This is a genomic window from Mycolicibacter engbaekii (assembly GCF_002101585.1).
In the GTDB taxonomy this organism is placed as follows: domain Bacteria; phylum Actinomycetota; class Actinomycetes; order Mycobacteriales; family Mycobacteriaceae; genus Mycobacterium; species Mycobacterium engbaekii.
Map to the genome: position 1 here is coordinate 1 of NZ_LQOT01000040.1, position 115,343 is coordinate 115,343.

The 115,343-nt window shown below is 68.0% G+C and carries 86 protein-coding genes and 4 pseudogenes (1 of these 90 running past the window's edge); 42 read left to right on the forward strand and 48 right to left on the reverse strand.

The features are described 5' to 3' along the window. Positions 1–36 precede the first annotated feature (36 nt). From AWC02_RS11385 to AWC02_RS11395, 3 genes are all read left to right on the forward strand, one after another. Positions 37–918, forward strand: a complete 882-nt coding sequence (locus tag AWC02_RS11385; RefSeq protein ID WP_085128885.1) for a lysophospholipid acyltransferase family protein — start codon at positions 37–39, stop codon at positions 916–918. A gap of 63 nt (positions 919–981) precedes the next feature. Next, positions 982–1,545, forward strand: coding sequence for a TetR/AcrR family transcriptional regulator (locus AWC02_RS11390; RefSeq protein WP_085128886.1), 564 nt, complete (start codon positions 982–984; stop codon positions 1,543–1,545). A 127-nt stretch (positions 1,546–1,672) separates the two neighbouring features. Next, positions 1,673–3,175, forward strand: coding sequence for a bifunctional phosphatase PAP2/diacylglycerol kinase family protein (locus tag AWC02_RS11395; protein WP_085128887.1), 1,503 nt, complete (start codon positions 1,673–1,675; stop codon positions 3,173–3,175). 5 nt (positions 3,176–3,180) lie between these two features. Here the strand turns inward: AWC02_RS11395 and AWC02_RS11400 are convergent, their stop codons facing one another. The 8 genes from AWC02_RS11400 to AWC02_RS11435 all read right to left on the reverse strand — a co-directional run bounded on the left by AWC02_RS11400 (position 3,181) and on the right by AWC02_RS11435 (position 11,480). Then, a complete protein-coding gene (locus AWC02_RS11400) occupies positions 3,181–4,560 on the reverse strand; it encodes an acyl-CoA dehydrogenase family protein (protein ID WP_085128888.1) in 1,380 nt (459 codons plus the stop codon). Positions 4,561–4,660: 100 nt separating this feature from the next. Next, positions 4,661–5,152 (reverse strand): SRPBCC family protein, encoded by a 492-nt coding sequence (locus AWC02_RS11405; RefSeq protein ID WP_046320704.1) that lies wholly within the window; start codon positions 5,150–5,152, stop codon positions 4,661–4,663. A gap of 11 nt (positions 5,153–5,163) precedes the next feature. Further along, entirely contained in the window at positions 5,164–5,496 is a 333-nt protein-coding gene (locus AWC02_RS11410; protein WP_046320711.1) for an ArsR/SmtB family transcription factor, read from the reverse strand. Positions 5,497–5,559: 63 nt separating this feature from the next. Then, positions 5,560–6,540, reverse strand: coding sequence for a PE-PPE domain-containing protein (locus tag AWC02_RS11415; protein WP_237160433.1), 981 nt, complete (start codon positions 6,538–6,540; stop codon positions 5,560–5,562). A 108-nt stretch (positions 6,541–6,648) separates the two neighbouring features. Next, on the reverse strand, positions 6,649–7,839 hold the full coding sequence (locus AWC02_RS11420; RefSeq protein ID WP_085128889.1) for a cytochrome P450: 1,191 nt from the start codon (positions 7,837–7,839) through the stop codon (positions 6,649–6,651). A 17-nt stretch (positions 7,840–7,856) separates the two neighbouring features. Beyond that, positions 7,857–9,401 carry a bifunctional 3-(3-hydroxy-phenyl)propionate/3-hydroxycinnamic acid hydroxylase MhpA gene (mhpA, locus tag AWC02_RS11425; protein WP_085128890.1) on the reverse strand — a complete coding sequence of 515 codons (1,545 nt, stop codon included), beginning with the start codon at positions 9,399–9,401 and terminating at the stop codon, positions 7,857–7,859. A 13-nt stretch (positions 9,402–9,414) separates the two neighbouring features. Beyond that, positions 9,415–10,353, reverse strand: coding sequence for a fumarylacetoacetate hydrolase family protein (locus AWC02_RS11430; RefSeq protein ID WP_085128891.1), 939 nt, complete (start codon positions 10,351–10,353; stop codon positions 9,415–9,417). Next, entirely contained in the window at positions 10,350–11,480 is a 1,131-nt protein-coding gene (locus tag AWC02_RS11435; protein ID WP_085128963.1) for a VOC family protein, read from the reverse strand. The genes AWC02_RS11430 and AWC02_RS11435 overlap by 4 nt, the downstream gene beginning before the upstream one ends. Before the next feature lie 107 nt (positions 11,481–11,587). Here AWC02_RS11435 and AWC02_RS11440 point away from each other — a divergent pair, with 107 nt between their 5' ends. The 4 genes from AWC02_RS11440 to AWC02_RS11455 all read left to right on the forward strand — a co-directional run bounded on the left by AWC02_RS11440 (position 11,588) and on the right by AWC02_RS11455 (position 16,082). Next, positions 11,588–12,280: a TetR/AcrR family transcriptional regulator gene (locus tag AWC02_RS11440; RefSeq protein ID WP_085128892.1), complete on the forward strand. Its 693-nt coding sequence runs from the start codon at positions 11,588–11,590 to the stop codon at positions 12,278–12,280. A 163-nt stretch (positions 12,281–12,443) separates the two neighbouring features. Then, positions 12,444–13,424 (forward strand): PE-PPE domain-containing protein, encoded by a 981-nt coding sequence (locus AWC02_RS11445; protein WP_085128893.1) that lies wholly within the window; start codon positions 12,444–12,446, stop codon positions 13,422–13,424. Positions 13,425–13,484: 60 nt separating this feature from the next. Continuing rightward, positions 13,485–14,993, forward strand: a complete 1,509-nt coding sequence (locus AWC02_RS11450; RefSeq protein WP_207568044.1) for a serine hydrolase domain-containing protein — start codon at positions 13,485–13,487, stop codon at positions 14,991–14,993. A gap of 60 nt (positions 14,994–15,053) precedes the next feature. Further along, on the forward strand, positions 15,054–16,082 hold the full coding sequence (locus AWC02_RS11455) for a CobW family GTP-binding protein (protein WP_085128894.1): 1,029 nt from the start codon (positions 15,054–15,056) through the stop codon (positions 16,080–16,082). 11 nt (positions 16,083–16,093) lie between these two features. On the opposite strand, the gene AWC02_RS11460 is transcribed toward AWC02_RS11455, so the two are convergent. The 5 genes from AWC02_RS11460 to AWC02_RS11480 form a co-directional block, all read right to left on the reverse strand. Continuing rightward, on the reverse strand, positions 16,094–16,564 hold the full coding sequence (locus AWC02_RS11460; protein ID WP_085128895.1) for a nuclear transport factor 2 family protein: 471 nt from the start codon (positions 16,562–16,564) through the stop codon (positions 16,094–16,096). A gap of 11 nt (positions 16,565–16,575) precedes the next feature. Next, entirely contained in the window at positions 16,576–17,406 is an 831-nt protein-coding gene (locus AWC02_RS11465; RefSeq protein WP_085128896.1) for an alpha/beta fold hydrolase, read from the reverse strand. 516 nt (positions 17,407–17,922) lie between these two features. After that, the gene (locus AWC02_RS11470) at positions 17,923–18,858 is read right to left on the reverse strand and encodes an alpha/beta fold hydrolase (protein ID WP_085128965.1); all 936 of its coding nucleotides are present in this window, start codon (positions 18,856–18,858) and stop codon (positions 17,923–17,925) included. A 219-nt stretch (positions 18,859–19,077) separates the two neighbouring features. Then, a complete protein-coding gene (arsB, locus tag AWC02_RS11475) occupies positions 19,078–20,184 on the reverse strand; it encodes an ACR3 family arsenite efflux transporter (protein ID WP_085128897.1) in 1,107 nt (368 codons plus the stop codon). Positions 20,185–20,211: 27 nt separating this feature from the next. Continuing rightward, entirely contained in the window at positions 20,212–20,616 is a 405-nt protein-coding gene (locus tag AWC02_RS11480) for an ArsI/CadI family heavy metal resistance metalloenzyme (protein WP_085128898.1), read from the reverse strand. Between the two features lie 100 nt (positions 20,617–20,716). Here AWC02_RS11480 and AWC02_RS11485 point away from each other — a divergent pair, with 100 nt between their 5' ends. Next, positions 20,717–21,079 carry an Rv2640c family ArsR-like transcriptional regulator gene (locus AWC02_RS11485; protein ID WP_085128966.1) on the forward strand — a complete coding sequence of 121 codons (363 nt, stop codon included), beginning with the start codon at positions 20,717–20,719 and terminating at the stop codon, positions 21,077–21,079. A gap of 73 nt (positions 21,080–21,152) precedes the next feature. Here AWC02_RS11485 and AWC02_RS11490 read toward each other — a convergent pair whose 3' ends face one another. Continuing rightward, positions 21,153–22,541, reverse strand: a complete 1,389-nt coding sequence (locus AWC02_RS11490) for an oxygenase MpaB family protein (RefSeq protein ID WP_085128899.1) — start codon at positions 22,539–22,541, stop codon at positions 21,153–21,155. 203 nt (positions 22,542–22,744) lie between these two features. Here AWC02_RS11490 and AWC02_RS11495 point away from each other — a divergent pair, with 203 nt between their 5' ends. Next, the gene (locus AWC02_RS11495) at positions 22,745–23,722 is read left to right on the forward strand and encodes a PE-PPE domain-containing protein (RefSeq protein ID WP_237160434.1); all 978 of its coding nucleotides are present in this window, start codon (positions 22,745–22,747) and stop codon (positions 23,720–23,722) included. Positions 23,723–23,740: 18 nt separating this feature from the next. Here the strand turns inward: AWC02_RS11495 and AWC02_RS11500 are convergent, their stop codons facing one another. Together AWC02_RS11500 and AWC02_RS11505 are read right to left on the reverse strand one after the other, a co-directional pair. Continuing rightward, a complete protein-coding gene (locus AWC02_RS11500; RefSeq protein WP_085128900.1) occupies positions 23,741–25,234 on the reverse strand; it encodes an alpha/beta hydrolase in 1,494 nt (497 codons plus the stop codon). A 74-nt stretch (positions 25,235–25,308) separates the two neighbouring features. Then, positions 25,309–26,052: an SDR family NAD(P)-dependent oxidoreductase gene (locus tag AWC02_RS11505; protein ID WP_085128968.1), complete on the reverse strand. Its 744-nt coding sequence runs from the start codon at positions 26,050–26,052 to the stop codon at positions 25,309–25,311. Positions 26,053–26,323: 271 nt separating this feature from the next. Here AWC02_RS11505 and AWC02_RS11510 point away from each other — a divergent pair, with 271 nt between their 5' ends. The 4 genes from AWC02_RS11510 (at position 26,324) to AWC02_RS11525 (ending at position 31,821) form a co-directional block, all read left to right on the forward strand. Further along, on the forward strand, positions 26,324–26,902 hold the full coding sequence (locus tag AWC02_RS11510) for a TetR/AcrR family transcriptional regulator (protein WP_085128901.1): 579 nt from the start codon (positions 26,324–26,326) through the stop codon (positions 26,900–26,902). 92 nt (positions 26,903–26,994) lie between these two features. Further along, positions 26,995–27,990 (forward strand): zinc-dependent alcohol dehydrogenase family protein, encoded by a 996-nt coding sequence (locus tag AWC02_RS11515; RefSeq protein WP_237160435.1) that lies wholly within the window; start codon positions 26,995–26,997, stop codon positions 27,988–27,990. A gap of 232 nt (positions 27,991–28,222) precedes the next feature. Beyond that, positions 28,223–29,854, forward strand: coding sequence for a glutamate synthase-related protein (locus tag AWC02_RS11520; RefSeq protein ID WP_085128903.1), 1,632 nt, complete (start codon positions 28,223–28,225; stop codon positions 29,852–29,854). After that, positions 29,851–31,821 (forward strand): thiamine pyrophosphate-dependent enzyme, encoded by a 1,971-nt coding sequence (locus AWC02_RS11525; protein ID WP_085128904.1) that lies wholly within the window; start codon positions 29,851–29,853, stop codon positions 31,819–31,821. Before AWC02_RS11520 ends, AWC02_RS11525 begins: the two co-directional genes overlap by 4 nt. Before the next feature lie 154 nt (positions 31,822–31,975). Here the strand turns inward: AWC02_RS11525 and AWC02_RS11530 are convergent, their stop codons facing one another. After that, positions 31,976–32,233 carry a DUF3297 family protein gene (locus AWC02_RS11530; protein WP_085128905.1) on the reverse strand — a complete coding sequence of 86 codons (258 nt, stop codon included), beginning with the start codon at positions 32,231–32,233 and terminating at the stop codon, positions 31,976–31,978. A gap of 259 nt (positions 32,234–32,492) precedes the next feature. Continuing rightward, the gene (locus tag AWC02_RS11535) at positions 32,493–32,852 is read right to left on the reverse strand and encodes an Rv2640c family ArsR-like transcriptional regulator (protein WP_046315660.1); all 360 of its coding nucleotides are present in this window, start codon (positions 32,850–32,852) and stop codon (positions 32,493–32,495) included. A 102-nt stretch (positions 32,853–32,954) separates the two neighbouring features. Here AWC02_RS11535 and AWC02_RS11540 point away from each other — a divergent pair, with 102 nt between their 5' ends. Together AWC02_RS11540 and arsB (AWC02_RS11545) are read left to right on the forward strand one after the other, a co-directional pair. After that, the gene (locus AWC02_RS11540; RefSeq protein WP_085128969.1) at positions 32,955–33,437 is read left to right on the forward strand and encodes an ArsI/CadI family heavy metal resistance metalloenzyme; all 483 of its coding nucleotides are present in this window, start codon (positions 32,955–32,957) and stop codon (positions 33,435–33,437) included. A 30-nt stretch (positions 33,438–33,467) separates the two neighbouring features. Beyond that, positions 33,468–35,000 (forward strand): annotated as a pseudogene (arsB, locus tag AWC02_RS11545) (ACR3 family arsenite efflux transporter). A 136-nt stretch (positions 35,001–35,136) separates the two neighbouring features. On the opposite strand, the gene AWC02_RS11555 reads toward arsB (AWC02_RS11545), so the two are convergent. The 7 genes and pseudogenes from AWC02_RS11555 to AWC02_RS11585 all read right to left on the reverse strand — a co-directional run bounded on the left by AWC02_RS11555 (position 35,137) and on the right by AWC02_RS11585 (position 51,277). Continuing rightward, a complete protein-coding gene (locus tag AWC02_RS11555) occupies positions 35,137–36,309 on the reverse strand; it encodes a hypothetical protein (protein WP_085128908.1) in 1,173 nt (390 codons plus the stop codon). 2 nt (positions 36,310–36,311) lie between these two features. Next, entirely contained in the window at positions 36,312–41,936 is a 5,625-nt protein-coding gene (locus AWC02_RS11560) for a hypothetical protein (RefSeq protein ID WP_133055630.1), read from the reverse strand. A gap of 146 nt (positions 41,937–42,082) precedes the next feature. Next, positions 42,083–42,929: pseudogene (locus AWC02_RS11565) on the reverse strand (transposase); the annotation flags it as partial. Positions 42,930–43,130: 201 nt separating this feature from the next. Beyond that, positions 43,131–44,432 (reverse strand): DUF2399 domain-containing protein, encoded by a 1,302-nt coding sequence (locus tag AWC02_RS11570; RefSeq protein WP_237160436.1) that lies wholly within the window; start codon positions 44,430–44,432, stop codon positions 43,131–43,133. Beyond that, the gene (locus tag AWC02_RS11575; RefSeq protein WP_085128910.1) at positions 44,371–48,573 is read right to left on the reverse strand and encodes a TIGR02680 family protein; all 4,203 of its coding nucleotides are present in this window, start codon (positions 48,571–48,573) and stop codon (positions 44,371–44,373) included. The genes AWC02_RS11570 and AWC02_RS11575 overlap by 62 nt, the downstream gene beginning before the upstream one ends. Continuing rightward, the gene (locus tag AWC02_RS11580) at positions 48,570–49,733 is read right to left on the reverse strand and encodes a TIGR02678 family protein (protein ID WP_085128911.1); all 1,164 of its coding nucleotides are present in this window, start codon (positions 49,731–49,733) and stop codon (positions 48,570–48,572) included. Before AWC02_RS11580 ends, AWC02_RS11575 begins: the two co-directional genes overlap by 4 nt. Then, the gene (locus AWC02_RS11585) at positions 49,733–51,277 is read right to left on the reverse strand and encodes a DUF2397 domain-containing protein (RefSeq protein WP_237160437.1); all 1,545 of its coding nucleotides are present in this window, start codon (positions 51,275–51,277) and stop codon (positions 49,733–49,735) included. The genes AWC02_RS11580 and AWC02_RS11585 overlap by 1 nt, the downstream gene beginning before the upstream one ends. Before the next feature lie 211 nt (positions 51,278–51,488). Here AWC02_RS11585 and AWC02_RS22580 point away from each other — a divergent pair. After that, positions 51,489–51,681, forward strand: a pseudogene (locus AWC02_RS22580) (transposase); the annotation flags it as partial. A 1-nt stretch (position 51,682) separates the two neighbouring features. On the opposite strand, the pseudogene AWC02_RS11590 reads toward AWC02_RS22580, so the two are convergent. The 7 genes and pseudogenes from AWC02_RS11590 to rpsF all read right to left on the reverse strand — a co-directional run. Further along, positions 51,683–52,314: pseudogene (locus tag AWC02_RS11590) on the reverse strand (transposase); the annotation flags it as partial. Between the two features lie 223 nt (positions 52,315–52,537). Then, complete coding sequence (locus AWC02_RS21645) at positions 52,538–52,822, reverse strand: hypothetical protein (protein ID WP_133055631.1); 285 nt, start codon at positions 52,820–52,822, stop codon at positions 52,538–52,540. 118 nt (positions 52,823–52,940) lie between these two features. Beyond that, entirely contained in the window at positions 52,941–55,568 is a 2,628-nt protein-coding gene (gene dnaB, locus AWC02_RS11595) for a replicative DNA helicase (RefSeq protein WP_085128972.1), read from the reverse strand. Between the two features lie 487 nt (positions 55,569–56,055). Beyond that, a complete protein-coding gene (gene rplI / locus AWC02_RS11600) occupies positions 56,056–56,514 on the reverse strand; it encodes a 50S ribosomal protein L9 (protein ID WP_085128912.1) in 459 nt (152 codons plus the stop codon). Between the two features lie 28 nt (positions 56,515–56,542). Beyond that, positions 56,543–56,797, reverse strand: coding sequence for a 30S ribosomal protein S18 (gene rpsR / locus AWC02_RS11605; RefSeq protein ID WP_085128913.1), 255 nt, complete (start codon positions 56,795–56,797; stop codon positions 56,543–56,545). Positions 56,798–56,830: 33 nt separating this feature from the next. Further along, on the reverse strand, positions 56,831–57,340 hold the full coding sequence (locus tag AWC02_RS11610) for a single-stranded DNA-binding protein (protein WP_085128914.1): 510 nt from the start codon (positions 57,338–57,340) through the stop codon (positions 56,831–56,833). An 80-nt stretch (positions 57,341–57,420) separates the two neighbouring features. Further along, the gene (gene rpsF / locus AWC02_RS11615) at positions 57,421–57,711 is read right to left on the reverse strand and encodes a 30S ribosomal protein S6 (protein ID WP_047319220.1); all 291 of its coding nucleotides are present in this window, start codon (positions 57,709–57,711) and stop codon (positions 57,421–57,423) included. A 183-nt stretch (positions 57,712–57,894) separates the two neighbouring features. Between rpsF and AWC02_RS11620 the strand changes: the two genes are divergently transcribed. From AWC02_RS11620 to AWC02_RS11630, 3 genes are read left to right on the forward strand one after another with little or no spacing between them, the layout of a single operon-like run. After that, on the forward strand, positions 57,895–59,634 hold the full coding sequence (locus AWC02_RS11620) for an AMP-binding protein (protein WP_085128973.1): 1,740 nt from the start codon (positions 57,895–57,897) through the stop codon (positions 59,632–59,634). Positions 59,635–59,667: 33 nt separating this feature from the next. Then, positions 59,668–60,345, forward strand: a complete 678-nt coding sequence (locus AWC02_RS11625) for a GAP family protein (RefSeq protein ID WP_085128915.1) — start codon at positions 59,668–59,670, stop codon at positions 60,343–60,345. A gap of 52 nt (positions 60,346–60,397) precedes the next feature. Then, positions 60,398–61,495 (forward strand): PE-PPE domain-containing protein, encoded by a 1,098-nt coding sequence (locus tag AWC02_RS11630; protein ID WP_085128916.1) that lies wholly within the window; start codon positions 60,398–60,400, stop codon positions 61,493–61,495. 9 nt (positions 61,496–61,504) lie between these two features. On the opposite strand, the gene AWC02_RS11635 is transcribed toward AWC02_RS11630, so the two are convergent. The 8 genes from AWC02_RS11635 to AWC02_RS11670 form a co-directional block, all read right to left on the reverse strand. Beyond that, positions 61,505–64,522 (reverse strand): MMPL/RND family transporter, encoded by a 3,018-nt coding sequence (locus AWC02_RS11635; RefSeq protein ID WP_272818988.1) that lies wholly within the window; start codon positions 64,520–64,522, stop codon positions 61,505–61,507. Positions 64,523–64,600: 78 nt separating this feature from the next. After that, positions 64,601–66,013 (reverse strand): condensation domain-containing protein, encoded by a 1,413-nt coding sequence (locus AWC02_RS11640; RefSeq protein WP_085128975.1) that lies wholly within the window; start codon positions 66,011–66,013, stop codon positions 64,601–64,603. 69 nt (positions 66,014–66,082) lie between these two features. Beyond that, positions 66,083–72,397, reverse strand: a complete 6,315-nt coding sequence (pks2, locus tag AWC02_RS11645; protein ID WP_085128917.1) for a sulfolipid-1 biosynthesis phthioceranic/hydroxyphthioceranic acid synthase — start codon at positions 72,395–72,397, stop codon at positions 66,083–66,085. Between the two features lie 92 nt (positions 72,398–72,489). Next, positions 72,490–73,782: an MFS transporter gene (locus tag AWC02_RS11650; RefSeq protein WP_237160438.1), complete on the reverse strand. Its 1,293-nt coding sequence runs from the start codon at positions 73,780–73,782 to the stop codon at positions 72,490–72,492. Between the two features lie 31 nt (positions 73,783–73,813). Next, positions 73,814–75,436, reverse strand: coding sequence for a glycosyltransferase family 87 protein (locus AWC02_RS11655; protein ID WP_085128976.1), 1,623 nt, complete (start codon positions 75,434–75,436; stop codon positions 73,814–73,816). Then, positions 75,433–77,790, reverse strand: a complete 2,358-nt coding sequence (locus AWC02_RS11660; protein ID WP_207568045.1) for a transglycosylase domain-containing protein — start codon at positions 77,788–77,790, stop codon at positions 75,433–75,435. Before AWC02_RS11660 ends, AWC02_RS11655 begins: the two co-directional genes overlap by 4 nt. A 191-nt stretch (positions 77,791–77,981) precedes the next feature. Then, on the reverse strand, positions 77,982–80,456 hold the full coding sequence (locus tag AWC02_RS11665; RefSeq protein WP_085128919.1) for a transglycosylase domain-containing protein: 2,475 nt from the start codon (positions 80,454–80,456) through the stop codon (positions 77,982–77,984). After that, the gene (locus tag AWC02_RS11670; RefSeq protein WP_046318463.1) at positions 80,449–80,874 is read right to left on the reverse strand and encodes a DUF5318 family protein; all 426 of its coding nucleotides are present in this window, start codon (positions 80,872–80,874) and stop codon (positions 80,449–80,451) included. The genes AWC02_RS11665 and AWC02_RS11670 overlap by 8 nt, the downstream gene beginning before the upstream one ends. Before the next feature lie 112 nt (positions 80,875–80,986). Here AWC02_RS11670 and AWC02_RS11675 point away from each other — a divergent pair, with 112 nt between their 5' ends. The 9 genes from AWC02_RS11675 to AWC02_RS11715 all read left to right on the forward strand — a co-directional run bounded on the left by AWC02_RS11675 (position 80,987) and on the right by AWC02_RS11715 (position 89,191). Then, the gene (locus tag AWC02_RS11675) at positions 80,987–81,838 is read left to right on the forward strand and encodes a DUF1707 SHOCT-like domain-containing protein (RefSeq protein ID WP_085128920.1); all 852 of its coding nucleotides are present in this window, start codon (positions 80,987–80,989) and stop codon (positions 81,836–81,838) included. A 127-nt stretch (positions 81,839–81,965) separates the two neighbouring features. After that, complete coding sequence (locus AWC02_RS11680; protein WP_046318492.1) at positions 81,966–82,508, forward strand: PadR family transcriptional regulator; 543 nt, start codon at positions 81,966–81,968, stop codon at positions 82,506–82,508. 75 nt (positions 82,509–82,583) lie between these two features. Then, the gene (locus AWC02_RS11685; protein WP_046318464.1) at positions 82,584–83,675 is read left to right on the forward strand and encodes an inositol-3-phosphate synthase; all 1,092 of its coding nucleotides are present in this window, start codon (positions 82,584–82,586) and stop codon (positions 83,673–83,675) included. Between the two features lie 25 nt (positions 83,676–83,700). Further along, positions 83,701–84,585 carry an alpha/beta fold hydrolase gene (locus AWC02_RS11690; RefSeq protein ID WP_085128921.1) on the forward strand — a complete coding sequence of 295 codons (885 nt, stop codon included), beginning with the start codon at positions 83,701–83,703 and terminating at the stop codon, positions 84,583–84,585. A gap of 67 nt (positions 84,586–84,652) precedes the next feature. Next, positions 84,653–85,450, forward strand: a complete 798-nt coding sequence (locus AWC02_RS11695) for an LLM class F420-dependent oxidoreductase (RefSeq protein ID WP_085128922.1) — start codon at positions 84,653–84,655, stop codon at positions 85,448–85,450. Further along, positions 85,432–87,216, forward strand: coding sequence for an ABC transporter substrate-binding protein/permease (locus AWC02_RS11700; RefSeq protein ID WP_085128923.1), 1,785 nt, complete (start codon positions 85,432–85,434; stop codon positions 87,214–87,216). Before AWC02_RS11695 ends, AWC02_RS11700 begins: the two co-directional genes overlap by 19 nt. After that, positions 87,213–87,956 (forward strand): amino acid ABC transporter ATP-binding protein, encoded by a 744-nt coding sequence (locus AWC02_RS11705; protein ID WP_085128924.1) that lies wholly within the window; start codon positions 87,213–87,215, stop codon positions 87,954–87,956. Before AWC02_RS11700 ends, AWC02_RS11705 begins: the two co-directional genes overlap by 4 nt. Positions 87,957–88,013: 57 nt before the next feature. After that, positions 88,014–88,526, forward strand: a complete 513-nt coding sequence (locus AWC02_RS11710) for a MarR family winged helix-turn-helix transcriptional regulator (protein WP_085128925.1) — start codon at positions 88,014–88,016, stop codon at positions 88,524–88,526. Further along, positions 88,526–89,191, forward strand: a complete 666-nt coding sequence (locus AWC02_RS11715) for an SDR family oxidoreductase (protein ID WP_085128926.1) — start codon at positions 88,526–88,528, stop codon at positions 89,189–89,191. The genes AWC02_RS11710 and AWC02_RS11715 overlap by 1 nt, the downstream gene beginning before the upstream one ends. A gap of 21 nt (positions 89,192–89,212) precedes the next feature. Here AWC02_RS11715 and leuS read toward each other — a convergent pair whose 3' ends face one another. Next, the gene (gene leuS, locus AWC02_RS11720) at positions 89,213–92,098 is read right to left on the reverse strand and encodes a leucine--tRNA ligase (RefSeq protein ID WP_085128927.1); all 2,886 of its coding nucleotides are present in this window, start codon (positions 92,096–92,098) and stop codon (positions 89,213–89,215) included. 185 nt (positions 92,099–92,283) lie between these two features. On the opposite strand from leuS, the gene AWC02_RS11725 reads away from it, so the two are divergent. Both AWC02_RS11725 and AWC02_RS11730 read left to right on the forward strand, forming a co-directional pair. After that, positions 92,284–93,222 (forward strand): LpqN/LpqT family lipoprotein, encoded by a 939-nt coding sequence (locus tag AWC02_RS11725; protein ID WP_085128928.1) that lies wholly within the window; start codon positions 92,284–92,286, stop codon positions 93,220–93,222. A gap of 23 nt (positions 93,223–93,245) precedes the next feature. Then, positions 93,246–93,695: a hypothetical protein gene (locus AWC02_RS11730; RefSeq protein ID WP_085128929.1), complete on the forward strand. Its 450-nt coding sequence runs from the start codon at positions 93,246–93,248 to the stop codon at positions 93,693–93,695. Positions 93,696–93,714: 19 nt separating this feature from the next. Here AWC02_RS11730 and AWC02_RS11735 read toward each other — a convergent pair whose 3' ends face one another. Further along, positions 93,715–94,329 (reverse strand): YqgE/AlgH family protein, encoded by a 615-nt coding sequence (locus AWC02_RS11735; RefSeq protein ID WP_046318478.1) that lies wholly within the window; start codon positions 94,327–94,329, stop codon positions 93,715–93,717. Between the two features lie 125 nt (positions 94,330–94,454). On the opposite strand from AWC02_RS11735, the gene AWC02_RS11740 reads away from it, so the two are divergent. The 4 genes from AWC02_RS11740 to AWC02_RS11755 all read left to right on the forward strand — a co-directional run bounded on the left by AWC02_RS11740 (position 94,455) and on the right by AWC02_RS11755 (position 99,147). After that, on the forward strand, positions 94,455–95,762 hold the full coding sequence (locus tag AWC02_RS11740) for an MFS transporter (RefSeq protein ID WP_085128930.1): 1,308 nt from the start codon (positions 94,455–94,457) through the stop codon (positions 95,760–95,762). Beyond that, a complete protein-coding gene (locus AWC02_RS11745) occupies positions 95,749–96,522 on the forward strand; it encodes a TIGR03084 family metal-binding protein (RefSeq protein ID WP_085128931.1) in 774 nt (257 codons plus the stop codon). The genes AWC02_RS11740 and AWC02_RS11745 overlap by 14 nt, the downstream gene beginning before the upstream one ends. A 343-nt stretch (positions 96,523–96,865) precedes the next feature. Beyond that, a complete protein-coding gene (locus tag AWC02_RS11750) occupies positions 96,866–98,050 on the forward strand; it encodes a PPE family protein (RefSeq protein WP_085128932.1) in 1,185 nt (394 codons plus the stop codon). A 23-nt stretch (positions 98,051–98,073) separates the two neighbouring features. Further along, positions 98,074–99,147 carry a PPE family protein gene (locus tag AWC02_RS11755; protein ID WP_085128933.1) on the forward strand — a complete coding sequence of 358 codons (1,074 nt, stop codon included), beginning with the start codon at positions 98,074–98,076 and terminating at the stop codon, positions 99,145–99,147. A gap of 7 nt (positions 99,148–99,154) precedes the next feature. Here AWC02_RS11755 and AWC02_RS11760 read toward each other — a convergent pair whose 3' ends face one another. Continuing rightward, complete coding sequence (locus AWC02_RS11760; RefSeq protein WP_085128934.1) at positions 99,155–99,685, reverse strand: pullulanase; 531 nt, start codon at positions 99,683–99,685, stop codon at positions 99,155–99,157. Between the two features lie 24 nt (positions 99,686–99,709). Further along, positions 99,710–101,152, reverse strand: coding sequence for a CCA tRNA nucleotidyltransferase (locus AWC02_RS11765; protein ID WP_085128935.1), 1,443 nt, complete (start codon positions 101,150–101,152; stop codon positions 99,710–99,712). Positions 101,153–101,360: 208 nt separating this feature from the next. On the opposite strand from AWC02_RS11765, the gene AWC02_RS11775 reads away from it, so the two are divergent. From AWC02_RS11775 to AWC02_RS11810, 8 genes are all read left to right on the forward strand, one after another. After that, a complete protein-coding gene (locus AWC02_RS11775; protein ID WP_207568046.1) occupies positions 101,361–102,125 on the forward strand; it encodes an NUDIX hydrolase in 765 nt (254 codons plus the stop codon). A 59-nt stretch (positions 102,126–102,184) separates the two neighbouring features. Further along, positions 102,185–104,512 carry a hypothetical protein gene (locus tag AWC02_RS11780; protein WP_085128937.1) on the forward strand — a complete coding sequence of 776 codons (2,328 nt, stop codon included), beginning with the start codon at positions 102,185–102,187 and terminating at the stop codon, positions 104,510–104,512. After that, positions 104,509–107,913 (forward strand): murein biosynthesis integral membrane protein MurJ, encoded by a 3,405-nt coding sequence (murJ, locus tag AWC02_RS11785; RefSeq protein WP_237160439.1) that lies wholly within the window; start codon positions 104,509–104,511, stop codon positions 107,911–107,913. The genes AWC02_RS11780 and murJ overlap by 4 nt, the downstream gene beginning before the upstream one ends. Positions 107,914–108,003: 90 nt before the next feature. Further along, positions 108,004–108,576, forward strand: coding sequence for an RNA polymerase sigma factor SigM (gene sigM / locus AWC02_RS11790; RefSeq protein WP_085128938.1), 573 nt, complete (start codon positions 108,004–108,006; stop codon positions 108,574–108,576). A 75-nt stretch (positions 108,577–108,651) separates the two neighbouring features. Continuing rightward, entirely contained in the window at positions 108,652–109,161 is a 510-nt protein-coding gene (locus AWC02_RS11795) for a hypothetical protein (RefSeq protein ID WP_207568047.1), read from the forward strand. A gap of 85 nt (positions 109,162–109,246) precedes the next feature. Beyond that, the gene (gene trxB, locus AWC02_RS11800) at positions 109,247–110,248 is read left to right on the forward strand and encodes a thioredoxin-disulfide reductase (RefSeq protein WP_085128939.1); all 1,002 of its coding nucleotides are present in this window, start codon (positions 109,247–109,249) and stop codon (positions 110,246–110,248) included. Beyond that, complete coding sequence (trxA, locus tag AWC02_RS11805; protein ID WP_085128940.1) at positions 110,245–110,574, forward strand: thioredoxin; 330 nt, start codon at positions 110,245–110,247, stop codon at positions 110,572–110,574. Before trxB ends, trxA begins: the two co-directional genes overlap by 4 nt. 167 nt (positions 110,575–110,741) lie before the next feature. After that, a complete protein-coding gene (locus AWC02_RS11810; RefSeq protein WP_085128941.1) occupies positions 110,742–111,962 on the forward strand; it encodes an N-acetylmuramoyl-L-alanine amidase in 1,221 nt (406 codons plus the stop codon). Between the two features lies 1 nt (position 111,963). On the opposite strand, the gene AWC02_RS11815 is transcribed toward AWC02_RS11810, so the two are convergent. The 4 genes from AWC02_RS11815 to rsmG all read right to left on the reverse strand — a co-directional run. Beyond that, complete coding sequence (locus AWC02_RS11815; RefSeq protein ID WP_085128942.1) at positions 111,964–112,701, reverse strand: acetyltransferase; 738 nt, start codon at positions 112,699–112,701, stop codon at positions 111,964–111,966. Between the two features lie 224 nt (positions 112,702–112,925). Next, a complete protein-coding gene (locus AWC02_RS11820; RefSeq protein ID WP_085128943.1) occupies positions 112,926–113,924 on the reverse strand; it encodes a ParB/RepB/Spo0J family partition protein in 999 nt (332 codons plus the stop codon). A 69-nt stretch (positions 113,925–113,993) separates the two neighbouring features. Further along, positions 113,994–114,998, reverse strand: coding sequence for a ParA family protein (locus AWC02_RS11825; RefSeq protein ID WP_085128944.1), 1,005 nt, complete (start codon positions 114,996–114,998; stop codon positions 113,994–113,996). Beyond that, a protein-coding gene (rsmG, locus tag AWC02_RS11830; RefSeq protein WP_085128945.1) for a 16S rRNA (guanine(527)-N(7))-methyltransferase RsmG crosses the window boundary here: on the reverse strand, positions 114,995–115,343 show its final stretch. 368 nt of this gene lie beyond the right edge of the window; the window shows 349 of its 717 coding nt (coding positions 369–717); the start codon falls outside the window, past its right edge; it ends in the stop codon at positions 114,995–114,997. Before rsmG ends, AWC02_RS11825 begins: the two co-directional genes overlap by 4 nt.

The window sequence follows — 115,343 nt, forward strand, 5'->3', positions numbered from 1 at the left end:
CCGCAGCGCCCGCCCCCAGAAAGGAACGTCACGCAGATGAGCAGTGCCGCCGTGATCGATTCACCCGAAGTTCTCGCCCAACGCTCGCCGCGCACCCCCCGGGAGCGGCTCCTGCGGACCGTGCTCACTGCTGCGGCCGACAGCCTGGAACCGGTGATGAGCCTGTATCAGCCCTACGTCGAGGGTCTGGAGAACCTGCCGGCCGACGGCCGCTTTCTGCTGGTGGGCAACCACACGCAGGTCCCAGCCGCTGAAATGGTCATGATCCCCTATTTCGTGCGCCAGGCCCTCGGAAAACAGGTGCGCGCCCTGGCCGACCGCCAGTTCGGCAAGGGCGGCAAGCTGCAAGCCGACCTGGTGGCCGCCTACGGCGCCGTCATCGGGTCCCCCGAGGCCGCCGCCGCGCTCATGGAGGCCAACGAGCCGATTCTGGTGTTCCCGGGCGGCGGGCGGGAGATCTCGAAATTCAAGGGCGAGCAGTACCAGCTGCGGTGGGACAACCGCTACGGCTTCGCCCGCGTGGCCATCGAGCACCAGTACCCGATCGTGACCGCCGCCCTCATCGGCGGGGACGACCTCTACACCAGCATGACCACCCGCGACGGGCTCTACGGCCGGGCCAGCGAGTGGATCAGCCGACGCCTGGACGGCCGGCCCGACATGGCCATGCCGCTGCTGCGCGGTGTCGGCCCCACGCTGTTGCCCCGCGCGCAACGTATGTACCTGCGTTTCGGACCGGCCATCACCACCACCCGGCCCGCGGACACCAGCCCGGACGCCTGGATCGCGCAGGTCAAAGAAGACACTGCGACACAGTTGGAGGCAGATCTGCTCGACCTGCAGAACATCCGTGCCGCCGACCCCTACCGCGCGCTCAATCCGCTGGCGTGGCGCTCAGCTGCTCGGCCGGCATCATGACCGGGGCCCCGCGGTGTCGTTGCAACGGCCCTCGAACCCGCACCGCTGGCTAGGATTCCCTCGATGCGAAAACGAGCAGAACTACGCGACGAGATCCTCGCCGCGGCTCGCGCAGAGTTTGCCCGCCACGGCCTGGCCGGCGCCCGCATCGACCGGGTGGCCAAAGAAGCCCGGGCAAGCAAGGAGCGGCTCTACGCCCACTTCGGGGACAAGGAGAACCTGTTCCGCGAAGTGGTCGCCGCCGACACCGCGCAGTTCCTGGGCGCAGTCGTCCCGCGCCCCGAAGCGCTGCCCGAATTCGTCGGCGACATCTACGATCTCGCCCGCACACATCCCGAACACATCCGCATGATCACCTGGGCGCGGCTGGAGGAGCTAGAACTCATCCCGCCCGACCCGGACAAGTTGCCGGCAATCGGGTCCGCCGTCATCGCCGCCGCCCAGGCCAGCGGCCATGTCGATCCCCATTGGGATCCCGACGAGCTTTTGGTCATGCTTTTCGGCATCGGCATGGCCTGGGCCACCTGGCTGGACCCCAACGCCGCCACCGACAAAGCGGACACCGTCGCAGCACGCCGAGCGGCCGCCGTCGAAGCCGCTACCCGGCTGATCACCGCGCGCAACTGAGGCTCCCCCCACCCCGGTGCGGGAGCATCGGGGGAATTTCTCGATCGCCAAATGGGTATAGGGCTCCCGGTACGGCGCCTGCGACGGCGCCTCTGGACCCAGGAGCACTGCCGTGGCCGACCTAGCGATGACACCGTTTCCCCGCCGCCGTTCCGGCCTCGAGCAGATCACCGAAGGTCTCGCCGAACTCGACGCCGAGGTGTTCGAGGCGATCGCACATTCGCCGAGCCGGCTGCTCGACACCACCATGCCCGCGCTGACCCGCGCGGCCGACCACTCCAAACTGTGGCTGGCGCTGGCCGCAGCCATGTCGGTGACCGGTGGCCCGGCCACTCAGCGCGCCGCCGCCCGCGGGGTGGTCAGCCTGGCGCTCACCAGCCTGGTGACCAACCAGGTGATCAAGCGCATCCAGCCGCGGGAGCGGCCGAACATTCTACTGGTGCCCCTGCTGCGGCGCGCCCGCCGGCGTCCCCTGTCGAACTCGCTGCCCTCCGGGCACGCCGCGAGCGCAGCGGCGTTCGCCATCGGGGTCGGTCTGGAGAATTCGCTGTTGGGCCTGCCGGTGGCCGGGCTGGCCGCCCTGGTCGGACTCTCCCGGATCGCCACCGGGGCCCACTACCCCGGTGACGTGCTGGCGGGGTTCAGCATCGGCGCCTCGATCGCGGTCTTGGGAGCAAAGCTGGTGCCGCCGATAGCCGCCCCGCCGCCACAGCGCGCCACCGCGTTGCGTGTCCCCGCGACCGGGCGCCCCGACGGAGCCGGCGTGACGTTGGTGGTCAATCCCGAATCGGGCGGCGGGCGCGCCGCCAAGGTGGCAGCGCAGGTGCGCAAAGCCCTGCCGGCCCTGTCCGTCGTCGAGGTGAACTCGTGCGACGACTTGGCGGAGGCGTTGCGGCGCGCCGCCGATACCGCCGACGTGCTCGCCATCGCCGGGGGCGACGGGTCGGTCGCCACAGCCGCCCACGTGGCGGTGGAACACGATCTGCCGCTGGCGGTGTTTCCCGGCGGCACACTGAACCACTTCGCCCGCGACATCGGCTGCGACACCACCGCCAAAACCATCCAGGCGATCGCCGAGGGCAGCCTTTCCCGCGTGGACGTGGTGCGCTTCAACTCGGAGACCACCGTGATCAACACCGCCAGCATCGGCGCGTACCCGTCCTTCGTCCGGCGTCGAGACCGGTTGCAGGGCAAGCTCGGCAAGCCGATGGCCAGCGCCTACGCAATGCTGATGACGCTGCGCCGCGAACAGCCCGTACGTATCGCCTTCGACAACCAGACCGTGCAGACATCGCTGTTCTTTCTCGGCAACTCGGCCTACCAGCCCGACGGCTTCGCGCCGGCGGTGCGGCAGCGCATGGACGACGGGCTGTTGGACGTGCGCATCCTGGAGAGCGGGCGCCGGTGGTCCACCCTGCGCGTCCTGGGGTCGTTGCTGACCGGACGCCTGCAGCGCAGCCGGCTCTATCACGAGCTGCGCGTCCCGCAGTTCAGCTTCACCGCAGTCGAGGGACCGTTACCGATCGCTCACGACGGGGAGGCCGACACCGATTGCACCCAAGCAGATTTCGCGGTCTGCTATCGCGCCCTGCAGGTGTATCGGCCACTGCCCTTCGCCGGGCGCCGATAGCCCACTCATCTCGGCGGCTGCAGCACTTTCATGGCTGCCCGCAGCACTGGTGCGGGGATGCGATGCTGCATCGCCAACGCGCCGGCGGCCGCCCGGGTGCGCAGCGGTGTACCGCGGCCGAACATCCGGTTCAACGGTCCGCCCGACGGCTCGATCTCGACGTGCAGTGGCGGTGTGCCCACCGAAGCGCCCAGCGCTTGAGCTATCACCATCTGCTGAATCTCACTGGTCCCCTCGAAGATGGTGTACAGCTTGGCATCTCGGTACCACTTTCCCACCGGGTGGTCGTTGATGTAACCCCATCCGCCCAGGGTCTGCACGGCGCGCTCGGTGACGCGCACCGCGGTCTCGCTGGCTGCCAGCTTGGCCATCGATCCCTCACCGCGGGAGAACTCGATGCCGCTGGCCGCCATCCACGACGCCCGCCAGGTCAGCAGCCGCGCGGCATCGACCGCGGTGGCGAGCTCGGCCAGCGGGAAGGCGATGCCCTGGTTGTCGATGATCGGCCCGCCGAAGGCCTCGCGCCGGGTGGCGTAATCGGTCGCGTATTCCAGTGCGGCACGCGCGATCCCGATCGCCTGTGCAGCCACCATCGGCCGGGTCTGCTCGAAGGTGCTCAGTGTCGCCGAGTCTGGCCGCACAGCCCCGGCGGCGATCTCGCGGGCTCTGGCGAGTTTGTGGTCGAGCCTGTCCTGCCCGCCGAGCAGATTCTCGCCCGGAATGCGAACCCCGTCGAACCGCAGTTCTGCGGTGTGGGAGGCCCGGCAACCCAGCTTGTCGAGTTTGCGCACCATTTCCAGCCCGGGCACGCCGCCGGGGACGACGAACAGTGCCTGGCCGCGGTGGCCCAGCTCCGGGTCGACGACGGCGTTGACCACGTGCACGTTGGCGATTCCGCCGTTGCCGATCCACATCTTGTGCCCGTCGATGATCCAGTCGTCGCCGTCGCGGCGGGCGGTGGTGCGCAGATTGCGCACGTCGCTACCGCCTTCGGGCTCGGAGATCGCCAGCGCCGCGAGCTTGAGATCGCCTGGCGTACCGAAGCATTCGGGCGCCCACTGCAACATCTGTTCTGGGGTTGCGGCCTGTCCGATCGCCGAGAGCGCCAACGCCGGCATCACGATCGCCAGACCGATTCCGGCGCAGCCCCAGAACAGTTCTTCCATGAACATCGGCAGCGACAGTCCCGTGGCATCGCCGATCAGGTCCCGGTAGAACAGCGGGCTGTAGAAGCCGCGGGTGGCCGCCTCCTGCAGAACCGGCCACGGAAACTCCTGGCGCTGGTCGTAGTCCAAGGCGACCGGCCGAATGACCGACTCGGCGAACTGATGGGCGCGACGGGCCAGATCATGCTGCGCCGCTGTCGGTGTCAGGTCGAAGGCCATGGCGGGTTCCTTGCCGTCCTTGCGGCCAGCTGTAGCCGCCCGTATGGCTGGGATTGCCACCCCGACGCCCGCTCAAACGCGTCGGGGTGGCGCCGCCGCGTCAATTCACCGAGGCGACCACGGTGTCGATCTGATTCAGCGCCGAGGTCGCGCCCTCGACGACACCCATGTCCAACACCTTCTGGAGATCCTCGGCGGAGGCATATGTCCCCACGTATGTCGCGCGGGTTCCACCTTCGTGCTCGGTGAAGGTGTAGACGTTCCTGGAGGTCGGCATCTGCGGGTCCGGGTTGAAGTCCAGATCGGCGAAGCCGTCGTCGAAGGTGAAGCTCCGCGGCTCGTCGACGGAGATGATCTGCCAGTATCCGGCGTACTTCTCACCGTCCGGGCCGGTCATGAAGTAGTTCGTGCGGCCGCCGGGAGCGAGGTCGTGGTCGACCACGGTCGCGGGAAATGTCGGCGGCCCCCAGACCTTTTCCAGCTGGCGCGGGTCGGCGTAGATCTGCCAGATTCGTTGCACCGGCGCGGCGAAGTCGGCGGTGATGGTCAAGGTCAGGGTCTCGAGGTCGTGTTGGACGTCGATCACAGGCATGGTGCGCGCTCCTAGCTCTCTTCGGATGAGATGAGTTCGTCGATACGCGCGATGCGACCACGCCACACCTGTTCCAACTCGGTGAGCATGGACGCCACCGAGCGCACCGCGGCGACGTCACCGCGGGCCAACTGCTCACGGCCGCTGCGGCGCTTGGTGAGCAGGCCCGACTTCTCCAACACGGCGACGTGTTTCTGCACCGCGGCGAAGCTCATCTCGTAGCTCACCGCGAGTTCGGAAACCGAGTGCTCGCCGGCGAGAACCCGGCGCATGATGTCCCGCCGGGTGCGGTCGGCAAGCGCGTGGAACAGGGCGTCCACCTTGTCGTCGTCGAGCGTGATCACCCGCCAATCGTACAACCATTTGGTTGTACGTTGTCAAGGTCGGCCGATTGAGCCCTGCTCGGGTCAGACCAGCGGGAACCAGTAGTCCAGGGTGTCCTCCACCCCGCCCCAGTCCAGGCCCATCCAGTCGGTGAAGAAGTCTTCGATCTTTCCGAAGCCGGCGTACACCATCTCCACGAGCGAGTTGAACAGACTGATCCACCAGCCGCTGTCGGTCAACCCGTTGCCAAATGCGGTGATCCAGGCGCTGAACTGATCGATCTCGCCCGAGATACCGATGTTGGTGATCAAGCCGTCAACGGTGACGGTGTGATCGGCGACCTGCTCCGGGGTCAGCCCCAGATACATCACATGTCCCCAGAACGTCCCGAGGATGGAGGCCGATGTGTAGTCCGAGACGGGGTCGCCGGGGAAGGTGTATGTGGTGGTGGTGAAGGCGTCGTTGGGCGTCTGGTTGCCGAACAGCAGCGAGGGATCGTTGGACAGCGACAGCTCGCCTTCGCTGTTGGGCCAGATGCCGTTGGCATCCGACGGGCTGCCGATGAACACGAAGTGCAACGCCTCCGGGTCCACGCCGTCGTGCGCCAGCTGCGCCATCGCGATCGAGCCGGCCGTGGCGCCCTGCGAGTACCCGAAGATCCACAACGGGTTGTCGGCGTCGTAGGCGTCGGGATTGGCGTTCAGTTCGGCGTGCACCGCCCGGACGATCTCGGCGGCACCGGCGAAACTGCTGTAGCCCTGCAGGAACAGTTGCGGCGTGGTCAGCACCCGCAGCGGACCGTCGCAGTCGCCGCCGCTGATGAAACACACCGTCGGGTCGTCGCCGGCGTCGAACCCCAGCGGCTGCAGGAACAGATCGGCCGCGGTTTGGGCGAATGTCGCCGACGGGGTGGGCATCATGGTGCCGCCGACGAAGATCGCGGTGTCCGACAGCAGGGCTATGCGGGGTGCATGCGTTGCCTGGGCGACAGGGGTTCCCACGACACCGGCGGCCAACAGGCCGGCGGCGACGAACGGCGCCAGAGCTTTCCGTGGTTGCATCATCCGCACTCCCCGCGACACCTAGATAAATACTCAGGAAACCTTAAAAGGCGACTGTGGCGATCATGACAGGGTCGCCCTAGCTGCGTCAACGCGGCGGCGCCGAGTCGCTCAGGCGGGGACGAGCCGCACCGGCAGGTGCCGGTGACGGCGAATGATGTTGTTGACCGCCCAGGCCGGTTCGCCGGTCAGCTCGATGCGGTCGACAAGCTCGATCAGGGCTGTCAGGACGGCCGCGGTCTCCAGCCGGGCCAAGCCCTGCCCGGCGCACGCGTGCGCGCCGTTGCCGAACCCGATGTGGCGTCCCGCATCGTTACGAATGTCGAAGACATCCGGGGCATTCCATTCGCGTTCGTCGCGGTTGGCCGAGGCGTAGATCAGCAGGACCCGAGCGCCCGCGGGCAGGCCGATGCCGGCGACCTCGTGGCTGTGCGCCGCTTTGCGGGTGAAGGCCCGCAACGGTGACTCGAAGCGCACCACCTCGTTGACCGCGTTGGGGATCAGCGTCGGGTCGGCCTTGAGCAGCGCCCACTGATCCGGGTGGGTGGCAAACAGGTGGATCGCGCTGGCGATGGCGCTGATCGTGGTGTCCAGCGACGGCCCGAGGTAGTCGATCAGCAGCGGCGCCACCTCTTCGAGGCCCAGTGCGCCTTCGTCGACGAAGCCGAGCAGGTCGTGGGCCATGCTGTCGGGCAGCACGTCGCGGCGGGCAGCGATCCGGCGGGCGAAGCGCAGCATCTGCAGGCTGCGGGGTATGGCTTTGGCGGCCTGCCAGTTGAGGGGCCCCAGGACATCGAATGTCGCTGCCGCCCAGTCCAGTAGATGGTCGCGTTGATCGTGTGGCCAGCCCACCAGGTCGGGCACGAAGGCCAGCGGCAGCGCGGTGGCGAGATCGGCGACCGCATCGATGTCTCCGCGGTGCACGGCGCGCTCGACGATGTTGCGGGCCCGCTGACCGACGCTGTCGCTCAGGGCGCGCAGCGCTCGGGGCATCATCCGGTGGGCAAGGAGTTTGCGCCGCCGGTCGTGTTCGGCGCCGTCGCTGTTGAGGGTGGTGCCTCGGGAGAGGCGATTGGTGGGCGGGTTGATCGCGACCCCGTGCCCGGACCTGTAGAGCGCGTCGTTGCGCAGCGCGGCCTTGCATTCGGCATATCGCGGCAGGGCGTAGAGCCGCTGCCGCGGCAGCCAGACCACGGGGCCGAGATCGCGCAACGCCCGGTAGTGCGGATAGGGGTCGAGGATCGCCGACCGGCTGTAGAGGCTGCGCCGGTACACCGGTACGTCCCTGGAGCGAGCGGGCACAGTGTGGTTCCTATTCGTCAGGGTTCGCGTGGGCACAGAAACAGCGGCACAGCCCGGCACACCGCGGTGACGTCGCGTCCGGCCACCATCACGGTGCCGTCGGGCCGTATAACGGCGGCGCTCACCCGATGCTGGGTCAGCCAGCGGGCCAGTTCGGTTCCCGGGGCAGCGAACACCGTCCGGGCTCCCCGGCTGTCGATCAGACCTCGCTGATCCGGTGTGAGCCCCTGCGTGGTCACCACGCCGAAACCCCGGCCCAGCTCCTCATCGAGCCGGCGTCCCGTCTCGAGCAGCGGGTTGGGGCACAACCGCCCGGCGATACGGCGGGTGTTCGCGGTCCGGCGCACCATGGGCGAAGAACGCAACGGCGGGGTCTGGGAGTCGGTGATCCTGGTGCGTAGGCCCGGCACCAGGTGCACCCTCGGCAGCGTCAGGCGCCGCAGTGCGCTGCCGAGTTCGCCGCCGGCGGTCATGGCGTGTCCGACGGTGAGCGCCAGGGAGATCATCTGGCGGGCATGGCGGGCCCGCTCGGTCTGGTAGCTGTCCAACAGGTTCGACGGCCAACCGCGGTGCAGGTGACCGGCGATCTTCCAGGCCAGGTTCATCGCATCGCGCAGACCGGCGCCCATCCCCTGACCGATGAAGGGCGGGGTGAGGTGCGCTGCGTCGCCGAGCAGAAACACCCGCCCGGACCTCCACCGGTCGGCGATCTGGGCCCGGAAGGTGTACTCGGCGACCCGCAGCAGCTGCAGATCGGTGTCGGCCACCTCGCGCGTCCAGGGTGCGATCAACGGCCGCAGCGCGGACAGTTCGGCGAAGTCTGCCGCCGACTCGTGTTCTGCCAGGGCGAATTCCCAGCGATACCGGCTCTGGCCGATCCGCATGTAGGTGCCGGCGCGCCGGCTGTCGCAGACCTGATGCACGCCTTCCCACTGATCCAGGTCCGCCGAGCACCCGACGTCGATCACCAGCCAGCGCTGATCGAACCTCCAACTGCGCATCCGGGCGCCGATCGCCGCGCGCACCATGCTGTTGGCGCCGTCGCAGCCCAGCACATAGTCGGCGGTGATCCGCGACGTCTCGCCGCTGGTCCGGTCGCGGATCCGCAGGTGCACGCCGTCGGCGGCCTCGGCGATCGCCAGCACCTCGGTGTCACCACGGAAGCGGGCCGTGGGAAAGCGGGCCAGGTTGCGCCGCAGCAGCTTTTCCAGCTCGGGCTGGTCGAACATGTTCGCGGCCGGAAAACCGTTGCGGGTCAATGCGGTGTCGCGGCTGAACTCGGCCAGCACGCGCTGTTGCCGGTCGATGAGCCGCAGCCCTTTGGCCGGGCGAGAGATTGCGGCGAATGCATCGGCGACACCGAGCCGCGCCAGGATTCGGCAGACCTCGTCGTCGAGGTGCACGGCCCGGGGCTGGGGGTATACCTGCGGCCACCGGTCGAGCACCAGGGTGTCGACACCGTATTGGGCCAGCAACGTGGCAGCGGTGATCCCGGTGGGGCCCCCGCCCACGATCGCGACCGCTACACGGTCGCCACCGCGGTGCCGGTCGGCAACCGTCATGGCATGCCGCGGGTCACGCGTGACGCACCGTCAGCCGCTGGGACCCCAGATCGATGGCACCGTCATCGGTGGCGGTCGAGGCTTCGACGATGTCGCCGTGTTGCAGGTACTTGCGGTTCTTGGCCTGCCGGGCGAAGAACGCCTTCCATTTGACCGCGGGCGGCAGCAGGTTGCCGATCAGCTCGATCGGCTTGGCGGGGGCACGCAGCGCGGTTCCCGCCGGCGTGCCGGTCAGGATGAGGTCGCCGGGGGCCAGCTGCTGGAATCGGGTCAGGGATTGCAGCGCCTGCAGGGGGCGGTACAGCATGTCGCCTTCCACCAGGCCGTTCTGGCGTTCCTCGCCGTTGACGCTCAGCCGCAGTCGCAGGTCGCCGAACCGGGCCAGCTCGGCGGCGTCGACGAGTACCAGCGCCGGCCCCACGGGGGTGAAGGTCGGGTAGGACTTGGCCTCGTAGAACTGGGTCTGCGGCAGTTGGACGTCGCGGGCGGAGACGTCGTTGGTGATGGTCAGGGCGGCGACATAGTCGGCCAGGTTCGCCTCGGTGATCACGGTGCCCACTGGGATGTCGCGGCCGATGACCAGGCCGATCTCCACTTCGTAGTCCAGCAGGCGCACGTGGGGCGGCCGGATGATCTCTGCGTAGGGATCGTTGAGCGACGCCGACGATTTGCGAAAGAAGGTCAGCGGAACGGCCTTGGGGTCCATCCCGGCGTCGATCACGTGGGATTCGAAATTGGTCATCTGGGCCACCACCCGGCAGGGCGTGGTGACCGGCGCCAGCAATTCCAGGTCGTCGACGGCGACGGTGCCTTCGGCGGTGGCGGCGGCCTCGATCGCGGACCGGTCGGCGAGCAGCTCGGCGGTACTGGTGGCCGCAGTGTCGATCTTGGCGGCACCGGTGGGCGTGCGTACCCACCAGGCGTTGGAGGTGCGCAGGACGGAAACGGTCATGAGACAGCTACTTTCAGCAAGCCGATGAGGCGTTTGAGGTCGAACTCGTTGTCGTGCCGTAGGGCGGTGAGCATGGCGGCCGCCTGGCGTCCTGCCGAACGGGGGCCGGCGTCGAGGAAGTCCTTGGTAGCCGGAGGGCCCCATTGGGCCAGGCCCGAGGCGGTGAACGGCGCCCAGCCGGGCTCCAGGGAGCTGTCGAAGACGTCGCCGTCGGCGTAGTGCTCGACCAGGAAGCCGTCGGGGTCGCGCCAGTAGTCGAAGAGCTGGCTGCCCTGGATATGGCGCCCGATGCCCCAGGACCGGACGTAGCCGCGCTCGTGCAGGTATTCGCCTCCGGCGGCCAGCGCGTCCAGGTCGGCGACCTCATAGGCCGAGTGCACGTACCGGTTCGCCGGGCCCAGCGCCAGGGCCAGGGTGTGGTGGTCGGTGGGGATGCTGCCGCGGTCGCAGCGGATGAAACTCATGGCCGGCCCGCGGTCGCGTTGGCCGGGAAAGTAGAGGAAGTCGCTGACGATCATTCCCAGCGTTTCCAGGTACCAGTTCAGCGTCTGCAGGTAGCGGGTGGACTGCAGGACGACATGCCCCAGACGCTGCACCCGGGCCGGTGCCCGCCGCGGACGCACTCCGGCGTTGATCCGTGCCGTGGCGCCCCCGGTGTTGGCGAGCTGCGGGGCTTGGGTGGGCGCAGCCGGCAGCGTGTGCATCCCGGCGACGACGGTGACGGCGGTCCCGCTGGGATCGGCCAGCGCCACCCCCACCCCACCGACCGATTCGGGCAGTCGGCGCACGGGCGCCCCGAGCTTGTCGGCCAGCCGGCGGACGTCGCCCTCGTCGGCGGCGCGTAGTGCGTAGCCGGCAAAACTTGTCTGCGGTCCACGCCGCAGAAACACGCAGGGCGCTCCGGGATCAGTGCCGCGCAGGTGCACCTGCCCGGGATCGCTGTAGGCGACGCTGAAGCCGAAGGCGCGGGCGAATGCCTCGGCGCGCACCAGGTCGGGTTTGTCGAACTCCAGCCAGGCGATGTCGACCACGCGGATGAGCGGGTCGCGGGCGCGGCCGGGGTGCTCGCCGCGTAGCGCGCCGCGGTCGCTGTGCAGATGCTTGTGCCCGTCTTCCACGCTTTGCACCGTCACCCTTCACCCCTCAACTGACGAAATCGTCACATACGACCAAAGCATCAGTCAACTGTGTTGACGAAATCATCAGGACTGAATTGCGGTGCTAGCCTGCACCCATGGATGCGCCCCCGCGCGACGTCGCCGAGCCGGCGACCGGCCCTTCCAACAGACTCGAACGACGCAAGTTGCGTACCCGCGCCGCCCTGATCCGGGCCGCCCAGGGCTTCATCGCCCAGGGCCGGCTCGCGGTGCCCGTGCTCGAGATCACCCAGGCCGCCGACGTGGGGATGGGCTCCTTCTACAACCACTTCGACAGCAAAGAGGAACTCTTCGCCGCAGCGGTCACCGACGCCCTGGACAACATCGGGGCCCTGCTGGACAGCTACACCGCAGACATCGCCGACCCCGCCGAGGCCTTCGCGGCCAACTACCGCCTCACCGGGCGACTGTTTCGCCTGCGCCCCCAGGAGACCGCGCTGCTGCTGGCCAACAGCAGCACGCTGATCCTGTCCGACCGCGGCCTGTCCCCCCGCGCACTGCGCGACATCACCGCGGCAGTCCAACAGGGCCGCTTCACGCTCACCGATCCCGAACTGGGCCTGGCCATCGCCGGAGGGGTGCTCGTCGGACTGGGAACGCTGCTGAGTCAGCGGCCCGACCGCGACACCGAAGCGACCGTCGATGCGGCAACCGAGCACCTGTTGACGACTTTCGGCATGAGTCCCGAACAGGCCCGACAGATCTGCGGCAAGCCCTTGCCCGACATGTCGGGGCTGCGCGATACACCGGCGCTCGGGACCCTCTCCTAGCCGCGGCGATCTCGACGGCGCCGCCACGACGCGGTGGTGTCGGCGGGCGTCCATTGACTTCGGCCGAGCGCCCCTGCGATGATCGCGCTCAGCTTGACCTTTGGATTTACTCGTCTGATTTTTAGCTACAGGTGACTGTGCGCCCCCGTCGGAAGGCCGCCCCGTGAAGCTGACCAAGGCCCTCGCTCCGATCGCGCTCGCCGGCACGGTGGCCGGCGGGGTGCTCGCGACACCGGTCGCGCACGCCACCCATGCCGACGTGAGCCTGCTCTCCGGCACCGCGTTCTTCGTCGGACCCACGACCCTGTCCACACCGTCGCCGACTTTCGCCCAGACCGCGGCCGACCTGTTCCTGCAGCCGCTGGGCTTCGACGGCGGTGAGGATCTGGACACCTGCGTCGTCGGCGCCGTGGTGTGTGACGCGCCGCTGCGCATCCTGTCCACCCCGGCGCTGATCCAGCAGGACCACAGCAGTTTCGTCGGCGCCGCCGAGATCGTCCGGGCGGTGCACGCCGAACTGGCCGCCAATCCCGACGCCTACGACGCCGAGAACCCGTTGTGGATCTTCGGCTGGTCGCAGGGCGCCACGGCCGGCTCGATCGCGATGGCGCAGCTGGCGCACGACGGCGTGGATCCGGAGGCGCTGCACTTCGTGTTCATCGGAAACCCGGTGGGCGCCGACGGCATCTCGCCCGGTGCAGGCGACGGGCCGCTCCCCGATTTTCTCGGCACCTCGCTGCTCTCGGGCGTCCAGACCCCGAACGACCTGTTCGCGACCACGTCCTACACCATCCCCGGCGACCCGGTCGCCGACCACACCTCGACCTCGCCGCTGGGGCTGCTCTACGAGCACATGATGTATCTGGGGCTGACCCCCGAGCAGGTGGCCAACCACACGGCGACCGCCGACGGTTTGATCACCGACATCGACATCTCCGGCGACTTCGACCAGTTCGGCGCCTGGCTCAATGCCTGGAGCCACGGTCTGGTGGACAGCAGCTGGTGGGAGGGCATCTTCTATTCCGTGGTGGCCTCGTTCTACAGCGTCTTCGGCAACATCGAGGACTTCTTCGGCGACTGGCTGGGCATCGACTGGGGCGGGGTGGAGCAGACCCTCGACTTCTGGTTCCCGCCGGACGCCTGACGCCGCCGCGACGATCAGAATCGCCTTCGCCGAACGGCCGACTCCGTCGATACTGGGACGGTGTCTCGCGCGCACATCAGCCGGGTCTGCGCCCTGGGCAGCATCGCGCTCGCCGTGGGGGCGGTGGCGTCGTGCAGCCACCCGGATCAGCCGCCGCCGGCCGGCAGCCCGTCCGCCACGGTGTCGGTCGTCCCGCGTCCGGATGCGCCCTACCTCCCACGCCAGGAGCTGGCCGCGCCGGTCGCGCAACTGATGAACGCCGCGATCGCGCTGCCGCGGCTGCCGGGTGCGGTAGTCCGGATCGGGCACGCCGGCACGGTCGTGCTCAGCCAGGCCTTCGGCGCGCGCAAGCTCGACGGCGAACCCGCGCTCGACGGCTCGCCGGCGCCGGCCGAGCCGATGACCGAGGACACGATCTTCGACATCGCGTCGTTGACGAAGTGCCTCGCGACGGCCGTCGCGGTCCTGCAGCTGTACGAGCAGGGCCTGGTCCAGATCGACGAGCCCGTCCAGACCTACCTGCCGGAGTTCAACGCGACCAATGACCCTCGACGCGCCCAGGTGACATTGCGCATGCTGCTCACCCACACCTCGGGTATCGGCGGCGATCTGAGCCACCAGGGTCCGTGGGGCCTGACCGAGGCCGACCAGGCCGGCGGTGTTCATCGGGCGCTGACCGCGCCGCTGGAGTTCGGCCCCGGCGAGCTGTTCCACTACTCAGACATCGGTTTCATCGTCCTGGGCGCGCTGGTCGAGACCATGAGCGGCCAACCGCTGGACACCTACGTGCGGGACAACGTCTTTGCGCCGCTGGGCATGGCCGACACCCGCTACCTGCCCGCCGCCAAAGCCTGCGGCCCACACCAGGTCCGCGGTACTGCCATTGCCGTGGACCCGAGCGCGTCCAGCGACGGCGAATGCCCGCCAGGTAGCTGGCACACCGACTTGTTGGCCCGCATCGCACCGACGGCGCACGACGAAGACACCCCCGGGATCAACCCCGACTTCGACCAACTGCTGCGCGGTACCGTGCAGGACCCGACGGCACGCCGCATGGGAGGGGTGGCCGGCAGCGCCGGCGTGTTCTCGACAGCCAGGGATATCGGCAGGTACGCCCAAGCCCTACTCGATCGGCTCGCCGGGCGCCCGAGCCCGTTTCCGCTACGCCGATCCACCCTGGAACTGATGACGACACCCCAGCAGCCCGGGCACGACCCCGCCCAGGTGGTGGCCGCGAACACCGCTGCGCAAGAGGCGAATGCGACGTCGCCCAATGCGGCCGATCCCCTGCTGTCCGCGAGCTATCCGGCGATCGCCGGACAGGATCTTCGCGGCCTCGGCTGGGACATCGACACCCCACACTCCCGGCCGCGCGGCATGATCTTTCCGATCGGCAGCTTCGGGCACACCGGGTTCACCGGAGTCACGCTGTGGATCGACCCGGGGTCGGACACCTACGTGATAGTGCTCGCCAACGTGATCCATCAGCGCGGAGGCCCGCCCATCGCCGGGCTCAGCGGTGATGTTGCCACCGTCACCGGCCGGGCGCTGCACCTGTACGGCAGCTGACGGGGCCGCCGTCCACCCCCGTGGCGACACCCCGGCCCGCCGACCGCCGATAATGGCCCGGTGGCCGACCGCAACCTTCCCGCTATCCCCGTCATCGCGCTGACCGGCCACCTCGGGGCGGGCAAGACCACCTTGCTCAACCATGTGCTGCGAGCGCCGGAGGCTCGAATCGGCGTCATTATCAACGACTTCGGCGAACTCAACGTCGACGCCGGCCTGGTCACCGGCCAAGTCGACGAGCCGGTGTCGATCGCCGGCGGATGCATCTGCCATCTGCCCGACGAAGGCGGGCTCGACGAGGCGCTGGAGAAGCTGGCCGACCCGAAGCTGGCGCTCGACGCGATCATCATCGAGGCAAGCGGGGTGGCCGAACCCGCGGACGTGTCGCGGGTCATCCGGTTCAGCGGGGTGGAACGGATCCGCCACGGCGGTGTTGTCGACGTCATCGACGCGGCGGAACATTTCGACACGGTCGATACCGCGACAGCCCCGCCACAGCGCTACGGCGTGGCTTCCCTGGTGGTGGTCAACAAGCTGGATCGGATCGCCGAGGAGGCCCGGGAAGAGACCCTTCGTCGGATCGAGACCCGGGTGCGCGAACTCAATCCCCACGCGCACGTGGTGGGCGCTATGGCCGGAAGGGTGGATCCCCGGCTGCTCTACGACGTCAGCGACGCCGAAGAGTCCGGGCAGCTGTCGTTTCGGGAGCTGCTTCTCGACGAGGCCGGCGAAGCTCACGACGAGCACCACGACCACGTGCATGCTGCCTCCATCACCGTTGTCGGCGACGGCGCCGTGGATCCGGGACCGCTCATCGACCTGCTCGAACAGCCGCCGCAGGGCATCTACCGGATCAAGGGCACCGTCGCGATCGGCAAGCGTCGCTATCTGGTCAACGTCGTCGGCACCTCCGTGCACGTGGTGACCGCGCCGGCGGGCTCAGGCCCGAGTCATCTGGTCGCGATCGGCACGGACCTCGACACGGCGGATGTTCGCGCGCGGCTGGAAGTGGCTCTGCGCCCCGCGCCGGAGAAGGTGGCCGCCGCGGGCATGCGCCGGTTGCAGCGGTTGCGGCAGTACAGCATCTAGCTGGGGCGCCCTCACAGGCCCAAGTCGCTGAGACCGGCGTGATCGTCCGGCCGGATGCCTGCGCGGTCCCAGTGAAAGAGTCGGTCGGCCTCGGTGATCGCGACGTCGTTGATGCTGGCGTGGCGGGTTTTCATCAGCCCGTCGCCGTCGAACTCCCAGTTCTCATTGCCATATGCGCGAAACCACTGCCCACTGCTGTCGTGGTATTCGTAGGCGAACCGCACGGCGATCCGCTCGTCACCGTACGCCCACAGTTCTTTGATCAACCGGTAGTCCAGCTCAGTCGCCCATTTGTCGCGCAGGAACTCCACGATCTGTTCTCGGCCCCGCAGGAATGTGGAGCGGTTGCGCCACCGGCTGTCCGGGGTGTAGCCCAGCGCGACCCGCTCGGGATCGCGGGTGTTCCAGAGGTTTTCGCCGGCGCGGACCTTGGCGGTCGCCGTCTCCCGGGTGAAGGGAGGAACCAATGCGGATGTGCTCATCGTCGGATCTCCTAGGGCTGGGACTGCAGGAACGCCAGCAGGTCCGCGTTGATGGTGTCGGCATGCGTGGTTGGCATGCCATGGGGAAAGCCGCTGTAGGACTTCAGCGTTCCGTTCTTGAGCAGTGCGGCGGACTTCGGGCCGGAAGCGATGTACGGCACGATCTGGTCGTCCCTGCTGTGCATCACCAGCGTCGGAATGGTGATCTTCTTGAGGTCCTCAGTGAAGTCGGTTTGGGAGAACGCGACGATCCCGTCGTAATGCGACAGTGCGTCGCCCATCATCCCTTGGCGCCACCAATTGTCGATGATCGCCTGCGACGCCGTGACGCCCGGTTGGTCGAAGTTGTAGAACGGGCCCGCGGGCAACGCCCGGTAGAACTCCGATCGGTTGGCCGCGAGTTGGGCCTGCAGACCGTCGAACACCGACTTCGGAAGACCCTCGGGGTTGGCCTCGGTCTGCACCATCAATGGCGGTACGGCCGAGATCAACGCGGCCTTCGCCGCTCGATCTTCGCCGTGGCGCCCCAGGTACCGGACCACCTCCCCGCCACCGGTCGAATGCCCCACGTGGATGGCGTCGCGCAGGTCGAGGTGCTCCACTACCGCGAGTAAGTCGTCGGCGTAATGGTCGGCGTCGTGCCCGTCGGGGGTCTGCGACGAGCGCCCGTGGCCGCGCCGGTCGTGCGCTACGACGCGATACCCGTGCTGCAGGAAGAACAACATCTGGTTGTCCCAGTCGTCAGACGACAGCGGCCAGCCGTGACTGAAAACGATCGGCTGACCCGAACCCCAGTCCTTGTAGAAGATTTCCACTCCGTCAGCGGTGGTGAGTGTGGGCATGTCGTCTCCTCAGGCCGGCCCGGTGCTGGGCATCAGTGGGGGCTTGTCCTTGCGTATTGGCCTCGACGGGATCGCTGCGGAACCGTTCGAGGAATTGGACCGGTTCGCCGCCCACAGTTTCCAGACGACACCCGATAAGTTCGCCCGCGGGTCCGCCCCCGCGACCAGCGTTGACCCGCACACGGGCAGAATACTGGCCGCGCCTGAATTTGCCGCTCGTCACCGTTTTCATGTCCGAAATTCGGACCGGGTAATCCGCAGACGCCCGTCAGCAGAACATTCCAAATCCTCTTGTGATTCCGGTGGGTCATCGCCGATGTTCACCGAAAGGCCAGGCCCCGGGGCGGGCGCATCATTTCAATCCGGCTAACTTTAATTCGAGAACTGCCGACGCCCAGGTCGAGAGGTCCGCGGCAGCGGCCCGCTATCACGCGTTAAACCGTCAGCTGTACAAGCTCTTTCACGCTTCCGAGGAATGAAATCCGGTGGTCGTCGATCGTATCGACCCGGCCTGCGCTATGGCGTCGGCTCGGAGGCCGGCCCGATGAAGTCGACACCCTCACGAATCGCGGGGCGATGCCTCAAGATTCGGAAATGCGCCAGCCGGCCCAGTCCCGACGTCGTCATCAACCGCGCACCCGGCCAGGACGCAACCACCTTCTCACTCGTCGCATAGGGAGTTTCGGGGTCGTCGGGGTCGTGGATGAGCAGCAGCGGCGGATAGTCGGTTTTCTCTGCGATCCGGACCATGTTGGTGTCCTCGAGCGTCATACCGATACGGCGCTCCAGGCGGCGATGCAGGCCGGTACGGATCCGTCGGCCGAAATTGTGGCGCGCGGCGAACAGATCCAGGTAGATGGGGAACTCACCCATCGGCGCCAGGAACACCAACTTTCCGACCGTTGTACCCCACGAGGCCGCGAAGGCTGTCGCGTTAGACCCCAGGGAGTGGGCGACCACCGCACGTGCGGGCCCGTGCGTCCGGATCATGGCCGCGACCGCTTCGGCGCACTCGATGGCAGTGGTGCGACCGGGTGCCAGCGCACCAGGATCAGACTCGTTGTGGCTGGGCAGGTCGAACGCGATAACACGGTGGCCGGATGCCACCAGGGGCTTGATGAACATGCCGAGGTGCGGGCGCCGCCCGCCCCAGCCGTGCACGAGATAGACCGGGGGCCCCTCGCCCCACGACTCGCCCACGATCCGATGCCCGTCCCAATGCGCCTCCAGCGGCTCGCCAGGAGGAACTCCGGGCGGCATCCGCAGGCTGGACTCGATGACCGGAGGGGTGCACCACAGTTCCAGCGCCCAGCGCGATCCGATGGCGGGGGCCACTCGCTCCAACAGCCAGAACAGCCGACGCACCCATGGCCTGACCGGCGGTTGGACGCCGGAACCCTCCACATCGAGGACGATCGGGCTCGGCGAAACGCCCGCCGCCGAAGCCTCGATATCGGCAGGGGCTCCGGCGCGCGGGTCGGGCGGCTGTGAATCCGGCACATACCGAGGTTAGCGAGCGAGGATGTTGCACGGCCATCAACGCGCTGAACCGCGCGTTCTTACCACGCCCGATGCCGTCGCTCAGCCGGTGACGCCCTCGCCCGAGCAGTCGTGGTGGGAATAGGTCAGGGCGCGTTCAGCCAGCCGGCAACGCCACTGCGGTGGTCGAGACTAATCCCCCGTGGATTGCCCCGCCGCGCCGCGGTTTTGATCGGACGGGAACAGGCGCGGACGCAGGGCCAGGGACAGGTAGACCAGGGCGACCAGAACGGGCACTTCAATCAGCGGGCCGACAACGCCCGCCAGCGCCTGGCCGGAGGAGGCGCCCCAGGTGGCGATGGCCACGGCGATGGCGAGCTCGAAGTTGTTGCCCGCCGCGGTGAAGGCCAAGGTGGTGGTGCGGGCATAGCCGAGTCCGAGTACGCCACCCAGCAGATAACCGCCGCCCCACATGATCGCGAAGTACGCCAGCAGCGGCAGGGCGATCCGGGCGACGTCGAGCGGCCGGTGGGTGATCTGATCTCCCTGCAGCGCAAACAGGATCACGATGGTGAACAGCAGCCCGTACAGCGCCCACGGCCCGATCACCGGCAACACCCTGGCCTCGTAGAAGTCCCGGCCCTTGCGTCGTTCGCCCAGGTAGCGGGTGAGGTAGCCGGCGACCAGAGGGATGCCGAGGAAGATCAGGACGGATTTGGCGATCTGGGCCGGCGACACCTCGATGCTGGTTTGGGGCAGCCCCAACCATCCCGGCAGCACCTTCAGATAGAACCAGCCCAACACGGCGAACATGGCGACTTGGAATATCGAGTTCAACGCGACGAGCACCGCGGCGGCTTCGCGGTCACCGCAGGCCAAGTCGTTCCAGATGATGACCATGGCGATGCAGCGCGCCAGGCCGACCACGATCAGACCGGTCCGGTATTCGGGCAGATCGGCCAGCAACAGCCACGCCAGGGCGAACATCACCGCCGGGCCCAGCACCCAATTGAGCAGTAGCGAACTGATCAGCAGGCGCCGGTCGCCGGTGACGGTGTCGAGGCGGTCGTAGCGGACCTTGGCCAGCACCGGATACATCATGATGAGCAGCCCGGCGGCGATCGGCAGCGAGATCCCGTCGAGCTGCACGGCGCTCAGCGCGTTGCCCAGACCGGGCACGGCACGCCCCAGGGCAAGCCCCGCAGCCATCGCCAACCCGATCCAGAGGGGCAACAGCCGATCCAGGCTGGAAAGTTGCGCCGCCGCGCCCGGGTGTCGCACGGCGCGGACCTCAGACATGCATTACCGCCTGTTCGTCTCAGTGATCTAGCAGCACGAGGCCGGTGCGGCCGCAGTTCCGAAGGTGTCGGCGTCGGCGAGTTTGGTGTAGATCTCCCAGCGTTCCTGGCCGGGTCCGGTGGCCCAGACCTTATCTTGCGTGGCGAAGCAGCACGTCGTCCCAAGCTCTTCTTCGGTGAACAGTCCGGCCTCGCGCAGGCGTGCGATCTCAGCGTGCACGGCCTCGCTGGAAGCGACCTCCACGCCGAGATGGTTCAGGGTGCCGCCCTGGCCGGGGTTTTCCAGCAGCACCAGCTTCAGCGGCGGATCGGCGATCTCGAAGTTGGCGTAGCCCGGCTTGACCTTGGCCGGTTGGGCGTCAAAGAGCTTGGCGTAGAACGCGACGGCAGCGTCGAGGTCGTCGACGTTGAGGGCGAGCTGGATACGGGACATGACAACCACCTCCGGTTGTTAGACATATGTCGAACTAGTGGGCTGCGCCCAGCATGCCACCTTTTCGAAGTATGTCAACAAGGTGTGGCAGAATGGCTGGGTGCCCAAAGCGTTGCCCACGATCGACATGACTGCACCGGTGTGTTGTGCGCCGGTCGCCTCGGGCCCGATGAGCGACAGGGATGCGTTAGAGATCGCACTGCGGCTCAAGGCCTTGGCAGATCCGGCGCGGGTCAAGATCGTGGCGCACCTGTTCAGCTCGACCACCGGTGAGCAGATCTCCGGAGACCTGGCCGCGGTCCTGGAGCTGAGTGAGTCGACGGTCAGCCACCACCTCAGCCAGCTCCGCAAGGCCGGGTTGGTGGCCTCCGAGCGGCGCGGAATGAACGTGTTCCACCGGGTGCTTCCCGAAGCCCTGCAAGCGCTGTGCACCGCGCTCGACCCGAACTGCTGCGCCGACTAGCCGCGATCGGCGTCGCCGACGGGCTCACGACCCGATGCCAGCGGGAACCGCCCCGGCGCGCACCCGAGCGTCGCTAGCCGGTGAAACCCTCACCCGATGTCGAACGGTCGTGGTGCGAATAGGTCAGGGCGATGTTGAGATTCTTGGCGATCTCGTTGAGCATCGCGATCCGCTCCCGCGCAACCGCACCCGTCCTCTTCCGGCGCTCCCGAATCGGATTGGACCACGGCAACCTGTCGGCCACCATGGCGATACCGACGTTGAGTTTGGTGAGGCGCTCGAAGGTGCGCACCCGGCGCTGGTAGTTATAGCCCAGCGGCTCAAACATGGTGCCTGCCACCATGGCGTCGATCTGCTCGAAACCGAACACGACACCGGCCGGCGCAAAGGCGATCATCGACGTGATCTGGTTGGCGTACTTGGCCACCAGCTTGCGCAGGGGTCCGGGCAGCGTCCCCGTCAGGGTCTCCAGGTGTTTCGGACCGGCGACGGCGTCGACCAGTTCGGCTCGCCACGGTGACGGGTTGCCGCCGCGCGCCAACACGTAGTTCAGCGACTTGATCAACTCGATCCCGTTGGGAGAGTGCAGCCGCTCGGGCGCGCCCCACAGCCGGCCCGAGAACGAGGAGTACTCGGCGAGATCCTCCAGTTGGGCCGGTGTCAGCTTGCGTCCGAACGCGTGGTCGATGAGCCGGCTGAGCAGCAAGCCACTGCCGAAGCCCAGCAACGACGTCACGGGAATGGGCTCGCCGAACTTCAGATAGAGCTCGTCACCCCACTTGCGGCGCAGTCCCCGGCTGGCCAGCGCGTGCATCAACCGCACCCGCACCACATCCTGGAACGCCTCCGAGTGCCGGTCGAAGATGTCCGGCAGGGTGAATTCGGCGAAAACCCGGGCGGTTTCGATGAAGCGGCGCGGGCCGTCGTCGGCGAACCGGCCGGTGGCCCCGGTGGCGGCCGAGATGTCGCCGGTCATCGCGGTCTCGTAGAGCGCCCAGCCGCGGATGATCGTGGTAGCCGAGATCGTGGCCGACATCGCCAGCATCCGGCCGCGCTCGGCGGCGACCAGATCGAACTGACTGGGCAGCTGGTCCAGGTGCTCGAAGAGGTCGACCAACTCTTGGGGCGGGTCTTGCACCGTTTCGATGCCCTGGGTCAGGGCCTGCTCGAACATCGCCCGGCCCTTCTCGTGGCCCAGGCGTTCGAAGGCGTCGACGACGCCGGTCATGTGTTCGTCGCGCTGCCAGAAATAGTCGTCGCGCATCCGGGTGATGTCGTTGGGCTCGACCTCTTTGTCGATGTCGATCCACGGCCCGAAGATGATCTCGCGCATCTGGCGCCACTGCGCGGCGAAGTGGTCCCGGCCCGGCGGGATGGGCCGCAACGGCCGGTCCGGGTGGTCGCGTCGGTTGAAATCGACGTCCTCGATCTGGATCTTCGGACGTTCACCGGTCACAGTCATGCGGCAACCCAATCTCGCAATAGGATACTGATTTATGACGTTATCACATGGTGGCTCCGATCAGACCGGGGTTCTCCGAGTGATGCCGCCATGTTTGCCCACGTAAAAACTGCCTCTGACGAACCACGGGTTGCCCGCTGCCGTCCCTTCGAGGGTCGGGGAAAACCCGGTTCGTTGTCGGGCAACGATGAAAGGATCCGACCGTGCACAGATACCGGACGTTTGCCCACGCCGCCGCCGTTGCGGCACTCGTCGGAGCCGCCACCGCGCCGATCGCCCGGGCCGCAGACTCGCAGGTGACCTTGTTGGCTGCCGAGGGTCCGCTCTCCGGCAGCCAGACGGCGATCATCATCGGGGGCACGTTTGAGCCCACCCCGTCGCTCGACTTCGCGCGGGCCGCCCAGTCGCTGTATCTGAATGCGCTGGGCTTCGACATCGAAGCGAACGGCTCGACGGTCTGTTACATGGACGGCACCGACCCGTGCAGCGCTGCGCTGCAGGTACTGACCACACCGCAGCTGATGCAACAGGGCCACAGCACCCTCACCGGAGCATCGAACCTGGTTCTGGCCGTGCAGAACGCCCTGGCAGCCAATCCGGGCGCCTACAGCGCTGAGCAGCCTTTGGCGGTTTTCGGCTACTCGCAGGGCGCGGCGGTCGGCTCGATCGCCATGACCCAGCTCGCCGCAGCCGGCGTCCCCAGCGAACTGCTGCACTTCGTGTTCATCGGCAGCCCCGCCACCGCAGACGGAATATGGCCCAACATCCTGGCCACCCTCGAGGCGGTGTTCGGTCCGGACATCACGAACTTCCTGATCGACTTTCTCGATCTCGAAGGCGTTCTTGGCCTGATTACTCCGAATGATCTGTACCCGGCGACCATCTACTCGATCGACAACGACTTCGCCTCGGACTGGCAGGGGAATTTCGACACGTGGGGCCTGTGGGGCGAGCTGGTGCCCGGCCTGATCCGGCACGGCGAGTACCTGGGGCTGACGCCCGATCAGATCGCGGACGCGACCATATCGACCGACGGGTATCTCACCTACGTCGACATCTCCGACGACATCGACAACATCGGCGCGGCGCTCAATGCCATCACGTTTGGGGGCGTTCTCAACAGCGGGCTGCTGCAGGCGATGTACGACTCTCTGGTGTTCGCCCTGACCAATTCGTTCTAGACGGAGTGCAGGCGGTGGTCACAGCTCGCAGGACGCACCGGTCGGCGGCAATGTGAGGTCGATCAGGTAGTCAGCAGCTATCTCATTGACGCACTGATTGGTTCCGGCCATCACGATGGTGTGGCCTTCGCCTTCCACGGTGAGCAAGCCACCGCCGAGCGCCTGCGCCAGCGCGATGCCGCCGGCGTGCGGTGTGGTGGGATCACCGGTGATAGACACCACCAGGGTGGGCGACAGTCCGACGATGTCGGTCGCGTACGGGATCCCCAGCGTCGGCTTGACTGGCCAGTGTTCGCAGCCGTCTCGTGCGCCGGCGAGCCTTACTCCCGGATCCATGAAGGGCGCGACCTCAAATATCCGCGCGCGTAGCCCGTTTCCCTGGTCTTCGGTGAGTCTTTGCTCGTCCATACAGTTGATTGCGTACAGCGCCTCGGCAAAGTTGGGCCAGCGCCCCTCGGCATCGCGCAGCGCGAAGTCGTAGCCGAGCTGAAGCAGTTCGTCGCCCCGTCCGTGCTGCAATTGCGCTATCCCCGTGATGATTCGGGGCCACGCGGCTTCGCTGTAGAGACCGGCGATCACCCCACCGATCGCTGCGTCGAACCCTAGATCGGTACCCAACGCGGGCACGGGATGTTCGTAGAGCGGACGGACGATCTGCTGGAACTGTTGGGTAGCCCCGGCCGGGTCGGCGCCCAGTGGACAGTCGATCCGGTTGGCGCAGAACGCGGCCATCTGGTCGAAGGAGCGCTGGAACCCCGCGTACGCGGCGACCCTTCGGGCGCCAGTGCCCATATTCGGATCGATACCGCCGTCCAGCAGCATCGCGCGCACGTTCTGCGGGAACTGCTCGGCGTAGACCGCTCCCAGCCTCGTCCCGTAACTCTGCCCGAGGAAGGTCAGCTTCTCGTCACCGAGCACCGCTCGCAGAATGTCGATATCACGGGCTGCATCACGGGTGCCGACACTGGCCAGCACGTCGGTGCCGCCGGAGCGCTGCGCGCACCGATCGAGAATGTCCTGCGTGTCCTGTTCCGTCCACTGCACGGCGGTGCCCTGAGTGCTGAGCACGAACTCGCCTCGATCTGCCTCGGCATCGGTGTAGCACTCGATGGCCGGTTCCGAGCTGCCCACCCCGCGCGGGTCGAATCCGACAAGGTCGAACCTGTCGGTCACACGGGCCGCTGCTCCACTCGCCATTGCCGCGGTGGCGAACAGTCCGGAACCGCCGGGCCCGCCGGGGTTGATGACCAGCGATCCGAGGGGTTCGCCGTGGGCCGGTACCCGTGCGACGGCGAGTAGGGCCGTCTTGGCCAGCGGCTCTTGGTAGTTCAGCGGAACTTTCAGCCGGCCACATTCGATGGTCGGTGCCAGGGCGAAGACAGCGCGCTCAATGGAGGTATTGGTATAGCGGTCGCAGGGCTCCCAGTTGATCCGTTGCGAGTAGAACCGGCCCAGGCTCGCTGACGGCTGAGCCGTCGTCGTGTCTGGCGTGCAGGACGCCATCGCGATCATCGCTGCCAGAATGGGAAGAACCCAGTTCGGTGATCCGCGGCGCGGCCTCGGACGCGCGGGCCCACTCACTGACGTCAGAATTGGCTGCTCCCACCGTCGACGTAGATCTCTGAGCCGGTCATGTAGGTGCTGCCATCGGAGGCCAAGAAGGCTATCACACTGCCGATCTCGTCCGGGCGTGCCCGGCGCTTCATCGGCACAGTGGCAGTCAGGTCCTCCAGCGCACCACCGGCTCCCTCGAAAAGGTCAGCCAACCCGGGGGTCTCGGTGAGTCCTGGGGCGACAACATTGACACGGATTCTGCGGTCGATAAGCTCGGCGGCCCAGCTTCGGGCCAGCGATCGGATCGCGGCCTTGGACGCGGCGTAGACGCTCGTGCCCGGCGAAGCCTTCGCGTCGCCGGCGGAACCACACAAGATGACCGATGCGCCGTCGTTGAGCAACGGAAGGGCGGCTTGGACGGTAAAGATGATCCCGCCGACGTTGGTGTTGAACGTATGAGCGTAGTGCTGCCAGGTGATATCCCCCAACGGCGCGGCCCCGGCAATACCTGCGTTGGCGAAGACGATGTCGAGCCCGCTTCCCCGGGCCTCGATGGTGGACGCGACGCGGGCAAGGTCGGCCTGCTCGGTCACGTCGGCGCGGATGGCACCGACGTGAGGGGTGCCCATGCCGGCGACGGCTTCGTCGAGTGCGTCTTGGCGGCGCCCGACGAGGAACACGTGAGCGCCCTCCTTGGCGAGCGCCTGTGCTCCGGCGAGACCGATGCCCGATGTCGCCCCAGTGACGAGGGCAGTCCTACCTGCCAGTTTTGACACGTGCATCTCCGATGGTTGTTCCGCGCGAATTCGCCGAGCATTGGCGGGGGGAAAGGCCAGCCGCCTGGACGCCTGGTAGCGGCACCACGACTTAGCTTCTGGCGCTGGGGATTTGAACGCCTTGCTGTGGACTCCTCCTACTGGCGGTACCCCCGAGCGACGAGAGGAGCCGCCACCGGTGAACGATCTCGACGATACGGTCCGTCTCGTCTCTTGTCAAGACGGAACGTCTCGTATTGTTTGGAGGCGCATAGGCGGCTAGGGTTCTGACATGCCGCCGCTTCCGCCCGACCCCAGCCGACGCAACGAGCATTCGCGGCGGGCGATTCTTGAGGCTTCCCTGGCCCTGGTCGGTGAACTCGGCTACGACAACGTCTCTATCGAGGCAATCGCCAAACGGGCGGGCTGCGGCAAACAGACGATCTACCGCTGGTGGCCCTCGAAGGGGGCGGTGGTGCTCGACGCCGCTACCGAAAGCCTCAACCCCGTCGTCGTATTCCCCGACACCGGTGACATCGTCACCGATCTACGGGCGCAGTTGATGGGAATCCTGGACCTGATCGCGTCCACAAGTTTCGGTGCGGCATACCGGGGTGTGATCGCCGCAGGCCAGTCCGATCCCAGCCTGTTACGTGCCGTCTTCGACCGGATCATCGAACCCAACATCACCGGGTTCAGCGAGCGGGCAGCCCTGGCCCAACAGCGCGGCGAGATGCGCCCCGACGCCGACGTGACAACGCTGCGCGATGTGCTCTACGGAGTCATCGAATACCGGCTGTTCCACGCGATGGCGATCGAGCCCCAGCACATCGACGCACTGCTGAAGCTCACATTCGACGGAGTGCGCTGACGCTCCGAGCATCCCCGGAAGGAGCCTTCCCGTTTCCGCAGCGGCGACGCGGTCTACTAACCACGACAAGGGAACCCGATATGACTGACTCGATGAAGGCCATGGTGCTCACCCGTTTCGGAGGAGTCGATGGTTTCGAGCTGCGCGAGGTCCCGGTGCCGAGCGTCGAGCCCCGCCAGGTACGCGTGCGCGTCCACGCGACCTCCGTCAACCCGCTCGACTATCAGATCCGTCGCGGTGACTACGCGGATCAGGTGCCGCTGCCGGCGATCATCGGGCACGACATCTCCGGCGTGATCGAGGAAGTCGGATCCCACGTGACCGAGTTCCGCGTCGGTGATGCGGTGTACTACACGCCGCGAATCTTCGGCGGTCCCGGCTCCTACGCCGAACAGCACGTCGCCGACGTGGACCTAGTCGGCCCGAAGCCGGCGAACCTCAGTCACCTGGAGGCGGCGAGCCTGACTCTGGTCGGCGGAACGGTCTGGGAGTCCCTGGTGACGCGGGCTCAGCTCACCGTGGGGGAAACGATCCTCATCCACGGCGGCGCGGGCGGTGTCGGCACCATCGCGATCCAGGTCGCGAAGGCGATCGGCGCACGGGTGGTCACCACCGCCAGGGCCGGCGACCATGATCTTGTGCGCGCTCTCGGAGCGGATGCGGCGATCGACTTCACTTCGAACGACTACGTCGATGCCGTGGTCGAGATGACGCGAGGCAAGGGCGTCGACGTCGTCTTCGACACGATCGGTGGTGATGCGCTCACCCGAAGCCCACTGGCACTGGCCGACTCCGGACGCGTCGTCAGCATCGTCGACATCGCGCAGCCGCAGAACCTCATCGAGGCGTGGGGCAAGAACGCCGCCTACCACTTCGTCTTCACGCGTCAGAATCGGGGAAAGCTGGACGCGCTCACCACGTTGGTCGAGCGGGGTCTCGTGAAGCCGGTGATCGGCGCGACTCTTCCGTTGGCTCGCATGGGCGAGGCGCACGAGCTCCTGGAGAACAGGCGCGCCTATGCACTGCACGGCAAGGTGGCTATCGACGTGGCGGGCGATACCGTCGCGCTGCCCCGACGCACGTCGTGACGGGACCGCGCACTCGGGCGGTCCCAACCATGTTGACCCGGCCGCCAGCTAGTTGTGTACGCAACTACAATGGGAGCCGTTCACGCGCGCAGTTTTCCCAAACCGGCAGTCGTTGCAGATTTTGACTGCTACCCTGGCGGCGATGGCCCGGATCGGATTAGTTGCGCCAACAATCGCTTTTCTGGGCGACGGCCACCTGCTGGGCTGCCCCGACTGACCACTAGGAGTGGCCATGACGACGACCTCGAAACCGACTGCCGGCATAAGGCTGGCCTCCCTGGCCGAGCTGCCCGACAACGCTCCCTTCCCGGTCACAACAGCAGGTGTGGACCTGGTACTCATCCGCCGTGGCGGCGACGTCTCCGCGCTGTATGGGCGTTGCGCGCATCGTGGCGCCCTGCTGGCTGACGGGCATGTCGAAGACGGTGCTGTCGTCTGCGATGTACACGGCTGGCGCTACAACGTCGAGACCGGCATCTCGCCGATCAACCCATCGGTGGCTTTGGCGACGTTTCCGGCTTGGGTCTCCGACGGGGCCGTGTACATCGATCGGACCGCCGTTGCCGAGTTCGCCCGGAACAATCCGCAGCCCTACGGCGACGACGGCTATCAGGGCAGGTGGGCCCGACCCGCCGACACGAAAGAAGAACCCTTCAACACCGCAATCCATGAGCTGGCCAGCCACGGGCTGAGCAAGGTCGGAGAACACGGAACCACAGCTGCAATGGGTGTTCCGCGCGCCGAACTGCCTTCCTGGGATTCGATTCAGCTGCTCACCGCGCAGTTGGCACGACTGCCGCTGCTCGACGATGAGCCGGTCAGTACCGAAACCATCATCGGACCCGACGCCAACCGGCCGCTGGTCCTCGACATCCCGCTGTTCATCAGCGACATGAGCTTCGGCGCGTTGTCCCAGGAGGCTAAGACGGCCCTTGCGGCCGGCGCAGAACGTGCCGGGACCGGGATCTGCTCGGGCGAAGGAGGCATGCTCCCCGAGGAGCAACAGGAGAATTCGAAGTACCTCTACGAGCTGGCCTCGGCCCGCTTCGGATGGAGCTTCGAGCATCTGCAGAAGGTTCAGGCGTTTCATTTCAAGGGCGGGCAGGGCGCCAAAACCGGAACGGGAGGGCACCTTCCCGGGACCAAGGTGGTGGGAAAGATCGCCGAGGTACGTGGCCTGCCTGCCGGCACGGCCGCGATCTCTCCGGCACGGTTTCCGGACTGGAACTCGCTGGCGGACTTCAAAGAATTCGCCGCGCAGGTCCGCGAAGTCTCCGGCGGAATCCCGGTCGGCTACAAACTCAGCGCCCAACACATCGAACGCGACCTCGACGCCGCACTCGAGATCGGCGTCGACTACATCATTCTCGACGGCCGGGGCGGCGGAACCGGCGCCGCACCAACAATTTTCCGCGACAACATCTCGGTACCCACCATTCCTGCACTGGCCCGGGCCCGCCGGCACCTGGACCGCAGCCAAAGCCGGGTGACGTTGGCCATCACCGGCGGCATCCGCACCCCCGCCGACATGGTCAAAGCGCTGGCCTTGGGGGCCGACGCGATCGGACTGGCCAACAGCGCGCTTCAGGCCATCGGCTGCGTCGGTATGCGCGCCTGCCACACCAACACCTGCCCGGTCGGCATCGCCACCCAGGACCCTCGCCTGCGCTCCCGGCTGCCGGTGCGGCAGGCCGCCGAACGCCTGGACCGCTACCTGCGTGCTTCGGTGGACCTGATGGTGGTGCTCGCCCGGGCCTGCGGGCACCGGCGTCTCTCTGATTTCACCCTCGACGACCTGACGACGTTCGACCGTGACTTCGCGCACCTCAGCGGAGTTCCCTACGCAGGAGTGACAGCACTATGACCGTGCAGGACGGCACCGGAGAAATCAGCCAAGAACTGGAATGGCACAAGGCTGCCGAGCCCGGCGAACTCAGCGAGGGCCAGGTATCGGCCTGCCCGGCCGGACTCAAGACCGTCGCGTTGACCAAGCTGAACGGGCGCTACGGCGCCATCGACAATCGCTGCCCGCATCAAGGCGGGCCGCTCGGCCAGGGCACCCTGGAGAACGACAAGATCCGTTGTCCCTGGCACGGCTTCGACTTCGACCCGTTCACCGGCCAGGCTGCCGGCGGTCCGGATTTCGATGTCCCTACCTACCCGGTGCAAGTCCGCGACGACGGCATCTACGTCGGCACCCCACCGCCGGCTGCTGCCCGACGAACCGTCAGCGACGTCCTGGTCGAGACGATGACCAACTGGGGCGTCGACACCGTCTTCGGGATGGTCGGCCATTCCAATCTCGGTATCGCCGAGGCCCTGCATCGGGCCGAAACCGAAGGGAAAATGCGTTATTTCGGTATCCGCCACGAGGGGGCCGCGGCTTTTGCGGCGTCGGCCTACGGAAAGCTCACCGGCCGGCCGGCAGCCTGTTTCGGTATCGCCGGACCGGGTTCGACCAATCTGCTGACCGGGCTCTACGACGCCAAGGCAGACCGGGCACCGGTACTGGCCCTGTCCGGCAATGTCGATTCCGCGGTGGCCGGCAAAGGGGCGTTTCAAGATATCGATCTACTGGCGGCGTTCGCCGATGTCGCCGTCTACTCCGAGATGGTGCGCGCCGGCTCCGAGCATGCCGAGTTGATGACCCTGGCGCTCAAACACGCCATCCTCGATCGCGGCGTCGCCCACCTGGTGGTACCGGATGAAGTGCAGATCATCGAAGCCCCGGATCAACGCGCTTCCGGGCCCGAAGGCCGGATGCCTGATCTGCGGGTCGCGCCGCCCTCGGCTCCGCTGGAGCAGGCGATCGACCGCATCGCCGCCGCAACCCGGCCGGTGATCGTCGTCGGCGCCGGCGCGAAATTCGACATGCCGGCTGTCGTCGCGCTCGCCGAGCGCCTGCAGGCCCCGGTACTGACCACCTTCAAAGCCAAAGGTCAGATCCCCGACGAGCACCCGCTCGCCTGCGGCACCTTGGGCCGCTCGGGCACGCCGGTCGCGTCATGGATGATGAACAAGGCCGACCTGCTGGTGGTGTTCGGCGCGTCGTTTTCCAATCACACCGGCATTTCGCCGTACAAGCCGATCATCCAGGTCGATACCGACCCGTTGGCCCTGGGCCGATTCGCCCCGGTGGCCGTCCCGCTGCTCGGCGATGTCGGGGTGACGGCGGCAGCTCTGCGGCAAGGTCTGCGCACCCACCCGGGCCTGGTCGACCAGTGCCCGGAAATCGCCGAGCGCTGGTCGGTGTGGCGGACGGAGAAAGCCCGCCGTACCACGGCATGCCCCAGCGGGCGGGTCGCAGCCGCCGCGGTCTTTGCCGAACTCAGCGATCTCACTCCGGCGAACGCCGTACTCACCGTCGACGTGGGCAACCACGCCTACTCGTTCGGGCGATACTTCGAGACCAAAGGCCAACAGGCGGTGTTGATGTCGGGCTACCTGGGCTCCATCGGCTTCGGATTCCCCGCCGCAATGGGGGCATGGGCCGCCGCGCCGGACCGTCCCATCATCGCCGTCACCGGCGACGGCGGATTCGGCCAGTACCTTGCCGATTTCACCACGGCGGTCAAGTACGGCATGGACATCACCCACATCCTGCTCAACAACGGCGAACTGGGCAAGATCAGCCAGGAGCAACGCAGTTCGGAGTATGAGGTGTGGCAGACGTCGCTGCACAACCCGGATTTCGCCTCGTTTGCGCAGAACTGCGGGGCATACGGCAGACAAGTCAGCAACCCGGCAGACCTGAGATCTGCTATCGCAGAAGCGCTTTCCCACCCCGGTCCGGCGCTGGTGGAGATCCTGACCGATGCGCGGTCGAATTGAGGCCGACCGGATCCTGCCGCGGCGGGAGGCCGGCCTGACCAAGCGCCCGAATGCGGCAGGTCAGGACGAGCCGTCACCTGGTCTTGGCGCCACTCGGGCCACAGGCTGACCCGTCACCGGGTTGACAACCGCGCCGGTGACCCCGGGAAATCCGCTATTCCGCCGGGCGGAAGAACGGTTCGACCGTGCCGCTGAGCTTGACGATCATCGGGTTTCCGCGGCGATCCTTCGCGGTGGGGATTTCGACACGGACCCAGCCCTCGGCCACGTTGTATTCGTAAACATTGGTTCTCTCGACGCCGTTGAAGCGAATACCTACGTCGCGGCGAAGCACCTCTTCGTCATAGAAGGCGCTGCTCGGATCGACGGAGAGGTGATTCGGTGGAACGTCTGCACTGTGGTCTTCGGGCATGCCGGCTCTCGTTGAATGCTGCGTTTAGTTGCTCGGATTTGGTTTTGAACGAATCTACGCGACTCAGCGTTAGGGGGCGCGCGTAGGTCCGGATGGTCAGCGCAGCGGCCCTACTCCCGACACAGCACCGCCGTAGCCAGCCGACTTTGAGGGCGCTTACGCACACCCTGATTCATGCGTACGTGCGCATATATAACGAGGGTGTGGCCGCGGATTCCTCGTCGGACCGCTTAACGCACCAGGAGCGAGATTCTGGCTTTCAGGTGCAGCAGTTCGGGTCCAGTGCGGTGCACAGCGCCTGCAGGGCCTCCGGGCGGACCCGGTGGAACACATTCATCCCGCGCCGCTCCGACACCACCAGGCCCGCCTTGCGCAGCTGGGTCAGGTGGTGGCTGACCGTGGACTCGCTCAGACCCAGCACCGCGGCCAGCTCGCCGGAAATCTCCTCACCGGCGGTCGAGCCGAACAGATGCGAGACGATCTTTACCCGCACCGGATCGGCTAACGCCTTGAGCCGCAGCGCGATCTCGAGCGCATCGGCATCGCTCATCGGCCCCGAGGCCACCGGGGCGCAGCACACCGGCGCGGACATGTCGATCACCGGCAACGCTTTGGGCATGCCGCCATTCTGCCAGAATGCATTGACATATATCGAAACGGTGGGCATGCTGGGCGGCATCCACGAGTTCGACATATGTCTCACAGGCCGGAGGTGTTCGTCATGTCCCGGATTCAGCTCGCCCTCAACGTCGATGACCTCGATGCCGCAATTGCGTTCTACTCCACGCTGTTCAATGCCGAGCCGGCCAAGGTCAAGCCCGGCTACGCCAACTTCGCGATCGCCGACCCGCCGCTCAAGCTGGTGCTGCTGGAAAACCCCGGCCAGGGCGGCACCCTCAACCACCTGGGTGTGGAGGTGGCCTCCAGCGAGGTCGTGCACGCCGAGATTGCCCGGTTGAGTGAATCGGGCCTGTTCACCGCGGAGGAGATCGGCACCACGTGTTGCTTCGCCACCCAGGACAAGGTCTGGGTGACCGGCCCCGGTAACGAGCGCTGGGAGGTCTACACCAAACTCGCCGACACCGAGACCTTCGGCGCCAGCCCGCAACACCCCGACAGTGACGTCGTTGGTCCGCAGGTGTGCTGCAGCAGCACCGCCACCGCGCCCGACGAATCCGCGGCCGCCCCGGCCACCTGCTGCTGACCGGCGAACAAACCACACAGGCGGTGACGGATGACTGACAGCGCAACCTCGACCCACCCGGCGGCGGCACGGCTGTCCACCCTGGACAGGCTGCTGCCGCTCTGGATCGGGCTGGCCATGGCCGCAGGCCTGACGTTGGGGCGCATCATCCCCGGCCTGGGCAATGCGCTCAGTGCCGTCCAGCTCGACGGGATCTCGCTGCCGATCGCGGCCGGACTGCTGATCATGATGTATCCGGTGCTGGCCAAGGTCCGCTACGACCGCCTCGACACCGTCACCTCCGACCGCCGGCTATTGGTCAGCTCCCTGGTGCTCAACTGGGTGCTGGGCCCGGCGGTGATGTTCGCGCTGGCCTGGCTGCTGCTGGCCGATCTGCCCGAATACCGCACCGGCCTGATCGTGGTCGGGTTGGCTCGCTGCATCGCCATGGTCATCATCTGGAACGACCTGGCCTGCGGGGACCGCGAAGCCGCCGCCGTGCTCGTCGCACTGAACTCGCTCTTCCAAGTCGTGATGTTCGCCGCGCTGGGCTGGTTCTACCTGGCGGTGCTGCCCGGTTGGATCGGGTTGCCGCAAACCAGCATCGAGGTGTCCCCGGGGCAGATCGCGAAGTCGGTGGTGATCTTCCTGGGCATCCCACTGGCGGCCGGATACCTGTCTCGGCGCATCGGCGAACGCACGAAGGGCCGGGACTGGTATGAGACCCGGTTCCTGCCGCGCATCGGGCCGTGGGCGCTCTATGGCCTGCTGTTCACCATCGTGATTCTCTTTGCGCTGCAGGGCGATCAGATCACCCACCAGCCCCTGGACGTGGTCCGGATCGCCGTCCCCCTGTTGGCCTATTTCGCGATCATGTGGGGCGGCGGCTCCCTTCTGGGCGCGGCGCTGGGCTTGGGCTACGCCCGCACCACCACCCTGGCGTTCACCGCGGCCGGCAACAACTTCGAGCTGGCCATCGCCGTGGCGATCGCCACCTGGGGTGCCACCAGCGGCCAAGCCCTCGCCGGAGTGGTCGGCCCCCTGATCGAAGTGCCCGTCCTGGTCGGCCTGGTCTACGCCTCCTTGGCCCTGCGGTCCAGCTTCGCCCGGCCCACCGCGTCGACAACCTGATCCCCGGACCCAGCGATGAGTCCCGAACTCTGCCGACCCAGCGTGCTGTTCGTCTGCGTGCATAACGCCGGTCGGTCCCAGATGGCTGCTGCGCTGCTGGCACACCTGTCCGGCGGTCGAATCGAGGTCCGTTCCGCCGGAACCGAACCCGCCGATCAGATCAATCCCGCCGCTGTCACCGCGATGGCCGAACTCGGCATCGACATGACTGGCAAGAGCCCCAAAATCCTCACCGCCGACACCGTCCACACCAGCGACGTCGTCATCACCATGGGTTGCGGCGACACCTGCCCCTACTTGCCGGGCGTGATCTACCGTGACTGGAAACTCGACGACCCCGCCGGCCAACCCCTCGACGTTGTTCGCGGGATTCGCAACAACATCCGCGAACACGTGCAGGCCTTAATGGATGAACTTCTACCGTCCGAGGCGCGCGGCCGGCACGAAAAGTAGGGGCGTGGCGTCGAAGGGGGCGCGCCCCTACGAACAGCTGTAGGTTCTCACCTTCGGCTGCATCCCGGGGCGCGCTGAACTCAGCGTTTCCGTTTCGTCTCACGATGCCGCGTCGACGTCGCCCCCGGGGGACTTCTCAGTAAACATCGCGACAGGCCGCGATCAGTTCGGTGAGTTCACCGAGGCTCAGCGGCTGCAGGTGGGCACTTCTGTTGCGGGCGTCGCGCAGCCGCCAGGCGGTGGAGCGCAGAGCGGGTTCGGTGCGGCCGAGGCGGGCGTCGATGATGCGATATAGGTGCCCGATCTCGACCAGCCCGGCATCGTTGAGCGGCGGGGTGAACAGTGTCTGCAACGCGTCGTTGAAGCGTTTACGGGTTAATTTATCAATAGTATTTTGCTGCAACACTTCTCGGCGTTGCTCGATCCACGGAAGAACGATACGGGCTTGAGCCGCCCACACCAGTCGGCGTAGTCGTTGCGGCGTTGGGGCCGCCGAATAGGTGTCGTGCCACCCGTCGATCAGTCCGGCGTCCCACGGTTCGAGCAGCCCCTCGGCCGGCCGCAGTCCGCAGCCCTCGCGGGTCTCGCCGAGCTGGTCACCGGGGATGTCGGCTTCGGCTAGGTGCTCCGACAGATCGGCGGGGTCCCCGGACCAGTCTTGGGCGAGTTGCCCAGCCAGGGCGAGGTCCCATCGGGCGACCTCAACGATGGTCTCCGAGCGGATGTCCGCCAGGAACCGGTCGGAGATGCGGGGGCCGTCGAGATGGCAGATGTGGGCGGCGGTGTCCCAGCGGGCGATGCGGTTCCACCACCACAGGGTGGCCAACGACACGTCGGAGCTTTCCCCGCCGCGGAAGGTGGGAAGGTCGCCGCGCCCGCAGATCACGACCAGCGACAGACGGCTGTCGGAGGCCACGTTGTGGGTGTCTTGTTCGAGGCGTTGCAGGAATTTCGGGAACTCGTCTCGCTGCCGGTCGGTGTGCTCGGCGGCGACGGTGACGAACACGGTGCCGTCGCCCTGGTAGTGGGCAAGCAGGTCGGGAACGGTGGCCGGCGGGTCGTCGGGGTCGACGGTGTGGGCGAAAACCTCAAGCAGGGAGTCGCACTCAAGGTCGGCGAAGATACGGCGGGCGGTGGTTATTCGGCTGGCTTCCTCGACGATCGCGACTGAGAGGCTGTCAGTGACCGACGGGTCGGCAGCCATCCCGGCGGGCAGCACCAGGCAGACGTGGCGGCCGCGTTTGAGTTCATCGAGGGTGCCGGTGATCAGGGTGCGGGGGCCGGGCAGCGACCAGGTGTGCTCGTCCACACCTATTCAGGCCCGGAATAGATGGTGGCGGCCGCGGCGAGGATGACCCGATCCAGCGACCAGTCATCTCCGTCTTGGTCGGCCACGTCGAGGGCTTGCAGCCGGGCGAGCAGGTCCTTGCCATCCACGCAGAGGGCTTCGGTGATGTCTTCGACCGACACCGGCAGCTGTTCGATGCCGTCGGGTCCGCCGGTGGTGAATGGAATGGATTGGACCCAGGCTTTGGCGATCTTGGGGTCGATGCAGCTGTCAGCGAGGATTTGGGTGGCCCGCGCCGGGGTGGCCAGCCGCGCTGCGGCGCGGTCCAGCGCGGTTTGGGGGGCAAGGCCCTTGGAGAATTCGGCCATGACCTCTTCGATCAGTTTCGGCCAGCCGGAGGTCACCCGATGTAACCGGGCCCGTTCCAGGGGGCTGTCGAACGGTGAGCCATACCAGGCCCGCAGACCTGTCACCGACCAACGACGCAGACTGTGCACCTCTACCCCGTCGAGGGTGAGCATGTTGTCGAGCCATTCGGGGCCGATGACCACGGTGGCGGTGACGTTCTTGCGGCCGGCGGCTTCCCGGCAGATTTGGGCCAGGTTGCCGTCGGCCCTGCTGGCGGTGAGGTCGACGATGACGTGGGCACGTTTGCCTCTGCCCCCCGCCCGCTTTAGGTCCGGTGACTGCAACGAATTCACGACGATCGAGGCCACGTTCTCGTTGTCAGCCTGCCGCTTGATGACCGCGACCACCCGCCCGATGCCCAGCGCGGGGGTGCCGAACACCACCTGAGCGACAGAGGTGTCTTTGAACAGCGTGGTCAACTCGTGGTCGGTCAACGGGGAGCGGGAGGCGGCGATGCTCTCGGAGTCGCCCATGATGCGCCGCGCCATCGTCGGGTTGTATTCCAGTGGCCGTTCCAGATGGGTATGGGCGTCCTGGAGTTCCTTTTCCAGCCGGTCGGGGGTGCCCAGCATCTGAATGACGTTGGGACTGCTCAACGCCCAGAGATCAGCGCCCTGCTGCTGCAGAATACCCAGGCCTTGCATCTCGATGAGATAACGTTCGAACTCGTTGCGGCGCAACTCATCTGCTCTGAAGCCTTCCGGCCACCACACTTCGCATTCTTCACGCAGTTCATCGACGGTGAAGGCCACACCGGGGTCGGCCCCGATGCTGCCCAGGGCCACCACCAAGGCGATCACCCGGTAGCGGGAATCCAGGTTGATCGTCCACCGGAAGCGTTGGGCGATCAGGTCGCGCACCGCCGGGTCCGAGCAGACGTTGCGGATGTCCTCCGCGCCGATGCTCATCCGACCACCACCTTCGGGGATCTGCCGTTTCTGCAGGTAGTTGACCAGGGCTTCGCACACGATCTGCACCAGGGAGGCCTGGTAGTTGGTGACCAACAGCAGCCGCCACACCAATTCCGGGTTCTCAAATCGGTAGCCGAGCGCCTTCATCGGCGACACCACCAGATCGGAGGCGTCGTGGGTGCGCAGCGGACCGATCGGAATGGCATCCCCGCCGTGCGCAACCGGCGTGTTGGAGGCGTCAAAGAATCGCTGCACCTGATGCAGGCCGGCGAAGACCGCCTTGAACCGGCGACGGGACTCTTCCATCACCAGCTTGAGGGCCTGCAGCACAGGGAACTCACAACCCACCTTGCCGTCGCCGGAGTTGGCGTCGGCGGTCAGGAAGTTGTCGGCCTCATCGAGCAGCAGCAACAGTTGGTTGGACTCCTCGGCCTCCAGCCAGCCCATGATCTCGCTGGTCACTTCCTGGACACCCCCGCGGGCGGCTTTGACCGAGACGATGCCCAACTTATTGAGCCGGTCCCCCAGTAGCGGCCACAAAGCCGACGGTTCCTGGGCTTCCCCGACGCCTGCGGCCTTCAAGTCGAGGTACACCGCCGCTTTACCCGCAACGGTGGGACCGTCACCGACCGGCCGAAGGTCGGTGTAAAGCCGTTCCACGCGACGCAGCAGCGCCGATTTGCCGAGCTGTCGGCCGCCGTAGACGAACATCGACCCGGTTGGGTTTTCGATCCGAGCCCGCTCGTCGCTGCGGCCGACGAAAACCTCCTCGGGAACCTCGCCGGCAGCGTTGGGCTGATAGGGGTTGAGCGTGGTGAACGGCAGGGTTACACGCTGGGTGAACCGCCAGCCGGGTTCGGCCAGATGCGACAGCCATCCGACCACCGCTTCGTCGATCATGATGGGCGAGAATCCTTTTCCGCCCGCAGTGGTGCGGGTCAGGGCGCGCAGTTGGCGACGTTCAGTCAGGCTCAGCGCCCCGAAGTACAAGATGATGTTGGGCCGGGTTCGGTTGGCTTCACTGATGAAGTCCATTAGCCGCGACGGGCTGACCACATCCCAGACCAGCGTAACGTCATACACGCCGTGGGCCTGGCTTCCGAACTGCGGCACATACGAGCGATCGACCGGGCTCGCGGCAACGCGGACGGTCGCATAGCCGCCGGCGGATTGCCGAGAGACATCACCGCGGTACCACCCTTGAGCTTTGGGAGTCAGTCCCACCATGCGCAGAACATCGCCGAGCCGGTTCTTGAAGTCCTCGCCGCTGCGCCGCCGCGTCTTCAGGTTCTGCCAGGCCAACAAGCCGTCCCGCAGGGGACGCACTGAGGGGTTGCCATCTGACTTCAGTGCGTGACGTACTGCGGCGAGCGGATCTTGGCCCGCCGCTTGGGCATTCGCCGCGATGTCAACGACGCCTGGTACGAACTGACTGAAATCATCACCGGAACCGTCGTCCACCTCGGGCAGCGGCTGACCGTTTTCCAGCAGCCGCAAAAAGTTGATCGCCAGCGACTCATCGCGCGCGTCGATACGATTGAGCACCCGTTTCTTACTCGCCGCATCACAAGCCAGCTTGTCCACGCGCGCCGTCAAGTCGTCGCGCTTGGCGATCAGCGCCGTCTCGGCTTGGGCGGTGATGGCGTGCAACGCCTCGATTGCCAAGTCGAAGCGGTCATTGCGTGGAGTGTCGCCGATCTGCTCGATCCGCTCACTGAGTTCCCGCGCCATATCATCGACGTAAAGAGCACGCAGGCGGGCTGCGCCCTCTTCGGCGTCGCCCCTGGCGTTCTCGAATGCCGCTTTCGACTTCTTGATGGCCCGTTGAATCTGGTCGTCGTATCCCGCACCTTCCAGACCATGCGCGGCAATGAAGTCCCGGGCCGCGGCGATGTCCCCCTTGGCGAGGTAACCGGCGACCACCGTGTCGGGGTCGCGCGGCGACAGCAGAAGGACCACTTCACTTATCGTCGGCGCCCGCAGCGGCTGGCCCTGCTCGTCGCGAGGCAGTTCGAACAGTTCCAGCAGCGCTGCGTCGAGGACTTCCCGTACCGACTGTGCAGTCGGCTCGGGGTCATCGGCCCGCAGCCAGGCGATAAGGTTGGCGACGGCGGCTTCGCCGACCGAGTTGACTGTCGGGGCGGCGGGCGCCTGATGAAGAGCGCGTTCCAGATCGTCGCCCACGGCGATGTCTTTGAGGTCCCCGGCGGTCAGAATGGCCCGCCGCACGGTCAGCAGCCGCGCCAACAGGTCGCCCGCGTCACCGATCAGGTCGTCAAGTTGGTTCTTGACCGGGCCGTCGATGGGCCGCCGAGCCCGCTGCTGGGGGGTGCTGACGGCGGTTTCGGCGTCCAGGAGCAGCCGCTCTCGCCGGTTTTGGTCCCGCAGTTGATCGGCCGTGTCCTCGATCTGCGCCCAATCGGGGTTCGACGCGCTGGCCACACCATCGGCGGTCAAGGCGGCAGCACGGGAGAGGGCGTCAGCCAGCGGTTGGCCGTCCCGGGCCACGTAACGCAATACCTTGGATCCGCGCTGGAACTTCAGCGTCTTGTCGCGCAGCTTCTCCAACTGCTTGGCGGCTTCCGCACCCAGCGCAGTCCACCGCGCCGCCATCTCTTCGGCACTCGGCCCCGACTCGGGCTGGCGGCGACCATGGCCACGCTGCACTGCAGTGGCCGCGGCATGCAGTACCTCCCGCACCGAGGAGTCGGTCAGTGCATGGTCGGCGGTATCCAACAAGGACTGCAAACCGAGTGGGGCGTAACCGAGCCGCAGACCCGCGCGCAGTGAGGCAGCGAGCAGCAGCAGCGATTCGTTGGTGTCGAATGCCTTGATGTCCGCGTCGGAGGGCAACAGCGACAATTCAATGGCCGATGGGGTGCAATGCGCTGCGGCGCAGGCGAACAGCAGGAGTTGACGGCGCGGTTCGATCTCGGCGGCCGCGGTCGCCAGGTAGTAGGCAAGGGCTTCTCGACCGTCGAGCAACAGCTGCGCAACGAGGGGGGGATCACCTTCGTCCCAGGGCCATTCGCCCAGCGATACACCCGACTCGTCCGGTTCGGTGGCGCTCACCGCCACCGCTTCGATCACGGCCGTGGAAGTAGACGGGGACGATGCGGCGGACGCCGGCGCGGCGGCGAGGGCCGAGGCTGGCGCCGATGAGGTGTCGCTTACAGCAGGCTCCGGGATGGGCGGTGCCGTCGAGGGTGAATTGGCCTCCGTTGCGACAGCTTCGGCGGGTTCCTCAACGGCCTCCGCCGACATGTCTTCCTCTGCATCGGACTCCTCCGCGGGGGGCTCCTCGTCGGTCGGCTCGTCCGGCAGGTTTGTGTACTCGGCCTCGACCTCGGGTTCGGCAGGTTCGGATGTGGCGGCCGCAGCCGGGGTCGGCTGAACGCCGGCAGCCTTCTCGACCTCCTCGACCGAAGTGAATCCGTGCAGCGCGAGCTGATCGCCGATCATTTCGTCCCGGCCTGCTTTGCGGAGGACGTCGATCATCTCCAAGGCAAGACGTGCGTTGCTGCGCCGCTCTGACTCTTGCTGGAGACGCTGCTCAAACAGGGTGCGCAGCTGCTCGACCACTGCCGGCAGGGTGGCGGGCTGTTCAAGTCCCGCAGCCGCCGCATCTTTCAGCACCGCCTGGGCCGCATCTGACCAGTTGTCTGGGCCCTCGCCCAGATGAGGCGCCGGCCGGCCTTCGGCGATTGCGGCCGAGACGACGCGAAGTTGCTCAACCAGATCTGCTACCTCATCGAGCAGGGCTGCCGCCCGGTCCTGCAAGTCCTTGAGATCAGCGGCGCCAGCGTAGTTGGGTTCGTCCTCGTCTGCCTCGTCGGCCAGGTCTTCAGCCGGCGTAGTGTCCTCAACCGATTCCTCGTCGTCGTCTTCGGCCTCATCGTCAGGATCGAAATGAGCGCCGCGCTCGACGGCCTCCAACAACTCTTCGAGTCGGTCGCGGACAGCGACGGCGTCGGCAAGGTGGGTGTCCTCAGCCAGCGCGTACAACATCGCGCGGCCGCCAGTGGGTCCCAGGCTGAACCCGGCCAACTCCGCGTGGACAAGGAGAACGTCGCCGACAAGGTCAGCGGCTTCCTCGGGGTCCAACAGGGACTCCCAGGCGTGGGCCAGCGAATGCCCGAACCTGCCGTGATGCTTCATGATTGCAATGCGAACGCCACGCATCGCCCGCAGATTTCCCCTCTTAAGTTCGGCGTAATTGACCTTGGCGAACTTGGCCCACTCCCGACCGACCTTGGGGTTGGCAACGATACGAAGCAGATCAGCATCAGTGAGCCCATCCAAGGCCGGTTTGGTGGTCATCTCCGCCATCTGTACCTCCTCTGCCGTCGCACTCGGCCCGATGCTACCGGCCAGCACCGACGGTTCGGGGGTGATGTTCAAGAACGTTGTCAGGTGGGTGATCGATGGTTTGCCTCCGATGGCGGAGTGGGTGTGGTGGACTCTTCTATGGCTTGTCAAGCGGCCTGGGGTTTGGCGTCGGGTTCCGCGTGCAGTTTTTCCAGGGTCCGGTAGAGACGGCGCGCGAGGTAGCGCTTGAGGCAGCGCCGGATCTCTTTCGTGGTGCGTCCCTTTTGTTCGACGTCGTTCGACCTAGGCGTTGGTGTCGGGGTCATGGGTCATCCGGGTGATGACGGCCATGTGCAGTGCCCGGTTGAGCCGCCTGTCGCCGCCTCGGTTGAGTCGGTGGCGCACGGTGTTTCCTGAGGAGGCGGGGATGGGATTGACGCCGGCCAAAGCGGTGAAAGCGGCCTCGGAACGGACCCGGCCGGCGTGCGACCAGGCGGTGTAGACGACCGCGACGGTGACGGGGCCGATGCCGGTTTTGTCCAGCAGTACAGAGGCATTGCTGGCGTGGATGAGATCGATCATCTGCGTCTGGTTGGTCGCGAGTTGCTCGTTGAGATCAACGACGCGCTTGGCCAGCCGTACTGCCTCGGCGCGTGCAGTGACGGTGACAAGGTCTTCAACTCGGGTGCGCCAGCGGGAGACCTCACCATTCTGACTGGCGGTCAACGGCTTACGTGCATCAACTCTCATGGTAGCCACACGCAACAACGCAGTGAAAGCGTTGGCAGTCGCAGTGCGTTCGGTCGTCATGTGCTAACGGGTGGCGACAAGAATGCGCAACGCAGCCCGGATACCTTCGTCACTTCGGGGACGGCGCAGCTGTTCGGGCTCGAGGGAAACCACCGCGGCTGCGATCCTGCGGGCATCGACGGAGTCAGATTTGCCAGTCCCGCGATGGGCTCGGGCGTTCATCGCAGCCGCCTCCACAACCTCATAGCCAGCCCGCTTCGCTGCCGGCCTGGCTGGAAGTCACTTCGGGGCAGCACTGTGATGAGCCACGATCCGCCTTTCGGTGAGGACGGGCAATCTTCTGATCAAGTCACCGAGGTGGAGCCGGGTCAGCGTCGGCCGCCCACCCCAGCGCTGGACAAGTCGGGACACGCGTGATCGGTCGCAGGTGCTGCTGGCTTGTGGGCGAGTTGACCAAAGCACGCTTCAGTTTCGCGCTTCGCCATTGAGGTCGCTCAGGAGGTCATCCAGGATGGATTCTTCGTGGACGGCGATCTTGTGGTGCTGATAGAGGCGGCGAAGCTGTGTAAGGGTGTCGTCGCCGACGGCGTCGGAGCTTGGAGCCAGGTGTAGATGGCGGGCATACGTTTCATAGTCGTAGCGCCAGCCCTGCGCATTCGGGGCGATGGAGTGAATCCGCTCGGCGATCGTCAAGCCTTCGGTATCGAAGTCGGCTCTGATTCGGAAGGTGCACCCCGCTTCTACGAGCCCGCCGATGACGTCGAGGGCCGCGTTGGCGGGATAGCCGTCGGTGCACACCATCGGTGGACAGGCGGCTCCGAGCAGGTCGGCGGCGGCTTCCACCACCGTGACGTTCTCGCAGACAAACACCGTGGGGGCGCTCGATGTCAGCTTCCACTGCGTGGGCATCGAGCGCAGGGTCAACCACAGCGGTTCCCCGGTCGCTGCGCCACACCAGCGAGCGGCGGGGGAATCTCCGGCGAGGGGCAAGTTGAGGACGAGAACACGTGAGGAGACCCAGTCGCATTTCACTCCCACCGCGGCCCAGGCTTGTCGCCACACTCTGCCGCCGCGGGTGGGCCTCGGCAGGTCGTGCGCCGCCGCGATCAGCCGGACGGCGGCGCGGCCGAGCAGTTTCGTCGTGTCGAGAGTGTGGGCGTTGTGGTCGCCCACCCGTGCGGCCAGTTGGGCCAGCGGCATAGGAGGTTGGCCTTCGGTGGGCAGTTCGCGCCAGACGGTCGCAACCTGCTCGGCGAGGGTTAGCAACTCCCCAGACCCGGGCCGTGGCCATCCCTGGTCGGCCATCCAGCTGTCGATAGCGTGGCTGGCGATTCCGGCCGCGGCGAGAACCGCGCGCGCCGCCGCGGATTCCTCGGTGGCCGCAAGGTTTGCAGCGCTGCGCTGCTCGGCGCGCAGGGCGCGCAAGTTGACCAGCTCGGTGCCATCGAGGCCTTCGATGAATTCCCGCACCGACATGCCGTGCGGAGCCAAGGCGGCGGCGAGGGCTTGCAACCGGACGGGCTGGCCGCCGAGCTCCCACGGTTTTCCGAGCAACAGCCCGACTTCGCGGCGCCGCTGCGGATTGAGATCGAGGCGGAGCGTTCCCGATTCGGTGGCCGCCCCCTTTGCGGCCCGTTGCCGCACGGCGGCAAGGACCCGCGTCGGCCCCGAGAGTTGCGCCCAATCCTTGAGTCCCGCTGGAATCTCAACCATCAGAGCCTTCGCCGGCCGCGGGCGCGGCGGTCGCAGCGCCGAGGTGATCGACATCGACGGCGACGCGTTCCCCGCCGCACCACAGATAAGTTTGGCAGTCCACGCCGGCGATATTGGCCTGGCGGGCAAGGTCGTAGATCGCGATCGCCGGGACGGTCGGGTAGTTACACCATTCATCGAACGCGGTGATCATGATGTCGAGGTCGAAATCGACGGACAGACCCATGAAGTTGGCCTTGACCGTGGGATCGACCCCGGTCATCGCCTCGTCTAACCACACGCTGCGCGGAGCATGTACTTTGGCAGCGTTGTAGGCGACAGCGACGGCGGCAAACAGTGGTTGGGCGAGGAGCACAACCTTCTCGCCGCCGGACTTCGCTCCATGCCGCGCCGCATCGAGGACTGCCCACTTGCCGGCCGTTCCGGCCCGATAGCTCAAGGTGATCCGAAGCCACTGACGATAGTCCAGAGCGGCGGCCAGCTGTTCCTTCCAGTGCGGAGCGCCATCGGCCTCGGCGTCGGCGCGGGCTTGCTCGATGCGGCGGCGTAGAAAGTCGCGCACCGTGTGTTGGTGGTCGGCGGTGAGTTGGTGGTAGCCCTGTCGGAGGGCAGCCACGACAGCCTCGGCATCGGCGTCGGTCTTGTCGGCCATCCAGTCGACGCGCACGATGTGACCTTGCCGATTGGGGCGAACGGCCAGCTGGTCGCTGATGCGAGCGAAGGTGTCGGCGGTGTAGTCCAAGCGATCCTTGAGGTGTTCGATGAACGTCGACCCGAGCAGAGTCGTCAGGACGCGTTGTTGTTCGGCATCGAACCGCTCTTGCTGCTCTAGGACGCGGGCGGCCAGAGCGTTGGACGCGGCGACAGGATTGAGCCAGCCGTGCTCGGTGTCGATCAGCACGCTAATTCGCATCAACGGGCTGTCGGCGTCTTCCACCCGGACGTCACGGTCGGGTAGCAACTGTTGACGAAGAACGTCACTCTCCCGCTCGCAGCGGCGACGTGCCCGTTCCACCAGTGCGGCGGCGTCTTGATCGCGGATCTCACGTTTGATCGCGGCGGCGAAATCGCGCGCGAAGGCCACCGATCGTTTCTCCGGAACGGGAATGCCGAGCGGCTCGACGAGATCGTGGTCGATGAGTTCCCACAGCGCCGCCATCATCGCGTCACGACGCCCCTCGGCGTCTTTGCGCTTGCCTTCGTAGTCGTCCAGCCGAACCGTGGCGGCGGATTCGGACCCCGTGGCGACCCGCAGTCGTTCTTGGGTCTTCTCGATGCTCTGCGCGAGTTCGGCAATCTGTCGGTCGAGTTTTTCTTTGCGTTCTAGTTGCTCGCGGAATCCACTGTTGAGCGTCTTTTCCGCGGTGGCCAGTTGTAGTTGCGCGGTGCGATGCTCGGCAATCCGCTCGTCGCGCTCCTGCTCGGCCGCTGTGTGCTTGGCTTCTTGTTCAGTGAGGGTCCGTTCGGCTTCCCTTAGTGCATCCCGCGCCCTGTGCAGCTCCTTGAGTGCATCGGCGAGCTCCCGCAGCTGTTCTTTGTAGTCGTCCAGGGCACGTGCGAGGTTGTCGAGGTCCTTGGTGGGGAATTGGTGTTGAGCGGCGTGGTCGCCGAATTCGGACCACGCGTCATCACGCAGAGCTAAGTGCGCCTGGTGGGCCGCAGCGGCCTTCTCGGCTTTCTCCGCCGCCTTTCGGGCTGCGCGGCTGCGTTCAGCCAGCAGCGTCACCGCCTGATGCAGCGCACGTTCACCACGTTCGGGAAGCTGTTTTTCTTCTGAGTCGAGCTGCTGGCGCCGCTGTTGATAGACGGCCAGCCGTCCGTCGATCTCCGACAGCTCTGCGGCCAGGGCGGTCAGGTCAGCGGTGAGCTGCTCAATACGCCGCTGACGGGCGGCCGCACGCGCTGCCGCACCAAGGTAGGAGACCAGCCCGATAGGCTCGGCGCGACCGGTGAGCCCCCCGATGCGCCAGCTGCCGTCGGCGGCCAGCCAGTCGCCGCCATTGCCGTCCGCGCCGGCGTCGCACCAGCCGATCGCAGCAAGGATGCGGCTGACCGTCGCCGCATCGACGGCACCGTCAGGATCCGGTTCGAGGACCTCGAGAAGGTTGCGGCCGGGCCGGTGGCCGGTGTCAACGAGTTGGGTGTCGACGAGGAGGCGGCCGTCGTCGCTGTCCACCGACCCGTCAGCAGAGATCCAGGCGTCGAGCAGCCCGGCGGCCGCGGCGGCGGCCTCCAGTCGAGCGAGCACCGCGTCGTCGACCCCGGGAGTTGGATTGACCAGCTGCCACAGGGGCGCGCCAAGGCCCTCCTCGACAGCGGGTCGGGGGCGCCGGAACCAGGACACCGGCGGGGGAGGCGGTGTCTCCGTTTGTGAACTGACTTGGCGAAGTTGTTGTTCGACGTCGTCATGGCGGGACTTGATCGGGACGCGACGTTCGCCTAGTTGTTGAGTTTCGGTCGAGATCCGCTGACGAATCGGGTTGATCTGCGCACGCATCAGCGCCACAACGGATTCCGACTGCGGGGTGTCTCCGGTGTCCTCGTCAAACAGCGTGAGGTCGCTGACATAGTCGCACCACTCCTCGACCGTGTCATCCGGCCAGGCTTCGACCGTCGCCGCGGCCGCCCAGTTTCGGATCTGTTGGCGAAGCTCGTCCGCACGCTCCATCACGGCACCCTTGGCTCGATCACGGACGGTGCGGGCTTCCTCGGCGTCAGCTTCGCGATGTTGGACTTGCAGGCCTGATCGGTCGGCGGCCTCTGCGGCGCGCCGGTGGGCGCCCTGCAGCGCACGGAGTCGGGTAAAGCGCTCTTGGCGCAGTTGATGATCGGCACGCAAGGCTTCCACATTGGGTGGGTCGAGGTGTTGCTCGATCGAGGCGGTGAGGCCAGCGGCGCCGGCCCTCTGGGCGATCTGCCCGACAGCCGTAGCCAGTGCTGCCTCGGCTGTTGCCATCTCCTCGGCCTTCTTGTCCTTCTGGGTCGAGGCAGAGTCGCGGTCGGTGGTCACTTCGGTCAAACGGGTCTTCGCGCGGCTGACCTGCTTTTCGAGACCCTCGGCCTTCTCCTTGAGTGCGGCAATGCGCGTCGTGGCCGCGGCGGCCTCGCGGTAGGCCGCGGATTCAGCGAGCTCTGTGGCTTCGGTCGTGCGATCTTGTTGCAGCTGCTTGCTTTTCTGCAGTTCTGCTTTCGCCTCGGTGACCACTGCCGAGGCGCTGGCGAGGGTCTTGTCTGCGTTGTTGCGGTCACGGGTGGTGTTGTCCAGGCTGGTGGTCGCTTTGGTGAAGTCGTCGGCGCGTCGGCGCGCAACCGTGCGGGCCCACGGCTTCCAACCCTCACGCACGAAGGTCGCTACGGCCACTGCGGCCTTCTTGGTGTATTCGACGGCGTCGCGCAGGCGGTCGAGGTTGTCCCAGCCGGTGGCCAATGTGTCGATCTCATGGTCGTCCAGGGGCGGCAGCGCGTCCCGCATCATCTCCTCGAGGACTGAAGGGCTCAGTGCCTCACCGAGTTTGGGCTTCCTTAGCGTCTTGAGCAGGGCGGTGAGGTTGTCATATGAGGTCTTGGGAAGGCCGAACAGGTCGCGGGCCAGCCGGTTGCGGTAGGCGGTCGCGTCGGCGGGCAAGTCGATGCCGTCGATCTGCTTGAGCTGCTTGTAATCCAAGGCGCGGCCACCTTTGCTCAGGTAGAAGTCCTTGCCCGGCCGCAATGGGGTGATGAAGTGCCAGGTGTTCACCTTCGGCGTTCCGGTCCCGCGCCGCGCGCTCATCCCCATGCCGCACACGTAAAACCGGGGCCGGCCGTTCTCGTCGATCCGCCCATATTCGATCCAGGCGTAGCCCAGTCCGGCATCGGCAGGCGGGCGCGGATCGTCGCCCTCCCCGGTGGGCAGTAGGTTGAAGCGCATGTTGCGATGTTGGGAGCCGAACGGATCGAGATCGGCCGGACGGGTTTCGCCGCGCAGCAGCATCAGGGTGGTCAGCTCCAACACCTTGGTTTTGCCGGCGCCGTTCTGGCCGCGCAACACCATCCGTCCGTCGGCGTACCAGAATTCCGCGTCATCGTACTCCCACAGGCTCACCACACCGACGCGCAGCGGCTGCCAGCGGTCTCGCACCGGCTCGGGCAGCCGCCGTTGTAGAGCGGCTTCCAGCCATTGCTTTCCATCTCCGAAGCGGTCCACCGACGCGGTCACTGTTCCAGCTCCTCTTCGCTGTAGAGGCGACTGGAAACGGTGACCACCTCGGGGTCCCGGAACCGCTCAGCGACCGGTGACAGCCACCAGCGCTGACCGGCGCTGGTGGGCACACGCCGTATCAGATCCAGCGCGGAAAGTAGTTGCACGCTTTGCTCTTTGATGGCCTGGTCGGTGTCGAGTTCCTTCTTCAGCGCCTTGGGGTGGCGCTCACGGATCCGGCCGGCGGCGGCGAGGACCTCACCGTCACTCACTTCACGCTGCTCGTCGATCACAGTGCGAAGTTCGTTAAGCAACATGAGGGCGGCGAAGTCGAGCGCCCGCATCCGCGGGAAGGGCAAATCGGTGTCCTCCTCGTCGGAGGCGATCAGTGCCACTCCTTCGGCGCGTTGTTCGACCACCCAGCCGGTCATCTCGCGGCACCACTCCGCGAGGCGGGCCCGCTGGTTGGCCAAGTAGGCGCGGTCGGGTTCGGTGAGATCGTCGTAGAGGCAGGCTGGCAGTTCGATGAGGCGGCGCATCACGCGGTGCCGGCTGGCGACACCGTCCTCCCCCGCGGCCGTCGCTTGCCCCCACCGTCCCAGAGCTGCGGCCAGCGATGTGGGTTCGACTAGACGCAGGAGAAGCTGCCGATCGACTTCATAGGCACCGCCGACGGCGTCGCTCCGGCCCACCCACCCTGCCCGGCGATCTTCATCGTCGGCGTCGGCTGGCCGAAGTACTCCGGTATGCGCCAGCAACGCAACGGCTTTGACAAACAGTGCACGTTCGGCGCGCTTGTCGGGGTCATACACCTGCAGGTTGATGTCATCGCGCTGGGTCAGCACGCGGACGCGGTCGGACAGCTCCTGGGTGGTGGTCACGTCTTCGGCGTCTTCGGCGACGGCCGCGGCCAAGACGGTCAGCACGAGCACCCGCCGCCAGCCCTCGGGATAGCCGTACCGCACGGGCGCGGTGAGGGTGTCGCCCAAGGGGCGGCGGAACAGCCGAGCCGCCGACTCGGTGATGACCAAGTCGTAGTTGAGGCGCTCCTTGAACCAGCCGGTGATGTCCTTGCGGTTGTGGACGACGAGGCTGAACAGCTGCGGGTATCGCCGCCGGTCGAGCACGGGGTGCTCGAGCATGGCGGTAAACGCGCGCTGCTTTTCCGGGTCGTGCATCACCCGAGCTTCTCCATCTCAAAGCGCCAGTTGCGGGTGGCCAACCGGCCGTGCGGACCAGCCACTTCGACAGTCATGTCGGCGGACTTGCTGGGTGCAAAGCGGATCTTCCACCGCCCGTCGCTGGTGACCCCGATCCGCGCCTCCCCGTCAATGGTGTGGGACGCGCCCAGCAGTTCGAGGAACAAGTTGAATTCGTTGTGCGACAGGTGCACCCAGCTCGCCAGTTCGGTCCCCGACCGGCCTCTTAGTGCGGCTTCGGCGGCGGCGCGAGCGGCGGCGTCGGCGGCGCGGGCCCGGCGGGCGGCGGCGCGGCCGGCGGAGTAGTCCGGGATGGAGGGCCGCCGGCCGACTGCTGCCCGGACACCCCGCTCGCGGAATCGGGCAGTGATGGGGGCGGCGGCGGCGTTGGCCCACTTGGTGGCGTGGTCGTCGGAGGAGTCGGCGGGCAGCAGCAGGTGCCGAGCCGAGAACAGCCCGGTGGCGGTGTCCCATAGCGCCCACGCTGCGGTGTCGTCGGCGGCGTGTTCGAGAGCGGTCGCGAGGCTCAACAGTTCTGCGCGGCGGGTGACGGTGCCGGAGGTGTCCAAAAGGATGTGCATGTTGCGCGCCCACGGCGAGACCAGGTCGCGGAGTCGGCGGCGCAGCCGGCGGGCCTGCCCATCGGTGCCGAACCATGACGTGAGCGCCTGCCAGGTCCGTTGCCACCGATCCGCCTGGGCGGCGACTTGGCCGTCGTCGCCTTTTTCTTGGCCGGTGCGGCAGCAGGCCCGCCACACCGATTCGGTCAGCATCGGCGCCGCGCCGGCCATCAGGTCGGCGATGGCGGGGCTGTGGATATCGACCTGTTCGCCCCACATCTCCACATAGGAGCTCAGCGTCCGCCACAGCAGGTCTTGTTTGTCCGCATCAGGGCCGCCGGACAGTGCGTAGGCGAGTCCGCGCTGCCATGTGCGCGCTGCGGTCGCCATCCCGTTGTGGAGCAGGATGATGTTCTGAAACTCCGTCGCCGCATCCTGGTAGTTGTGCGCGTGTACTGCAGTGATAAAAGCCGCGAGACGCTCGTGAATTGCCCTGGGGGCCAGAGTGATATCGGCTGCCGCCTCTTCATCGGCGTGCAATTCCTCGGTCCAGAAGGTGTGTAGCCGGGCCGCTTGGGGTGTCAACTGGTAACGGTCCCGGCGGCGAAGGAAGTCTTCCCCGGTGTGGGCAGGGTCCTGCCAACGGCTCAGCACTCCCCACTGCACAAGCCGGTCCAGGCGGGCGTCGAGGTGAAAGCGGTCCTCGTTCAACAATCCTTCGAAGATGTCCTGCGGTAGCCGGGCGGCCAGGTAATCGCGGACGCCGTCGGCGACTTCCTGGTGAGACAGTCCGGTCAGGCTCTTGTCTTGGGCTTCGAGCATCACTTCGATGAGCACGCGATACTGAGCGGCGAACTTGCTGGTGAGATAGGCCGGCACTGTTTCGGGCCCGGGCATGTAGGTCGCCCACAGTTCGGGAGGACCAAATGAGAAGTCGTCGTCATCGCGGGCGGGAGCGGACACGCTCACAGCCCTCCGCTCAGGCGGGCTGGGGGGCACAACGAATGGGCGACCAACTCAGCCCCCACAGCAGCCTCCCCGACGATGGACCCGACAAATCCATCTTGCCCCCTCGTCGGGTCTGCTGAACGAATAGTTGAAATCTTGACCTGCCCTACCGTTTGGGTTCCAGATTCGGTGACTAAGTGACCGCCTGTACGAAAGGCTGACCGTCATGCCCCGCCCCTACCCGGCTGAGTTCCGAGCCCGCGCGATCGCGCTCGTACGCGCTGGCAAGCCGCAAAACCAGACCTCCGACGACCTCGGCATCCACCCCGTCACGATGTCGAAGGTGGATCAAGCAGGGGGACATCGACCGGGGCGCCAGACCTGGCGTGCCCTCAAGTGAATCGAGCGACATGCGTAGCGTGGCACATGCGGAGCGACGAGGCCGGCATGCGGTCGGCGGTGATACACCACTGCCGCCCACTCACGGATGATTGCTTCCAACTCATCGAGGTAGAAGAACGCCTCCGCCTCTGGGTTCCAGCCCGCGGGAATGCACATCCTGCGTTTGTATCCCAGCAAGGCTTGCAGCAGGTCCTCGCGGATGGTACGGAAGAACCTGTCCACCGGTCCCTTATCCCGGCCCGTCCGCAATCGCGCAGGCTGGAGCGAAATGCCCATCCGCTGGCAAACGCTCGTCAAAGGCTCGGATATGTAGTTCTTGCCGTGGTCGATCACGATGGTCTCGGGCACTATCGGCGGACCCGCCGCACCGACGGTCGCTCCTTCGACCGCGTCGACGTCGATCAGGACCGACCGTGGGACGCCATGCGCGGGCCACACCGCGTCAGCTGGCCAGTCCTTACCGGCGGCCGAGGCCGATACGCCTGATACAACACCGCCGCGGCATCCAACGATTTCGTCGACACCGGAGTCAATCTGATTCCGATGACGCACCGGCTGTACGAGTCCATCCCGATCGTCAGTTCGGCCTGCACCCAACGCAATGTGAGGGCATTCAGCACGATGACATCCGGCTGGCTGGTGTCCATCAGCTGGTGTCGACACTCAGCGCCTCACTCAAGGTGAGGCGCTGAGATCATCCCGGCGGATTCGTTCCGCGAGAACACGTCAAAATGCCGGGGATTGCGGAAGCCCGCAAGAAACCTAATCTTGCCGAGTTCCGCCGCCGGCGGCTCACTCCACACTTTGTAGCCCAGCCACGACTCTCCACGAGCTTGCGTGACCATCCCAGGCTGAAGCGAACCTTGGGATCATCTAGCGCGCACGCGGTTTCACATTGACGATGACCGGTCCATCAGCCTCGGCGAGCAGCAAATCCGGGACATGCCGGCGTTTGCGGCGCACCGCGAAGTCGAAGTCGGCGTAGAGCAACTGCGCCAACTCCAGGCGAGAATCGTCGATGATATTGGCACACTCCGTCGCCGACCAATACGAACGCGAATAGTGCTTTTGTCCGCGGCACCACCTGAAAGTGCGCCACGGCGCGGCGTTGTTTCGAACGGAAACCGTCGCTTCCGCGGCCCGTCGAATGCCGGACACCGCTCGACGATCCCGCCTCGACAGGCTCCCGTACCGCAACCGCATGCGGCGTGTCTCACGCTAATTGCATAAGTGCAGCGGTAGTGCAGTCAAATTTGAGATCCAACAACCGCCCCCGTCAGTGCGCCATGTTCGTAAACCGCGACAAATGCAGTTGGTGCGCAACGGTAATCGTCTTCGTAGGGCCGTTACGGTGCTTGGCCAGGATCAGGTCCGCCTCGCCACCGCGCGGGTCGTCACGCTCGAACGCATCCGGGCGGTGCAGCAGAATCACCATGTCGGCGTCCTGCTCGATGGCACCGGATTCACGCAGGTCGGCCAGCATCGGCTTCTTGTCGGTGCGCTGCTCTGGGCCACGATTGAGCTGGCTCATCGCGATCACCGGAACCTCGAGCTCCTTGGCCAAAAGCTTGAGATTACGGGAGAACTCAGAGACTTCCTGCTGACGTGACTCGACCCGCTTGCCTGATGTCATCAGCTGGAGGTAGTCGATGACCACCAACCGCAGGTCGGCTTTCTGTTTGAGCCGGCGCGCTTTGGCGCGGATCTCCATCATGGTCAGGTTCGGTGAGTCGTCGATATACAGTGGCGCCTCACTGATTTCGCTCATGCGGCGCGCCAACCGAGTCCAGTCGTCGTCGCTCATCCGACCCGAGCGCATGTCGGCGAGCTTAATCTTGGCCTCCGCCGACAGCAACCGCATCACGATCTCGGACTTGCTCATTTCCAGGGAGAAGATGACGCTGGACATCCGGTGCTTGATCGAGCACGAGCGCATGAAATCCAGACCCAGGGTCGAGTTGTGGGTCGGGATCATGGCCTCGCCGGCCAGGTACATGTGGCTGGCGTTGTCCACCTCGACGCAGCGCACCGGCACGCTGGGCACTGGGCGGGCGGCCACGATAAACCGTGAACCCGAGCGGGCTGTCCCTTTGACCCTTCGGCGTTCCTTGTGCGCAATCACCTTGCGCTCCAACGCGAAAACCTGGTCATCGGTGGTGAAGTTCAAGGTGTAGGCGATGCTGGACGCTTCCGTGCGTCCGCGCACCCGCTTGGTCGCAGTCTGGCAGCGGTAGCCCAGGCTCACCACCAGCTCCGCCACGTCGCGGGCCAGCCTGCGGTCCGTTACCGAGAACTGCACCGAACCGCTCGCGGTTACGGTGCCATCAGTGTCCAGAAGGCCCGCCAACAGTTGCCGGCGCTGTGCTTCCGAGCCGCGCAGGTACTCCGTGGGAATGTGCTTGTTGCCGAGCACGCCGATGGTTCGCAGCCGGGCTTGCAGTGTGCCCACCGTGTTACGGCAGCCCTGGCACATGCGCAGTCCCGCCGAAGGCCCGCCGCACTGCGGGCAGGTGGGCTCCGCCACCGGCGGCGAACTGAATCGCGCGCGACCGCCGCAGGAGCGCCCGCAGGTGCGCACCTGGCTGGTTTGGGGCAGGAACTCGTTGCCGCACACCGCGCAGTTGCGAACGGCCACACCGTCCTCGGCCGGCAAGCGCAGTCGGTAGCGGTACTTCGCAGACTTCGAGGGCACAGCGCACAGGCCCTCCGCCTCGATTCGCATGATGATCTCGGGGTCGGCCGTGGTGATCTGCGCCGACGCGCTGGTGCCATCCCCGAGCCACGCACCCAGGGTGTAGGGCGGGACCAGCAATTCCCGCTCCGGCAGATCGAGCGCTTGGGTGTTGGTGACCGAGTGGTTCAGCCGCTGGTCTGCGGTGTCGCACCGCAGCGTCGCGGCGATCTCGGCGGTGGTCCGAATCGCGGCGAAGGTGCGCTGATTCTTGGTGCGGTTGTATGCGGCAGCTGCGGCCTGCGCCGACTTGCGCGATGCCCGCGTCTCCGTGAGCCATTGGTGCTCGGCGTCGGCGATGATCACGGTGCCATCGGAGAACTCGACCTCGAAGCACGGTCGGTCCAGCATCACCTCGGTGGCGGCGACCACCCGGGTGGACCGCCCATCCGGGCCCAGCAGGAGATCACCGACGGCCACCTCACCCATGGTGGTCCACCCGGTGGGGGTGGCCAGCAGCGTCTTCAACGACAGCGCCTTCCCCATACCCGGCCGCGCCGCCACCACGATCATCTGGCCCGGGTGCAGCCCGTTGGTCACCTCGTCGAGGTCGGTGAAGCCGGTCGGCACGCCGCGGGCGACCCCGCCGTGCGAGGCGATCGCGTCGATCTCGTCCATGGTGGGCTGCAGCAGGTCTTCGAGCGGCACGAAGTCCTCGGAGAGCCGGCGGTCAGCCACCTCGTAGATCTCGGCCTGGGCGCGGTCGACGATCTCGGCCACGTCGGCGCCCTCGGCGCCCGCGTAGCCGTACTGCACCACGCGGGTCCCGGCCTCGACCAGCCGGCGCAGCAGCGCCTTCTCCGAGACGATGGTGGCGTAGTAGCCGGCGTTGGCCGCCGTGGGCACCGTGGAGATCAGGGTGTGCAGATACGGGGCGCCGCCCACCCGGCGCAGCAGGCCGCGGCGGTCGAGCTCGGCGGCCACGGTCACCGCGTCGGCCGGCTCACCGCGCCCGTAGAGGTCCAGAATGGCGTCGTAGATGTTCTGGTGCACCGGGCGGTAGAAGTCGCTGGGCCGCAGCCGCTCCAGCACGTCGGCGATGGCGTCCTTGCTCAGCAGCATGCCGCCGAGCACCGACTGCTCTGCGGCAAGATCCTGGGGCGGCTGACGGCCGACGTCCTCGCGTGGTGGCTCCTCAAGCTCAGAATGACCACGGTCGTCGACTACCGCCATGCGCCGCACCTCCTCCACTGGCACGATCGAACGCCGATTCGACGTTGACGCCCCGAAAGTATCCGTGGGCACCGACACCCCCGATGTCCCCTGCCGCGTTGACGGTAGGCGTTGCTGGCGGCCCTACCAAACGAGGTTGTTCACAAAGGTGTGGATCAAGTGTGCACACCCGTGCGCCATTTGTTTGGGATGGTGGGGAAGACTTGTGGATGGCGGTTGTAATGTCGGTTATCTCCGCAGGTGGAAACGGTAAGGGCGGGCGTGTTGCTTGTGGAAGACAATCTCTCCGGCGTGTCGCCGTAGGTTGCCGCCTTGGGCGTGTTGCATTGCCGGCAGGTAGACGCGATTCCACAACAATGTAAGCGGCCCTGCTGGGCTGGCGCGGCGAAAAGTTAGCCAGAACTAACGGCGTGGACCGGTTTTGGACACAGCGAAGCCCCGGCTGCGCCGCTGGGTGGCGCTGCCGGGGCTGCTGCGTTGATGCCGCTTAGTCCGCCGCGGAGACGTCCAGGGTGAGGTCGACATCGACCTCGGAGTGCAGGTGCACCGACACCGCGTGGCTGCCGACCGCCTTGATGTGCGCCTTCGGCAACCGGACGATGCGCCGGTCCAGGTTCGGCCCACCGGCCTTCTTGATCGCGGCCACCACGTCGCCGGAGGTCACCGAGCCGAACAGCTTGCCCGAGTCGCCGGAGGTCTTGGCGGGCAGGTTGATCGTGCCCAGCGCCTGCAGCTCTTCCTTGAGCTCCTTGGCGTGGTCCAGGTCGCGCACCTGCTTGGTCTCGCGGGCCCGCCGGATGTCGTCGGCCTGCTTCTGCGCGCCACGCGTGGCGACAATGGCCAGCCCGCGCGGGAGCAGGTAGTTGCGGCCATATCCGTCCTTGACTTCGACGGTGTCTCCGGCCGCCCCGAGGTGGTCCACCTCAGCGGTCAAAATCAGCTTCATCGTTTCGTACTTCCTCGGATTTGGCCGGCTACCGCGCCGACGACGTGAAGGGCAGCAACGCGACCTCGCGGGCGTTCTTGACCGCCAGCGCGACGTCGCGCTGGTGCTGAACACAGTTGCCGGTCACCCGACGGGCGCGGATCTTGCCCCGCTCACTGATGTAGGTGCGCAGCAGCGAGGTGTCCTTGTAGTCGATCACCTGCTTCTTGTTGGAGCAGAATGCGCACTTGCGGGTCTTGATCGGCTTCTCGGGAGCCGGGCGCCGCTTGTTGGTTTTGGCCATCTACCTATCTCTTTCGTGCAGTGGTTCGTTTGTCTAGAAGGGCGGCTCGTCGTCGGCGCCACCGAAGGAGCCGGACGCCGGAGCACTGCCCCACGGGTCTTCCGCGGGCGGGCCGGACGGACCGGCCGCGGCAGCCATGCCGCCGCCCGCGCCGAAGCCGCCCCCGCCGCCGCCGCGGCTGACCTTGTTGATCTTGGCGGTGGCGTACTTCAACGAGGGGCCGACTTCATCGACCTCGACCTCGTAGACAGTGCGCTTCTCGCCCTCGCGGGTCTCGAAAGACCGCTGCCGCAACCGCCCGGTGACGATCACCCGCGAACCGCGGGTGAGGCTCTCGGCCACGTTCTCCGCGGCCTCGCGCCAGATGTTGCACCGCAGGAACAGCGCGTCGCCGTCCTTCCACTCACCGCTCTGCCGGTCAAAGACCCGCGGTGTGGACGCCACCGTGAAGTTGGCGACGGCCGCCCCCGAAGGGGTGAACCGCAGATCCGGGTCCGCGGTCAGGTTTCCGACGACGGTGATCGTGGTGTCACCTACAGCCACGGGGCCCTCCTAGGATCGGTGTCAGCGCTGGATGATGCTGCATTCGCAGCATGAGCCTACGCAACGGCTGCGACAGCCGCCTACGACTTGTCGGTGCGCATCACCTTGGTGCGAAGCACCGACTCGTTCAGGCTGAGCTGACGGTCGAGCTCGGACACCGTGGCCGGCGCGGCCTTGACGTCGATGACCGCGTAGATGCCCTCGGCATGCTTGGCGATCTCGTAGGCCAGGCGGCGCTTGCCCCAGATGTCGACCTTGTCGACCGTTCCGCCGTCCTTGCGGATCACGTTCAAGAACGTCTCCAGGGACGGGGCGACGGTGCGCTCGTCGAGAGTGGGGTCAAGGATGACCATGATTTCGTATGGACGCATGGGAACCTCATCACCTCCTATGGTCGTAGTGCGGCCGTGGATGTGACCACGGCAGGAGGGTCGCCTGCGTCGGCAACCCGGCTAGGTTACCGGACTACCCGGGCTGCGGCGAAATCCCGGTTCCGGGAACACCCACTCACCGATGCCCGGCACATGTCGCACTGTGACGGTAGCCTCACCGCCATGTCTGACGTGTCCCTATTAACTTTGTTGCGCGAGCGCGCTTTCCTCTCCCCCGATGACCCCGCGTACACCTACACCGATTACGAGCAGGACTGGGAAGGGATCGCTGAAACGCTGTCCTGGTCACAGATCTATCGGCGTGCCCTCAATGTGGCCCGCGAACTCAAGCAGCACGGCTCTGCCGGGGACCGGGCCGTCATCCTCGCCCCCCAGGGCCTGGGCTACGTCGCGGCCTTCCTCGGCGCCATCCAGGCGGGATTCATCGCAGTGCCCCTGCCGGTGCCGCATCCCGGCGCACATGATGAGCGGGTCAGCGCCGTGCTCACCGACACCGCGCCGGCCGTCGTCCTGACCACGTCCGGGGCCGAAGATCTGGTCGCCGAGTATGTGCGCGAATCCGGGGCGGAAGCCACGGCAACCGTCGTCGCTGTCGACGCGTTGGACCTGGACGCCGGCGTGGCCATGGGGGATCCACCGGTGGACTCCGGCGGTGTGGCGTATCTGCAGTACACCTCGGGCTCGACGCGGCTTCCCGCCGGCGTGATGGTGACGCACCGCAACCTTCAGGTGAACTTCCGGCAATTCATGGCGGGCTACTTCCCGGAGTTCAACGGGGTGGCACCGCCCGACACCACGATCGTGTCGTGGCTGCCCTTCTACCACGATCTGGGCTTGATCCTGGGCATCATCGCACCGGTCCTCGGTGGCTACCGTTGCGAGCTGACCAGCCCCGTGGCGTTCCTGCAGCGTCCAGCGCGCTGGATCCAAGCCATGGCCAGCCACCGCCGGGCATTTTCGGCGGCGCCGAACTTCGCCTTCGAACTGGCGGTGCGAAAGACCACCGATGAGGACCTGGCCGGCCGCGACCTGGGTGACGTGTTGGGCATCGTCAGCGGCAGCGAACGCGTCCACCCCGCGACTTTGGAGCGCTTCCTCAACCGCTTCGCCCCCTACAACTTCCGTGCCCGGGCTCTGCACCCCGCGTACGGGCTGGCCGAGGCCACGTTGTACGTCGCCACCCTCGACGTGGAGTGCCCGCCGCAGACGGTCTACTTCGAGTCGGAGAAGTTGACGCGCGGCAGTGCGCAGCGGTCGAACACCGAAGAGGGCACGCCGCTGCTCACCTACGGTGTCCCGAAGTCGCCGGCGGTGCGCATCGTGAACCCCGACACGTGCACCGAATGCGCAGTGGGAACTGTCGGTGAGATCTGGACCGCCGGTGCCAATGTCGCTGCCGGCTACTGGAACAAACCGGAACAGACCCAGGAGGTGTTCGCCGCGACACTGATCCGGGCGTCCGAGGGCACCCCGAACGGCCCGTGGCTCAGAACCGGCGACCTCGGATTCATCTCCGAAGGTGAGCTGTTCATCGTCGGCCGCATGAAAGATCTGCTGATCATCCGCGGGCGCAACCACTACCCCGAGGACATCGAAGCCACCCTTCAAGAGATCAGCGGGGGTCGCGTCGCGGCCATCGCGGTTCCGGTCAACGAGGACGAGACCCTGGTCACCATCATCGAAGTTCGGGATCGAGGCGAATCCCCCGAGGACACCGCGAAACGGCTCGCCGTCCTGAAAGACGATGTGCAGGCGGCGATCTCCCAGGCCCACGGGGTAACCGTCGCTGACGTTGTGCTGGTGGGACCGGGATCGATTCCCATCACCACCAGCGGCAAAGTGCGCCGGGCCGCCTGCGTCGAGCAGTACCAGAGCCAGCAGTTCACCCGGATTGACCGCTGAGCCGGCCGCGTCCCCGCGCGACCAAGCCGCCGCATGTGGATAGCCCTGCTGGTGATGGCGGCTGCCACCAGCATTGAACCGGTTCGCATCGGTTTGACGCTGCTGATGCTGAACCGGCCCCGGCCGGTACTGCAGCTGATGGCGTTCCTGTGCGGCGGCTTCGTCATGGGGACAACCGGCGGTCTGCTGGTGTTGTTCGTCCTGCCGCCCTCGGTGACGGAGTCGTCCGGGCTGACCCTGCCGCGGGTTCAGATCGTCATCGGCGCGTTGGCGCTGCTGACCGCCGCGGTTCTGCTCGCCAGAGTATGGGCCGGCCGGCCGCGCGAGACGGGCGCGGCTCGTTCCGATGCTGCCCCGGCCGGATTGTCCGCTCGGGCACAGCGATTGCTCAAAGGTCGGTCGCTGTGGGTGGCGGGCGCAGCCGGTTTGAGCATCGCCCTGCCGTCGGTGGACTATCTGGCCGCGTTGGCGATCATCGTCGCCTCCGGCGCCGCGACCGGCACGAAAGTCGCCGCGCTGCTGACCTTCAATGTGTTGGCGTTTGCGCTCGTCGAGCTTCCGCTGCTGGCCTACCTGGTGGCACCGGACGCCACCCGCGAGTTCATGGCAGCCCTGCACAGGTGGGGTCGGCAACGCCGGCCGGCCCAAGTCGCCGCGCTGCTGGCCGCCGTCGGCGGTGTCTTATGCACTGCCGGTGTCCTGGGTCTGTGAGAAGGTGGAAGTCGGCTCGGACACAGGGCCGGCCGTGCTGAAGGGGTTAGCGATGAAACGACTGCTCGCCGGAGCTCTCGCGGTGTGGCTCGCCGGTTCGGCCGGTGGGTTGAGCGCCGGAACCGCTGCCGCGGCCCCGGCACGTCCGACCGACACCCCCTGGGGTGCACCCGCACCCGCACCGACGCCGCCGCCGGTGGGCGAGGCAGCCGCCGCGGACGTCGTCTACGCAGTCGGCGGCGCTCGACCGCCCGGCATTCCGTGGGCGGATTACACCAAGCGCGCCGGCTCCGGCTATTTCCCGAACAAGAAGCGGGAGATCATCGACTACCCGGCCGGTGCGATGTTCCGGTGGGTGCCCACCATGTTCGCCCCCGACACCCAGCGCGACAACGTGACCGTTGCCGCCGCGGTCGACGCGGCAACCGACAGCCTGGACGCCGTGATTCGTCGCGGCACCGAACCGGCCGCCGTTGTCGGCCTGTCCCAAGGCACCATGGCGCTGGACAAGGAACAGGTCCGGCTCGCCAACGACCCCACCGCGCCGCCGCCGCACATGCTGCAGTTCTCGACGTTCGGCTCCCCCATGGGAAAGCACGCCTTCGGGAAGAGCTTTCTCTCCGGCCTCTTCCCGCCGGGTAGCCGTCTGCCACTCGAGGACTACACCATGCCCCCGGAGGTGGAGAGCCAATACGACACCAATCGGGTGGTCGCTGCCTACGACGGCATGGCGGACTTCCCCGACCGGCCCGACAATCTGTGGTCGGTCGCCAACGCGCTCATCGGCGCCGCGATCGTGCACACCCCGGCAGCGTTCACCACGCCCGCTGATGTACCGGCCCAAAACATCAGGTCCACCGTCAACTCCCGGGGCGCCACGACAACGTCCTATCTGATTCCCATCAACCACCTGCCGCTGACGCTGCCGCTGCGCTTCGCCGGCGTGCCCGACGACGTGGTCGACCAGCTCGACGCCTTCCTGCAGCCGCAGGTCGACGCCGGTTACTCCCGCAATGACGACCCCGCCACCCGACCTGTTTCAGTCCACCCCGCCGGGATGGACGTGGTGCAGGTTCTGGGACCGGAGACCAACAGCGCCGTCGACGACACCCTCGGCAAGCTGCGCAACTTCTTCGGGTTCACCGGCTGACGCCTCGGGTCAGGCGTCGGTCACCGTCTCGATCGCCCGGCCGCCGGCGGCTGCGCGTTTCGGCCCGTCGGGCCGGGGCTGCAGCCACGGACGCGCGGGCCACCAATTGGCCCGACCCAGCAGCGCGGCCGCGGCGGGCACGGTGATACTGCGCACCACAAAGGTGTCGACCAGGATGCCGGCGCCGATCACGAAGCCGCCCTGCACCACGGCCCCCACGCTGGCGAACAGCAGACCGAACATGGCAGAGGCGAAGATGAGGCCCGCTGCGGTGATCACCGCACCGGTGGACCCGACCGTGCGGATGACGCTGGTTCGCACGCCCAGCGGCGATTCGTCGCGCAGTCGGGACGCCAGCAACATGTTGTAGTCGGCGCCCACCGCCACCAGCACCACAAATGCCAAACCCGGCACGCTCCAATGCAACTGCTGACCCAGCATTTCCTGGAAGACCAGGACGCCGAGCCCGATCGCCGACAGGTACGAGATGATCACCGAACCCACCAGATAGATCGGGGCGACCACCGCGCGCAGCAGCGCGGTCAGGATCAGCAGCACCACCAGGGTGGTCAGGACGACGATGAGCCGAATGTCCCGCTCGTAGTAGTCGCGGATGTCGCGCAGCGTGACCGGGTATCCGGAGATCGATATCGAGGCGTCGGCAAGGATGGTGTTGGGCTGCGCCGCCTGGGCGGTGGCAAGGATGGCGTTGACCTGGTCCATGGCCTTGGTGCTGAAGGGATCTTCATCGGTTTGGATGAAGTACCGCACCGAATGGCCGTCGGCCGAGACGAAGGTGTGCGCCAGCCTCTTGAAATCCTCGGTGGCCAGAACCTGTTGTGGCACATTGAACCCCGCCATCGAGGGCTGGGACGCGTCGTGGCCCATCGTCATGAGAAACGCCGACGCGGTGTCGAGTCCCAGGCCCAATTCCTTGGTCTGGTCGACGAGGAGTTGCACCCCGTCAGCCACCTGGCGCCCAGCGACGGCGAGGTCGTTGGTGCCGTTCTGCATCTCAATGATCTTCCGTTGCACCCTGCGCGGATTGTCGAATCCCAGCGCATGCAGGGACTGCGCGGCCGACTGCAGGGAGCGGCTCAGCCCGTTGACCGCCGACGACACGCTCTGCGAGGGCTGCGCCGACTGCAACTGCCGGAACAGCGACGAGATCTCGTCAAGAGTGCCCGCGGCACGGGCGTTTTGCAGCTTGTGGAACTCGGCCCGTGCATTTCCGCAGATCGGGTTGGCATCGCACGTCGGGCTGGCGTCGAGGGACTCGGTGACGGGATCGACCCAGTCGAAGCTGGACGCGAGTCCGGCGACGCTCACCTGCAGAGCGTCGCCGAGCGCGCGGATACTGTTGACCAGCCTTGCGGCCTGGTCGATTTCCCCGAAGGTCTTGTTTCCACCGAACTGATTCTGCAGGTAGGCCAACGCGTCGACCAGACTGCGCACGCTGCCGATGGATTGGCTGACCTGAGCGTGTAGATCTCCGAGGCCGTTTGCCAGCTTCCGGGCACCCGTGGACAGCCGGTTGAGGTCGGCATCGCGCCCGGCGATCAGGCCGGCGGCGTCGCCCAGCTGATCGCCGACTTCACCGGCTTGGTAGGTCGCTCGGGCCTCCTCGAGTGACTCACCTCGGGGCCGGGTGACGCCGCGGACCGCGGCGATCCCGGGGATCTGGCTGATCCGATATGCCATCTGCTCCATGTCGGCGAGTGCCCACGGAGTGCGTAAGTCGTGGGGCGACTGCACCAGCAGGTATTCGGGGATCGTTTGGTTGACCGGGAAGTGCCGGTCCAAAGCGGCGTACCCCAGCGAGCTGGCGACGGAATCCGGCAGTTGTTTGCGGTCGTCGTAGTTGAACCGAATCAGCCCCGCACCGCCGGCCAGGGCCAGCAGCAGGGCCAGGCTCCCGGTCAGGTACGCCTTGGGCCGCCGAACGATTCGCACCCCGGTCCGGCGCCAGAGGCGCGCGGCGCGTTCGGGGCGCGGTGCCACCCACCCGCGCGGCCCAGCCACCACCAGGATGGCCGGCAGCAGGGTGATGGCCGCGAGGAAAGCCACCGCGATGCCGATCGCCAGCACCGGGCCGGTGGTGGCGAACACCCCCAGTTTGGCGAAGCCCATTCCCAGCAGGGTGACGGCCACCGTCGCTGCGGACGCGGCGATCACCTTGCCGATCGACGTCAGGGCCCGGCGCACCGCCTGCTGATTGTCGTCAGTCGTGCCCGCCCCCATCCGGACGTAGTCGTGATAGCGGCTGATCAGGAAGACGACGTAATCGGTTCCGACGCCGGCGATCAACGCACTGAGTAGCACGATGGCCTGGTTTGAGACGGCCATTCCGGTAGCCAGTGAGACCGCGGCGACCACCGCCTGCGCGGTCACCAGCGACGCGCCGATGGTGATCAGCGGCAGCACCATGGTGACCGGATTGCGGTAGATGACCGCCAGAATGATCAGCAGCAAGACCGCGATCGCGGACTCGATCGCCAGGCGATCCCGCGCCCCGGCATCGGTCAGATCGGCGACGGTGGCCGCCGGGCCGGTGACGTCAGCGGTCAGGGTCGATCCGGCAACGGTCTGCTGGACGATGTCGGCGACGCGCAGGTATGCCGCGTAGGACTCGGGCGTGCCCAAGTCGCCGGCCAGCCCGACCGGCAGGATCCAAGCTTGGCCGTCGCTGCTGGCGAGCACCTCCCGCAGCGCCGGGGTGGTGTGCAGGTCCTGCAGCATCACCACGTGTTCGGTGTCCAGACGCAGCCGGTCCACCAGCGTGCGGTAGACCTCTTCATCGGCGGGACTCAGGCCCTGCTCGTCGCTGAGCAGCACGGTCAGCACATTTTCCGAGCCGTCTTCATCGAAGGCCGCGGAGATCTTCGCCGAAGTCGAGACGGACGGGGCGTCGGCGGGCAGCACCGCGACAGGATGGCGCTGCGCCATATCGGTCAGTGACGGCGCGAACAGCGGCAGCAGCACGACCAACAGCGCCCAGAAGCCGATCACCGGCCACGGACGCCGCACCACGAAGTCGCCTAGCCGGCTGAAGATGAGTTCACCTCCGGCAGCTGCGCGTGCGTGTCACAGCGAATGGGGCTGGGCTCATGCGACCTTTTCCCCGCGGCCCTGATCGGCAACCCGCTCGAACACCGACGTCAACAACGCCAGGTAGCGCGCCACCGACTCGTGGGCCTCCGGGTTGTCGGGGAACACCGCGGTGACCGCGGTCTCCTCCCCGACCCGGATCACGTAGAGCGACATCTGATACGAGTACCGGCCGTCGCTGTAGACCCCGATGTTCAGGTCGTCCAGTCCCGCGGCGATCAGCGCCGACAACGGGGCGGCACCGGCGTCGAGGAAATTGATGACGGGAAAATTCGGCGGTGGTTTACCCAAGCTGGGTACCAACTCGCACACCCGCTGGTAAGGCACGTCTGCCAGGGTTCTGCCCGAATCGAAGGAGATCTGCGCGGCATTGGCGGCGTCGGCAAATGACTCGCCGACGGGAACCGTGATCGGGATCAGGCCGGTGAACCAGCCCAGCGTGAGGTCATCGTCCGGGGATCTGCGGGTGTCGCGCGGGGTGAGTCCGTAGAAGGTGGCCTCCCCGGTCAGTTCGTGATGAGCCAGGGCGCAGCACGCCAGGACACCACCGATGAAGCGGGTGTTCGTGTCGGTGCAGGCGGACTCGAAATCGATGGTCTGCTGTTCATCGAGCATGGTGACGGTGACCATGGCCGCGTCGCACGGCTGTGCGGGGTCGCCGAGCGGCAGCGGGAAACCCGGCAGGCTGTGGTCGTTGTGTTCGGCGAAGGTGCGCCAGGCCTGGATCTCGGGTGACTCTTGGGTGAGCGCAGAGGTGAACTGGTGCTGACGGATGCAGAACTCGCTGTAATTTCCCGCCGGCGGCAGTTCGAGCGGCGCTCCGCCGACCACCAGCGCGTTGTACATGAAGTAGAGCTCCATCAACGTCACCCCGGCGACCGCGGCGTCCACATGCACGTGATCGATGCTGGCGAAGAACGTGAAGTGGCTCTTGCCCTGAACGATCCCGAACCGGAAGCAGTCCCACTGCAAGGGATCGGGGGTCTGAGTCAACAACGCACGTACCTGCGGCAGCTCCAGTTCGCCGTGATCGACCGGGACGAACTCGATATCGGACGGGTCGTCCATGACGTGCCGAATGAGGCGTCCGTCTTCAGCATGCTCGAACCAGCTGCGGTAGGTCTCGTGCCGACGTACATGCGCATTGATGATGTAGTCGATGGCCCGTCGATCGCAGCGGCCCGCCATGTCGCAACTGAGCACCATCAGGCGCGAGTAGTCGAGTCCGACGGCAGTCTGGTCGATGTAGCCCCGAATGTGTTGTTCCTGCATGTAACTGGCCGGCACGGCGTTCACCGGCGCCCGTCGCGCTGCGGCCAGCGCAGCAGCCGACGGCTGCCACACCACGGTGGGACCAGCCTCGGGTTCCCAGTCCGCCAACGTCCCCAACGCCAATGGCCCTACCCGCAACGTCTGCTCCTCTTCTCGGGCGAACAACACTTGCGCCGGCAGCATGGGACAGCTACCGGCCGACTCAAACTACCGACCACCGGGAGAGTCCGCCGGTTCTACCCGAGCGGCCAGTTGGTCGCACACATGCTGGGACACGCCACGCACCGTGGTGAGCTGGGCAGGACCGACCCGGACGCCGGTCTCCGTTTCGATCCGGGTACGAAACTCCAAGCTGGCCAACGAATCCAGGCCGTATTCGGGCAGCGGCCGGTCCGGGTCGACGGTACGGCGCAGCAGCAGACTGATCTGGTCGGAGATCAGGCGCAGGATGGTGCCCAGCCACTCCTCGCGCGGGATCTCCTTCAGTTCGGCGAGGAACCTCTGCGCGTCGGGACTGCTTCGGCGCACCGGCCGGAACGCGTCGGCAAACGGGCTGCGGTGCGCCAGTGCCGCCAACCACGGGGCACGGGTGATCGGGGCGTAGCCGGCATAGGCGCGGCCGTAGCTCAGTACGGCGTGGAAGGCGCGGGCGGCTTCGGGGCACGTGATCGCAGCGTGCACGCCGTCGTCGGAGTCAGCGCCGCTGCCGGTGTCGGCCCACGGCCCCCAGCCGATCACGGTGGCCGCCAAGCCCTGGGCCTGGCGCCAGCGTCCGAACGCGTCCAACCAGCTGTCGGCTGCCGCGGCGGCGCCCTGGCCCGGCGACCCGATCAGCGCCGCAGTCGAGGAGAACGCGCAGAACCAGTCCAACGGTTGCGCGGCTTCCTGCAACGACTGGTGCAGGTTCCACGCGCCGTTGACCTTCGGCGACCAGCTGTGGTCAACGAGGTGATCGGTGATCTCGGTCAACGGCGCTCCGCCCGCTGCGCCGACCGCATGCAGTACGCCGCGCACCGGCAGTCCGGAGGCCGTCGCCGCCGCCACCAGCCGGTCCGCCGTCTGCGGCTCCGCGATGTCACCGCATTCCACCTGAATATCGGTGCCCAGTGCACGCAACCGCTCGATAGCCTGTTGCGCTTGGCGGTCCGGTGGCGAGTCGCCGTTGAGCACGATGCGGCCACAGCCCGCTGCGGCCATCTCCGCAGCCAAGTACAACCCGGGTCCGCCGGTGCCGCCGGTGACGATGTAGGAGCCATCGGCCCGGTAAAGCCGGGCCTGCGCCGGGGGTATCACCGCCACGGTGCTGCCGGCCGGCGGCGCGTCCAGCAAAACCGTTGCCGCGCAGTCGTCCCCGTCGGCCAGGCGCAGGACTTCGGCCGCTTCCAGCAAGGGGTGGTGCGTGGTGTGCGGCGGCGGCAGTGCGCCGTCGGCCGCATTCCGGTAGACGGTGCACAGCAGTCGCTGGACCGTTTCGGGATGGCTGTGCGCCAGCAGCGCCAGGTCGACCACGTGCAACGACAGGTTGCGGCGGAAGGGGAACAGGCCAACCCGGGTGTCGCCGTAGACGTCGTGCTTGCCCAGCTCGATGAACCGGCCGCCGGCGCTCAGCAGTTCGATTCCGGCGCGTTGCGCCACGCCGGACAGGGAGTTGAGCACCACGTCGACACCGTAGCCATCCGTGTCGTGGCGTATCCGATCGGCGAACTCCAGATTGCTGGAGTCGTACACGTGTCCGATACCCATGTCGCGCAACAGTTGTCGCTGCTGCGGGCTGTCTGCGGTGGCGAAGACCTGGCATCCTGCCGCTTGTGCGATTGCGATTGCGGCCCGCCCGACGCCGCTGGTTGCGCGATGGATCAGCACCTTGTCGTCGGATGTGACGCGCGCCAGGTGGTGCAGCCCGTACCAGGCCGTGGCGTATGCGGTGGGCCAGGCGGCGGCGTCAGTCAGCGGCAGTTCCGCCGGCAGGGTGGCCACCAGCCGGGCATCGCAGGTGACGAACGTTGCCCAACAGCCGTCGGGAGAAATCCCGGCGACATGGTCGCCCACGCGGTGGCCGGTGACATCGGGGCCGACCGCCGTCACCACGCCCGCGAAGTCCGGGCCCAGTTGCTGCAGGCCCGGCTCGGCGGGAGACGCCTGCGCCCAATCGACTCCGGCGACCGTCACCGCGACCTCGATCTGACCGCTGCCGGGCGCAATCCGCGGATGGGCCACCGGTTCCCACGTTTCGGGTTCGGTCGAGTCGCTGCGCTGCAGGCGCAGGCAGTCGTGGCCGTGTTCGACCACGGTTGTCCGCCGATCGGCTGGGCCGAGGGGGCCGGGACGCAGCCGCGCGGTGTACCAGTCGCCGTCGCGCCAGGCGGTCTCGTCCTCCTCGGACCCGCTGCGTAGTTGCGCCGCGAGGTGGGCGGCCAATGCCTCGTCCTGCTCGGCGGCGCCGCCGTCTATGTCGATCTGGGTGATCTTCAGGTGCGGATACTCCGAGTCGACGACCCGGATCAGTCCACGCAGGCCGGCCTGTTCCAGGTTGGGCCGATCCGCCGGTCGCACCGCGGCGGCGTCTCTGGTCACCACATACAACCGCGGTGACTCGCCGGGCAGCGCCACCATCTGCCGCACGACGTCCAGCAGGTAAGCCACGAGGTCCCGGCCGCGCTGCGGGGGGTGGGAATCGTTGAGCGCCGGCGGGGTGAGCACCACGACTCCGGTTCGGCCATTGAGCACCTCGGCGATGCCGTCTGCCCCATGCCCGCGATCCATCGGCGTCGACACGGTGACAGATTGCGTCCCTTCGCCGTTGAGCACCCTGCCGAGGCGATCGGTCAGGGTATCTGGGGCATCGGCCATGCTCAACAGCAGCCAGCTTCCCGCATCGGTCGACGCTGCACCCGGTTGATCGCGGAGCTCCCACTCGATGGTCAGCAGGCGCTCGTCGAGGGTGCGCTGCGCGGACTCGCTGTCCGATCGGCCGGCCGCGAACAGCAGACCTTCGACGGTGAGCAACACCTTGCCCGAACCGTCCATCAGTTCCAGATCGGCCTCGCAGGCATCGGCTCGCACAGCCGTGACTGTGCTCAGGCAGTACCGCACCTCGCGGAGCAGATGATGGCGACGGAGCCGGTGCACGCCAACCGGCCGCAGCAGTCCCCCATCGCCGGCGCGCGGGATATCGGGTCGCATGGCAGCGGCCATGATGCACGCTTCGAGGAGGGCCGGATGGACTTCATAGAGCCCCTGCTGAGAGCGGGTCGGCCCCGGCAGCGCGACTTCGGCCAACGCCGTGGCGCCGATGGTGTGCCGGCCGTCGCCGACATGAACCGCGACCAGGCCTGAGAACGCCGGGCCGTATTGAATTCCGGCGCGGTCGGCGGCTTGTCGCAGATCATCGCCGGGCAGGCGGGTCGGGTGTGCGGCCAGCAACGCGGCGATGTCGCGGGCCGACGGTTGCGGGACATCCGGTGCAGCCGCCAACACCGCCGTCGCACAATCAACGCGGTCGCGCCCCTGATGGGTGTGCACCCCGAAGTCGAGGACCCCGGGCGCCACCACCGCGGCCCCCGAGGACACCGATGTCCAGTCGTCGAGGGACAGCATCTGCTCGAATCGCAGGTCACGAACCTCGGCTGATTCGCCCAGGCTGGTTCGGGCGGCGGCCAAAGCCATCTCGCAGTAGGCGGCCCCGGGCAGGACGGCCATGTTGTGAACCCGGTGATCGTCGAGCCACGGGTGCCCCACAAGCCCGACGTCGCCCTGCCAGACGTGGCGTTCGGGTTCCTCCAATAGGTGTACGTGCGCTCCCAACAACGGGTGTACGGCCCTGATCGCGGCCCCGCGCGGAGTAGTGTCGGCGTCCTCCCGGCTGAATATCAGCTCGCGGTGGTTCCAGCTCGGCAGCGGCGCTTCCACCAACTTGCCCGACGGGTAATGCGCAGCGAAGTCCACTGCGGCTCCGGCGCTGTGCAGGTCAGCGACGAACCCGCGCAATCCGTTGCAGGACTGGTGCTCCGGTGGGATGGCAACCAGCGCGGCGATCGCGACGTCGAGGCTGCCGGCATTCTGCTCGAGCACCGCGGCCAGCCTCGGGTGCGACGCCAGCTCTCCGAACACCCGGTAGCCGTCCTTGATCGCCGCCTGCACGGCTGCCGCGAATCGCGCCATGTAACGCAGGTTGTCCGCCCAGTACTGGCCGTCGAATGCCGGCCGGTCCCGTGGCGACCACAGTGTTGCCGAGTAGTAAGGGATCTCGGGCTCTGTCGGCTTCAGGTCGGCGAGGGCTTGAGCCAGCTCGTCGAGGACCGGTTCGACCTGTGACGTGTGCGCGGCGACCGCTACGGCCACCTCGCGCGCCGGCACCCCCTGTTGCTGCCAGGCGGCCACCAGCTCACGAACGGTTTGGCCGTCGCCGCCGATGGTTGTCGACACCGGCGACTCGACCACTGCGAGCACCGCGTCGGAGACGTCACGAATGGAGAGCTCCGACAGCACTTGCTGCGCAGGCAGTCCCACGTTGGCCATGGCGCCGCTGCCGACGACCCGCGACAGCAACCGTGCCCGGCGACAGACGACGCGGAGCCCGTCCTCCACGGTCAGCCCGCCGGCTACGACGGCCGCCGCCGTCTCCCCGAGCGAATGCCCGATGACGGCGCCCGGCGAAACCCCATGGCTCTTCATGGCTTCGGCCAGTGCGACCTGGATGGCGAAGTTCGTCGGCTGCACTCGTTCGACTTCGGTCGGCGGCAGCTCGGCGGCGATGGTCTCGGCCAGTGCGAAGCCGGACTCTTCGGCGACAACCGGCTCCATCTTCGCGATCGCGGCGGCGAAAGCCGGTTCTTCGGCGAGCAACGCCGCCATTGGCGTCCACGGGGGAGCTTGTTCGGAAAACACCCATACCGGCCCGCGGCCGTCCGGTCCGATGGCAGGCCGATAGGCCAGGTCATTGTCGGCGATCTCGCGCAGCGCCTCGCCGAGTTCGACGAAGTTGCTGGCCGCCACCGCCGTTCGGACCGGCCGGTGTGACCGCCGCCGCGCCAGTGTGTAGCCGAGATCGGCGGGAGTCATCGCGGTGCCGTGTTCGTCGACCCAGTCCGCCAGCCGGGCAGATGTCGCACGCAGCTGGTCTGCGGAGGTCGCCGATATCGGGAAGAGCAGCGGCGCTTGCCCGCCGACTTCCGTCTCCGATTCCGTTGCCGTATCCGGTAACGCCGGCAACGGCGGTTGCTCGACGATGATGTGCACGTTGGTGCCCGACAGGCCATGCGCAGAAACCGCGGCCCGGCGCGGATGGCCCGCCTTGGTCGGCCACGTCGTATTCTCTCGCGGCACAACCAGATTGGTCGCTATCCCAGCGAGCTGGTCCGGCAGTCGGGTGAAATGCAGATGCTGTGGGACCGTGCCGTTCTGCAGCGCCAGGATTGCCTTCATCAGGCCCAGCGGTCCGGATGCCGACTGGCAGTGCCCGAAGTTGGTCTTGACCGACCCCAGGAAACAGCGGTCGTCGGTGCCGTAGACCGCGGCCAGTCCGGCGTATTCGGTCAGGTCCGCGGACGGGTTTCCCAGCCCATGCGCTTCAACCAGCTCGACCGTGGCGGCTTCGACGCCGGCAGCGGCCAACGCGGCCTGATACACCTCGACCAGCGCCGGCTTCGAGGGCGCGGCGGCCGTTCCCGCGCTGCCGTCCTGATTGGCGGCGCTGCCGCGCAGCACCGCCAGGATGCGGTTGTGATCGCGGATGGCCTCGGGCAGTCGTTTGAGCAGCAGGACCACGCAGCCTTCACCGGCGACGAATCCGTCGGCGGCGGCATCGAAGGCCCGGCATCGGCCAGTCGGGGACAACATGCCCTGCTGCGAGCCGGCAACCGATCGGCGGGGTTCGAGCATCACCGACACGCCGCCCGCCAGGGCGAGCTCGCTTTCGCCGACCTGCAAACTGCGGCACGCCTGGTGGACCGCCATCAGGCCCGAGGAACACGCCGTGTCCACCGTGACTGCCGGCCCGTGCAGCCCCAGGGCCCGCGACACCCGGGCGGAGGCGAAGCTGCTGCTGGTCGCCGTGAATCCGTAGGGCCCCTCAGCGGCGCCGCACTCGGCGGACAGCAGTTCGTAGTCGCTGTGCGTCAGCCCCACGAACACGCCGGTCTGCGATCGAGCCAAGACCGCCGGGTCCACTCCGGCGTGTTCGACGGCCTCCCACGAGGTCTCCAGTAACAGGCGGTGTTGCGGGTCGACCGCGATGGCCTCCGGCTCGGTCATGCCGAAGAAGTCGGCGTCAAACGCGCCGATGGTGTCCAGGAAGCCGCCCCAGCGGGATACCGACCGGCCCGGCGCCCCCGGCTCGGAGCCGTAGTAGGCCTCGACGTCCCACCGGTCGCCGGGTACTTCGTCGATGAAGTCGGCGCCACGCAGTAATGCTTCCCAGAACCGTTGCGGTGAATCGATGCCGCCGGGAAGCCGGCAGGCCAGCCCGATGACGGCGATCGGCGAGGCGGATGGACTGTCGGGAGATGTGGGAGGGGTAGTCATCGCCCCCGCGAGGTTACAGCAAGGTCACGACAAATTTGCGCCTATGTAAACCGCGGTACGGTCGGCGGCTCCCGCAGCCACTACCCGCGCCCTCACCGACGTTCCAGTAGTTCACTTTGCGGTGCGGAATCTCGGATGGGCAGCATGGCGACCAATCCGGCGGCCAGCACAACCAGCAGTCCCCCGAGCCCGGCCCGGTCGGCCCCGAACAGGTCGACGAAGGTGAAGAACAGCGTCGGTGCCAGGAAGGTCGCCGCCCGCCCGGTGGTGGTGTAGAGCCCGAACGACAGTCCCTCCTTACCTGCGGGGCTCATCCGCAGCAGTAGCGTGCGCGCCGACGACTGGGTCGGGCCGATGAACAGGCTCAGCAAAAGGCCGCACACCCAGAACGTCAGCGGTCCCGACAGCGCCAGCAACACCAGCCCGACCACGATCATCGACGCCAGCGAGCCGAGTATCACCGCCTTGGCACCGATGCGTTCGTCGAGCAGGCCGCCGAGCGCCGCCCCGACGGCGGCCAACGTGCTGGCCGTCACTCCGAACAACAGCACGTTCGCCGCCGAGATGCCGTACACGTTGACGCCCAACACCGCCCCGAAAGCCACCACCCCGGTAAGCCCGTCCCGGAACACCGCACTGGCCAACAGGTAGTAGACGATGTTGCGGTCACGGCGCCATTCGCCGACCAGGTCGGCTCGAAGCTGGCGGAATCCTCCCGGCGCGACCTGCGCAACATCGACCGCGGGGCCATCGGTCGATTTCGGCTTCGCCCTCAGCAATGGCAGCGCAAATACCAAGAACCACGCCGCGGTCAGCAGCATCGCCGCCCGCACGTTCACCCCATCTGCAGTCGGCAGACCCAACACACCGACGGTCGGCCCCTCCCCGGCGACGAAACCCACGTAGACCATGAGCAGCAGTGCCACACTGCCGAGATAACCGGCGGCCAAACCGAAGCCGGAGACTCTGCCCGCGTTCTGCGGGGTGGTGACCAACCGCAATGTCGCGTTGTAGGGGACGGTGGCCAGGTCACTGGAGGCCGCCGTCACGGCCAACAGCACCAGGCCCGGCCAGAGGTAACGGGGGTCGTTGCGGATCAGACTCATCGACGCGGTCAGTCCTGCAACCGTCAGGCTCAGCACGATCAGTGCCCGCCGCCGCCGGCTGGGTTCGGTGATCGCGCTGCCGGTCAGTGGGGCCAGCAGCGCGACCGCGATCCCGGCAACGGCCATCGCGCGCCCCAGCCAACTGGCCGCCGACGTACCGGAGCTCGCCCCGACCGATGCGGTCAGATAGACCGAGAAAACGAAGGTGATGGTGATTGCGTTCAGGCCGGTGGCTCCGCAGTCCCAGAGCGCCCACGCCAACCAAGGGGGTTTCCGCACGGGCACAAACCCTATAGCTGACGTGCCGCCGCTACCGCCCCGGTTCCCGGTGGACTGGTACCGCAGACTTGGGCCGTAACCAGGCCGGAAGCCAGTCCGGGGGCGCATCGGCCGCGCCGTCGAAAGAACCGCCCGCCGGGTCGTCGGCCCACCCGTGTGCCCGTACCAGATCCTGTTGCGGCCGGTAGATCTGCCGAATCACCAACGCGCACAACACCAGCACCGCCAGGTCGCGCACCAGCACCGTGCTGGTGAACCACTGTTCGGGCAGGCTGCGGTCGGAAACGCTGTAGAGGTAGTACATCCGCGGCACCCAGACCAGCGCATCGACGGTCATCCAGGCCAGCAGCAGCCGGCGGTGTGGCAGCGCCAACACCGCCAGCGGCACCAGCCACAACGAGAACTGCGGGCTCCACACCTTGCTGGTCAGCAGGAACGCCGCAACCACCAGGAACGCCAGCTGCGCCACCCGCGGGCGCCGGGGTGCGGTCAGCGCGATATAGCCGATCCCCAGGCAGCACAGCGCGAACAGCGCGGCCACCACGCCGTTGAGCACCGCCGGCGGCTGCCACAGTCCCAGGTCGCCGTCGAACCCCTGCCAGCCCGTCAACGACCGCACCACGTTGTACAGCGAATCCATGTCGTCGCCGCGACGCGAGTTGAGCCGGAAGAATTCACTCCAGCCGCGCGGCGCGAACACCAGGATCGGCAGGTTGACCGCCAGCCAGCTCAGCGCCGCCGCCGCTGTGGTGCGGCCGGCCTCCCGCAGCCGGCCGGTGCGCACCCCCAGCACCAACAGCGGGAACAACAGCAGCACCGGGTAGAGCTTGGCGGCCACGCCCAGGCCGAGCAGCACCCCGGCGGCCGTCGGCTTCCGCCGCGCCCACGCCAACAGGCCCGCCCCGGCGAACGCGACGGCCAGTGCGTCGAAGTTGGTGAAGATCTGGAAGATCACCAGCGGCGACGCCGCCACCAGCGCGGCATCCCAGATGCGCCGGCCGGCCAGCCCCGCGGTGGACCACACCGTCGCCAGCCAGGCCAGGGCCAGACCCAGCGCGACGACGTCGAAGAACACCACCACCTCGGCGACCCCGCTGAGCGCCGGGATCTTCACCACCTTGGTGATGGCCGTGTACGTCTTGGCCAGGGCCATCGCCCCGTACTGGTACAGGCCGGTCAGCACCGGATATTCCATGTAGCGCACGGCCGGCAGCCCGTCGTAGCGGATCTGCTCCTTGCCGGAGGAGTCCTTCTCCACCCAGCTGGACTTGTAGGGAAACTTGCCCTCGTCCAGCAGCTCCGCGGTATAGAGCGGCACCACATCGGAGTAGCAGAGCTGGAAGTACGCGCGCTCGTGGTCCCAGTTGGCCACCCGCTGATCCGGGCTACCGCTTCCGGTGCTCTGCAGGCACGGCGACTTGGTGGTCCAGCCCAGGGCCAAGAACAGCACGGCGATCAAAAACATCACCCGAAGCGGTGTCATGAACCTGGTGCGCCCGATCAGCGCATGACGCCCCACCGGTCCCCCGATGGTGTTGGACAGCGCGTGCCCGATGACGTCGGTGCGGCTGGGGCAGTCCCGGTCGTCAGCACTGCGCAGGTCGGCCGCCAACGGACGCGGCGAGCAGACCGCGCGTTCGCCGGTTTCTGTCACGGCTGCACCCCCGGTGCCGGTGGGGGCAGCGGCGGCGGCGGAAGTGGCGGCGGCGGCGGTGGCGGGAACAGTTCCGGCATCGGGAATCCCGGCGGCCCCGGCGGCGGCTCGGCGCCGTCCGGTGGGGGCGCCGGCGGCGGCGCATCCCACACCGGTGCGCGCAGGGGCGCCGACCTCGGCGCACCGGCGAAGCCGCCGATCTCGGACGGTTTCGGGAACGCGACGATCGGATCGCCCGACAGGGCGCCGTCCATGCTGGCCTTCCAGATGTCCCCCGGCAGGCCCGCGCCGTAGATGGGGCCGCCCCACTTGTTGGTCAGCGGTTCGGTGCCACTGGCGGTGCCCACCCAGACCGCGGTCGACAACGTGGGCGTATAGCCCACCATCCAGGCGTCGCGGTTGGCGCCGGTGTCACCGAGCTGGGTGGTACCGGTCTTGGCGGCGGCCGGTCGCCCCCCGGCCAGGCTGTGCCCGCCCGACCAGCTGGGGATCGCCTTCATGGCGTCGGTCACGTTGTCGGCAACGGCTGCGGGAATCCGATGCTCACCGGCGGGCGTGCTGTCGAAGAGCACCCGGTTGTCCGGTCCGACGACCTTCTGGATGAAATGCGGGCGGTGGTACACCCCCGAGGCGGCCAGAGTGGCGTACGCCGAGGCCATGTCGATCACGCGGGTCTGGTACTGGCCGAGCACGATCCCATTGTTGGGCGGGCCGCCGCGGCCGTCCTCGGACAGGGTGAACGCGACGCCGGGAAAGCTCGTGGCGATCCCGGCCTGGTGCGCGGCTTCGGCGACGTCTTCGGGGCCGTTCCGGAGTTTGAGCATCAGTCGGTAATAGGACGTGTTGAGTGACCGTTTGAGTGCCTCGGCAATGTTGCACACCCCGCAGCTGGCGCCCCCCACATTACTGATCTTGATCCCCCCGACCTTCAACGGCGAGCTGTCCACCCGATAGCCCAGCCCGATCCCCTGTTTCAACGCAGCCACCAACGCGAACACCTTGAACGACGAGCCGGTCTGCAAACCCGCCTGGGCGAAGTCGAAGCCGCCCGCTTCCGCACCACCGTAGTAGGCCAGCACCGCACCGTCGCGGGGGTCGATGGAGACCACCGCGGTCCGCAGCGACGGCTTCTGCCCCGCCATGGCCGACGTGACCGCCTTCTCCACGGCCCGCTGCGCCTTCATGTCGATCGTGGTGGTGATGCGCAGTCCCTCCATGTTCAGGGCCTGCTCGTCGATGTGGAACAGGTCGAGCAGTTCTTCGGTGACCCGGCGCTGAATCAGTCCCCTTGGCCCCCATGCCTGGTCGGCGTTACGGGCCTGATCCGGCGGGATGGTGGCCGGAAAGCTCTGCCTGGCCCGCTCGCTGAGTGTCAGGGCGCCGGTCTCGACCATGCCGTCGAGCACCCAGTTCCAGCGCTCGCGGACCAGACCGGGGTTGATCGCCGGATCCAGCGTGGACGGCCGCTGTATCACCGCCGCCAGCAACGCGCCTTCGGAGACGGTGAGGTCCTCGACGCGCTTGTCGAAGTACGCCCGCGCCGCCGCGGAGATCCCATAGGTGGTGCGCCCGAAGTAGATGATGTTGAGGTATGCCTCCAGCACCTCGTCTTTGGGCCACTCCTGGCTCATCTTGGCCGCGATGACGAGTTCTTTGCCCTTGCGGACCAATCCCCCGACGCCGACTCGTTCCGAGCCCACCAATGCGTTCTTGACGTACTGCTGGGTGATGGTCGATCCGCCCTGGGTGTCCCCGCCGAGCAGATTGTTCCTGACTGCCCGCACCAGCCCCGTGACGGAGAACCCGGCGTTGGTGTAGAAGTCGCGATCCTCAGCGGCCAGCACCGCGTCACGCACGTGGACCGGTACTCGGTCCAGGCTGATGTCGATCCGGTTGCCATCCGGCGGAACGATTTTCGCCAGCTCGGTGCCGTCGGCGGCAAGGATTGTCGACACCTGACTGGTGGGGATGTCGCCCGGCTCGGGGATGTCCACGGCCCGGTAGGCCATTGCGAAGATGATGGTGGGCGCCGCCACCAGCATCACGGCGCTCATGTAGAGGCCCCACCGGATCCACTGCCAGCTCCAGCGCCGCCGGTCCTCGGGTTCGGCCGCGCGCTCGGCGCCCGGGTGGGCCGGCCCGCAGGTGTTGTCGTCGTCGGGGCGCGGCCGCTCCATGGCGGCCTTGACCACTTCGAGGCGCTGCTGCAGGTCCGCGTCGTCGTCCGTGCCCTGCGCGCAGGGCTCGGGCTGCACGCGCTGCGATGGGGCATCCGGTGCGGCGTCCGTGGTCGTCAGAAAAAGCTCGTCGTCAGCGCTGTGGATTCCCGGCGCTGACGGGCGGTGCGTTGTCACCGCCGGCCGCGATGTCTCCGCGGGTCAGAGTCGGGCGGGCAGGCCTCCACCATTCCTGGCCGGGTGTCACCCGGCGCGCCGAACGACGAAGTGCTCAGCAGCCCGTTTCGCACCCCGCGTCGCTGCATTCGCATGGCGACCAGCCTACGTGCGTGCAGGCAACGTCGCGTTGAATCCTGATCACGAACGCACTACGGCACCGGCGGTGGCGGCTCGGCCGGCGGCGGGGCCCCCGGCTCGGAAACCGCCGGCGCAGGCGCGGGCGGGGCGACCTGAATCGTGGTGGGCGGTCCGATCGGAATGGTGATGCCCGGGGCGATCTCGATCGTCGGCTGAATGACGGTTTCGGTCGGCGGCGGCGGGCCGTCCTCCACCGGCGGCGGGGGTGGCGGCGCCGCCGGGACGCCCGCGTACCCGCCGATCTCGGTGGGCGTGGGGAACGACTCGTTGGGGGTGCCCTGCAGGGCCCCGTCCATGGTGGCCTTCCAGATGTCCGCCGGAATGCTCGCGCCGTAGACCGGACCGCCCCACTGGTTCACCAGGGGCTCGTCTCCCCCGGTGGTGCCCACCCAGACCGCGGTCGACAACGACGGCGTGTAACCGACCATCCAGCCGTCCCGGTTGGCCCCGGTGTCGCCCAGCTGCGTGGTTCCGGTCTTGGCCGCCGACGGCCGTCCGCCGGCCAGGTTGTGCCCACGCGACCAGGCGGCGATGGGCTGCATGGCCGCGGTGACGTTGTCGGCCACCGCCTTGGGGATGCGCTGCTCGCCGGTGTCTTCGGCGTTCTTCGCGTCGAAGAGCACCCGGCCGTCCGCGCTGACCACCTTCTCCACGAAGTGCGGCGGGTGGTAGACCCCCGAGGCCGCCAAGGTCGCGTAAGCGGAGGCCATGTCGATCACCCGGGTTTGGTACTGGCCCAGCACCACACCGCCTTCGGGCGGTCCCCCGTCCTGGGACAGGGTGTGCGGCACGCCCGGGAAGCTCTTGGCCACGCCGGCCTGATGCGCCGCGTCGGCGACGTCCTGTGCCCCGTTCTTGAGCTTGAGCATCAGCCGGTAATAGGCGGTGTTCAGCGAGCGCTTGAGAGCCTCGGCGATGTTGCAGACACCGCAGCTCTCGCCCTCGGAGTTGGTGATCTTGGTACGCCCGTTGTCCAGCGTCAGCGGGGAGCTGTCGATCTGGTAGCCCAGCCCGATGCCCTGCTCGAGTGCGGCCACCAGTGCGAACACTTTGAACGACGACCCGGTCTGCAGCCCGGCCTGGGCGAAGTCGAACCCGGTGGCATCCGAGCCCCCGTAGTAGGCGCGCACCCCGCCGTCACGCGGGTCGATGGACACGACCGCGGAGCGCATGTTGGGGATCTGGTCTTTGAGGTAGGTGGCCACCGCGTCCTCGGCGGCTTTCTGCGCCTCGGGATCGATGGTGCTGGTGATCTGCAGGCCCTGGGTGTTGAGGGTCTGCTCGTCGATGTTGAACAGCTCCAGCAGCTCCCGGGTGACCTGCCGCTGGATCAGCCCGTTGGGCCCGGTGGTGATGTTCTGCGCGCGGGCCAGCTCGGGGGACACCGTGACCGGGAACTCCTGTGCCGCACGCTCGGCGGCCGACAGGGCGCCGGTCTCCACCATCCCGTCGAGCACCCAGTTCCACCGGTCCAGGGCACCTTCGGGATCCACTGCGGGATCCAGGGTCGAGGGACGCTGGATCAACGCGGCCAGCAACGCGCCCTCCGCGATGTCGAGTTGCTCGACGGGCTTGTCGAAGTAGGCCCGCGTCGCCGCGGCGATCCCGTAGGCGCCGCGCCCGAAGTAGATGATGTTCAGATAGGCCTGCAGCACATCGTCTTTGCGCCACGCGCTGGACATCTTGGTGGCGATCACCAGCTCTTTGGCCTTGCGGACCAATCCGCCCATACCGGCGCGCTCGGATCCGACCAGCGCGTTTTTGACGTACTGCTGGGTGATCGTCGATCCACCCTGGGTGTCGCCACCGAAGATGTTGTTCTTGATCGCGCGCAGGAATCCCGAAACCGAGAACCCGGGGTTGGAGTAGAAGTCGCGATCCTCGGCGGCCAGCACCGCGTTACGCACGTACACCGGCACCTGGGAGATGTCGATGTCGACGCGATTGCCTTCCGGCGGCACGATCTTGGCGAGTTCGGATCCGTCGCTGGCCAGGATCGTCGAGACCTGGTTGGTCCGGATGTCGCCCGGCGAGGGCACATCGGTGATCGAGTAGGCCATCCCGAAGGTGATCACGGGCAGCAGCAGCATCACCGCTGCGGCGATATAGCAGCCGCGGCGGATCCACCTCCAGTTCGGCGGATGCCGCCGCAGCCACTCCAGGGGATTGGGCGCAGCGGGCCGGGCGGCATGACCGGACGGCGCGGGACGCCGCGGGGGCGGCGTGGCCGGCGTGGCCGGCTTGGTCGGCGGCGGCTCGCGCCGCGGGACCCGTGCGCTCAGCGCAGGCTCGCGTTGCGGTGCCGCTCCGTCCAGGGCCGCCTTGACGGCGTCGATCGGATCACGCAGGTCGGCAGTCACCGCGTCGTCGACGGCGGGGATGATCGTGGTCTGCCGGTCATCGGGCTCCGCCGGTGGACGTCGGTCGCCAGCGTTCCAGGACTGGGCCGAGCCAGGGTCGGACCCGTCGTCGTAATGCCTACTCACTGGCGGTACGGGCTCCGCCGCGTGCCGTGCGCCGACCGCGCGATCCCTTGGGCGGGCGGGCGATGCCCAGCACGTAGGACTTCACCAGATGATTCCAGCTGCAGGTGCGGCAGACCTCGACCACGTGCACCGAGAACTCCGGGTAACGGGTGGCCAACAACACCAATTCCTCGGCCGAGCGCGCCGAACCGGAGACCGGTCCGAGATGATCGCCGTAGACCCACGACACCAGCGTGAGCTGCTCTTTGCGGCAGATGGGGCAGACCACCGCGCTCTGCTTGCCGTGGTACTTCGCGGCCCGCAGCAGATACGGGTTGGCGTCGCAGACTTCGGAGACCCCGGTGCGTCCGGAATAGACCTCGGCCAGCAGGGAACGGCGCCGGAGCGCGTAGTCCACTATCTGTCGCTGCAATCGCACGCTGACCAGAGTACGTCGGGTACTCGCGGGCCGTGGCGATCAACGCCCCGAACCGGCCACAACCGGCGGATTCGTGATCACCGCGGGGCACGATTCTTTTACTATCGTCGCCGTGGCAACGCGACAGACCGCAGGCACCCGAGCCAAAGACAGTGACCGCGAAGACGTCTGTCGAATTCTGGACAGCGCCCTCGCCGACGGACAGCTGTCCAGCGCCGAGCATCAGGAACGGATCCGCGCGGCAACCCGGGCCGTGACCCTTGGCGACCTTTACGCGCTGGTCAGCGACCTGCAGGCCCAGGCCGCGCCGGTCAAGCTGCCCACCCTGCACGCCCCGTCGAAGTTCGCCGAGCACGGTGCCGCGCTCAAGGCGCTGGGCGCACTGGCCGGCGCGCTGCTGGTCGGGATGGTCCTGGGCTGGGCGCTGTACGGAAACACCAGCTCTCCGCTGAACTTCACCTCCGACCCGGGAGCCAAGGCGGACGGCGTCGCGCCGGTGGTCCTGACCGCACCACGGCAGCTGCAGTCGCTCGGGGGGCTCACCGGCCTGCTGGAGCAGGCCCGGCAGAAGTTCGGCGACACCATGGGCTACCGGCTGGTGGTCTACCCGGATTACGCATCTTTCGAGCGGCCCGATCCGACCGAAGAGCGCCGCAAACTGGACTACCCCTACCGGGGCGGCTGGGACGACCCGTCCACCACATCCAAGGGCACCAATGACGTGCTGGTCGATGTGAGCGCCTTCGACCCCAAGGCCGCGGTCGGGATTCTGCGCGGGGGCGCTGAAACCCTCGGCATCAAGCCGGCCGACGTGAAAAGCACCTATCTGATCGTCGATCCGGCCCGGGACCCGACGACCCCGGGGGCCCTGACGCTGTCGGTCTACATCTCCAGCGACTACGGCAGCGGCTACATCGCCTTCGCCGGCGACGGCACCGTCAAACGCATCAATTACCCCTCCTGAGCTGCCGGGTTCCCCGGTCTGACGATCGGGTAGCCGGTGGCCACTTGGGTTTGGTTATATCGGCGCGATACTATGGCGCGAACCGTCGAACGGTCGTAGCTACGCCATCTAAAGGGGGGTGATCGGAGTGCTCGAGCTTGCCATCTTGGGCTTGCTGCTCGAGTCTCCGATGCACGGCTACGAACTGCGGAAACGGTTGACCGGTCTGCTGGGTGCGTTCCGGGCGTTCTCCTACGGCTCGCTGTATCCCGCGCTGCGGCGTATGCAGGCCGCCGGGGTGATCGCCGAAGACGCCGCGCCGACGGGAACCCCGGTGCGCCGGGCCCGCCGGGTGTACCGGCTGACCGACGCCGGCCGTCAGCGGTTCAACGAGTTGGTGTCCGACACCGGCCCGCAGAACTACACCGACGACGGCTTCGGCGTCCACCTGGCGTTCTTCAACCGCACCCCCGCCGAGGCTCGGATGCGGATTCTCGAAGGCCGCCGCCGACAGGTGGAAGAACGCCGGGAAGGCCTGCGCAACGCGGTAGCACGGGCCAGCAACTCGTTGGATCGCTACACCCGTCAGCTGCACCAGCTGGGACTGGAATCCAGCGAGCGGGAGGTCAAGTGGCTCAACGAGCTGATCGCGGCCGAACGCGTGTCGCAGGGCCGGGCCGAACAACCCTGATCCGCCGGACGCGGGCCTCGGGTAACCACAACACAAGCACGTCAGCAGTGAAAGCAGATAAAGGAGAGCGTCGAAATGACTGAGCAAACGACGGATGTGCGGGTCGCCATTGTCGGCGTCGGTAACTGCGCGTCTTCGCTGGTCCAGGGCGTCCAGTACTACCAGAACGCCGATGACACCTCCACGGTCCCCGGCCTGATGCACGTGCGCTTCGGCCCGTACCACGTCCGCGATGTGAAGTTCGTCGCCGCGTTCGACGTGGACGCCAAGAAGGTCGGCTTCGACCTGTCCGAGGCCATCTTCGCCTCGGAGAACAACACCATCAAGATCGCCGACGTACCGCCGACCAACGTCATCGTGCAGCGCGGCCCGACCCTGGACGGCATCGGCAAGTACTACGCCGAGACCATTGAGGTCTCCGACGCCGAGGCCGTCGACGTGGTCGCGGCGCTGCGCGAGGCCAAGGTCGACGTGCTGGTCTCCTACCTGCCGGTCGGCTCGGACGAGGCCGACAAGTTCTACGCTCAGTGCGCCATCGACGCCGGCGTGGCGTTCGTCAACGCGCTGCCGGTCTTCATCGCCTCCGACCCGGTGTGGGCCAAGAAGTTCGCCGACGCGGGGGTGCCGATCGTGGGTGACGACATCAAGAGCCAGGTGGGCGCCACCATCACCCACCGCGTGATGGCCAAGCTGTTCGAAGACCGCGGGGTCACCCTGGACCGCACCTACCAGCTCAACGTGGGCGGCAACATGGACTTCAAGAACATGCTCGAGCGCGAGCGTCTGGAATCCAAGAAGGTGTCCAAGACCCAGGCTGTGACGTCGAACCTGACCGGCTCGCTGGCCGGCAAGGTCGAGGACAAGAACGTCCACATCGGGCCGTCCGACCACGTGGCCTGGCTCGACGACCGCAAGTGGGCCTACGTTCGGCTGGAGGGCCGCGCTTTCGGTGACGCACCGCTGAACCTGGAGTACAAGCTCGAGGTGTGGGACTCGCCGAACTCGGCCGGCATCATCATCGACGCGGTGCGCGCCGCCAAGATCGCCAAGGACCGCGGCATCGGCGGCCCGATCATCCCCGCCTCGGCCTACCTGATGAAGAGCCCGCCCAAGCAGCTCCCCGACGACGTCGCGCGCGCCGAACTCGAAGAATTCATCATCGGCTAGCTCACGCACCGGCCGCGGGGGGGAAATGACTGACGACGAGCTGGCCGGCCTCTCGGAGTTCGCGCTGTTGCGCGGCAATGCCGAGCAGGCCGGCCTCACCGGGTCCTTACCGGTGGTAGAACGCATCGACACCGGGGAGATCAGCGCACTGCGCTGGGGGGCGGCCGGGCCGCGGGTGGTGTTCCTGCATGGCGGCGCGCAGAACGCGCACACCTGGGACACCGTCATCCTGGGCCTCGGGGAGCCCGCGCTGGCAGTGGACCTGCCGGGGCACGGCCGCTCGGCGTGGCGCGACGACGGCGACTATTCGCCGCAGCGCAACGCCGCAACACTGGCCCCGTTGCTGCACGAGCTGGCGCCGGACGCCGAGCTGCTGGTCGGAATGTCACTGGGCGGCTTGACCGCTATCCGGCTGGCGGCCACCGCGCCGGAGCTGGTGCGGCGGTTGGCGATCGTGGATGTCACGCCCTCGGCGTTGCAACGCCACGCCGACATGAGCGCCGCACAGCGCGGGACCGTGGCACTGGCCGGAGGGAACCGGACCTTCCCGGATTTCGCCTCGCTGCTGGCCGTCACCAAGGCCGCAGCGCCGAACCGGGATGCCGAATCGCTGCGGCGCGGGCTGCTGCACAACACCCGCCGGCTGCCGGACGGCAGCTGGACGTGGCGCTACGACACCATGCGCTCGGTCGGCGACTTCACCGAGCTGTGGGCCGATGTCTCGGCGATCACCGCCCCCACCACCTTGATCCGCGGCGGGGACTCGGCGTTCGTCACCGCCGAGGACGTCGCCGAGTACGCCCAGCGTTCGCCGGGCCTGACCACACACGTGGTCTCCGGCGCCGGGCACTCCGTGCAAAGCGATCGGCCGCGGGTCCTGGTCGAGCTGCTGCGCACCACCCTTGCCTGATACCGGCGGGCGCCAAGCCAGCCGCAACCGCCGAACGACCCCTCGACTCCGGGGATAAGGTGACCAGATGGCTCGACCCATTCGCATCGGGGTGCAACTACAGCCGCAACACGCGCCGCATTACAGCGCGATCCGCGACGCCGTCCGGCGATGCGAAGACATCGGCGTCGACATCGCCTTCAACTGGGACCACTTCTTCCCGCTGTACGGCGACCGCGACGGTCCGCACTTCGAGTGCTGGACGATGCTGGCCGCCTGGGCCGAACAGACCTCCCGCATCGAGATCGGTGCCCTGGTGACCTGCAACTCCTACCGCAACCCGCAACTGCTGGCTGACATGGCCCGCACCGTCGACCACATCGGCGGCGGCCGGCTGATTTTGGGTATCGGCGCGGGGTGGAAGCTTCGGGACTACCGGGAGTACGGCTACGACTTCGGGACCGCGGGCAGCCGGCTCGATGACCTTGCCGACGCCCTGCCGCTCATCAAAACCCGCCTGGCTCAGCTCAATCCGCCACCCACCCGCGCGATCCCGACACTGATCGGGGGCGGCGGCGAACGCAAGACGCTGCGACTGGTCGCCGAGTACGCCGACATGTGGCACAGCTTCGCCGACGCCGACAGCTACCCGCACAAGGCGCAGGTTCTGGCCCGGCACTGCGCCGCCGTCGGGCGTGACCCCGGCGAGATCGAACACTCCGCGGCGGTCGGCGGCGAAACCGGACGCTCCCCCATCAGCGACGTGCTCGCCGAGGCAGACGCGTTGACAGCGCTGGGGGTGAGCCTGTTGACCATCGGCAGCAGCGGCCCGGACTACGACCTGAGCGCCGCCGAGGCGCTGTGTCGATGGCGCGACCAGCGCTGAGGCTGGCGGCGCTCTTCGCCACCTGGGCGATCGTGGCCGGCATGGCCGCGGCGCCACCGGCCGGTGCCAGGCCGGATCTGTGCTCCCCGCCCGGGCAGGAGGCCGCCGTCGCCTTGCCGGGCAATCTCGCCAACGCCAAACGGCCGCGCGAGGACAAATACACCACCGCCGGCGTCGAGCCGCTGAGCTCGATCGACGTGACCAAGCTGGGGCTGGGCACCCCCGGTGTGCTGACGGTCGGCACCCTGACCGAAAGCCCGCCGACCAACTGCATCACCGCCACCGGCCGCTACAGCGGGTTCGACAACGAACTGCTGCGGGCCATCGCCAAAAAGCTGGGCCTGCGAATCCAGTTCGTGGGCACCGATTTCTTCGGTCTGCTCGCCCAGGTGGAGTCCGGCCGGTTCGACGTCGGTTCGGCCTCGATCAACGCCACCGAGGAACGCCGCCGCATGGTGGGCTTCACCAACGGCTACGACTTCGGCTACATGGCGCTGGTGGTCCCGGCCGGCTCCGGCATCACCGGCTTTGACGCGCTGGCCCGCGGTCAGCGGATCGCCGTGGTTCAGGGCACCGTGGAAGACGCCTACGCCGTCGACACCCTCGAAGTCCAACCGGTGCGCTTCCCCGACTCGATCACGCTGTACGCCAGCCTTAAAAGCCGCCAGGTCGACGCCTGGGTAGCGCCGTCGCTGACCGCGCTGAACCTACTCAAGCCCGGCGACCCGGCACAGATCATCGGCTACACCTTCACCCCGGCCGGCTTCGAGGCCTACGCGGTGGCCAAGCGAAACCAGGCACTGATCTCGGCGCTGAATGCCGGCCTGGACGCCGTGATCGACGACGGCACCTGGCCGCAGCTCTTCACCGACTGGGTGCCGCGGCCCCTGCCGCCGGACTGGCAACCGGGGTCGAAATCGGCCGCCACGCCGCATCTGCCGGACTTCGCCGCGATCGCGGCCCGGCATCACCGGACCGAGGCCGACCAGAGCTACGCGCCCAAATCGACACTGGCGCAGCTTCGTGACTCCTTCTTCGACTGGCACCTGTACCGGCGCGCGCTGCCCGAGCTGATCAAGACCGGTCTGCCCAACACCTTGCTGCTGACCGTGAGCGGCGGCGCCATCGGCTTGGTGGCCGGTCTGGGCCTGGCGGTCGCAGGCATCTCGCGCAGCCGGTGGCTGCGCTGGCCGGCCCGGGTGTACACCGACATCTTCCGAGGCCTGCCCGAAGTCTTGATCATCCTGCTGATCGGCTTGGCGGTCGGGCCGCTGGTGAGCGGACTGACGCACAACAATCCCTACCCGCTGGGCATTGCGGCACTGGGCCTGACGGCCGCGGCCTACATCGGGGAGATCCTGCGCTCGGGCATTCAGAGCGTGGAGGCCGGGCAACTGGAGGCCTCGCGGGCGCTGGGCTTCGGTTACCCCGCCGCGATGCGGCTGGTGGTGATCCCGCAAGGGATCCGGCGGGTGCTCCCAGCGCTGGTCAACCAGTTCATCGCGCTGCTGAAAGCCTCGGCGCTGCTGTACTTCCTGGGCCTTGTCGCCGGTCAGCGGGAACTGTTCCAGGTGGCCCGCGACTACAACGCCCAGACCGGCAGCCTGTCTCCGCTGGTGGCGGCGGGCCTGCTGTACCTGGCCCTGACCATCCCGCTGACGCATCTGGTGAACGTCGTCGATCAGCGGTTGCGGCGCGGACGTCCCGCCGACGCCGACGACTCCGTGGAGCTGCGCCCGGCGATCTCCAGTCAGGAGATGACGTGACGGCAACCCCTCGAGACCCGGTATCGCTGGCGGCCAAAGGGATTCAGCTGTCCTTCGGCAAGAACCAGGTGCTGCGCGGGGTGGACCTCGATGTTCCGGCGGGCACCACCGCGGCGGTGATCGGCCCGTCCGGTTCCGGCAAATCGACGATGCTGCGCACCTTGAACCGGCTACATGAACCCCACGCCGGCGACATCCTGCTGGGCGGCCGTTCGGTGCTCAACGACGACCCCGACCAACTGCGCCAGCGGATCGGAATGGTGTTCCAGCACTTCAATCTGTTCCCGCACCGCAGCGTGCTGGACAACATCACCCTGGCGCCGCGCAAGCTGCGGAGTATGCCCGACGACGCGGCACGCGAGCTCGCGCTGGGGCTGCTCGATCGCGTCGGGTTGCGGAACAAGGCCGGTGCGCGGCCGTCGGCGCTCTCCGGCGGCCAGCAGCAGCGGGTGGCGATCGCCCGTGCGCTGGCGATGGAGCCGCAGGTGATGTTGTTCGACGAGGCCACCTCGGCGCTGGACCCGGAATTGGTCAAGGGGATCCTGGCGCTGATCGCCGAACTGGGCGCCGACGGCATGACCATGGTGGTGGTCACCCACGAGATGGGCTTCGCACGCTCGGCCTCGGACACGGTGGTCTTCATGGACCGGGGCACGGTGGTGGAGTCCGGCCCGCCCGATCAGATGTTTGACCAGCCGGCCACCGAGCGGCTGCAGAAATTTTTGTCTCAGGTGTTGTGACAGCAAACTTCGGCGACTGTCACCCGTAGTCGAAGCGGCCGGTTAGACTGGCGAACTATGACGGAGGGCACGGCCGATACGCCGCAGGTGACGGCGGTCGCGGAGAGCTTGCACCGTTCGCTGTCCAGATTGTTCGCGATACTGCGGCGCGGGGACATCAGCGGAGGCACGCCGACCGGCGAGCTGACGCTGGCTCAGCTGTCGATCCTGGTCACGCTACTCGACCGTGGACCCATCCGGATGACCGAGCTGGCCGCCCACGAACGCGTCCGTACCCCCACCACGACGGTGGCGATCCGCCGGCTGGAGAAGATCGGGCTGGTCAAGCGCAGCCGGGATCCCTCCGACCTCCGTGCGGTCCTGGTGGACATCACCCCGGAGGGGCTGGCCAGTCACCGCGATTCGCTGGCAAACCGGCACGCCGCCCTGGCGGCAATGCTGAACAAGCTCAGCCAAGAGGAGCTGGACACGCTGACCCGGGCGCTGGAGCCGCTGGAGCGGCTGGCCACCTGCGATCTCGCCGACGCAGCCCCCGCCGATGACGCGGACTGCGCGGTGGACTGCGGTTGATGCCGACGGCCCTGATCACCGGCGCCGGCGGTGGTATCGGTTCGGCGATCGCCGCAGCACTGGCACCCACCCACACCCTGCTGCTGGCCGGGCGGCCGTCCGAGCGGCTGGACGCGGTGGCCCAGCGCCTGGGCGCCACGACCTGGCCCCTGGACCTCGCCGACGCCGAGGAGATCGAAGCGGCCACCGAGATCGTCGACGAGCTCGATGTGCTGGTGCACAACGCCGGGGTGATGCTGCCCGGGGCGGCCGGGGAGTCCTGCATCGAGGAGTGGCGGGCCACCTTCGAGGTGAACGTGTTCGGGGCCGTGGCACTGACCCTGGCCCTGCTCCCCGCCCTGCGCCAGGCCCGCGGACAGGTGGTATTCATCAACTCCGGTGCCGGACAACGCGTTTCCGCGGGGATGGCGTCGTATTCGGCGAGCAAGTTCGCACTGCGGGCGTTCGCGGATTCGCTGCGCAATGACGAACCGGCCCTGCGGGTCACCACCGTCTACCCCGGTCGGGTCGACACCGAGATGCAGCAGGACCTGGTGGCCTACGAGGGCGGCGAGTACGACGCGGGCCGCTTCCTGCGGCCCGAAACCGTCGCCGAAGTGGTGGCCGCCGCGCTGCACACCCCGGCCGAGGCCCAGCTACAGGAAGTGGTGGTCCGGCCGCGCTGAGGCAGGCCCGGACCGGGCCGCTCACACCACCAGGTTGACCAATCGGCCCGGCACCACGATCAGCTTCTTCACCGCAGCGCCGGCCAGGAAGGCCTGCACCTTCTCGTCGGCCAGGGCAGCGGCCTTGATCGCCTCGGCGTCCGCGTCGGCCGCAACCGTGACCAGTCCCCTCTTCTTGCCGTTGACCTGTACCGGGTAGTCCACGGTGTCGGTCACCAGGTATGCCGGGTCGGCCACCGGGAACGGTCCGTGCGCCAGAGAGGATTCGTGGCCCAGCCGCTGCCACAGCTCCTCGGCCAGGTGCGGCGCCAGCGGCGCGAGCATGAGCACCAGCGGTTCGACGGCCGCCAGCGGAACCGAGTCGCGGTGCTGTTTGGTCAAGTGGTTGGTGTACTCGATCAGCTTGGCTGCTGCGGTGTTGTTGCGCAGTGCCGCATAGTCTTCCGACACCCCGACGATGGTGCGGTGCAACAGTCGCAGCGTCTCGAGGTCCGGTTCGCCGTCGAGCACCCGGGTGTCACCGGTCTCCTCGTCGACCACCAGCCGCCACACCCGCTGCAGGAAGCGATGCGCGCCGACCACGTCCTTGGTGGCCCACGGACGCGACATCTCCAGCGGGCCCATCGACATCTCGTAGACGCGCAGGGTGTCCGCGCCGTAGTTGTCGCAGATCTCGTCGGGCGACACCGAGTTCTTCAGGCTCTTGCCCATCTTGCCGAACTCGGCGAACACCTCGATGTCGCCGTCGGCTCCCGGCAGGTAGAACTTGCCGTCGCGCTCCACCACCTCGGCGGCCGCCACATAGGAGCCGCGGGCGTCGGTGTAGGCGGCGGCCTGGATGTAGCCCTGGTTGACCAGCCGGCGGTAGGGCTCGCGCGAGCTGACATATCCCAGGTCGTAGAGCACCTTGTGCCAGAACCGGGAATACAGCAGGTGCAACACGGCGTGCTCGACGCCGCCGACGTAGAGGTCCACCCCACCCGGGTCGTCGGGGCCGTGCTCGGCCGGCCGCGGCCCCATCCAGTAGGCCTCGTTCTCGGGCGCACAGAATTGTTCGGCGTTGTGCGGGTCGGTGTAGCGCAGCTCGTACCAGGAACTGCCGGCCCACTGCGGCATCACATTGGTGTCGCGGGTGTAGGCCCGCAGACCGTCACCGAGGTCCAGGTCGACATGCACCCAGTCGGTTGCCTTGGCCAGCGGCGGCGACGGCTCGCTGGCGGCGTCGTCGGGGTCGAACAGCACCGGCGAGTAGTCCCCCACGTCGGGTAGCTCAACCGGCAGCGCCGCCGAGTCCAGGGCGTGCGGACGGCCGTCGTCGTCGTAGACGATGGGGAACGGTTCTCCCCAGTACCGCTGTCGGGCGAAAAGCCAATCGCGCAGCTTGTATTCGATGCGCGCCCACCCGCGGCCGTCGGATTCCAGCCGCTGCGTCATGGCCTTCTTGGCCTCGTCGACGGTCATCCCGTCCAGCGGTCCGGAGTTGACCAGGGTGCCGTCGCCGGCGTACGCCGCCTCCGAAACATCACCACCGGCAATGACTTCCAGCACGGGCAGGCCGAACTCGGCGGCGAACTCCCAGTCCCGCTGGTCGTGCCCGGGGACCGCCATGATGGCGCCGGTGCCGTAGCCGGCCAGCACATAGTCGGCGATGAAGATGGGCACCTGCTGGCCGTTGGCCGGGTTGATGGCGTAACTGCCCAGGAACACACCGGTTTTGGTCTTGTTCTCCTGGCGTTCCAGATCGGACTTCGCCGCGATCGCCTTCCGGTAGTCGGCGACGGCCGCGGCGGGGTCGGCCGCACCGTAGGTCCAGCGCTGGTCCACCCCATCGGGCCACTGGGCAACGGTCAGCCGGTCGACCAGCTCGTGCTCGGGTGCCAGCACCAGATAGGTGGCGCCGAACAGGGTGTCGGGGCGGGTGGTGAAGACCTCGATGTCCACCGCTTCGCCGTCGGTGGCGGTGGCGCCGAACAGTGCCGCCGCGCCGGTGGAGCGTCCGATCCAGTTGCGCTGCATGGTCTTGACCTTCTCCGGCCAGTCCAGCACGTCGAGGTCGTCGAGCAGTCGGTCGGAGTAGGCGGTGATGCGCATCATCCACTGCCGCAAACGCTTCCGGAAAACCGGGAAGTTGCCGCGATCGCTGCGCCCGTCGGCGGTGACCTCTTCGTTGGCCAGCACGGTGCCCAGCCCGGGACACCAGTTGACCATCGAGTCCGAGCGATAGACCAGCCGGTGACCGTCGATGACGTCTGCGCGCTCACCGGCCGACAGGCCGGCCCAGTCCCGGCCGTCGGCCAGGGTGCGTGCTCCGGAGTCGAATTCGGCGATCAGCTCGGTGATCGGGCGGGCCTTGTTCGCGCCGGTGTCGAACCAGGCGTTGTAGATCTGCAGGAAGATCCACTGCGTCCACTTGTAGAAGTCGACATCGGTGGTGGAGAAACTGCGCCGGCTGTCGTGGCCGAGTCCCAGGCGCCGCAGTTGCCGGCGGAAGTTCTCGATGTTGGCCTCGGTCCGGATCCGCGGGTGCGTGCCGGTCTGCACGGCGTACTGCTCGGCGGGCAGGCCGAACGCGTCGAAGCCCAGGGCGTGCAGCACGTTGTGACCGGTCATCCGGAAGTACCGGGCGTAGACGTCGGTGGCGATGTAGCCGAGCGGGTGACCGACGTGCAGGCCGTCGCCGGACGGGTAGGGAAACATGTCCTGGACGAACATCTTGTCGGCGGGCACCGCCGAGCCGTCCGCCGGCGCCAGTGAGCCGACCGGGTTGGCGACGTTGAAGGTCCCCTCCCGTTCCCACCGCTGCTGCCAGGTGTCTTCGACCCGGCCGGCCAGCGCCGCGGTGTAGCGGTGCGGGGGTGTCTGGTCGCTGGGGTCGCCGGGTCCCTGGGCGGTCGGGGCTTCGTTCACCTCAACAGGGTAAAGGGCACGGTTTCCGGGGTCGTTCGGCACAGCTTGGTATCAGTTGGATTGCGACCCGGTGAGGGCTTCGTTCCAGGTCGGTTGCGGCTCTGGTGGCGCCGTTGGCGCCTGGCTACCGTCGTCTCACGGCTTGGAGGCACCGTTGCCCGGCCCGCCCCGGAAGGACCCTGGAGATGACGAACACCGTGCACCGCTGGCGACTTCTTTTCGGCTGCACCGCCGTCATGGCGGCGGGCTTTGCCGGCATCCCCACCGTCGCGGCCGAACCGTTGGCCCCGACCCCGTCGAACCCCTACGGGCCGGCCGCCCACGCGGCGTCGGCTCCGGTGACCATGCCGCTGCCGGCGTCGCCGCGGCCGGTGGCCCCCGCACCGACGGGCATGCCGTCCACCGCGGGTCCCGTCGCGGCGCCGGCACCGCAGAGCGCCCTGCTGCCGGCCACGTCCGGCACCTTGCGGGACTACTTCGCGGCGAAGAAGGTGCAGCTCGAACCCCAACAGGCCGCCGGTTTCAGCGCGCTGAACATCACGCTGCCGATGCCCGCGGGCTGGAGCCACGTTCCCGACCCCAACGTGCCCGACGCGTTCGCGGTGATCGCCGACCGGCGCGGCGGGTCGCTCTACACCCCCAACGCGCAGGTCGTGGTGTACCGGCTGGACGGCCAGTTCGACCCCAAAGAAGCCATCACCCACGGCTTCGTCGACAGCCAGTCGTTGATGGCCTGGCAGACCACCAACGCCTCTTTGGAGGACCTCAACGGGTTCCCCTCCTCGATCATCGAGGGGACCTACCGCGACGGTGACTTGACGCTGAACACCTCACGACGTCACGTGATCGTGCCCAGCGGCGATGCCGCGTATCTGGTGTCGCTGACCGTGACGACCGGCGCAGGACGCGCCATCGGTATCGCCCCGGCCACCGACGGAATCGTCAACGGCTTCCGCGTCGAGCTGCCCGGCGACACCCCGCCGCCCGTGGCACCCGCGGCTCCTGGCCCGCCGGTGCAGTCGGGCACGGTGCGGCACCAGCTGGGCACCATCCCCCCGCCTGCCGCGCCTCCTGCCCCGGTGCAGTCCGGCACGATCCGCCACCAGGTGGGCACCGCCGGCTGACCAGCGGATCGTATTGTGGACCCATGCTGATCATGGGTGTGTTGTGCCTGGTTGCGGCGGTTGTCTCGCTGGTGTTCGGGGTGCGGACCCTGGCGCGGCCGCTCACCGGTGATCCCGAACAGCTGGTATTGCGGGCCGTTGCGCCCGCCCAGATCGCCGTCGGGGTGATTCTGGGCGCCGGCGGTCTGCTGGTGCTGGCCGGCCCGGCCTCGATGGCCCTGCTGGCACTGATCATCTCCATCACCGGCGCGCTGGCGACCCTGGCCGCCGGCGCCTGGCAGGGCGCCCGCTACGCCGCGCGGCTCTCGGCGGACACCGCCGCGGCGAGCGCCGCCGGTTGCTGCGACTCGGGCTGCGGCTGCGCAGGCAGCGCACCGGTCGTGGAGACCGGCTGCGGAGCGGGCTGCGGATGCTCGGCCGGTGCGCCGCCGGAGCCGGCCTCCGGGTGCGGCGGCGGTTGCGGCTGCTGCTGAGCCGGCCGGGCGGCGGGTGTCAGTTGCGGCTGATGTCGATCGGGTGGGTCGCCAGTAACGCGGTGGGCCACGGTTGCCGTCGCAGCGCCCGCCCCCACAGGTCCACCCGCGGTGGCACCAACACGTCGGAGGGCAGTGCCGACAGCACAATCCAGTCGTCGCGCTCGATCTCTCCCTCGAGCTGGCCGATGGTCCAGCCGGCGTAGCCGGCGAAGATCCGTACGCCCTCCACGTAGGGCGCGATGGTCTCCGGATCCGCATCGAGATCCACCATCACCAGCCGGCCGTCGACATGGCGCAGGCCCGGCGCGTCATGGGGTTCGGCCCCGACCCGCAGCAGGCCCAGGCACAACGCGGCGTCACGTTTGACCGGGCCGCCGATGAACATGGTCTTGGGTTTGGCCGCCAGCTCCGACCACTGCGGCAGCACGTTGTAGACGGCGGTCTCGCTGGGGCGGTTGAGCACAACACCCAACGTGCCGCCGTCGTTGTGCTCCACCACGTAGATCACGGTGCGGCGGAAGGTGGGTTCGAGAAGGTCCGTATTGGCCAACAACAGCGTGCCTGCCCGCACCCGATGTGCAGCGGGCGCGACGAACTGTTCGGCGTCCTCGGGTTCTTCGGATTGGGCCATTTTCCCATCATGGCACCCGGGGCCGTCCTTCGTGCTGTGCTGTGCCGAACATCGACCCGACCGCAATATTTGTAGTCTGGTTGGGGGCCGCTGCCGCGCCGCCGCCCGTGTCTGGAAGAGGTTCTGTGGTAGATACCCGCGTTCCCGCCACACTGTGGCGGTCGACGCGCGGCCTGCCGGAGTTTCGCCGGCTGCTGGCGCTGCGCGCGGCCAGCCAATTCGGCGACGGCCTGTTCCAGGCGGGGCTGGCCGGCGCGCTGCTGTTCAACCCCGACCGGGCGGCCTCGCCGTGGGCGATCGCGGGCGCTTTCGCCGTGCTGTTCCTGCCGTATTCGGTTCTGGGGCCCTTCGCCGGCGCGCTGCTGGACCGCTGGGACCGGCGGCTGGTGCTGGTGGTGGCCAACGTCGCCCGGCTGGCGCTGGTGCTGGGGATCGCGGCCCTGCTGGCCGTCGGGGCCGGTGACCTGCCGGTGTTGTGCGCGGCGCTGATCGCCAACGGTTTCACCCGCTTCATCGCCTCCGGCCTGTCGGCGGCGCTGCCGCACGTGGTGCCGCGCGAGAAGGTCGTGACGATGAACGCCTTGGCGATCGCGACCGGCGCGGTAGCGGCCTTCCTGGGCGCCAACTTCATGCTGCTGCCGCGCTGGCTGGTGGGCGCCGACGATCGCGGGGCGGCGTCGATCATCGCGGTGGTGGCCGTCCCGGTGGCGATCGCCCTGGTGCTCGCGCTGCGCTTCGGGCCCCGCGTGCTGGGCCCCGATCAGACCAAACGCGCCATCCACGGTTCGGCGCTGTACGCGGTGACGACGGGCTGGATGCACGGCATCCGCACGGTGGCGGCCCGGCCGACCGTTGCCGCCACCTTGTCCGGGCTGGCCGCGCACCGGATGGCCTTCGGCATCAACACCCTGCTGGTACTGGTGCTGGTGCGGCATGTCGGCGAGCACACGGTGTCCGGCCTGGGCACCACGGCGCTGTTCGTCGCCGCGGCCGGCGCCGGGTCGTTTCTGGCCACCGTGCTGACCCCACCCGCGGTGCACCGCTGGGGCCGCTACGCCACCGCCAACGGCGCCCTGGCGGCAGCCGCGGTGATCCAGTTCGCCGCCATCGGCCTGTACCTGCCGGTGCTGGTGGCCTGTGGATTCCTGCTCGGCGCGGCCGGCCAGGTGGTCAAGCTGTGCGCCGACACCGCCATGCAGATCGACGTCGACGACGCCCTGCGCGGCCATGTCTTCGCCGTCCAGGACTCGCTGTTCTGGCTGTCGTTCATCATCGCCGTGGCGGGCGCCGCGGCGGTGATGCCCGCCGACGGGCAGGCGCCGTCGTTGATCGTGGCCGGCACCCTGCTCTACCTGGGAGGCCTGGCCGCGCATGCGTTCATCGGGCGCCGCCGCCAGCCGGTCGGCCTAAGGTACGAACATGGCCGAAACTGAACCGATCGTCGCCGACCTGCGTGCCGAAAGCGATGAGCTCAACACGCTGGTGGGCCCCCTCACCGACAGCCAGTGGGCCACGCCCACTCCGGCGCCGGGCTGGACGATCGCCCATCAGATCGGTCACCTGCTCTGGACCGACCAGCACTCGCTGGCCGCGATCGTCGACGAGGCCCGCTTCGCCGACGCCGTGACCGATGGCCTGCGCAACCCGACCGGTTTCGTCGACGACGGTGCCGCCGCGCTGGCGCAGCTCCCGCCGGCCGAGCTGCTGGCGCAGTGGCGCTCGACGCGTGCGCAACTGCACGAAGCGCTGCTGGGGGTGGCCGACGGCCGCAAGCTGCCGTGGTTCGGCCCGCCGATGAGCGCCGCGTCGATGGCCACCGCCCGGTTGATGGAGACCTGGGCGCACGGCCTGGATGTGGCCGATGCGCTGGGGGTGCGGCGGCGCCCGACGGCGCGACTGCGCTCGATTGCGCACCTGGGGGTGCGCACCCGTGACTTCTCCTTCACCGTGCACGGCCTGACTCCGCCGGCGGCACCGTTTCACGTGGAACTACACGCCCCCGAGGGCGGGGTGTGGGCCTGGGGGCCGGTCAACGCCGACCAGCGGGTCACCGGCCGCGCCGAGGACTTCTGCCTGCTGGTCACCCAGCGGCGCGCGCTGGCCGACCTGGACGTCACGGCGCACGGCGAGGACGCGCAGCGCTGGCTGGAGATAGCGCAAGCCTTCGCGGGGCCTCCCGGCCGGGGGCGCTGAGCGCGCCAGCGCGAAGTGAGACCCGGCCGCATCACCCCGCGCCGGGGGCGCTGAGCGCGCCAGCGCGAAGTGAGAGCCGGCCGCCCGGGCACTTGAGCGCGTCCTTCGCGCGTCCGGTGGGCCCGGGGTTTGGCTCACAGTGACCGCAATTGCGCCTCGTGCCCTGCGTAACCCGACCACGCTGGCGTCTGCAACGCCTTCACCAGGCTGTTCACGTCTCGCAGGACTGGTATCGGGCGACGGCCTCAGCCGCCGATCCGGCACTCCATGCGCGGTGCTTGTTGGACCGCGTCCCGCTCGGTTGCGAACCTTCTCGGATCAATCCTGGGAGGGTGCTGTAGACATGCTGGACTACGGTTTGTTGCCGCCGGAAATCACGTCGGCAAGGATTTACGCTGGGCCGGGCTCGGGCCCGCTGATCGCCTCGGCAGCAGCCTGGGATGGGCTGGCCGCACAGCTGGAGGCCTTCGCCCGGGGGTATGCGTCGATCACCGCGAGCCTGGAAGGCCACTCCTGGGCGGGTCCGGCCGCGGCAGCGATGGTCGTCGCGGCAGCTCCGTTCGCCCAATGGGCCGACTCCACCGCTGCGCAGGCCACGCAGGCTGCCAGCCAGGCCAGGGCGGCCGCAGCGGCCTACGAGGCGGCGTTGGCAGCCATCGTGCCTCCGACGGCGGTCACGGCCAACCGGACCCTGGTGCGGCAATTGAGCGCGACCAACATATTTGGGCAGAACACGCCGGCGATCGCGACCACCGAGGCCAATTACTCAGAGATGTGGGCCCAGGACACCGGCGTGATGTACGGCTACGCCGCGTCGGCGTCGCACGCCACCGAGTTGCCGCCGTTCGCCGAACCGCCGCCGACTACCAGCCCGGCCGGATTGGCGGCCCAGGAGGCCGCGGTGGCGGGGGCATCCGGATCCGCAGGTGCGCAAGACCTGACGAATCTGATGTCGGCGCTGCCGCAACAGCTGGAAAGCCTCTCCACCGGACCCGGTGCAAGCGCCTCGTCGATCACGCCGATGCTCAAGGAATTGTTGATGATCGAAGAGATCTCGATGATCAACACCCTGTCCGGCCCGTCGACCTATGCCCTCCAACTCGTTCGAACCTTTGCCAACGGGGGATCCTTCCTGCTGGCGTCCGCTAAGGCGGCCGGATCTGGTGCCGGCGCCGCGGCTGCTGCAGCCGGGGCCGCGGCGGCCGGTGCGGCGACGGCCGGTGCGGTCGAGGGTGGCGCCGGTGGCGCAGTGCTGGCCAGCGTCGGCGAAGCGACGTCGGTGGGCGGGCTGTCCGCGCCGAACGCCTGGGCCGAAGCTGTGCCGGTGGCCAGCATGGCCGAAGACGCGCAATTCTTGTCGGACGTCGAGTTGGCCACCGAGTCCGAGGCAGGGGGACTCACCCCCGGCATGCTGGGCGCACTTCCGGCAGCGGCCGCGGGCGGTGCACTTGCGCGCGCTTCCGTCAGCCACATGCTGCGGGTCGCGCCACGTCGGTTCAAGATGCCCCGGCACTCTGCCGGCGGATGAGCGGACCGAACGGGCGATTCTGAATGCTTGACTTCGCGGCGCTGCCGCCTGAGATCAATTCTGCTCGCATGTACACCGGGGCAGGTTCGGGTCCGTTGATGGCCGCGGCGTCTGCATGGGACAGCCTGGCCCTCCAGCTCGAGCTGGCCGCGGTCGGTTACTCCGAGGCGCTGGCAGCGCTGCACGGGCCCAGCTGGTCGGGTCCGGCGGCGGCCGCCATGGCCGCCGCCGCGACGCCCTACATCGCGTGGCTGACCCAGACGGCAGTTCAGGCCGAGCAGGCAGCCATGCAGGCCCGGATGGCGGCCGCGGCTTACGAAGCCGCGTTTGCCGCCACCGTGCCCCCTGTCACGGTTGCAGCCAACCGCAGCCTGTTGTCGTCGCTGATCGCGACGAACTTCTTTGGTCAGAACCTCCCGGCGATCGCAGCTACCGAGGCCGCCTACGCGGAGATGTGGGCGCAAGACGTGGTCGCCATGTACGGCTACGCCGCGGCGTCCGGGCCGGCCGCCTCATTAGAGAGCTTCGAGGAGCCTCCGCCGACCACCAACCCCGCTACCGGGCTGGCCCAGAGTGCAGCAGCCTCCCCGGCCCCGACCGCGCCCACCTCGACGCCCGCTCCAAACCCGTGGCTTGACGCCTACACCGACGTCATCGCGCTACACCAGTACTTCAACACCTACACCCGATTCACCCAGATACCGATCCAGATAGAACTCACCAGTGGGACGTGGGGATCTTTGATCTTCAAGCTCGCCGAGGCCGCCGTGCCGAAAAAGATCTCGGCGGTCCTGCCGGCCGCAGGGCTCGGGGCAGCGTCGTCGGGTGCTCACGCGGCAGTGCACGCCCGGGCAGCCACGGCGATGCCCCTGGGCAAGTTGTCGGTTCCGCAGAGCTGGACGGCGGCGGTACCGACCGACTCCCCCGCGCTGCGGCTGACCAGTGCAAGCATGCCGACCGGCCCTGCGGCAGGCGCGAACCCGCACATGATGGTTCCACCCGTGGGCTCCGGGGCACAGCAACGCGCCAAGGGAACCCCCGTGATGCGCACGCTCGACCGCCGATTCCGGATGCCCCGTCCGGCGTGGGCCGGGTAGCCGGACCTCACAAGGTGGTGACCCCGTCTGCCGCCCCGTCACCGTCGCTGTCGGTGAGCTTGACGTCCCATCTCCCGTCGCCGTCGGTGTCGACATAGGCGGCGCCGTAGCCGCCCGCGCCGTCGCCGATCAGCACCCGGTCAGCCCGGCCATCGCCGTCGAAGTCGAGCAAACGGTCGTTGAGGCGGCCATCGCCGTCGAAATCCACCAGCGGACCGCCGGTGTGCTCGCCGTCGTCGAGGCCCATCCAGCGCAGCCCGCCCGAGCGGTCGGCTGAGCTCGCCGCCAGTCCGTGCCCCCAGGTGCCCGACCCGTCGTCGCCGAAGGAGGCCTCGGGGATGCCGTCGTCGTCCAGATCCAGCAGCAGGTGATCGGCTACTCCGTCGCCGTCCAAGTCGACCAGGGCGTCGTCACGCAGTCCGTCCCCGTCGAAGTCGAGGCTGATGGCGTCGGCCAGACCGTCGCCATCCAGATCGAGGTCCGGCGGACCGGTCCACATGGTGGCCGAACCCATCCCGTCGCCCAGGCAGTAGTCCATACCTGCTCAGACGGGGCGGGGGCGCTAGCGGTTCCCCTGGGTCTGCCACCAGGCCAGCAGTTCGGCCGTGGCCTCCTGGCGGGTCAGCGGTCCGCGCTCCAGGCGCAGCTCCTTGAGATAGCTCCACGCCCGGCCGACCTGCGGCCCGGCGGGGATGTCGAGCAGGGCCATGATCTCGTTGCCGTCCAGATCCGGTCGGACCCGCTGCAGGTCCTCCTGCTCGGCCAGGACGGCGATCCGTTCTTCGAGCTGGTCGTAACTGGCCTGCAGGCGCGCCGCGCGCCGCTTGTTGCGGGTGGTGCAGTCTGCCCGGACGAGCTTGTGCAGGCGGCCCAGCAGAGGTCCCGCGTCGGTGACGTAGCGCCGCACCGCCGAGTCGGTCCACTTGCCGTCGCCGTAGCCGTGGAACCGCAGGTGCAGGTAGACCAGCTGGGAGACGTCGTCGACCATCTGTTTGGAGTAGCGCAGGGCGCGCATCCGCTTGCGAACCATTTTCGCGCCCACCACCTCGTGGTGATGGAAACTGACCCCGCCGTCGGCTTCGTGGCGACGGGTGGCCGGTTTGCCGATGTCGTGCAGCAGCGCAGCCCACCGCAGCACCAGGTCCGGGCCGTCGTCTTCGAGGTCGATCGCCTGGCGCAGCACGGTCAGCGAATGCTGGTAGACGTCTTTGTGCTGGTGGTGCTCATCGATCGCCATCCGCATGGCGCCGACTTCGGGCAGCACCACGTCGCCCATCCCGCTGGCCACCATCAGATCCACCCCGGCGGCCGGGTCGGCGCCCACCAGCAGCTTGTCCAATTCCGCGGCGACCCGTTCCGGGGTGATGCGGCCCAGCTCGGGCGCCATGTCCTCGATCGCCGCGCGTACCCGCGGCGCCACCGTGAAACCGAGCTGGGAGACGAACCGGGCCGCCCGCAGCATGCGTAGCGGGTCGTCGCCGAAGGAATCCTCGGGGGCGGTCGGGGTGTCGAGCACACCGTCGCGCAGCGCCGCCAGCCCGCCCAGCGGGTCCACGAAGTCCCCCGGTCCGGCCGGGGTGATGTGGACCGCCATCGCATTGACGGTGAAGTCGCGGCGCACCAGATCGGCGTCGAGCGAGTCGCCGAAGCGCACTTCGGGATTGCGGGACACCCGGTCGTACTGGTCGGCGCGGAAGGTGGTGATCTCCACGCGCTGCCCCCGCAGTGCGGCGCCCACGGTGCCGAATTCGATGCCGGTGTCCCACATCGCGTCGGACCGGCCGCGCAGGATGTCCTGGACCTGCTCGGGCCGCGCGTCGGTGGTGAAATCCAGGTCCGGGCTCGGCCGGCCCAGCAGCGCGTCGCGGACCGATCCCCCGACCAGGTAGAGCTGGTGACCGGCTGCAGAGAACATCTCGCCGAGGCTGCGCAGCAATTCGGCGTGCCGGTTCAGCGCGACGGCCGCCTTGGTTAGCAGGTCGGCGTCTTGATGGGCGTCAGGCACGTTCGGTGAGCTTAGCGGGGATCGCGAGCGCGGCGAAGCCGGGCGAAGCGGGTCCCCGCCATAAGACCCCCCGGGGATCGCGAGCGCGGCGAAGCCGGGCGAAGCGGGTCCCCGCCACAAGACCCCCCGGGGACCGCGGCCGCGGCGAAGCCGGGCGAAGCGGCGAGGGAGGCAGGTCGGCCTGCGCGTGCCAGCTACTATCACATGGGTGTCGGCCGACGGCGGAGAAGCCAATTCGGGACGGCGCCGTCGGCGGCGCCGTGGTCGGCGCACGTCCGGACCGAAGCTCAACCACGCCGAATCCCCCGCCACCGACGCCGCGCACAGCACCAGCGTGCCGCCCGGGCGGGCCGCGTCGGGTCGGCCCCGCACCGCGCGGCACGGACCGGAGCGCCTGCGCACCGTGCATGAGACATCCGCCGGCGGCCTCGTCGTGGACGGTATCGACGGTCCCCGCGAGGAACAGGTGGCCGCGCTGATCGGGCGGGTGGACCGGCGGGGCAGGATCTTGTGGTCCTTACCCAAGGGCCATATCGAGGTCGGTGAGACCGCCGAGCAGACCGCGATCCGCGAGGTCGCCGAGGAAACCGGTGTTCAGGGCAGCGTGCTGGCCTCCCTGGGCAGCATCGACTACTGGTTCGTCACCGACGGGCGCCGGGTGCACAAGACGGTGCACCACTATCTGATGCGGTTCGCCAGCGGCGAGCTGTGCGACGACGATGTGGAGGTCGCCGAAGTGGCGTGGGTGCCGATCCGGGAGCTGCCGTCCCGCTTGGCGTACGCCGACGAGCGCCGGCTGGCGCTGGTCGCCGACGAATTGATCGACCGCCTGCAGGCCGACGGCCCGGCCGCCCTGCCCCCGCTGCCGGCTTCGGCTCCCCGGCGCCGTCCGCAGACGCACTCCCGCGCCCGCCCTACTCGTGCAGGCGAGCTCTCGCCGGACCCGAAGAACGGTCGCAGGCTGGACCCGTGACCCACACGCGACGAAGCGGTGGGGGTCCCGTGCCGAGGCGGTTGGCAGCCCTCCCGGCGATGATCGCCGCGCTCCTGATGACTCTCGGCACGGCACTGTGCACCGCCGGACCGCATTCGGCGACCGGCGAACCCGACGTCGCGCCGTTCGTCCAGATCCGCGTCGACCGCGTCACCCCGGACATCGTCACCACCTCCAGCGCCCCGCTGGTCACGGTCGCGGGCACGGTGACCAATGTCGGCGACCGGCCGGTCCGCGACGTCATGGTGCGCCTGGAGCAGGCCGGCGCCGTCGCTTCGTCGGCCGGGCTGCGCACCGCCCTCACCGGTGCCCATGACCAATACCGTCCGGTCGGGCCGTTCAGCACCGTGGCCGCAGAACTGCAGCGCGGGCAGGAAGCCCGCTTCACGCTGTCCGCCCCACTGCGTTCGGCCAGCCAGCCGGCCCTGGGTGTCGACCTTCCGGGCATTTATCCGGTGCTGGTGAACGTCAACGGCACGCCCGACTACGGCACGCCGACCCGGCTCGACGACGCCCGGTTCCTGCTGCCGGTGACCGGTCTGCCCAAAACCGACCCGGACTCCGATGGCGTCGCCGGGACGGTCCCGCCCGACATCTCCCACCCGGTGCGGCTCACCATGTTCTGGCCGCTGGCCGATCGGCCCCGGCTGACCCCGGGGGCACCCGGGGGCACCCGGCCGGTGCGGCTCACCGACGACGACCTGGCGGCGTCGCTGGCGCCCGGCGGTCGCCTGGAGGCGCTGCTGTCGGCGGCCGAGTTCGCCACCAGCCCGGCGGTCGACGCCAACGGGGTGGTCAACCGGGCGTTATGCCTGGCCGTCGACCCGGACCTGCTGGTGACGGTCAACGCGATGACCGACGGCTACGTGGTCGCCGACTCCCCCGAGAGCACGGCCTCGCATCCGGGCAGCGGCCGCGACGCCGCCCGGTCCTGGCTGGAAAGGCTGCGGCGGCTGGCGCAGCGCACCTGTGTCGCGGCCACCCCCTACGCGCAGGCCGACCTGGACGCCTTGGCGCGGGTGGGCGACGCCCGGCTGGCGGCGATAGCGGTGGCCAAGCCGGCCGACATCGTCGACCGCATCCTGCAGGTGAGCTCGACCCGCGGTGCGGTCCTGCTCGGCGACGGCCGGCTGACGGCGGCTTCGGCGGACCTGATCGGCACGCAGGGCGACGCGGTGGTGGTCGCTGCCGGTGACTGTTCGGCCCGCGAGTCCGGCGTCACCGCCGACGTCACGCCGCGGCGGTTGTCCCCACAGTTGGTCTTCTCGCCGTATGACCCCGCCGTCGGCGCGGCGCTGGCCGCCGTGGGCACCGAACCGGCCACGCCCAGCTATCTGGACGGTTCGCTGACGGTGCGGCTGCACCACGACTCGGCGCTGGCCCGTCGCCAGGACGCGCTCGGCTCGATGCTGTGGCGCGCGCTGGAATCCCCCGAGGACCCTGCCGCGCCGCGCAACGAGATTCTGATGCCGCCGGCCTACTGGAAGCCCCGCGCCGATGACGCGCGAGCGGTGCTGAGCACCTTGGCCACCGCCTTGCGGTCCGGGCTGGCGGTGGCCCGGCCTCTGACCGCCCTGATCGCCGAGTCGCGCGACGTCACCGCCCCGCCCGCGGGCCCGCTGCCGGCCCAGCAACCGGCCGGCGGCTTCGGGCCGGAGGTCGTAGGCATGGTGGCCGGCGACATCGCCCGGCTGTGGGGCTTGACCTCGGCGTTGACCACCGACGCCCGCACCGGGCTGACCGGTGAGGCCTACACGGCCCCGCTCGCCGAGGGCATGTTGCGGGCCCTGACCCAGACCGAACCGGTCAATGCCCGCAACGGCCTGGCCGCGCAGCGGCTGGGGGTCATCGGCACCACCGTCGCCGACCTGATCGGCGGGGTCACCATCGTCCATCCCGCCGACTCCTACACCCTGGCCACCGAGCACAGCCCGCTGCCGCTGGCGCTGCGCAACGACCTGGCGGTCCCGATCCGGGTTCGGCTGCACGTCGACGCCCCGCCCGGGATGTCGGTCACCGATGTCGGCGAGTTGGAGCTGCCGCCGGGATATCTGCCGCTGCGGGTTCCAGTCGAGGTACGCGTCAACCAGCACTTCGTGGTCGATGCCGCGCTGCAGACCCCCGACGGGCTGCCCCTGGGCGAGTCGGTGCGGCTGTCAGTGCACTCCAACGCCTACGGCATGGTGCTGTTCCTGTTCACCATGACCGCGGCGGCGGCGCTCACGGTGCTGACCGGGCGACGGCTGTGGCACCGTTTCCGCGGCCAGCCCGACCGCGCCGACCTGGACCGGCCCGAGCCGCTCCCGGACCAGCCGCCTGCCGCCGAGCCGGCGCGGGTGCCCGCAGATGACGGCGGAGACCGGTGAGCACGCCCGCATCGCAACCGGCCCGCCCCGAGCTCAGCGACGCCGCGGTGGTGTCGCGCTCCTGGGGGATGGCACTGGCCACGCTGGTCAGCCGGATCACCGGATTCGTTCGGGTGGTGCTGCTGGCGGCGATCCTGGGCGCGGCGTTGTCGAGCGCCTTCTCGGTGGCCAACCAGCTGCCGAATCAGATCGCCGCGCTGGTGCTGGAGGCGACCTTCACCGCGATCTTCGTGCCGGTGCTGGCCCGCGCCGAACGTGACGACGCCGACGGCGGCGCGGCGTTCGTCCGCCGGCTGGTCACGCTGGCCACCGCGCTGCTGCTGGCCACCACCGTGATCTCGGTGGCGGCCGCCCCGCTGCTGGTCCGGCTGATGCTCGGTGGTGACCCGCAGGTCAACGAGGCGCTGACCATCGCATTCGCGTATCTGCTTCTGCCGCAGGTGATCTGTTACGGGTTGTCTTCGGTGTTCATGGCGATCCTGAACACCCGCAACATTTTTGGGCCGCCGGCCTGGGCGCCGGTGGTCAACAACGTGGTCGCGATCGCCACGTTGGTGCTCTACCTGCTGGTGCCGGGCGAACTGTCGGTGGACCCGGTGCGGATGGGCAACGCCAAGCTGCTGGTGCTCGGGGTCGGCACCACGGCCGGCGTCGTCGCCCAAACCGTCGTCCTGCTGGTGGCGATCCGGCGCGAGCACATCAGCCTGCGCCCGCTGTGGGGAATCGACGACCGCCTCAAGCGCTTCGGCACGATGGCCTCGGCCATGGTGCTCTATGTCCTGATCAGCCAGATCGGACTGGTGGTCACCAACCAGATCGCCAGCACGGCGGCTGCCTCCGGGCCGGCGATCTACTACTACGCCTGGCTGCTGCTGCAGTTGCCGTTCGGCATGATCGGCGTGACGGTGCTGACCGTGGTGATGCCCCGGTTGAGCCGCAACGCCGCCGCCGGCGACGACCCCGCGGTGCTGGCCGATCTGTCGCTGGCCACGCGGCTGATGATGATCACCCTGATCCCGATCGTGGCCGTGATGACCGTCGCCGGCCCGGCGATCGGCAGCGCCCTGTTCGCCTACGGCAACTTCGGCAACGTCGACGCGGGATACCTGGGCGCCGCCGTCGCCATGTCGGCGTTCACGCTGATCCCCTACGCCATGGTGCTGCTGCAGTTGCGGGTCTTCTACGCGCGCGAACAACCGTGGACGCCGATCGCCATCATCGTGGTGATCACCGCGGTGAAGATCGGTGCCTCCGTCCTGGCCCCGCACCTGACCAGCGATCCGGACCTCGTCGCCGCCTACCTGGGGCTGGCCAACGGCCTGGGCTTTACCGCTGGGGCCGTCGTCGGACACCTGCTGCTGCGCCGCTCCCTGCGGCCGCCCGCCCGCCCCGGCATGCCCGCCGGGCACTGGCGACTGCTGGGGCCGGACGTGATCCGCACCGTGCTGGTGACGTTGACCGCCTCCCTGGCTGCCGGCCTGGTGGCCGAGGTGACCGATCGAGTGCTGGGCCTGCAGGCGCTGACCGACCACGGCGCCGGGGGCTCGATGCTGCGCCTGCTGGTGCTGACGCTGGTGATGTTGCCGATCATCGGGGCGGTCATGGTGCGCGCCGGGGTGCCCGAAGCCGTGGCCGCACTGGCCGCGGTCCGCCGGCGGATGGGTTCACGGGCGCCGCAGGCCGGCGCGCCGAACCCGCCTGCTCGCGATCTCGACGTCCCGTACGCTGAGCACAACTGTTTGCCCACAGTCGGCGGGGATGTGACAAACAATCCCGCCGCACACATGCCTGCGGAGCACATCGCCGGAGGCAGGACACCGAAAGGTGCGGAGGTGACCAACATTCCTTCGGAGGGGGCGGGGCCTCGGGCCGCGTCGAGGACCGTTGCTCCGCAGGCTGCCCAGCGGGCCGCCGAGGCCCCCGGGCCGGCCAGCAACGACAGCTTGCTGACCCCGGGGCTGAGCGTCGCCGGCGGTCGCTACCGGCTGCTGGTACGGCACGGCGGCACGCCGGTGCTGCAGTTCTGGCAGGCGCTGGACACCGCGCTGGACCGGCAGGTGGCGCTGACGTTCGTCGACCCGAACCAGACCATGCCCGACGACCAGCTCACCGGTGTGCTCACGCGAACCCAGCGGCTCAGTCAGATCGACGCACCCGGAATCGCCCGGGTGCTCGACGTGGTGCGCGTCGGTGCGGGCGGACTGGTGGTCTCCGAATGGGTGCGGGGCGCCTCCCTGCAGGAAGTCGCGGGTACGGCGCCGTCACCGGTCGGCGCGGGCCGCGCGATCCGATCGCTGGCCAGCGCCGCCGAGGCCGCCCACCACAACGGCGTGGCCCTGTCCATCGACAACCCGGCGCGGGTGCGGGTCAGCATCGACGGCGACGTCACCCTGGCCTTCCCCGCCACCCTGCCCGACACCAAACCCGAGGACGACATTCGCGGCATCGGGGCCACCCTCTACGCGCTGCTGGTCAACCGGTGGCCGCTGGCCGACGCCGGGACGGGTTCCGAAGGCGGCCTGCAACCGGCCGACCGCGACGAGAACGGCAACCCGATCCCGCCGGACGCGATCAACCCCGACATCCCCTTCCAGATCTCGGCGGCCGCCAGTCATGCCATCGCGCCCGACGGCGGGATCCGCGGCGCGTCGACGCTGTCGAACCTGCTGCAGCAGGCCACGGCCCTGCACGAACAGACCGAGCTGCTGGGCCCGGTCGCCGACGAGCCGCCCCGGCCGGCGCCCGCGCCGCCGGACGACCAGACACGCGCCGACCGGCGCCGCCGGGTGCTGATCGGACTGGGCATCGGTGGCGCCGTCATCCTGGTGGCGCTGCTGGTGCTGGCCTCGGTGCTCAACCGCATCTTCGGCGACGTCAACGGGTTGGACAAGACCGAACTGGGCCTGAGCAGCCCGTCGGCGTCGGCCCTGCCCGGCGCAGCCGGGCCGAGTGGCGTGGTGAAGCCCATCCAGGCGACGGTGTTCTCCCCCGGCGGCGAGGCCGACCGGCCCCAGGACGCCGGGCTGGCAATCGACGGGAACCCGGCCACCGCCTGGTCCACCGACACCTATTCCGATCCCGTGCCCTTCCCGAACTTCAAGAACGGGGTGGGCCTGATCCTGCAGCTGCCCAGCCCCACGGTGATCGGCAGCGTCTCGCTGAACGTGTCCAGCACCGGCACCCGCGTCGAGCTGCGGTCCGCATCGACACCCAAGCCGGCGCGGCTGGAGGACACCACCCTGCTGGCGCCTGCGAAGACGCTGCACCCGGGTTCCAACAAGATCACCGCCGACTCGGCCGCCCCGACATCGAACCTGCTGGTCTGGATCACCACGATGGGCAACACCGGTGGGGAGAGCCGCACGCAGATCTCCGAGATCACCGTGCAGGCGGCGTCCTAGCCGGTCGCCGTGCGCGCCCCCACCCGGGGCCTGTGCACAAGGCGATCGGGTGAAGTACCGACCGGGTCGCCGCTGATTACTGTCCGGCCCATGGGCCACCCGGAGCGCAGTGACGCCGAACTTCTGGCCGCGCATGTCGCCGGCGACCCGTACGCCTTCGGTGAGCTCTACGGGCGCCACCATCGGCGGCTGCGCCGCCTGGCCCGGCTCACCACCGGCTGCCCCGAGGAGGCCGAGGACGCCCTGCAGGAGGCGATGCTCTCGGCGCACCGGGCGGCCGGGTCGTTTCGCCACCACGCCGCCGTGGGCAGCTGGCTGCACCGCATCGTGGTCAACGCCTGCCTGGACCGGCTGCGCCGCCGCCCCGTGACCCACATCGAACTGCTCGCCGGCCACGCCACCGTCGGCGATCGCACCGCACAGGTCGATACCGCGCTGCTGGTCCGTGCCGCGTTGCGCCGGCTGCCGGCCGCCCAGCGGGCCGCGGTGATCGCGGTGGACATGCACGGCTATTCGGTGGCCGACGCCGCGCAGGTGTTCGGGGTGGCTCCGGGAACGGTCAAGAGTCGCTGCGCCCGCGGACGGGCCCGGCTGGCCGCGCTGCTGGAACGGTCCGCCCCCCTGGGCCCGGCGCTGCGGTGCGCAGGCCCGGCGGGCGGATAACCTTGGCGCCCGAGGGGGTCAGCAGGTCGGCGCGCGATGGTGCGCGACGACACCACAACGAGCGGAAGCCGCGGCATGCCAGTCGATGCGGGCGAGGAACAGCCCCGGGGCCACAGTGGGCCACCGGCGCACTCCAGCCGGCCCCTGCCCCAGTTCAACCGGATCGCCGCCTGGGCCGGCGGCACCGCCGCGGTGCTCGCCATCGGGCTCGGCACGGCCGCCTTGGTCCGGTCCCCCGGCGACACCTCCAGCGGGCGCCGTTCGTTCGACGCCATCACGGTGGAGTCCGCACCCACCGCGGTCCTGCCGCTGTCGGAACCGGAGCTCCTCGAACTGCTGGACCGCCGCCCCGAGTACGGCCCGCTCACCGATCCGGCGCGCCGGGCGGGCTGCCTGACCGGTCTGGGCTATCCGGCTTCCACCCCGGTGCTGGGCGCCCGCGAGATCACCATCAATGGTCGCCCTGCGGTGGTGCTGCTGCTTGCGGGTACAACACCCGGCACGATCAACGCGCTGGCGGTGGCACCGCAATGCAGTGCGGCCGACACCGGGCTGCTGGCCGACACCACCGTGCGGCGCCCCTAGACCCGGCCCCAGCGGTTCGGGAACAATCGCCGCCTACGCTGACGTTGCAAGCCCGTGAAACCCGATCCCAGCGGAAAGGCCATCGATGTCTGAGACACCCTCCACCCACCAGGTGATCATCATCGGCTCGGGTCCGGCCGGGTACACCGCCGCGATCTACGCCGCCCGCGCGCAGCTGGCCCCGGTGGTGTTCGAGGGCACCGCGTTCGGCGGCGCCTTGATGACCACCACCGAAGTGGAGAACTTCCCCGGCTTCCGCAACGGAATCATGGGCCCGGAGTTGATGGACGAGATGCGCGAGCAGGCCCTGCGCTTCGGCGCCGACCTGCGGATGGAGGACATCGAGTCGGTCGATCTGGAGGGGCCGGTCAAGACCGTCGTCACCGCCGACGGCGAGACCCTGCACGCCCGGGCCGTCATCTTGGCCATGGGCGCGGCCGCCCGCTACCTCAACATCCCCGGCGAGCAGGAGCTGCTGGGCCGCGGGGTGAGCTCGTGTGCCACCTGCGACGGCTTCTTCTTCCGTGACCAGGACATCGCCGTGATCGGCGGCGGTGACTCGGCGATGGAGGAGGCCACCTTCTTGACCCGCTTCGCCCGCAGCGTGACGCTGGTGCACCGCCGCGACGAGTTCCGGGCCTCGAAGATCATGCTCGCCCGGGCCCGCGAGAACGACAAGATCCGATTCCTGACCAACAGCGTTCCGGTCGCGGTGGAAGGCGAGCAGACCGTGACCGGCCTGCGGGTGCGCGACACCCTCAGCGGTGCGGAGACCACCCTGCCGGTGACCGGTGTGTTCGTCGCGATCGGCCACGACCCCCGCTCGGCGCTGGTGCGTGACACCGTTGAGCTGGACGCGGACGGCTACGTGCTGGTCCAGCAGCCCGGCACGCGCACCTCGGTGGAGGGCGTGTTCGCGGCCGGCGATCTGGTGGACCGCACCTACCGGCAGGCGATCACCGCCGCCGGAACGGGCTGCGCGGCCGCCATCGACGCCGAACGCTGGCTGGCAGAATCGCATGACGACACCGACGCAGCAGATGCCCACGACACCGGTACCGAGACCCTGACGGGAGCACCACGATGACCGACCACAGCACGGTAACCGTCTCCGACGCCACCTTCGCCGCCGATGTGCTGGCCAGCACCACACCGGTGCTGGTGGACTTCTGGGCGACCTGGTGCGGTCCCTGCAAGATGGTGGCCCCGGTGCTCGAGGAGATCGCCGCCGAGCAGGCCGGCCAGCTCACCGTCGCCAAACTCGACGTGGACGCCAACCCCAACACCGCGCGGGACTTCAACGTGGTGTCGATCCCCACCCTGATCCTGTTCAAGGACGGCCAGCCGGTGAAGCGGATCGTCGGCGCCAAGGGCAAGGCCGCCCTGCTGCGGGAGCTCGCCGACGCCACATAGCGACGTCGGGCACTGTCCGGCCGGCTTGTGAGGCTGCGCTCTGTAGGCCCGTTTGTGGCCGCTCCGTTTTCGAAATTTGCCCTGGGATCTGAGACAATTCTGGCTAACCTGCTGGCAACATCAGCGGCGGCTCCAGTGCCAACAGCGACAACCGGAGGGTCTCAGTAATGTCGGGTCGGCATCGCGGCGCCCAGGAGGGCCTGCGTCGTGGCGACCGTAGCGGCGCGGTGGTGGAGATCCGGGCGGCGCTTGCCGCCCTGGGCCTGGTGGACAGCCCCGACGCGGACCTGAGCACCGGCAAGCACGTGGCGCTCGACGTCTTCGACGCCGAACTCGACCAGGCGGTGCGGGCCTTCCAGCAACAGCGCGGTCTGCTTGTCGACGGGGTGATCGGCGAGGCCACCTACCGGGCACTCAAAGAAGCGTCCTACCGCCTGGGCGCACGCATTCTCAATCACCAGTTCGGGGCTCCGATGTACGGCGACGATGTCGCCACGCTGCAGGCCCGGCTGCAGGATCTGGGTTTCTACACCGGTCTGGTGGACGGCTATTTCGGCATCCAGACCCACAACGCCCTGATGTCCTACCAGCGTGAGTACGGCCTGTACGCCGACGGCATCTGCGGGCCGGAGACGTTGCGCTCCTTGAACTTCCTGGCTTCCCGGGTGAGTGGCGGTTCGCCGCACGCGATCCGGGAAGAGGAACTGGTGCGACGCTCGGGCCCCCGGCTTTCCGGGAAGCGGATCGTGATCGACCCGGGCCGCGGCGGCCGGGACCACGGGCTGATCACCCAGACGCCGTCGGGTCCGATCAGTGAAGCAGACATCTTGTGGGACTTGGCAAGTCGTTTGGAAGGCCGGATGACGGCCATCGGGATGGACACTTTCCTGTCCCGCCCCAGTGGCCGCAATCCCTCCGACGCCGAGCGCGCAGCCACCGCCAACGCCGTGGGCGCCGACCTCATGATCAGTCTGCGCTGTGGCACCCACGTCAGCCCGGCGGCCAACGGGGTGGCGTCTTTCCACTTCGGCAACTCGCATGGTTCGGTGTCCACCATCGGCCGTAACCTTGCCGACTTCATTCAGCGAGAGATCGTGGCCCGCACCGGGTTACAAGACTGCCGCGCGCACGGCCGGACATGGGACCTGCTGCGGCTGACCCGGATGCCCACCGTCGAGGTGGACGTCGGCTACATCACCAGCCCGGGTGATCGCGCCATGCTGGCCTCCCCCGCCACCCGCGACGCCATCGCCGAAGGCATCCTGGCCGCGGTCAAGCGGCTGTATCTACTCGGCAAGAACGACCGGCCCACCGGAACCTTCACCTTCGCCGAGTTGCTGGCCCACGAGCTGTCGGTGGAGCGGACCGGCCAACTCGGCGGTTCCTGACCTAAACCGCACTCCCCGACGCCGGCGCACACGCACCGATCGGTGCCTCGAGCCGCGCGCTTTCCAGCAACCGCTCGAGCGCGGCTTCCACTTCCGCCTTCCAACCCAGGCCCTTGTCGAGTTCCAAGCGCAACCGGGGAAAGTACCGGTGCGGCGCCACCACGGTGAAGCCGACGTCGGTCAGGAACTCCGCGGCGATGATGCAGTGTTCGACGGAGCAGTCGCCGACCGCTTCGAGCACCGGCGCCACGTCGGGCGGTGCGCTCGCGGTGTCCAGCAGCTCCGAGGCCTCCGGTGTCCGGCCGAAGGCCTCCAGTGCGCGGACCCCTCGGCGCATCAGCTCCTCGACCACCCGGGAGATCAGTTCCCGCGGCAGCCCGTCGGCCAGCGGAGCCGGATCGACCCCGATCGATGTCAGGAGCACCGCGTCGGCGGAAACCGGCCCGGTGGGAAACCGGTGCGCCCGCGGGACGGCGCGCGGGGGCGCGTAGAGCGCGTAGCCCAGACATGGCGGGTCCGCGATGCCGCGGGCGGCGGCCGAGGGGGTGGCCACCTGGCCGCAGGTCCCCCACTCCAGCATCACCATCGACAGCCAGGCTTCCTTCTCGAACTCCGGGTCCGACAGGTGCTCGTCGCCGCGGAGGGTCGCCGGATCCACCTCCCAGAAGACGCAGCGCCGTGCGTGCTTGGGAAGCTGCTCGAAACCCTCCAGCTTCAGGGGTGCGATTCGGACAGACACTGGACTCCCGGTCTCAACCCGCGCTGTCGCCCACGACAGCCCTTTAAGGATAGGAGGGACGAGCCGCCGGATGCCACCCTCGGTGCCATTTGGCGGGCCGACCCCTGGAAAAATCGAAAGCTACTGTCGTTCAACATCATTGGAAGCCACCTCGGTTCCGGGATCGCCGTACCGTCACAGTGACGTAACGGCCCGGTAGCCCTGGACGTTGGCTGATCACGGCCTTAAGAGGTTTTCCGGTCCATCATCTCGACGATGCGCTGCAAGTCGTCGACCGACCCGAATTCGACCACAATCTTGCCCTTGCGCTTGCCCAGACTGACCATCACCCGGGTGTCGAAGGTCGTCGACAGCCGCTCGGCGATGTCCTGCAGGCCGGGCATCTGGATCGGCTTGCGCCGCGGCGCGACCGGGTTCGCGGGTCCCGCACGGTTGGCCAGGGTGACGGCCTCCTCGGTGGCGCGCACCGACAGCCCCTCGGCCACGATCCTCGCCGCGAGCTCCTCCTGCGCCTCGGCTCCCCCCTCCAGGGAGAGCAGCGCCCGCGCGTGCCCGGCTGACAGCACCCCGGCGGCGACTCTGCGCTGCACCGCGATGGGCAGCCGCAGCAGCCGGATCATGTTCGTCACCAAGGGACGAGAGCGTCCGATGCGGGTCGCCAACTCGTCGTGGGTGACCCCGAACTCGTCCAGCAATTGCTGGTAGGCCGCCGCCTCTTCCAAGGGGTTGAGCTGAACGCGGTGGATGTTCTCCAGCAGCGCGTCGCGCAGGAGGTTGTCGTCCTCGGTCTCCCGCACGATCGCGGGGATGGTTTCCAGGCCGGCCTGTTGCGACGCCCGCCAGCGCCGCTCCCCCATCACCAACTGGTAGCGCGACGAGCCCGGTATCTCCCGCACCACGATCGGCTGCATCAGGCCGAATTCGCGGATGGAATGCACCAGTTCCGCAAGCGCCTCGTCGTCGAACACCTGCCGGGGCTGGCGCGGGTTGGGCTCGATGTCGGCCGGCCTGATCTCCCGGTAGACCGCCCCCACATCCGGCGCGGCCGCCGGCGGTGCGGTGCCCAGGCCGCCAAGCACGACGTCGGCAGCCGCATCGCCCATACGCGGACCCAGGCCCGCCGCCCGGTCCCCCGGTGCGTCGCTGCCCTCGCCCGGCCCCGTCGGGATCAGCGAGGCCAGGCCGCGGCCCAGGCCGCCTTTCTTACGCGACGGTCCGGTCATCGGTGGCGCTCCTCCCTCTCCCTGTGCCCACGGTGGCTGACTTCTTGGCGGCTCGGGCCGCTGGGCGGGTCACTGCCGGCCCCCGTCGTGTCCGTCCGCCAGATCCCGCTCGACCAATTCCCGGCTGGCGTCCAGGTAGCTCATGGCTCCCCGCGAGCCGGGGTCGTACTCGATGATCGTCATGCTGTATCCCGGCGCCTCCGAGACCTTGACACTGCGCGGGATCACCGTGCGCAGCACCCGGTCTCCGAAGTAGCGGCGGACCTCGTCGGCAACTTGATCCGCCAGTTTGGTTCGCCCGTCGTACATGGTCAGCAGCACGGTGGTCACCGCCAACCGCGGGTTGAGGTGTGCCTTGACCATCTCGATGTTGCGCATCAACTGGGAGACCCCCTCCAGTGCGTAGTACTCGCACTGGATGGGGATCAGCACCTCCGGCGCCGCGACCAACGCGTTGACGGTCAGCAGGCCCAGAGAAGGCGGGCAGTCGATGAAGACGTAGTCGAAGTCGAAGCGGTCCAGGTCTGCCAGGGCGTTGCGGAGCCGGTTCTCCCGCGCCACCATGCTCACCAGTTCGATCTCCGCGCCGGCCAGATCGATGGTGGCGGGAATGCAGTACAGCAGTTCGTTGTGCGGGCTCTGCTGCAGCGCGGAGGCCGCCGGGATCGCGCCGATCAACACTTCGTAGGAGGACGGCGTGCCGGACTTCCGGTCCGCGATGCCCAGGGCGGTGCTGGCGTTCCCCTGCGGGTCGAGATCGATCACCAGCGTCTTGATGCCCTGGACCGCCAGGGCGGACGCGAGGTTGACGGCCGTGGTGGTCTTGCCGACGCCGCCCTTCTGGTTGGCGACGGTGAACACCCGCCGACGCCGCGGCCGGGGCAGCCGGTTGTTGGTGTGCAGCACCTGCATGGCGCGTTCGGCGGCCGCCCCGATCGGGGTGTCGACGAAGTCCGACGATGTTTCACGTGAAACCGCGGCGGCCGATGTTTCACGTGAAACCGCGGCGGGCGCGGGCCCGGCGGCCTTCGCGGAGGGACGTGGCGTGACATCCGGCGGGACTGGTCTGCTCATATCTGCCTCCTGGTTCCCCGTCGCGTCGCGCCCCTTCGAGCCCGGGTGGGCTCGCCCCGCAGCGCCACCACTACGGTCGCGGGCGGGGTTAAATAGTTCACGCCACATCTCACCACCCTTACGTCCTTCGCGCCTAGTCCCGCCATGGTGGCACGGTGCTCGTCCACCTCGGCTTGGGCTCGCTCCCCCTTCATCGCGAGCATTCGGCCCCCGCCGCGCAACAACGGAAAGCTCCATCGGCTGATCTTGTCTAGGCTCGCAACCGCCCGCGACAAAACCGCGTCGCGGTCGCCGGCCTCGTCCCGAACGGATCGCTCCTCGGCCCGGCCGCGGACGACGTCGACG

Bases quoted from the DNA above. Each gene is read 5' to 3' on its own strand.
- AWC02_RS11385 (WP_085128885.1), top strand. From the start codon at position 37: ATGAGCAGTGCCGCCGTGATCGATTCACCCGAAGTTCTCGCCCAACGC.
- AWC02_RS11390 (WP_085128886.1), top strand. From the start codon at position 982: ATGCGAAAACGAGCAGAACTACGCGACGAGATCCTCGCCGCGGCTCGC.
- AWC02_RS11395 (WP_085128887.1), top strand. From the start codon at position 1,673: ATGACACCGTTTCCCCGCCGCCGTTCCGGCCTCGAGCAGATCACCGAA.
- AWC02_RS11400 (WP_085128888.1), bottom strand. From the start codon at position 4,560: ATGGCCTTCGACCTGACACCGACAGCGGCGCAGCATGATCTGGCCCGT.
- AWC02_RS11405 (WP_046320704.1), bottom strand. From the start codon at position 5,152: ATGCCTGTGATCGACGTCCAACACGACCTCGAGACCCTGACCTTGACC.
- AWC02_RS11415 (WP_237160433.1), bottom strand. From the start codon at position 6,540: ATGATGCAACCACGGAAAGCTCTGGCGCCGTTCGTCGCCGCCGGCCTG.
- mhpA (WP_085128890.1), bottom strand. From the start codon at position 9,401: ATGACGGTTGCCGACCGGCACCGCGGTGGCGACCGTGTAGCGGTCGCG.
- AWC02_RS11430 (WP_085128891.1), bottom strand. From the start codon at position 10,353: ATGACCGTTTCCGTCCTGCGCACCTCCAACGCCTGGTGGGTACGCACG.
- AWC02_RS11440 (WP_085128892.1), top strand. From the start codon at position 11,588: ATGGATGCGCCCCCGCGCGACGTCGCCGAGCCGGCGACCGGCCCTTCC.
- AWC02_RS11460 (WP_085128895.1), bottom strand. From the start codon at position 16,564: ATGAGCACATCCGCATTGGTTCCTCCCTTCACCCGGGAGACGGCGACC.
- AWC02_RS11465 (WP_085128896.1), bottom strand. From the start codon at position 17,406: ATGCCCACACTCACCACCGCTGACGGAGTGGAAATCTTCTACAAGGAC.
- arsB (WP_085128897.1), bottom strand. From the start codon at position 20,184: ATGTCTGAGGTCCGCGCCGTGCGACACCCGGGCGCGGCGGCGCAACTT.
- AWC02_RS11480 (WP_085128898.1), bottom strand. From the start codon at position 20,616: ATGTCCCGTATCCAGCTCGCCCTCAACGTCGACGACCTCGACGCTGCC.
- AWC02_RS11490 (WP_085128899.1), bottom strand. From the start codon at position 22,541: ATGACTGTGACCGGTGAACGTCCGAAGATCCAGATCGAGGACGTCGAT.
- AWC02_RS11500 (WP_085128900.1), bottom strand. From the start codon at position 25,234: ATGATCGCGATGGCGTCCTGCACGCCAGACACGACGACGGCTCAGCCG.
- AWC02_RS11510 (WP_085128901.1), top strand. From the start codon at position 26,324: ATGCCGCCGCTTCCGCCCGACCCCAGCCGACGCAACGAGCATTCGCGG.
- AWC02_RS11515 (WP_237160435.1), top strand. From the start codon at position 26,995: ATGAAGGCCATGGTGCTCACCCGTTTCGGAGGAGTCGATGGTTTCGAG.
- AWC02_RS11520 (WP_085128903.1), top strand. From the start codon at position 28,223: ATGACGACGACCTCGAAACCGACTGCCGGCATAAGGCTGGCCTCCCTG.
- AWC02_RS11525 (WP_085128904.1), top strand. From the start codon at position 29,851: ATGACCGTGCAGGACGGCACCGGAGAAATCAGCCAAGAACTGGAATGG.
- AWC02_RS11530 (WP_085128905.1), bottom strand. From the start codon at position 32,233: ATGCCCGAAGACCACAGTGCAGACGTTCCACCGAATCACCTCTCCGTC.
- AWC02_RS11535 (WP_046315660.1), bottom strand. From the start codon at position 32,852: ATGCCCAAAGCGTTGCCGGTGATCGACATGTCCGCGCCGGTGTGCTGC.
- AWC02_RS11540 (WP_085128969.1), top strand. From the start codon at position 32,955: ATGTCCCGGATTCAGCTCGCCCTCAACGTCGATGACCTCGATGCCGCA.
- AWC02_RS11560 (WP_133055630.1), bottom strand. From the start codon at position 41,936: ATGGCGGAGATGACCACCAAACCGGCCTTGGATGGGCTCACTGATGCT.
- AWC02_RS11570 (WP_237160436.1), bottom strand. From the start codon at position 44,432: ATGTCGATCACCTCGGCGCTGCGACCGCCGCGCCCGCGGCCGGCGAAG.
- AWC02_RS11580 (WP_085128911.1), bottom strand. From the start codon at position 49,733: ATGCACGACCCGGAAAAGCAGCGCGCGTTTACCGCCATGCTCGAGCAC.
- dnaB (WP_085128972.1), bottom strand. From the start codon at position 55,568: ATGGCGGTAGTCGACGACCGTGGTCATTCTGAGCTTGAGGAGCCACCA.
- rplI (WP_085128912.1), bottom strand. From the start codon at position 56,514: ATGAAGCTGATTTTGACCGCTGAGGTGGACCACCTCGGGGCGGCCGGA.
- rpsR (WP_085128913.1), bottom strand. From the start codon at position 56,797: ATGGCCAAAACCAACAAGCGGCGCCCGGCTCCCGAGAAGCCGATCAAG.
- rpsF (WP_047319220.1), bottom strand. From the start codon at position 57,711: ATGCGTCCATACGAAATCATGGTCATCCTTGACCCCACTCTCGACGAG.
- AWC02_RS11620 (WP_085128973.1), top strand. From the start codon at position 57,895: ATGTCTGACGTGTCCCTATTAACTTTGTTGCGCGAGCGCGCTTTCCTC.
- AWC02_RS11625 (WP_085128915.1), top strand. From the start codon at position 59,668: ATGTGGATAGCCCTGCTGGTGATGGCGGCTGCCACCAGCATTGAACCG.
- AWC02_RS11630 (WP_085128916.1), top strand. From the start codon at position 60,398: ATGAAACGACTGCTCGCCGGAGCTCTCGCGGTGTGGCTCGCCGGTTCG.
- pks2 (WP_085128917.1), bottom strand. From the start codon at position 72,397: ATGACTACCCCTCCCACATCTCCCGACAGTCCATCCGCCTCGCCGATC.
- AWC02_RS11685 (WP_046318464.1), top strand. From the start codon at position 82,584: ATGACTGAGCAAACGACGGATGTGCGGGTCGCCATTGTCGGCGTCGGT.
- AWC02_RS11690 (WP_085128921.1), top strand. From the start codon at position 83,701: ATGACTGACGACGAGCTGGCCGGCCTCTCGGAGTTCGCGCTGTTGCGC.
- AWC02_RS11695 (WP_085128922.1), top strand. From the start codon at position 84,653: ATGGCTCGACCCATTCGCATCGGGGTGCAACTACAGCCGCAACACGCG.
- AWC02_RS11700 (WP_085128923.1), top strand. From the start codon at position 85,432: ATGGCGCGACCAGCGCTGAGGCTGGCGGCGCTCTTCGCCACCTGGGCG.
- AWC02_RS11710 (WP_085128925.1), top strand. From the start codon at position 88,014: ATGACGGAGGGCACGGCCGATACGCCGCAGGTGACGGCGGTCGCGGAG.
- AWC02_RS11715 (WP_085128926.1), top strand. From the start codon at position 88,526: ATGCCGACGGCCCTGATCACCGGCGCCGGCGGTGGTATCGGTTCGGCG.
- AWC02_RS11725 (WP_085128928.1), top strand. From the start codon at position 92,284: ATGACGAACACCGTGCACCGCTGGCGACTTCTTTTCGGCTGCACCGCC.
- AWC02_RS11730 (WP_085128929.1), top strand. From the start codon at position 93,246: ATGCTGATCATGGGTGTGTTGTGCCTGGTTGCGGCGGTTGTCTCGCTG.
- AWC02_RS11735 (WP_046318478.1), bottom strand. From the start codon at position 94,329: ATGGCCCAATCCGAAGAACCCGAGGACGCCGAACAGTTCGTCGCGCCC.
- AWC02_RS11745 (WP_085128931.1), top strand. From the start codon at position 95,749: ATGGCCGAAACTGAACCGATCGTCGCCGACCTGCGTGCCGAAAGCGAT.
- AWC02_RS11750 (WP_085128932.1), top strand. From the start codon at position 96,866: ATGCTGGACTACGGTTTGTTGCCGCCGGAAATCACGTCGGCAAGGATT.
- AWC02_RS11755 (WP_085128933.1), top strand. From the start codon at position 98,074: ATGCTTGACTTCGCGGCGCTGCCGCCTGAGATCAATTCTGCTCGCATG.
- AWC02_RS11760 (WP_085128934.1), bottom strand. From the start codon at position 99,685: ATGGACTACTGCCTGGGCGACGGGATGGGTTCGGCCACCATGTGGACC.
- AWC02_RS11780 (WP_085128937.1), top strand. From the start codon at position 102,185: ATGATCGCCGCGCTCCTGATGACTCTCGGCACGGCACTGTGCACCGCC.
- sigM (WP_085128938.1), top strand. From the start codon at position 108,004: ATGGGCCACCCGGAGCGCAGTGACGCCGAACTTCTGGCCGCGCATGTC.
- AWC02_RS11795 (WP_207568047.1), top strand. From the start codon at position 108,652: ATGCCAGTCGATGCGGGCGAGGAACAGCCCCGGGGCCACAGTGGGCCA.
- trxB (WP_085128939.1), top strand. From the start codon at position 109,247: ATGTCTGAGACACCCTCCACCCACCAGGTGATCATCATCGGCTCGGGT.
- trxA (WP_085128940.1), top strand. From the start codon at position 110,245: ATGACCGACCACAGCACGGTAACCGTCTCCGACGCCACCTTCGCCGCC.
- AWC02_RS11810 (WP_085128941.1), top strand. From the start codon at position 110,742: ATGTCGGGTCGGCATCGCGGCGCCCAGGAGGGCCTGCGTCGTGGCGAC.
- AWC02_RS11820 (WP_085128943.1), bottom strand. From the start codon at position 113,924: ATGACCGGACCGTCGCGTAAGAAAGGCGGCCTGGGCCGCGGCCTGGCC.
- AWC02_RS11825 (WP_085128944.1), bottom strand. From the start codon at position 114,998: ATGAGCAGACCAGTCCCGCCGGATGTCACGCCACGTCCCTCCGCGAAG.